Annotated in this window: 94 protein-coding genes (2 of these 94 cut by a window edge); 51 read left to right on the forward strand and 43 right to left on the reverse strand. The window is 58.7% G+C overall.

Features of this window, described 5'->3' with window-relative positions:
* The 4 genes in view from ehuB to ehuA are tightly spaced (at most 60 nt apart) and all read left to right on the forward strand, a layout consistent with a single transcriptional unit that may run on beyond the window.
* On the forward strand, positions 1–674 hold the 3' portion of the coding sequence (ehuB, locus tag J5J09_RS17095) for an ectoine/hydroxyectoine ABC transporter substrate-binding protein EhuB (protein ID WP_208552606.1). It extends 178 nt beyond the left edge of the window; only the last 674 of its 852 coding nucleotides appear in the window; its start codon lies beyond the left edge, outside the window; the stop codon is at positions 672–674.
* A 60-nt stretch (positions 675–734) separates the two neighbouring features.
* A complete protein-coding gene (ehuC, locus tag J5J09_RS17100; protein WP_208552608.1) occupies positions 735–1,397 on the forward strand; it encodes an ectoine/hydroxyectoine ABC transporter permease subunit EhuC in 663 nt (220 codons plus the stop codon).
* Between the two features lie 16 nt (positions 1,398–1,413).
* A complete protein-coding gene (gene ehuD / locus J5J09_RS17105; protein WP_208552611.1) occupies positions 1,414–2,106 on the forward strand; it encodes an ectoine/hydroxyectoine ABC transporter permease subunit EhuD in 693 nt (230 codons plus the stop codon).
* Positions 2,103–2,879 (forward strand): ectoine/hydroxyectoine ABC transporter ATP-binding protein EhuA, encoded by a 777-nt coding sequence (ehuA, locus tag J5J09_RS17110; RefSeq protein WP_208552615.1) that lies wholly within the window; start codon positions 2,103–2,105, stop codon positions 2,877–2,879. Before ehuD ends, ehuA begins: the two co-directional genes overlap by 4 nt.
* Before the next feature lie 61 nt (positions 2,880–2,940).
* Here ehuA and J5J09_RS17115 read toward each other — a convergent pair whose 3' ends face one another.
* The 3 genes from J5J09_RS17115 to J5J09_RS17125 all read right to left on the reverse strand — a co-directional run bounded on the left by J5J09_RS17115 (position 2,941) and on the right by J5J09_RS17125 (position 5,784).
* Positions 2,941–3,660: a GntR family transcriptional regulator gene (locus J5J09_RS17115; RefSeq protein ID WP_208552618.1), complete on the reverse strand. Its 720-nt coding sequence runs from the start codon at positions 3,658–3,660 to the stop codon at positions 2,941–2,943.
* Positions 3,661–3,738: 78 nt separating this feature from the next.
* The gene (locus J5J09_RS17120; protein ID WP_208552619.1) at positions 3,739–5,136 is read right to left on the reverse strand and encodes an MATE family efflux transporter; all 1,398 of its coding nucleotides are present in this window, start codon (positions 5,134–5,136) and stop codon (positions 3,739–3,741) included.
* A gap of 12 nt (positions 5,137–5,148) precedes the next feature.
* A complete protein-coding gene (locus J5J09_RS17125) occupies positions 5,149–5,784 on the reverse strand; it encodes an isochorismatase family cysteine hydrolase (RefSeq protein WP_208552620.1) in 636 nt (211 codons plus the stop codon).
* Between the two features lie 340 nt (positions 5,785–6,124).
* On the opposite strand from J5J09_RS17125, the gene J5J09_RS17130 reads away from it, so the two are divergent.
* From J5J09_RS17130 to J5J09_RS17160, 7 genes are read left to right on the forward strand one after another with little or no spacing between them, the layout of a single operon-like run.
* Entirely contained in the window at positions 6,125–7,237 is a 1,113-nt protein-coding gene (locus J5J09_RS17130; RefSeq protein ID WP_208552621.1) for an extracellular solute-binding protein, read from the forward strand.
* Between the two features lie 14 nt (positions 7,238–7,251).
* Positions 7,252–8,304, forward strand: a complete 1,053-nt coding sequence (locus J5J09_RS17135; RefSeq protein ID WP_208552622.1) for an ABC transporter ATP-binding protein — start codon at positions 7,252–7,254, stop codon at positions 8,302–8,304.
* Between the two features lie 2 nt (positions 8,305–8,306).
* Positions 8,307–9,185, forward strand: coding sequence for an ABC transporter permease (locus J5J09_RS17140; RefSeq protein WP_208552624.1), 879 nt, complete (start codon positions 8,307–8,309; stop codon positions 9,183–9,185).
* A complete protein-coding gene (locus tag J5J09_RS17145; protein ID WP_208552625.1) occupies positions 9,182–9,982 on the forward strand; it encodes an ABC transporter permease subunit in 801 nt (266 codons plus the stop codon). Before J5J09_RS17140 ends, J5J09_RS17145 begins: the two co-directional genes overlap by 4 nt.
* A 13-nt stretch (positions 9,983–9,995) precedes the next feature.
* Positions 9,996–10,616, forward strand: coding sequence for an isochorismatase family cysteine hydrolase (locus J5J09_RS17150; RefSeq protein ID WP_208552626.1), 621 nt, complete (start codon positions 9,996–9,998; stop codon positions 10,614–10,616).
* A gap of 1 nt (position 10,617) precedes the next feature.
* A complete protein-coding gene (locus tag J5J09_RS17155) occupies positions 10,618–12,003 on the forward strand; it encodes an amidohydrolase (RefSeq protein ID WP_208552627.1) in 1,386 nt (461 codons plus the stop codon).
* Between the two features lie 57 nt (positions 12,004–12,060).
* The gene (locus J5J09_RS17160) at positions 12,061–12,948 is read left to right on the forward strand and encodes an MBL fold metallo-hydrolase (RefSeq protein ID WP_208552629.1); all 888 of its coding nucleotides are present in this window, start codon (positions 12,061–12,063) and stop codon (positions 12,946–12,948) included.
* Between the two features lie 48 nt (positions 12,949–12,996).
* Here J5J09_RS17160 and J5J09_RS17165 read toward each other — a convergent pair whose 3' ends face one another.
* From J5J09_RS17165 to J5J09_RS17180, 4 genes are all read right to left on the reverse strand, one after another.
* Positions 12,997–14,151, reverse strand: coding sequence for a mandelate racemase/muconate lactonizing enzyme family protein (locus J5J09_RS17165; protein ID WP_208552631.1), 1,155 nt, complete (start codon positions 14,149–14,151; stop codon positions 12,997–12,999).
* 26 nt (positions 14,152–14,177) lie between these two features.
* A complete protein-coding gene (locus J5J09_RS17170) occupies positions 14,178–15,449 on the reverse strand; it encodes a TRAP transporter large permease (RefSeq protein WP_208552633.1) in 1,272 nt (423 codons plus the stop codon).
* Between the two features lie 32 nt (positions 15,450–15,481).
* Positions 15,482–15,961: a TRAP transporter small permease gene (locus J5J09_RS17175; protein ID WP_208552634.1), complete on the reverse strand. Its 480-nt coding sequence runs from the start codon at positions 15,959–15,961 to the stop codon at positions 15,482–15,484.
* A 63-nt stretch (positions 15,962–16,024) separates the two neighbouring features.
* Positions 16,025–17,062, reverse strand: a complete 1,038-nt coding sequence (locus J5J09_RS17180) for a TRAP transporter substrate-binding protein (protein ID WP_208552636.1) — start codon at positions 17,060–17,062, stop codon at positions 16,025–16,027.
* Between the two features lie 130 nt (positions 17,063–17,192).
* Here J5J09_RS17180 and J5J09_RS17185 point away from each other — a divergent pair, with 130 nt between their 5' ends.
* The 3 genes from J5J09_RS17185 to ugpC all read left to right on the forward strand — a co-directional run bounded on the left by J5J09_RS17185 (position 17,193) and on the right by ugpC (position 19,842).
* A complete protein-coding gene (locus J5J09_RS17185) occupies positions 17,193–17,879 on the forward strand; it encodes a GntR family transcriptional regulator (RefSeq protein ID WP_246746000.1) in 687 nt (228 codons plus the stop codon).
* A 132-nt stretch (positions 17,880–18,011) separates the two neighbouring features.
* Complete coding sequence (locus J5J09_RS17190) at positions 18,012–18,653, forward strand: ThuA domain-containing protein (RefSeq protein WP_208552638.1); 642 nt, start codon at positions 18,012–18,014, stop codon at positions 18,651–18,653.
* 103 nt (positions 18,654–18,756) lie between these two features.
* Complete coding sequence (gene ugpC, locus J5J09_RS17195; RefSeq protein WP_208552640.1) at positions 18,757–19,842, forward strand: sn-glycerol-3-phosphate ABC transporter ATP-binding protein UgpC; 1,086 nt, start codon at positions 18,757–18,759, stop codon at positions 19,840–19,842.
* A 94-nt stretch (positions 19,843–19,936) separates the two neighbouring features.
* Here ugpC and J5J09_RS17200 read toward each other — a convergent pair whose 3' ends face one another.
* From J5J09_RS17200 to J5J09_RS17220, 5 genes are all read right to left on the reverse strand, one after another.
* The gene (locus J5J09_RS17200) at positions 19,937–20,779 is read right to left on the reverse strand and encodes a carbohydrate ABC transporter permease (RefSeq protein WP_208552641.1); all 843 of its coding nucleotides are present in this window, start codon (positions 20,777–20,779) and stop codon (positions 19,937–19,939) included.
* A complete protein-coding gene (locus J5J09_RS17205; RefSeq protein WP_208552642.1) occupies positions 20,776–21,660 on the reverse strand; it encodes a sugar ABC transporter permease in 885 nt (294 codons plus the stop codon). The genes J5J09_RS17200 and J5J09_RS17205 overlap by 4 nt, the downstream gene beginning before the upstream one ends.
* An 81-nt stretch (positions 21,661–21,741) precedes the next feature.
* Positions 21,742–23,016 (reverse strand): extracellular solute-binding protein, encoded by a 1,275-nt coding sequence (locus J5J09_RS17210; protein WP_208552643.1) that lies wholly within the window; start codon positions 23,014–23,016, stop codon positions 21,742–21,744.
* Between the two features lie 52 nt (positions 23,017–23,068).
* Positions 23,069–24,577 carry an alpha-N-arabinofuranosidase gene (locus J5J09_RS17215; RefSeq protein WP_208552644.1) on the reverse strand — a complete coding sequence of 503 codons (1,509 nt, stop codon included), beginning with the start codon at positions 24,575–24,577 and terminating at the stop codon, positions 23,069–23,071.
* Positions 24,578–24,675: 98 nt separating this feature from the next.
* Positions 24,676–25,599 (reverse strand): ArsR family transcriptional regulator, encoded by a 924-nt coding sequence (locus J5J09_RS17220; protein WP_208552645.1) that lies wholly within the window; start codon positions 25,597–25,599, stop codon positions 24,676–24,678.
* Positions 25,600–25,850: 251 nt separating this feature from the next.
* On the opposite strand from J5J09_RS17220, the gene J5J09_RS17225 reads away from it, so the two are divergent.
* The 3 genes from J5J09_RS17225 (at position 25,851) to J5J09_RS17235 (ending at position 28,026) form a co-directional block, all read left to right on the forward strand.
* A complete protein-coding gene (locus J5J09_RS17225; RefSeq protein ID WP_208552647.1) occupies positions 25,851–26,066 on the forward strand; it encodes a hypothetical protein in 216 nt (71 codons plus the stop codon).
* A 94-nt stretch (positions 26,067–26,160) separates the two neighbouring features.
* Positions 26,161–26,655, forward strand: a complete 495-nt coding sequence (locus J5J09_RS17230; protein ID WP_208552649.1) for a helix-turn-helix domain-containing protein — start codon at positions 26,161–26,163, stop codon at positions 26,653–26,655.
* A gap of 333 nt (positions 26,656–26,988) precedes the next feature.
* On the forward strand, positions 26,989–28,026 hold the full coding sequence (locus J5J09_RS17235) for a helix-turn-helix domain-containing protein (RefSeq protein WP_208552651.1): 1,038 nt from the start codon (positions 26,989–26,991) through the stop codon (positions 28,024–28,026).
* A gap of 10 nt (positions 28,027–28,036) precedes the next feature.
* On the opposite strand, the gene J5J09_RS17240 is transcribed toward J5J09_RS17235, so the two are convergent.
* The 10 genes from J5J09_RS17240 to dctP (J5J09_RS17285) all read right to left on the reverse strand — a co-directional run bounded on the left by J5J09_RS17240 (position 28,037) and on the right by dctP (J5J09_RS17285) (position 51,275).
* A complete protein-coding gene (locus J5J09_RS17240) occupies positions 28,037–28,708 on the reverse strand; it encodes a L,D-transpeptidase (RefSeq protein WP_208552653.1) in 672 nt (223 codons plus the stop codon).
* A gap of 35 nt (positions 28,709–28,743) precedes the next feature.
* Entirely contained in the window at positions 28,744–32,481 is a 3,738-nt protein-coding gene (locus J5J09_RS17245; RefSeq protein ID WP_208552655.1) for a TonB-dependent receptor, read from the reverse strand.
* A complete protein-coding gene (locus J5J09_RS17250) occupies positions 32,478–42,416 on the reverse strand; it encodes a DUF11 domain-containing protein (protein ID WP_208552657.1) in 9,939 nt (3,312 codons plus the stop codon). Before J5J09_RS17250 ends, J5J09_RS17245 begins: the two co-directional genes overlap by 4 nt.
* 302 nt (positions 42,417–42,718) lie before the next feature.
* The gene (locus J5J09_RS17255) at positions 42,719–43,789 is read right to left on the reverse strand and encodes a helix-turn-helix domain-containing protein (RefSeq protein WP_208552659.1); all 1,071 of its coding nucleotides are present in this window, start codon (positions 43,787–43,789) and stop codon (positions 42,719–42,721) included.
* A gap of 345 nt (positions 43,790–44,134) precedes the next feature.
* Positions 44,135–45,130 (reverse strand): helix-turn-helix domain-containing protein, encoded by a 996-nt coding sequence (locus J5J09_RS17260; protein ID WP_208552660.1) that lies wholly within the window; start codon positions 45,128–45,130, stop codon positions 44,135–44,137.
* A gap of 248 nt (positions 45,131–45,378) precedes the next feature.
* Positions 45,379–46,887, reverse strand: coding sequence for a malonyl-CoA synthase (locus tag J5J09_RS17265; protein WP_208552661.1), 1,509 nt, complete (start codon positions 46,885–46,887; stop codon positions 45,379–45,381).
* The gene (locus J5J09_RS17270) at positions 46,884–48,317 is read right to left on the reverse strand and encodes a malonyl-CoA decarboxylase (protein WP_208552662.1); all 1,434 of its coding nucleotides are present in this window, start codon (positions 48,315–48,317) and stop codon (positions 46,884–46,886) included. The genes J5J09_RS17265 and J5J09_RS17270 overlap by 4 nt, the downstream gene beginning before the upstream one ends.
* Positions 48,314–49,630 carry a TRAP transporter large permease gene (locus J5J09_RS17275; protein WP_208552663.1) on the reverse strand — a complete coding sequence of 439 codons (1,317 nt, stop codon included), beginning with the start codon at positions 49,628–49,630 and terminating at the stop codon, positions 48,314–48,316. The genes J5J09_RS17270 and J5J09_RS17275 overlap by 4 nt, the downstream gene beginning before the upstream one ends.
* Positions 49,627–50,202 (reverse strand): TRAP transporter small permease, encoded by a 576-nt coding sequence (locus tag J5J09_RS17280; protein WP_208552665.1) that lies wholly within the window; start codon positions 50,200–50,202, stop codon positions 49,627–49,629. Before J5J09_RS17280 ends, J5J09_RS17275 begins: the two co-directional genes overlap by 4 nt.
* A 68-nt stretch (positions 50,203–50,270) precedes the next feature.
* Positions 50,271–51,275, reverse strand: a complete 1,005-nt coding sequence (gene dctP, locus J5J09_RS17285) for a TRAP transporter substrate-binding protein DctP (RefSeq protein WP_208552667.1) — start codon at positions 51,273–51,275, stop codon at positions 50,271–50,273.
* 118 nt (positions 51,276–51,393) lie between these two features.
* Between dctP (J5J09_RS17285) and J5J09_RS17290 the strand changes: the two genes are divergently transcribed.
* Entirely contained in the window at positions 51,394–52,068 is a 675-nt protein-coding gene (locus tag J5J09_RS17290; protein ID WP_208552669.1) for a GntR family transcriptional regulator, read from the forward strand.
* A gap of 26 nt (positions 52,069–52,094) precedes the next feature.
* Here J5J09_RS17290 and J5J09_RS17295 read toward each other — a convergent pair whose 3' ends face one another.
* From J5J09_RS17295 to J5J09_RS17320, 6 genes are all read right to left on the reverse strand, one after another.
* A complete protein-coding gene (locus J5J09_RS17295; RefSeq protein ID WP_348646485.1) occupies positions 52,095–52,595 on the reverse strand; it encodes a GSU2403 family nucleotidyltransferase fold protein in 501 nt (166 codons plus the stop codon).
* A gap of 263 nt (positions 52,596–52,858) precedes the next feature.
* Positions 52,859–54,358 carry an ABC transporter substrate-binding protein gene (locus tag J5J09_RS17300; RefSeq protein ID WP_246746002.1) on the reverse strand — a complete coding sequence of 500 codons (1,500 nt, stop codon included), beginning with the start codon at positions 54,356–54,358 and terminating at the stop codon, positions 52,859–52,861.
* A gap of 48 nt (positions 54,359–54,406) precedes the next feature.
* On the reverse strand, positions 54,407–56,083 hold the full coding sequence (locus J5J09_RS17305) for an ABC transporter ATP-binding protein (protein ID WP_208552673.1): 1,677 nt from the start codon (positions 56,081–56,083) through the stop codon (positions 54,407–54,409).
* On the reverse strand, positions 56,080–56,934 hold the full coding sequence (locus tag J5J09_RS17310) for an ABC transporter permease (RefSeq protein ID WP_208552675.1): 855 nt from the start codon (positions 56,932–56,934) through the stop codon (positions 56,080–56,082). The genes J5J09_RS17305 and J5J09_RS17310 overlap by 4 nt, the downstream gene beginning before the upstream one ends.
* Positions 56,931–57,869: an ABC transporter permease gene (locus tag J5J09_RS17315; protein ID WP_208552677.1), complete on the reverse strand. Its 939-nt coding sequence runs from the start codon at positions 57,867–57,869 to the stop codon at positions 56,931–56,933. Before J5J09_RS17315 ends, J5J09_RS17310 begins: the two co-directional genes overlap by 4 nt.
* Positions 57,870–57,919: 50 nt before the next feature.
* Positions 57,920–58,807 carry a proline iminopeptidase-family hydrolase gene (locus J5J09_RS17320; protein ID WP_208552681.1) on the reverse strand — a complete coding sequence of 296 codons (888 nt, stop codon included), beginning with the start codon at positions 58,805–58,807 and terminating at the stop codon, positions 57,920–57,922.
* A gap of 125 nt (positions 58,808–58,932) precedes the next feature.
* Between J5J09_RS17320 and J5J09_RS17325 the strand changes: the two genes are divergently transcribed.
* The 11 genes from J5J09_RS17325 (at position 58,933) to J5J09_RS17375 (ending at position 71,921) form a co-directional block, all read left to right on the forward strand.
* Positions 58,933–59,715, forward strand: a complete 783-nt coding sequence (locus J5J09_RS17325; protein WP_208552682.1) for an autoinducer binding domain-containing protein — start codon at positions 58,933–58,935, stop codon at positions 59,713–59,715.
* A gap of 65 nt (positions 59,716–59,780) precedes the next feature.
* Positions 59,781–60,683 carry a proline iminopeptidase-family hydrolase gene (locus J5J09_RS17330; RefSeq protein WP_208552683.1) on the forward strand — a complete coding sequence of 301 codons (903 nt, stop codon included), beginning with the start codon at positions 59,781–59,783 and terminating at the stop codon, positions 60,681–60,683.
* A 197-nt stretch (positions 60,684–60,880) separates the two neighbouring features.
* The gene (locus J5J09_RS17335) at positions 60,881–62,017 is read left to right on the forward strand and encodes a transporter substrate-binding protein (RefSeq protein ID WP_208552684.1); all 1,137 of its coding nucleotides are present in this window, start codon (positions 60,881–60,883) and stop codon (positions 62,015–62,017) included.
* Positions 62,017–62,598 (forward strand): ANTAR domain-containing protein, encoded by a 582-nt coding sequence (locus tag J5J09_RS17340; RefSeq protein ID WP_208553620.1) that lies wholly within the window; start codon positions 62,017–62,019, stop codon positions 62,596–62,598. Before J5J09_RS17335 ends, J5J09_RS17340 begins: the two co-directional genes overlap by 1 nt.
* The gene (locus J5J09_RS17345) at positions 62,598–63,446 is read left to right on the forward strand and encodes an ABC transporter permease (protein WP_208552686.1); all 849 of its coding nucleotides are present in this window, start codon (positions 62,598–62,600) and stop codon (positions 63,444–63,446) included. Before J5J09_RS17340 ends, J5J09_RS17345 begins: the two co-directional genes overlap by 1 nt.
* Positions 63,446–64,366 carry an ABC transporter permease gene (locus tag J5J09_RS17350; protein ID WP_208552687.1) on the forward strand — a complete coding sequence of 307 codons (921 nt, stop codon included), beginning with the start codon at positions 63,446–63,448 and terminating at the stop codon, positions 64,364–64,366. The genes J5J09_RS17345 and J5J09_RS17350 overlap by 1 nt, the downstream gene beginning before the upstream one ends.
* A gap of 27 nt (positions 64,367–64,393) precedes the next feature.
* The gene (locus J5J09_RS17355) at positions 64,394–66,013 is read left to right on the forward strand and encodes an ABC transporter substrate-binding protein (protein WP_208552690.1); all 1,620 of its coding nucleotides are present in this window, start codon (positions 64,394–64,396) and stop codon (positions 66,011–66,013) included.
* A gap of 80 nt (positions 66,014–66,093) precedes the next feature.
* On the forward strand, positions 66,094–67,038 hold the full coding sequence (locus J5J09_RS17360; protein WP_208552693.1) for an acetamidase/formamidase family protein: 945 nt from the start codon (positions 66,094–66,096) through the stop codon (positions 67,036–67,038).
* Complete coding sequence (locus tag J5J09_RS17365; protein ID WP_208552697.1) at positions 67,035–68,708, forward strand: dipeptide ABC transporter ATP-binding protein; 1,674 nt, start codon at positions 67,035–67,037, stop codon at positions 68,706–68,708. Before J5J09_RS17360 ends, J5J09_RS17365 begins: the two co-directional genes overlap by 4 nt.
* Positions 68,709–68,889: 181 nt before the next feature.
* Positions 68,890–70,518 carry a GMC family oxidoreductase N-terminal domain-containing protein gene (locus tag J5J09_RS17370; protein ID WP_208552698.1) on the forward strand — a complete coding sequence of 543 codons (1,629 nt, stop codon included), beginning with the start codon at positions 68,890–68,892 and terminating at the stop codon, positions 70,516–70,518.
* 203 nt (positions 70,519–70,721) lie between these two features.
* Positions 70,722–71,921, forward strand: a complete 1,200-nt coding sequence (locus tag J5J09_RS17375; RefSeq protein ID WP_208552699.1) for a mandelate racemase/muconate lactonizing enzyme family protein — start codon at positions 70,722–70,724, stop codon at positions 71,919–71,921.
* A 78-nt stretch (positions 71,922–71,999) separates the two neighbouring features.
* On the opposite strand, the gene J5J09_RS17380 is transcribed toward J5J09_RS17375, so the two are convergent.
* Entirely contained in the window at positions 72,000–73,487 is a 1,488-nt protein-coding gene (locus J5J09_RS17380) for a PLP-dependent aminotransferase family protein (RefSeq protein WP_208552700.1), read from the reverse strand.
* A gap of 135 nt (positions 73,488–73,622) precedes the next feature.
* Between J5J09_RS17380 and J5J09_RS17385 the strand changes: the two genes are divergently transcribed.
* From J5J09_RS17385 to J5J09_RS17410, 6 genes are all read left to right on the forward strand, one after another.
* Positions 73,623–74,726 (forward strand): mandelate racemase/muconate lactonizing enzyme family protein, encoded by a 1,104-nt coding sequence (locus tag J5J09_RS17385; protein ID WP_208552701.1) that lies wholly within the window; start codon positions 73,623–73,625, stop codon positions 74,724–74,726.
* Positions 74,727–74,836: 110 nt separating this feature from the next.
* Positions 74,837–76,132 carry an FAD-binding oxidoreductase gene (locus J5J09_RS17390; protein ID WP_208552704.1) on the forward strand — a complete coding sequence of 432 codons (1,296 nt, stop codon included), beginning with the start codon at positions 74,837–74,839 and terminating at the stop codon, positions 76,130–76,132.
* A 206-nt stretch (positions 76,133–76,338) separates the two neighbouring features.
* The gene (locus tag J5J09_RS17395) at positions 76,339–77,415 is read left to right on the forward strand and encodes an extracellular solute-binding protein (RefSeq protein WP_208552706.1); all 1,077 of its coding nucleotides are present in this window, start codon (positions 76,339–76,341) and stop codon (positions 77,413–77,415) included.
* Positions 77,416–77,491: 76 nt separating this feature from the next.
* Positions 77,492–78,562 (forward strand): ABC transporter ATP-binding protein, encoded by a 1,071-nt coding sequence (locus J5J09_RS17400; RefSeq protein WP_208552708.1) that lies wholly within the window; start codon positions 77,492–77,494, stop codon positions 78,560–78,562.
* Positions 78,562–79,428, forward strand: coding sequence for an ABC transporter permease (locus tag J5J09_RS17405; protein ID WP_208552711.1), 867 nt, complete (start codon positions 78,562–78,564; stop codon positions 79,426–79,428). The genes J5J09_RS17400 and J5J09_RS17405 overlap by 1 nt, the downstream gene beginning before the upstream one ends.
* Before the next feature lie 4 nt (positions 79,429–79,432).
* Positions 79,433–80,284, forward strand: coding sequence for an ABC transporter permease subunit (locus J5J09_RS17410; RefSeq protein ID WP_208552713.1), 852 nt, complete (start codon positions 79,433–79,435; stop codon positions 80,282–80,284).
* 29 nt (positions 80,285–80,313) lie between these two features.
* Here the strand turns inward: J5J09_RS17410 and J5J09_RS17415 are convergent, their stop codons facing one another.
* From J5J09_RS17415 to J5J09_RS17440, 6 genes are all read right to left on the reverse strand, one after another.
* Positions 80,314–82,206: a sugar phosphate isomerase/epimerase and 4-hydroxyphenylpyruvate domain-containing protein gene (locus J5J09_RS17415; protein ID WP_208552715.1), complete on the reverse strand. Its 1,893-nt coding sequence runs from the start codon at positions 82,204–82,206 to the stop codon at positions 80,314–80,316.
* Between the two features lie 37 nt (positions 82,207–82,243).
* The gene (locus J5J09_RS17420; RefSeq protein ID WP_208552716.1) at positions 82,244–82,693 is read right to left on the reverse strand and encodes a type II 3-dehydroquinate dehydratase; all 450 of its coding nucleotides are present in this window, start codon (positions 82,691–82,693) and stop codon (positions 82,244–82,246) included.
* 10 nt (positions 82,694–82,703) lie between these two features.
* Positions 82,704–84,005: a TRAP transporter large permease gene (locus J5J09_RS17425; protein WP_208552717.1), complete on the reverse strand. Its 1,302-nt coding sequence runs from the start codon at positions 84,003–84,005 to the stop codon at positions 82,704–82,706.
* Entirely contained in the window at positions 84,002–84,520 is a 519-nt protein-coding gene (locus tag J5J09_RS17430) for a TRAP transporter small permease subunit (RefSeq protein ID WP_208552718.1), read from the reverse strand. The genes J5J09_RS17425 and J5J09_RS17430 overlap by 4 nt, the downstream gene beginning before the upstream one ends.
* A gap of 66 nt (positions 84,521–84,586) precedes the next feature.
* The gene (gene dctP / locus J5J09_RS17435; protein WP_208552720.1) at positions 84,587–85,582 is read right to left on the reverse strand and encodes a TRAP transporter substrate-binding protein DctP; all 996 of its coding nucleotides are present in this window, start codon (positions 85,580–85,582) and stop codon (positions 84,587–84,589) included.
* 113 nt (positions 85,583–85,695) lie between these two features.
* Positions 85,696–86,565 (reverse strand): shikimate dehydrogenase, encoded by an 870-nt coding sequence (locus J5J09_RS17440; protein ID WP_208552722.1) that lies wholly within the window; start codon positions 86,563–86,565, stop codon positions 85,696–85,698.
* Positions 86,566–86,772: 207 nt separating this feature from the next.
* Between J5J09_RS17440 and J5J09_RS17445 the strand changes: the two genes are divergently transcribed.
* Entirely contained in the window at positions 86,773–87,417 is a 645-nt protein-coding gene (locus tag J5J09_RS17445) for a TetR family transcriptional regulator (protein ID WP_208552724.1), read from the forward strand.
* Between the two features lie 155 nt (positions 87,418–87,572).
* Here J5J09_RS17445 and J5J09_RS17450 read toward each other — a convergent pair whose 3' ends face one another.
* A complete protein-coding gene (locus J5J09_RS17450) occupies positions 87,573–88,871 on the reverse strand; it encodes a hypothetical protein (RefSeq protein ID WP_208552726.1) in 1,299 nt (432 codons plus the stop codon).
* A 478-nt stretch (positions 88,872–89,349) separates the two neighbouring features.
* On the opposite strand from J5J09_RS17450, the gene J5J09_RS17455 reads away from it, so the two are divergent.
* From J5J09_RS17455 to J5J09_RS17490, 8 genes are all read left to right on the forward strand, one after another.
* Positions 89,350–90,234 carry an SGNH/GDSL hydrolase family protein gene (locus J5J09_RS17455; RefSeq protein WP_208552727.1) on the forward strand — a complete coding sequence of 295 codons (885 nt, stop codon included), beginning with the start codon at positions 89,350–89,352 and terminating at the stop codon, positions 90,232–90,234.
* Positions 90,234–91,946 carry an FkbM family methyltransferase gene (locus tag J5J09_RS17460; RefSeq protein ID WP_208552729.1) on the forward strand — a complete coding sequence of 571 codons (1,713 nt, stop codon included), beginning with the start codon at positions 90,234–90,236 and terminating at the stop codon, positions 91,944–91,946. The genes J5J09_RS17455 and J5J09_RS17460 overlap by 1 nt, the downstream gene beginning before the upstream one ends.
* Positions 91,943–92,797: an inositol monophosphatase gene (locus J5J09_RS17465; RefSeq protein WP_208552731.1), complete on the forward strand. Its 855-nt coding sequence runs from the start codon at positions 91,943–91,945 to the stop codon at positions 92,795–92,797. The genes J5J09_RS17460 and J5J09_RS17465 overlap by 4 nt, the downstream gene beginning before the upstream one ends.
* Positions 92,798–92,801: 4 nt before the next feature.
* Positions 92,802–93,470 carry a hypothetical protein gene (locus J5J09_RS17470; RefSeq protein WP_208552733.1) on the forward strand — a complete coding sequence of 223 codons (669 nt, stop codon included), beginning with the start codon at positions 92,802–92,804 and terminating at the stop codon, positions 93,468–93,470.
* A gap of 23 nt (positions 93,471–93,493) precedes the next feature.
* The gene (locus J5J09_RS17475; protein WP_208552737.1) at positions 93,494–94,816 is read left to right on the forward strand and encodes a hypothetical protein; all 1,323 of its coding nucleotides are present in this window, start codon (positions 93,494–93,496) and stop codon (positions 94,814–94,816) included.
* Complete coding sequence (locus J5J09_RS17480) at positions 94,813–95,841, forward strand: Gfo/Idh/MocA family oxidoreductase (protein ID WP_208552741.1); 1,029 nt, start codon at positions 94,813–94,815, stop codon at positions 95,839–95,841. Before J5J09_RS17475 ends, J5J09_RS17480 begins: the two co-directional genes overlap by 4 nt.
* A 22-nt stretch (positions 95,842–95,863) precedes the next feature.
* Entirely contained in the window at positions 95,864–96,436 is a 573-nt protein-coding gene (locus J5J09_RS17485; RefSeq protein WP_208552742.1) for an SIS domain-containing protein, read from the forward strand.
* A gap of 79 nt (positions 96,437–96,515) precedes the next feature.
* A complete protein-coding gene (locus J5J09_RS17490) occupies positions 96,516–98,303 on the forward strand; it encodes an IlvD/Edd family dehydratase (protein ID WP_348646486.1) in 1,788 nt (595 codons plus the stop codon).
* 134 nt (positions 98,304–98,437) lie between these two features.
* On the opposite strand, the gene J5J09_RS17495 is transcribed toward J5J09_RS17490, so the two are convergent.
* The 7 genes from J5J09_RS17495 to J5J09_RS17525 all read right to left on the reverse strand — a co-directional run bounded on the left by J5J09_RS17495 (position 98,438) and on the right by J5J09_RS17525 (position 104,897).
* Positions 98,438–98,776, reverse strand: a complete 339-nt coding sequence (locus tag J5J09_RS17495) for a cupin domain-containing protein (RefSeq protein WP_208552743.1) — start codon at positions 98,774–98,776, stop codon at positions 98,438–98,440.
* Entirely contained in the window at positions 98,769–99,434 is a 666-nt protein-coding gene (locus J5J09_RS17500; RefSeq protein WP_208552745.1) for a cysteine hydrolase, read from the reverse strand. Before J5J09_RS17500 ends, J5J09_RS17495 begins: the two co-directional genes overlap by 8 nt.
* The gene (locus J5J09_RS17505) at positions 99,434–100,972 is read right to left on the reverse strand and encodes an ABC transporter ATP-binding protein (RefSeq protein WP_208552746.1); all 1,539 of its coding nucleotides are present in this window, start codon (positions 100,970–100,972) and stop codon (positions 99,434–99,436) included. The genes J5J09_RS17500 and J5J09_RS17505 overlap by 1 nt, the downstream gene beginning before the upstream one ends.
* Positions 100,969–101,646 (reverse strand): isochorismatase family cysteine hydrolase, encoded by a 678-nt coding sequence (locus J5J09_RS17510; RefSeq protein WP_208552747.1) that lies wholly within the window; start codon positions 101,644–101,646, stop codon positions 100,969–100,971. Before J5J09_RS17510 ends, J5J09_RS17505 begins: the two co-directional genes overlap by 4 nt.
* 73 nt (positions 101,647–101,719) lie before the next feature.
* Positions 101,720–102,640 (reverse strand): ABC transporter permease, encoded by a 921-nt coding sequence (locus tag J5J09_RS17515; protein ID WP_208552748.1) that lies wholly within the window; start codon positions 102,638–102,640, stop codon positions 101,720–101,722.
* Positions 102,637–103,752 (reverse strand): ABC transporter permease, encoded by a 1,116-nt coding sequence (locus J5J09_RS17520; protein ID WP_208552750.1) that lies wholly within the window; start codon positions 103,750–103,752, stop codon positions 102,637–102,639. Before J5J09_RS17520 ends, J5J09_RS17515 begins: the two co-directional genes overlap by 4 nt.
* Positions 103,753–103,772: 20 nt before the next feature.
* A complete protein-coding gene (locus tag J5J09_RS17525) occupies positions 103,773–104,897 on the reverse strand; it encodes a BMP family ABC transporter substrate-binding protein (RefSeq protein ID WP_208552751.1) in 1,125 nt (374 codons plus the stop codon).
* Positions 104,898–105,069: 172 nt separating this feature from the next.
* On the opposite strand from J5J09_RS17525, the gene J5J09_RS17530 reads away from it, so the two are divergent.
* The 7 genes from J5J09_RS17530 to J5J09_RS17560 form a co-directional block, all read left to right on the forward strand.
* Positions 105,070–105,978, forward strand: a complete 909-nt coding sequence (locus J5J09_RS17530; RefSeq protein ID WP_208552752.1) for a LysR family transcriptional regulator — start codon at positions 105,070–105,072, stop codon at positions 105,976–105,978.
* A gap of 147 nt (positions 105,979–106,125) precedes the next feature.
* Positions 106,126–107,721, forward strand: coding sequence for a gamma-glutamyltransferase (gene ggt / locus J5J09_RS17535; RefSeq protein ID WP_208552754.1), 1,596 nt, complete (start codon positions 106,126–106,128; stop codon positions 107,719–107,721).
* A gap of 271 nt (positions 107,722–107,992) precedes the next feature.
* A complete protein-coding gene (locus J5J09_RS17540) occupies positions 107,993–109,444 on the forward strand; it encodes an aldehyde dehydrogenase family protein (RefSeq protein WP_208552756.1) in 1,452 nt (483 codons plus the stop codon).
* Between the two features lie 244 nt (positions 109,445–109,688).
* Positions 109,689–112,073 (forward strand): phosphoenolpyruvate synthase, encoded by a 2,385-nt coding sequence (gene ppsA, locus J5J09_RS17545; RefSeq protein ID WP_208552757.1) that lies wholly within the window; start codon positions 109,689–109,691, stop codon positions 112,071–112,073.
* A gap of 74 nt (positions 112,074–112,147) precedes the next feature.
* Complete coding sequence (locus J5J09_RS17550; RefSeq protein ID WP_208553622.1) at positions 112,148–112,864, forward strand: ABC transporter ATP-binding protein; 717 nt, start codon at positions 112,148–112,150, stop codon at positions 112,862–112,864.
* A gap of 6 nt (positions 112,865–112,870) precedes the next feature.
* The gene (locus J5J09_RS17555; protein WP_208552758.1) at positions 112,871–115,222 is read left to right on the forward strand and encodes an FtsX-like permease family protein; all 2,352 of its coding nucleotides are present in this window, start codon (positions 112,871–112,873) and stop codon (positions 115,220–115,222) included.
* A gap of 4 nt (positions 115,223–115,226) precedes the next feature.
* Positions 115,227–115,343: the start of an HlyD family efflux transporter periplasmic adaptor subunit gene (locus J5J09_RS17560; RefSeq protein ID WP_208552759.1), read on the forward strand. 1,098 nt of this gene lie beyond the right edge of the window; only the first 117 of its 1,215 coding nucleotides appear in the window; it begins with the start codon at positions 115,227–115,229; the stop codon falls past the right edge of the window.

Consider the following 115,343-nt stretch of genomic DNA (forward strand, 5'->3'; position numbering starts at 1 on the left):
ATGTCGCCAACGCAGTTCTGAAAAAGATCGGGATTGAAGAGGTCAACTGGACGGTCACTCCGTTCGGCACCCTCATTCCGGGCTTGAAGGCCCGCCGTTTCGACTTCGCGGCAGCCGAACAGAACATTTCGCCCGAGCGCTGCAAGCAGGTTTCCTTCACAGAACCGAATTCCTCCTATGGCGAAGGACTTCTGGTGAAGAAGGGCAACCCCAAGGGGCTGACCACCTATGCAGACATCGCCAAGGATCCGTCGCTGAAGGTCGCAGTCGTGTCGGGTGCGAACAATGTCGATTTCCTTCGGGCGGTTGGCGTGAAGGACGACCAGATCGTCTTCATCCCTGCCAATGCCGATGCGATCCCGACGGTGGAGAACCGCGTCGATGCTTATGCCGCGACGGAGCTGACCGTATCGGAGCTCGCCAAGGATCAGGAGAATGTCGAACAGGTCTCGCCCTTCGAAGACCCGGTCGTCGATGGTGCACCGGTTCGCAATTACGGCGGCTTCGCGTTCCGGCCGGAAGACCAGGAACTGCGCGATGCCTTCAACGCCGCACTAGTGGAGTTCCGCAAGACGGATGACTACAAAGCCATCCTGGCGAAATATGGTGTGTCCGAAGCCAGTATTGCGGCGGCTGCCGAAAAGAACGTGGCCGATCTCTGCGCCGGAAAATAACGGCAGCTGGCGCCCGGTACCATCGGGCGCCACTCGACTTGAACCCGAGGGATCTTGCAGATGGACTGGACAGCCTACCTGCCTATGCTCTGGCAAGGCGCCGTCGTGACGATGACGATCACGCTGGCGTCGATTGTCGTGGGCGCGGCGCTCGCCTTCTTCTTCGGCATTCTGCGCGTCGAAGGCGGCCCGATTCTATCGGCTGTCGCTCTGTGCTATACGGAGGTTTTTCGAGGCACCTCTTTGCTTGTCCAGCTTTTCTGGTTTTATTATGCGCTGCCTTTGGTGGGGCTCAGCTTCGAACCCATCACGACCGGTATCCTGGTTCTGGCAGCGCATGTTGGCGGTTACGGCGCCGAGATCGTAAGAGGCGCGCTTTCTTCCGTATCAACACAACAGCTGGAAGCCGCGCGCGCTCTGAACTTCAACCGTTTCCAGACGCTGTTTCGGATTTCACTTCCCCAGGCGGTGGTGGAGATGATGCCCGCCTTTGGCAATCTCGCCATCGAAACCTTGAAACTGTCCTCGCTCGTCTCACTCATTTCCATTGCCGACCTGACCTTCTCGGCTCAGTCGATCCGGAACCTGACCCTCGACAGCACGAGCATCTACTCGATCACGCTCGTTTGCTATTTCGCGATGTCGCTGATGCTGATGGTGGCAATCAAAGCGATCGAACGCTTCGTGCGACGCGGCGACGTCCTGTCGCGCGCGGGCCATTAATGAGGATCCTGCCGCCATGATGTATGGTTACGAATGGGATACGACGACCTGGCTCACTTACACGATCTCAATTCTTCCGATCCTGCTGATCGGATTGACCGTGACGTTGAAGGCAGCAGCCGCCGGCTTCGCAATTGCGCTCTCCCTCGGCCTGGTGTTCGCCTTGCTGCGCCGTAGCCGCGTGAAGGCGATTTCCTGGACGACCGCATTCGTTGTCGAGTTTCTGCGCGATACGCCGCTTCTGGTGCAACTGTTCTTTCTTTACTACGTGCTCCCCGAGATCGGGATCGTCCTGCCGGCGTTCCTCACAGGCGCTCTGGCACTCGGGCTGCAATATGCCGCGTATACCTCCGAGGTCTATCGCGGCGGGATCGAGGCCGTGCATCATGGCCAATGGGAAGCGGCGACCGCGCTCAATTTGACCCGCATGCAGACCTATCGCGACATCATCATTCCCCAGGCCATTCCACGCATCGTACCGGCGATGGGCAACTATCTGGTCGCGATGATCAAGGAAACACCCGTCCTTTCCGTGGTCACCGTTCTCGAGATGATGGGCCTTGCCAATATGATCGGCGAACGCACGTTCGAATATCTCGTGCCGCTGACGCTGGTGGGCGTCATCTTCCTTCTCCTGACGCTGATCTGTTCGGCAGGCCTCCATCGCCTGCAGAAAGCGCTCCCAAAAGCAGGGATTTCCATGCGATGACTGACAAAGTTGATAGCCCGATTATCGAATTCTCCAACGTCACGAAGCGCTTCGGCATTCTGACCGTGCTCGACCAGTTCAATTTCAGCGTTGCGAAGGGTGAGAAGGTGACCCTGATCGGGCCGTCCGGTTCCGGCAAATCAACGGTTCTGCGCATTCTAATGACGCTGGAGCCTTTCCAGGAAGGCAGCCTGACGCTCGCCGACATGTCCTACCATGAACAGCGCGGCAAAGGGCCGTTCCATGCGTCGGAAAAACATCTGCGGGAGATCCGCAAACATGTCGGCATGGTCTTCCAGAGCTTCAATCTTTTCCCGCACATGACGGTCATGCGCAATGTCGTCGAAGCACCTGTGCGGGTACTGGGTATGGCGCGGGCGGAAGCCGAAGCGCGAGCGATCGAGTTGCTTCAGATGGTGGGACTGGCGGATAAGAAGGACCACTACCCTGTGCAACTGTCCGGCGGCCAGCAGCAACGGGTCGCGATTGCCCGCGCACTTGCCATGCGGCCGCGTGTTCTCCTTTTCGATGAGCCGACTTCGGCGCTTGATCCACAATTGGTGGGTGAAGTGCTGGCCGTTATTCGCGGTTTGGCGCACGAACACGATCTGACCATGCTGCTCGTTACCCACGAGATGCGTTTTGCGCGTGAAGTTTCCGACCGCGTCTGCTTCTTCGACAAGGGTCGCATTTGCGAACAAGGGTCGCCGGACGAGATCTTTGGAGAGCCCAAGCACGAGCGAACGCGGGAGTTTCTTTCTTCGGTTTTGTGATCGCGTCACGAAACCCCTGCGGATTTGCCTCACGCCTGATGTTCAGAGGGAAGAGACGCGGTCAAAACCCAGCGATTGGTCCTTTAAGTCCCGCATACTGTTCATAAGAATCCTCGACCGTCAGAATGTGCTTGCGCATGCTTGATGAGGCCAGTTCGCGGTTGCCCTGGAGGATAGCCACCAGAATGGCGTCGTGTTCCGCATAGGACTTCGCAAGGCGTCCGGCGCTGAGAAACTGCGCGCGGCGGAAGGGCGAGAGACGTTGACGCGTCGCCAACGTGACCTCCACCAGGTAGGCATTGCGGCTTCCAGCATAGATGGCGGCGTGAAAACGTTCGTTGAGCAGATGATATTCGCTCGGATCGTTTGCCTTCAGCAAGGCCGCTAGCCCGGCATGGATTTCCTCCAGTTCCCGGCGCTCGGCCGGACCCATGTTGACGGCTGCAAGCCCGGCGCACAGCGCTTCCAGTTCCGCCATCACGTCGAACATCTGGCGCAGTGTTTCCTGCGACGGACGGGTAACGATCGCGCTGCGGTGCGGTCGCGTTTTCACAAGCCCCATTGCGGCGAGATCGCGGATGGCCTCCCGTATCGGTGTTCGCGACACGCCGTAGCTATTGGCGATCGCGGTCTCGTCCAGCGCCATTCCCGGAGCCAGCCGACCGTCCACGATGTCGTCGGCGAGACGGGCACGAACCTCCTCGCTGCGGGTCAGCTTTCTCGGGGTTCCGCTTCCCTCTTCGGTGTCGGATGCGACTGGAATGGATGGCTGCAATCTCATGCTTTAACCTTGGTTGTATTTCTCTCTGAACACACCGATTTGTCTCTTATTATGGCAGGGGCGGAGCAAGCGCAATCATCACGCAGCCTCAAGCGCGGACGGGACCGTGACAGGCAGTCCGGCGTCCGTGGTCAGTCGCCTCCAACGCAATAGCAGAAGCGCGCCGACCCCTGTGATTCCGATGAGAATGCCGATCCATATGCCGATCGCCCCCAAGCCGAACGAAAATGCCAGGAGTACGGCGACCGGCACGGCGAGAAGCCAGTAGCCACCCAGCCCGATCAGCATGGGCAAGCGCGTGTCCCTCAGTCCCCTCAGCGCGCCATTGGCCACCGACTGGAGGCCGTCAAAGACAAGGAAGGCCGCCAGGATCAAAAGCAAATGGTGGGTCAGCGTTTCCACAGCGGCGTATTCTGCCGCGTTGCGATCCAGAAAGACCGGAACGATGTGGCGGGCGCCGACGAATATGAGGAGGCCGAGACCAGCCATGAGGCCGACCGCCAACGAAAGCGCCAAATTGCCGGCTTTGCGTGCCGCCACCGGCTGCCCGGCGCCCGCATGATAGGCAACGCGCACAGTCGCCGCCTGGCCAAGCGCGACAACAGGGTTGAAGGCAATGCTGTTGATCGTATGCGCTATCTGGTTGGCGATGATCGCGACCGTGCCGAATTTGCTGACCAGCAGCGTCATTGCCAGCGTAAGCCCCAGTTCCGCTGCGTAGATCAGTCCGATCGGCCAGCCGATGCTCCAGACTTGCGGCAGGGCGCGCAGGGCTCCCTGTCTTGCCTCGCGCAGCATGGCGACTGGCAGAAAGCCTGAAAACAGCGATGCAAGCGTCAATCCAACGGCGATCGCCCACCAGGATATAGCGAAGGCTTGTCCCGCGCCGGCAATTCCCCGCGGGGCAATACCAGCACCGCCAAAGACGAGCAGGTTCAGAAGGCCGAGATAAAGACCTGCGCCGATGGCGATCGCTGTCATGACAATCCAGGCTCGACCGCAAACGGAAAAATAAAACCGTATCGGTATAATCCAGAAGATCGCGGGGATGGCGAAAGTCCCTGCCCGAAGGAAGTCGTCTACCCCCCGCATGACCGCCGCTTCGAGCGGGAAGACGCCCAGCAGCGTCGGCAGCCGGGAAAGCAGCGCGGTGGCGACGATCGCGCAAATCGCGGCGGTGGCCACACCGCCGCCAAAAGAGCGGGCCATTCCGCCGTCACCACCACCATCGACAGTCGCGTCGCGACGACCACGGGCTGCGGCCATCAGCGGGTGCGCTCCCGAGATGAAGCCCTGCGAGACGACGGTGAGCAATTGGATGACGATCGCGCACAGGCCCCCGGCGGCCAAGGCGGCGCCGTCTATCCTTCCAAGAACAAAGCTTGCGGCCAGCCCCATCACGAGCTGGCTAAGCTGGGTAACCGCAAGTGGCGCGGCGATGCCGGCAATAGCCGATAGTTCTTTGCGGTTATCCATCGTTCTGTCGGATCACCGGCCGCCGGCGTATTGTGCGAAGGCGTCAATCACCTCCTGCGCCTGACGACGAGCGCCAGCCTGAAGGTACTCCATGGCGATCAGCGATGCATCATGTGCTGCCTCGCTGGACCCCGACACGCAATCCTCGATCACGCGGCAGTAATAGTCGCCCTGATGGGCGTCGGCGAAGCTGTAGTGAACGCAGACATCCGTGAAGCCGCCGACGAAGAAGAGCGTCTCGGCTTTGACGGCCTTCAGCAGGATTTCCATCTCGGTTCCGTAGAACACCGAGTATCGACGCTTCGTGATCTTGAGGTCGTCTGGCCTCATCTCCAGTTCCTCGATCGGGAACGGCGTGCCGGGCGAGCTTTCGAGGCAATGAATGCTTTCCGATCCATCCAGCTCGCGGCCGAAATCTATCAGGTTATCGCGATGGGCCTCCTGGACGAAGATGATGGGAATTCCGGCTTTGCGCGCGGCATCGATGACCGTCTTAGCTCGATAGTTGCGCTCGATATGGTCTCCCATGAAGGCCAGGCGCGATGTTGCTGGCCGCGGCATGAAACCGCTTTTTTGAATATCGACGACCACAAGGGTGGGTTTGCCGACGATCATCGGCTTCGGCACTATCGGATTTTCAGCAGTCATCAGAAAAAGGCTTTCTTTGGAAGAGGCGGGCGCTTCATCCATCCGGTCGAAGTGGACGGCTGCTGTCGGCACGCCTTGGGCGGAGAAAAAGCGACCCGGCAGCCCGGATCGCGAGGCCCATTATACATCGCAGAATTCGGTATGCAATATTGTATACAATCAGATTAATTAGTGTGCAAATGCTTCTGGCGTGGCGCTTTCCCTCCGGACGCCTAACCGGCACCAGACTTAATAAAAGCCGTAAATAATTGTATTAAAGAGATTTTTTCAATTGGCATGCCGATTGCTAGATTTTTGATCGTCGAAGGCCGTGGCCGTCGAGTTTCAACAGGAGAGCAGCATGACATCGAACGAAACGCCCAAGGGCGCAGGTTTGCAGGTTTCCGGAGTTTCCCGCAGAACAGTTCTAAAGGCGATAGGCGGCATGGGTGCCGCGTCTGTGCTGGGCGCGCCCTTTATCAAATCGGCCTATGCCGCCACGCCGCTGCGGATTTCGAACTTCGGCGGCTTCTTCGAGCAGGCCTTTGCTGAGCACGTGTATCCCGCGTTCACCAAGGCGACGGGCATTGAAGTGCAGTCGATCCCACAGTCCGGGAGCGCGCAGTTCCTGATCCAGCTCGGACAGGCCGTTCAGTCCGGCCAGGCCCCCATGGACGTCTGCTGCGCCGGGCAGGCCGATGTTATCCGTGGGCGTGCCCGCGGCCTTTGGGCGACGGTTGAAAAATCGCGTCTGAAGAATATGGACAATATCATGCCCGGCTTCGTCTACAGCGACGGCGATGCGATCGATGGCGTCGGTGCGATGGCCTGGTACATCACTCTCGTCGCAAATCCCGCCGAGTTCGAAACCCTTCCCGACAGCTGGACGGAGATGTGGAAGCCGCGGGAATCAGCCTGGGGCATCCAGGGTGGTGGTTCCTCGGTCCTGCTCGACATCGTGGCGTCCGTCTATTTCGAAGGTCCGTCGGTCCTCGACACCGAGGCTGGTATCGACAAGGTCATCGCCAAGATCGCCGAACTCAAGCCGAACGCCAAGCTGTGGTGGACGGACGAAGGCTCGATGCAGAGCGCTTACCAGAACGACGAAATCGTTGGCGGCATGTATTTCCATGACGTCTCGATGATCATGAAGAATGAGGGCACCGACATCGCTTCGATCTTCCCGAAGGAAGGTGCGGTGCTGGGCTACAATGCCTGGTGCCTCCCGAAAGTTGGAACGCCCTCGGATGAGGCGATCGCCTTCCTTGACTGGAGCGCAACGCCTGAGTGCCATGAACTGATCGCGCGCCACGTTGGCGCGGCTCCCCTCATCGAGCGCTCGAAACTAAGCCTAACGGACGAGGAATTCGCCGCCGTCTCCTCGCAGGGCGAGCCGATCGTGGTGGCGTCCGACGCGAAGGTGAAGCATGCCGACTACATCTCCGCGCAGATGTTGAAGATGCTGGGCCAGTAAAGCGGACACATGTGATGCAAGGACTGGAAATAGCCAACCTGACCAAATCGTTCGGCAGCAACACGGTCGTCTCTGACGTATCGCTGCATATCGAGCAGGGGAAATTCGTTTGCTTTCTCGGGCCCTCGGGATGCGGCAAGACAACCTTGATGCGCATCATCGCCGGCCTTGAAGAGCCGACGACCGGGGATGTGTTGTTCGACGGGCGAAACATAACGTCGCTGCCGACATATCAGCGCAATTTCGGCATGGTCTTCCAGGCCCTTGCATTGTTTCCTCATCTGAACGTGGCCGAGAACGTAGGGTACAGCCTGCGTTTCCGGACCATGGACAAGCGGCACAAGGCGGACCGGATCGACGAGTTGCTGAGGCTCGTCGATCTGCCCGGCACGCAGACGCGCCGGGTCGATCAGCTTTCCGGCGGCCAGCGGCAGCGCATCGCGATCGCCCGCGCTTTGGCGCAGGAACCCCTGCTCTTCCTCATGGATGAACCGCTGTCAGCACTCGACGCGAAGCTGCGCGACCATATGCAGGTCGAGCTGAAGCAGTTGCAGCGTCGATTGAAGATCACGACGATCTTCGTCACCCATGATCAGCGCGAAGCGATGACGATCGCCGACGAGATCGTCGTCATGGCCAATGGCAGGGTTCAACAGGTCGGCTCGCCGATCGACATCTATCGCCGGCCGGCCAATCGTTTCGTGGCCGACTTCATCGGCCAGAGCAATCTGGCCGAAGGTATTCTTCTTGATCGGACGCATGTCCAGCTTGATGGTCGTACCATCGAGGTGCGATCGGCTCCGTCACAGCTTGCGATCGGCCAGAAAGTGACCGTCTGTGTCCGCCCGGAAGGCACGCTGCTTTCCAGGACGGAAATGTCGAAAGATCTGCCGACAGCCAAGGTAACCTTCGTCCGAGACGTTGGGTCGACGGTGGAGGTGCACCTGGACCGTGCCGGGCAGCAGATGCTGTCGTTCATGTCGCCAGCGGCATGGGATCTGCTTTCGGGTCAGGACGAGTTGGCGGTATCGTTCGCGCCGGGTGCGGCAACGGTGCTGGAGGATTGATGATGTCGGCCGCCGCAACAATCTCTTCCAGAGGACATAAAGCCGGCACCGGCGCAACGATAGTCGGCCTGCTCTGGCCGTTCTTCATGATCGTTGCCTTTTTCGGCGTGCCCTTCGCATTGCTTCTGCGCGTCAGTCTCGCGCGGCTTGATCCAGCCTATTATCAGGGCAGCGGCTGGACGCTGGACGCCTTTGGAACGCTGTTCCAATCCATGGTGCTGAACGGATTTGTCTCTTCGCTGCAACTGGCATTCACCGTCGCGACGCTTGGTATCATCCTCGCCTTCCCGGCGACGTATTTCATCACCCGCATGAGCCGGAAGGCGCAGGTTGTGTGGCTGGTCGGTCTTCTGGTTACCCTTGCGCTGTCGGAAGTGCTGATCACCTTCTCCTGGCAGATCATTCTTTCGAAGCGCGTCGGCATCTCCAACCTCGCTGTCTTCCTGGGACTGCTCGAAAAGCCGGTGTCCCTGACGCCAAGTTTCCTCGGGGTCGTTGGCTGCCTCGTCTATGTCGTGGTGCCCTTCAACGTCATGACGCTTTATCCCGGCCTTTCGCGTCTCGACGCCTCCTATATGGAGGCGGCCGCCACCATGGGGGCGCGGCCCTCGCGCGCGTTTTTCGACATACTGGTCCCGCTCATGCGGAAACCCGTGGCGACTGCCTACCTGACCACGGTCGTGATGACGATCGGGGCGTATGTCGCTCCACTCGTGCTCGGCGGTCCGGCCAACTGGACGATCGGGGTCATCATCAGCGAGGTCGCGATCTCGGCCCAGAACCTGCCGAGTGCCGCGGCGATCGCCGTTCTGCTGATGGTGATAACCGGGCTGATGATCCTCGTCATCAATCGTATCGGCGGGAAAGGATATGCGTCGTGACCCGTTCTTTCGCAGCCATTTCCCGTTTTGCCTTCCTGCTCTGCCTTGCCCTGTTCCTCGCGACACCGCTGACGATTGTCGCTGGGGTCAGTTTCAACAGCACCGCGCAGATGACCTTCCCGCCGCAAGACATCAGCCTGCGCTGGTACTCCACCTTCTTCTCTGATCCTACCTGGGTATCGGCCCTGACGAGATCGATCCTCATCGCTCTGGCAGCATCGCTCCTGGCGACGAGCATTGCCTTCCCTATTGCCTATATGCAGTGGAAGACGAATTCTCCGCTGGCAAAGATCGTCGCCGGTATGGCGGGCGTTCCCTTCATCCTGCCGCCGGTCGTCATCGCCGTGCTGTTCCTCCTTTTCTGGGGCACCGTTCGGCATGTCGGGAATATCGAGAACATCGTCATCAGCCATGCGATCACGTTCATAGCCGTGCCGCTGGTGATGATCACGCTGGGGTTCGCGTCGATCGACAAATCGCTAGTTGAGGCGGCCCGGACAATGGGCGCGCGTGACGGCGATGTCCTGCGTTCCATCGCACTGCCGATAGTCATGCCATTTGTCGTGTCGAGCTTCGTGTTCGTCGCGATATTCAGCCTCAACGAATATGTCATCGCCTTCATGGTGGCGGGCTTCACGGCCGAAACCATGCCCGTGAAAATCTTCACGAACATGCGAACCGGTTTCTCGCCCACGATGTGCGTCGGCGCGGTTCTTTTCATGCTGATCGGCCTGGCCGGCTTTGTTGCCATCGCCCGGTTCGGCAACCTTCCCAAACTGCTCGGCGCGCGCGCCTGAAAGGAGAATTCTGATGAAGAAGAAGCAGAACCCCATGATCGTTGGCCAGCCGGTCCTTATCGTCGTCGATATCCAGAAGTCAGCCTTCGAAGATGATGGCGCCATTCCCCTGATGCCGGGTATGATCGAACGCATGCGGCGTGCCCGCGCCGTGATCGACGCGGCTCGGGCCGGCGGCATTCCGATCATCTTCCTGCAGGAAAGCCATCGTAAGACGGGCGTTGACTATGGTCGCGAGATGGATGGCGACGAGGATGAGCATCTGCGCGAGGACTGGGAAGGTACCAAGATCGCCGCCGAAGAAGTTGGCCTGCGCGACGACGATTATGTCATCGTGAAGCGACGCTATTCCGGCTTCATTGGCACCGACCTCTCGATTCTCTTGCGCGGCCTGAAAGCGGAAACGCTGATCATGGTCGGCGGTCTCACCAATATCTGCGTTCACTACACCTTCGCGGACGGCCACCAGAATGACTATCACTGCCGCGTCGTCGAGGACTGTGTCGCAGGATCGTCGATCGCCGCTCACGATGCCGCCCTTGCTAACATGGAGTACCTCCAGCACGGCGCTCGCCGCACGTCCGATGAGGTCATAGCCGCCTTTCTCGGCCAGTCCGGACACAAGGCCGCCTGATATGCACACGCAGTATCGGGACCGGGTCCGGGAGATATGGCGTTCCATCGCGCCTGAAATCGAGAGCCTTTTTGCCGAGATGTGGCGGGTGCCGGAGCTTCCCGCCATGGAATACAAGTCGTCGGCCATCCTCTGCGACTTCATCGAACGGCACGGTTTCGAGGTGGAAAAGGCGGCGGGCGGTGTCCCGACCGCCTTTACCGCGCGGATCGGAAGCGGCGACGGTCCACGGATCGGTATTCTCGTCGAATACGATGCGCTGCCGACGCTCTACAATGACGCCGTTCCCTACCGACAGGGGAACTGGCGGCTGCCGGGTCATGGCTGCGGGCATAACCATATCGGCCCGGCCAATACTGGAGCGGGTATCGCGGCCGGCAAGGCCTTGCTCGAGCTTGGTCTCGCTGGGGAAATTGTGATCGTCGGGTGCCCGGCCGAGGAAATTGGTTGGGGCAAGCTCGCCCTGCAGGCCGCCGGTGTCTTCGACGGTCTCGATGTCGTCCTGACCTCTCACGGGGACTACCAGAACGGTTCCCTCGCCCGCCCGTGCCATTCCATGGCAAGCGGTGAGTTCCGGTTCAATGGCGAAAGTGCCCATGGCGGTAAGGTTGCGCAGCGCAACGCGCTTGAAACCGCCGAAGCCGCATTTGCCGCCTTCGACCGCATCAGGAGCGAGATTCCGGGCCTTCAGCTGAAGCATGTCTATCGCTCCGCCGGCATCACGCCCGGTGTGACGCCGGAGGAGGTCCGTCTTTGGTCGTCGGTTCGCCATCACGACTTCGAGATGGTCGAACGCGGCTACGCCCTGATGACCGAGACCTATCGCCGGGTTGCCGAGGAGAGAGGCGTCGGCTTTGTCGCGGAGCAGATTGCTGCGTGTCGCGGTTATCTTGGCAATGATACGGTCGGTCGGGTACTCGATACCTGCCTTAGGGAAATCGGACCGCCGAGGTGGAGTGAGGCCGACCTCGATTGGATGAAGGAGCTATCGGCCGCCTGCGATCCCGGGAATTCCTTCGACCTCCATCGCGAGATCGAGTATTTTGACACAGGCATAGATTATTATGGCCAGGACGACGGTGACATCAGCTGGCAGATCCCGCTTGGACGCGTCAACTGGGCCTATCCGAACAACGTTCCCATCCATCACTGGGCCTGGACCGCTCTCTCCGGCCACTCTTCCAGCAGTCCCGGCCCGCTGATGGCGTCCGAAGCTCTGGCGCTTGGCGCAATCGCTCTGGTTCTGGCCCCCGATCTCGTGAAGGATGCGCAGGACGAGTTGAAGAAACGCACCGGTGGCCGTCCGATCCCAGGGCCTCAGCCGACGATCACGGATATTCTTGCTACCGATCCGCAGGGCTTCTGGGCGGCGACCTGGAGTAGATAATGCGTCGACCATTGTCGTCCCGATCGCGGATTGCGTCGGTGTTGAAGGAAGAAAACCATGACTGATATGATTGAACACCTGCGTATCCTGGAGCCCTATCCGGGCATCTTTGCCTATTACGATGGCCGCATTGCCGGCAAACGCCTTCACGGTCGTGAACCGAACTGGCTGGACGACGGCGCCTTCAAGCTCGGGATTGCATCTTTCGCGATCGTCAGCGGGGACGAGGCCCTCGTCTATGACACCCATATTTCTCTTGATCATGCCCGCGCGATCCGTGGGCATCTGGAAGATCTGGGCGTGAAAGAGCTGACCGTCGTGCTCAGCCACTTCCACAACGATCACATCGCCGGAAACGAGGTCTTCGCGGATTGCGAGATCATTGCCAATACCGAGACGGCTCGCCTCCTGGAAGCGGAAAGACCCCGGATTGCGCAGCGAGCTCCCATCATCGATCCGGTCATCGCGCCTACAACGCTCTTTTCCGGGACGACCGTGGTGATGGTTGGCGACCTTCGTGTGGAACTGCACCACTTTGATATTCACAGCCCCGACGCCACAGTTCTGTGGCTTCCTGATCGTGGCCTTCTATTCGCTGGCGACACGCTAGAGGATACGGCAACCTATGTGACGGATGCCGACAATCTCGAAGTTCATCTGGGTGAGCTGAAACGCATGGCCAAATGGCCGATCGTGAAAATCCTTCCCTGCCACGGCGACCCAGACCGCATCGCCGCCGGTGGCTATGAGCCGTCTTTCATCAAGGCCACCGAGATCTACGTCAAGCGGCTAATGAGCCTCGAGATCGGCGAGAAGCCGGCATTGAAGGACATGATGGCGGACGAAATCGAGGCGGGAAGCCTGATTTATCTGCCAGACTATGAGGAGGTGCACGAAGAGAACCTGGCGGCGTTCTTCGCCGTCAAGTCGAAAGGTGCGGCATAGTCCAAAAAATGGGAAGCAGCTCGCGGAGCTGCCTCCCTTGTTGTTATGCTACCAGTTGGTGAACGAGCCGTCGGTGCGGCGCAGGTGTGGCGGCTCGGAGTATTCGAACGGCATCTTCTTAAGCTCCGACTCATCGACTTCGATGCCAAGGCCGGGCGCGTCCGGCACGATATAGAAGGCTCCATCCATCTGGATCTGCTTTGGAAAGAGCGTTGCGTTGTCGAAGCCCCAATGCTGTTCCGCAGGGCTCTGGCGGCACTCAAGCCATGCGAAATTGGCAACCGCTGCGCCAAGATGGACGGAGGCCGCCGTGCAGATCGGGCCGAGCGGATTGTGAGGCATGAGATCGACATAGTGCGCCTCGCACCAGCCGGCAACCTTCATCGCTTCGGTGAAACCGCCGACATTGCAGATATCTATCCGGCTGAACTGCAGGATGTCGCGCTCGATGTAGGGAAGGAACTGCCATTTCGACGAAAACTCCTCGCCGATCGCGAAAGGCACATCGGTCATCTTCCGCAGCGCCTCGTAGGCTGAAGGTGTCTCGTCGCGGATCGCCTCCTCGATGAAGTCTATGGTTCCCTGCGGCATTTTTTGACAGAAGGAGGCGGCTTCAGCGACACTGAGCCGGTGATGATATTCCACGCCGAGTGTCATGGCATGTCCGACCTCCTTACGTGTGCGGGTTACCCATTCGGCCGTGATGGCTATGGATTCGCGCGGTTCGAAGCGATCGGCATTTTCCTGGCCGGCGGCAATGAAACGAACGCAATTCCAGCCGGCGTCTTTCAGGAGAACAGTCTGCTCGACCATCGCATCGCCCGGTTCGGCCGAGGTCGTCGCGAATGCGGGCACGAGATCCCGCTGCTTGCCACCCAGCAACTGGTAAACCGGGACGCCCAGTGCCTTGCCCTTGATGTCGTGGAAGGCGATGTCGAGGGCGGCGATCGCGGCCGCCAGAACGCGCCCACCTTCAAAGTACTGGCTTCGGTACATTTCTTGCCAAAGAGCACCGCATCGCATGGGATCCTTGCCAATCAGGAACTGAGCGTAGTGATCGATGGCCCCCGCGACAGCTTTTTCACGGTAAGACAGGCCGGATTCCCCCCAGCCGTGAATGCCGCTATCGGTTTCGACCTTGACGACAAGCTGGTTTCGGACGCCGACGCGGGCGATGTACGGCTTGATGGCAGTGATTTTCATGTCAATTCCAGGAGGTGAAGCGAGCCCTAGCGAAGCAGGTCCGGCAGCCACGTTGAGAGAGAGGGGAACAGGATCAGCAACAGGATGATGCAGATCTCCGCGAAGATGAAGGGAAGCAGTTCACGCATGAGGGGTGTCATGCGGATATTGCCGATCTTCATCAGGATGAACAGCACGACGCCGACCGGAGGCGTTATCAGTCCCATGGCGAGTGACAGGATGATCACCATGGATGCCTGGATCGGATCGATGCCGAGCTGAATCACCGTCGGCATGACAAGTGGGACGAAGATCAGCAGGGCGGCGCCGATATCCAGGAAGAGACCGAGGATCAGCATCAGGATCATCACTCCGACGAGGAAAAGCAAGGGATTGCCTTCGAAGTACGGCGCGGCTGCCGTGACCATTCCGCCGATGCCGAGCAGGTTGAGCGCATAAGACAGAATGGATGCCGCCGCGACCAGAAGGTAAATGGTCGCGCTTGCCCTCGCAGACACGATCAGCGCGCCCCAAAGATCGGCAAGTTTGATGCTTCTGAACAGGAACAGCCCCAGTACCGCCGCAACGAAGACGGCGATGCCGCCACCTTCCGTTGCCGTAAATGCGCCCGTCACCATGCCGCCCACGATGATGAACGGCAAGATCATGACGGCCGTGCCCTCGACCAGCAGCTTCGGCAGTTCTTCCCGCTTCACCTTCACAATGGAGGTCGGCAATCCGCTGCGGATGGACTTCAGGAGAATGACGACGGCGCACGCAACGCCGAAGAGGACGCCGGGCACAACGCCGGCAACGAAGAGATCCACGACCGACAGACCGGTAACGGCAGCCATGATGATGGCGAGACCCGACGGCGGGATAATCGGTCCGATGATCGATGAGGCGGCTGTCACGGCCGCGGAATACTCCTTGGTATAGCCCTCCTTCGGCATGACGGTCATGAAGAAGCGTCCAAGCGCACTCGCGTCGGCGACGGCGGAACCCGAGATGCCGGCAAAGAGAACCGAGGTGCCCACATTGGTATAGGCGGTGCCACCGGGCAGCCGCCCGGTCAAGATGGACGACAGGTAGATGAGCCGTGTCGTGATCCCGCTGCGATTCATGATTTCGGCTGCCAGGATGTAGAACGGCATCGCCAGGAAAACGAAACTGTCCACGCCAGAAAAGAAGCGGGTGACGATCACCTGCAGCGGAATTCCCGTCAGCCAGACGCCGAGCGTTCCGCCGAGGCCAAGCGCCATGGCAATCGGGACGCCGCCCAGCAGCAGGACCATCGAAAGAAGAGCAACCCAGGCCATCTCAGGTCTCGCGGAAAAGGAGTTGGTGGAACTCAGTCATGTTCGTCGCCTTCAAACCCGGAGAGCCAGCAGAGTACGATCTGGATAAGGATCAGCACGGAACCGACGGGGATCGCCATGTAAGGTATGATCATCGGCATTCCGGAAGCAGCGGCATGCTGAGACATGTTGCGGATGGCAGCGGACCATCCATGGTAGGCCAGGAGCACGAAGAAGATGCCGCCGATCCCATAGAGCATGCTGCGCACGAGATGACGGTACTTCGAGGACACCAGATCCTGCAGCCCCTCGACCGCCATGTGTTCGGTACGATAAACTGCGGTGACGCTACCAAGCATCATCAGCCACATCATGATGTAGCGCATCGTTTCTTCGCCCCAGCTCAGCGAGCTGCCCATCAGATAGCGCCCGCCGACCTGTGTGAAGTTGATGAGGCAGACGACGAGCAGAATGGCCGCGGCCAGCAATTCGCAGGCTCGTGCGAGCGTGCGTGACAGGGTTTTCGTGGTCATTGTCCGAGCTTTCCCGCAAGCAGACCGTGCGCGCCGGGGGAGCCGGCGCACACGGGTGCAGCCTTAGTTGGAAGGACCGTAGAGCTTGGTTTCCGCCTCGCTGACGGAGGTCTCCATCTGCTGCAACAGGTCCTCGCCGACCTGTTCTGAGATGTATTTGCGGACCGGCTGGTAGACCGCGTCCTTGAAAGACTGCTTTTCTTCCGGCGTGGAGGTATGCACCTGCACGCCCTTCTCCTCGGCAATCTTCTTCGCGTAGATCCAGTCGCCTTCCGTCTTCTGCACGTTTTCGACGGCCGCCATCACGCGCGCGCCCTCCTGCACGATCGCTTGATGCGCGGGCGACAGAGATTCGAACCACGTCTTGCTGGCCACGACGATGTGGAGGCCGAGGACGTGCTCGTTGAGTGTCAGGTGCTTTGCGACATCGGCGGCGCCACCCGTGTAAAGAACCGGCGGCGGGTTTTCCAAGCCATCGACCACGCCCTGCTGCAACGCCATGACCGCTTCCGAGCCGGCGATCGGCGTCGGGTTGGCGCCAAGCGCCTTCACCATTTCCATGTAGACGGGGCTTTCCATCGTCCGGATCTTCATGCCCTGCATGTCAGCCGGCGTCTTGATGGGACGGACATTGTTGACGAAGGAACGGAAGCCGTTCTGCGAGAATGCAAGCGCCTTGATGCCTGTCTTTTCCTCGATGTCGCCGAGCATCCACTGGCCGAACTCGCCGTTCATGACCTCCCAGGCCACCGGGGCGGAACGGAAGAGGTAGGGGAGCGACCAGACCTGGATCGGCTTGTAAAAACCAGCGAAGGCGCCGTCGGACGGTAGAGTCATTTCCAGCGTGCCGGCCTGAACCATCTCCGTCGTGTCGCGAACGGAACCCATCTGGTTGCCGGGGAAGAGCCGAACGGTGAGTTCGCCGTTGCTCTTGTTTTCGACATAGTCCTTGAAGGCCTTCGCGGCGTTGTATTCGGGGTTATCACCTTCGAACATTTCGAAGGCGAACTTGATTTCAGCCGCAGTGCCCGGCGCCGCGCCGGTTATGAGGGCAGCTCCCAGAATGAGGGCGCCATAGATTCCCGATTTCAGTGCAGACATCCGCATCTCCTCCCAGATCGTGCGTTATATTTCACATAAAATCTCTGAAATTGTACAAAGTCAACCCGTATTGATGTATGATTTTCCATCGGCTACATAGAATGACGTTATTGGAGAGACGCGCGTGCAGATGCTGAACAAGACCGACGATCTGAAGGGCGACGTCCGGACCGTGGCGGAAATCGAAGAATTTCAGCCCCTCCACGAGCGCATGCGCGAAGACATAATCAATGGCGTCCTCGCCGAGGGATCGTGGCTGAAAACGCACGACCTTGGCCGCCGTTACGGTGTCAGCACCAATCCGATACGCGAGGCGCTTCACCAGTTGAGCGGCGAGGGTTTCGTCGTCATCCATCGTAACCGCGGCGCACGCGTGCGGACACTCGACGAGGTTTTCGTTCGGAATATCTTCGACATTCGCGCACTGATCGAACCCTATCTCGTCAGGCTGTTCGTTGAGCAGGCGACGGAAAAGGATCTGCAAGCCATGGAACTGGTGCAGTTGCAGATAGAGAAAAAGCCCGAAGACCAGGTTGAACTGGATCGTCTCGATGAGGCTTTCCACGGGATCATGTATGACCGGCACTTCAATCAGGAGGCGCTCGCGATCCGGCAGCGCCATGGCGAGGTCGTCAGAGGTCTGGCGCGCCGCTATCCGGTCAGTCCCGCGCGGCGGGTGGCAATGATCGAGGAGCATCGCGCCATCATGGCCTCCGTGGCCCGACATGATGTCGAGGGTACCCAGCAAATCGTGGAAAAACACGCTCGGGCTGCCGAACGCAATCTCATAGAGCGTATGCGGCAGGGGCAACGATAATTCCCTGCCCTGCACTGCTGTCGGGCCGGAACCGCTTCCTGATCACATTTTCGCGGTATTGAACTGTCGGAGAAGTGGCCGTCCTGAAAATCGGATGGTCGATACCGGTCGCAAAACGAGGAGGAAGACACGATGCGTAAGGCTCTCATCGTCTGGGGAGGCTGGGATGGGCATGAGCCGGAGCAATGTGCCACGGTGATCCGAGGCATCCTGCGCGAGGATGGTTTCGAGGTCGATCTGGAACCCAGCACCAAGGTTTTTGCCGATTCCTCCATTCACGATCTCTCCCTGATCGTGCCGATCATGACAATGTCGACAATCGACAAGGAGGAAGCGAGTAACTTGGCAAGCGCTGTCGAGAACGGCGTTGGTATTGCCGGCTATCACGGCGGGGCGGGTGATGCGTTTCGTGACTGCGTGGAGTACCAGTTCATGATCGGCGGGCAATGGGTGGCCCATCCCGGCAATATCATCGACTACACCGTAAACATAACGCGTCCCGATGATCCGCTGATGCACGGCATCACCGATTTTCCGTACAGGTCAGAGCAGTACTACATGCATGTCGATCCCTCGAACGAGGTGTTGGCGACGACCACGTTCAGCGGCGAACACGCGTGGTGGATCGACGGCGTTGTCATGCCGGTGGTGTGGAAGCGCCACCACGGCAAAGGCCGAGTCTTCTATTCCTCGCTGGGCCATGTCGCCCGCGAATTCGATATCCCGCAGATGCGCACCATTTTCCGTCGCGGGGCAAACTGGGCTGCGCGCTAGTCCGCCGCTGGTCGACAGTGTTCGCCTCTGGTCAACCGCTTTCATATCTTGACTTCCGATACGTACCGGCAAAGATGATGCAAAACGTAAGGGAGGAAAAGCGATGGCTGAAATACGGCTGGAAAACGTGTCGAAGAGTTTCGGCGCTGTCTCCGTCATCCGGGATATTTCGTTGACGGTTAATTCCGGCGAACTGGTGGTGTTCCTGGGTCCATCCGGGTCGGGCAAGTCGACACTTCTCCGCATGATCGCCGGGCTTGAGAGCATCGACAGCGGTACCCTGACAATAGGCGGTGTCGAAAGCCAGAACCTGGCGCCGGGGCAGCGCAATGTAGCGATGGTATTCCAGAACTACGCGCTCTATCCGCACATGACTGTGCGCGAGAACATGGCCTTCGGTCTGCGCAATATCGGTCTGCCCAACTCCGAGATCGAAGCGCGTGTCCAGACAGCGGCCCGTATGCTGGAAATGGAGGGACTGCTTGCGCGGCGTCCTGCCCAGCTCTCTGGCGGCCAGCGGCAGCGGGTCGCTATAGGCCGTGCGATCGTCAAGGAGCCAAAGGCTTTTCTATTCGACGAGCCGCTGTCGAACCTCGATGCCGCTCTTCGGGTGCGCACACGCGTCGAGCTTGCGCAGCTTCATCAGCGCATGAAGGCGACGATGATCTACGTCACCCATGATCAGACCGAGGCGATGACGCTGGCCGACCGGATCGTCGTCCTCAACCAGTGCCGCATCGAGCAGATCGGCTCGCCGATGGATGTCTATCTCAAGCCCGCCTCCCGCTTTGTCGCAAGCTTCATTGGCAGTCCGGGTATGAACTTCCTGCCCGTCGAGGTGCTTGGGCGCGGGCGTACGCCGGTGCGGTTTCGCAATGGCTTCGAGTTCGAGATTGATGCAGCCGTTCCCCATCCCGGCTCGTTCGATCTCGGCATCCGTCCCGAAGCCGTGCATGTCGTGGCGGACGGTGACGTTCCGGCGGGCAAGGCGACCGACGCCAAGGTAGGCGTCGTCGAGCGCCTGGGGGAACGCACCCTCGCCTATTGCACGCTGGAGGATGGGACAGAGCTCATTGCTCAGGACACGGGCCGTTCCGGCATCCGCCCGGGAGACAGTGTGCGCATCAGCTTCGATCCGAGCGCTATTCATCTCTTCGACGCCTCCGGCAAATCCTATCAGGCGCACTGATCTCAAAGAGCGGACGCTTTGGAAATCGTCACGGGCCTTGCGATCTTTCGACCGCAGGCCCGTGACAAAAGGGTAAGACGCGGGAGGTGGCGCCCTAGCCCTTGATCCCGGCGGAAAGCGTGATCGCCTCGGTCACACGCCGTTGGAAGATCAAATAGGCCAGCGCCACCGGGAGTCCGGCCAGCACCGCTGCGCTTAATTCCCGCGCATAATAGACACCGAACGCATCGTTGACCTGGGTGATGCCGACAGTGATCGTCATCATGTCGGTGCGTGTTACCGCCAGGAACGGCCACAGGAACGAATTCCAGGACCATATGAAGCAGACGATGGCGAGCGCCGTCGTCACGCCCCAGTTCATCGGAATGTAGATGCGTGTCAGGATCCGCCATTCCGATGCATTGTCCATCACCGCTGCTTCGCGGAAATCCTTCGGCACGCCGTCAAAGAACTGCTTGTAGACGATGATGATGACGGGATGGATGAGCTGCGGAAGAACGATGCCGGCCCAGGTATTGATCAGTCCGAGGTTGGCGACGAGCTCGAAATGATTGACGATCAGCGTCTGCATCGGAACCATGAAGCTCGCGAGGATCAGCCACCACAACAGCTTTCGGAACGGGAAATGCAGCTGCGAGATTGCGTACCCGCATAGGAGCGACGACGATACGGTCAGGATCGTTACAGACAAGGCAGTGACGATCGAGTTCAGATACCACCGGCCGATTTCGGTTTCCGTGAGCGCGAAGACGTAGTGAGAAATCGTGAAGGTATCGGGCCACAGCTCAATGTAGGGCCGGACGACTTCGTGCTCGGGTTTCAATGATGACACGACGCCCCAGTACAGGGGAAAGGCCCAAAGGACCGCCGCGAAAACCGTCAACAGCGTTATGATCAGCCCAGCAATGTTCAGTCGTCTTGCCGTCTGTGCTGTCATCGGTTGCGTCCTCCCGAGAGTCTCGTCAGCTGGAAGTTTAGAACCGAAACGATGATGACGATGAGGAAAAGGACCACGGCAGCCGCGGCAGCCCGCCCACCCTGATCGGACTGAAACGCTCTAAGGAAGATGTAGTAGACGAGGACCAGGTTGTCGTTCGGTCGCCCGCCGGTCGAAAAGAGGTAAACCTGATCGAAGATTTTCAATTGCGAGATCAGCTGGATGGTCAGGACCAGTGCCGTGATCGGCCACATCAATGGCCAGGTGATCCGCGAAAAACTTGCCCACCGGCCCGCATTGTCGAGTGCCGCCGCTTCGTAAATCTCGGCCGGTATCGCCCTTAGTCCCGCCAGGAACAAAAGGATCGAAAACCCCGCGGTCCACCAGATCGTGATGACGCCGACCGCAGGCATGAACCATGCGGTGGATTTGAACACCGGGATGCGTGGAATGCCAAAGAATTCGAAGAGATACATTGCGATGCCGAACTGGAAGTTCAGCGTCCAGTCCCAGATGAGGTAGACGACCGAGACGGGCAGGATGTAGGGCAGGAAGAAGAGGGCCAGGATTGCCGCCTGCAGGCGGCCCGAGAGGCGATTGACGCCGAGTGCGATGGCGTAGGCGATCATCGTGCCCGGAACGACCGTCAGAGCAACGAAATAGGCGGTATTCCATAGGGCGGTCGCGAACCGGCGGTCGCCGACGAGCCGGGTGTAGTTTTCAAGGCCGACATAGCTGCCCTCCCCGATCAGCGGCGCGTCGGTGAAGCTGATGCCGAACAGCTTGATCGTGGGGTAGACAAACACCAGTCCGTAGATCGCCACGAACGGCGCCACCAGCGCGAGGGCGAACAACGCCTCGCTGCGTCTGTTCCTGAGCATTCTCTCCCGGGCCTCCTCGACTTTCGCTGGCTTGGGGGCGCAAATCCAAGCCCGGGCCGCGAACGGCCCGGGCGTGTTGTTTCAGAGGTCTTCAAGGCCGAGCTTGATCTCTTCCACTGCCTCGGATGGTTCCATCTCGCCATTGAGCGTGGGGACGAAATAGGTCGACATGACATCGAAGATCGGTCCGGCAATGCCGGCAAGCGGCGTCTTCGGATCGAAGATCATGTTGGCTGTCAGCGAGGAATAGGTCGCGTTCGGCTCCATCGCCTTGTATTCGGCCGAGTTGGTTACCGGTCCATAGGCCGGAATGTGGCCGGCGGTCGCCCAGAGCAGCGAATTCTTCGAGATCCAACCGATGACTTCCAGCACCGCAGCCCGCTTCTCGGGCGTCATCTCCTTGCCCTTGTTGGCGGGGATGGCGAAGGCGTGGCTGTCGGCATAGGTCGAGGGATGATCGAAGATAACAGGCAGTTCAACGGCACCCCATTCGAAGAGCTTGCCCTCCTTCTGCAGGTCGGTCATCGTCGGGACTTCCCAGACGCCATTGATCATCATCGCGGCTTCGCCCGAGGTGAAGAGTGCGACGGTGGCGGGGTAGTCGGTATAGGTCGACTGCAGACCCTCGGTGGTCCACTCCTGCAGAACCGAAAGCGCATTCTCGAGTTTCGTCGCGTTGTCGCCGGCGAGGAATTCGTCGCCGGTCATCAGTTCACCGTCCTGCTGTCCCATCAGCGAATAGATGGTGCGGAACATGAAATTGCCATCCGCGGTCACGGACCCAAGCGGAAATTTGACGCCAGCGTCCTTGAGTGCTTTCAAGGTCGCGGTGAAGTTTTCACGGGAATCCAGCCCTTTGGGCTTGCCGCTTTCGTCCAGGAGACCGGCTTTGCCGAGTACATCCTTGTTGTAGTAAAGCACGATCGGATGCGTATCGAGGGGAACCGCATACTGCTTGCCGTCGACCGTCACCGCGTCCCAGGTGGCCGGAGCGTAATCGGCCTGCGCCAGACCCATTGTCGTCCAGTCGTCGGCGGTAATCTCCTGCAGGATGCCCTGCTTCACGGCCAGCGGAATGCGGCTGGCGTGATAGGTCATGATATCCGGAGCCTCGCCGACGGCTGCTGATGTTTGCACCTTCGAGTAGAAGGGCGTGCCCCACTCCAGCGTGGTCGCATCGATCTTGATCTTCCCCTGATGCGCCGCGTTGAAGTCGCTTATAAGCTGCTTCATGCGCACCCCGTCGCCGCCGCTTAGAAAATCCCACCACAGGACTGTTTCTTCAGCGTGCGCCGCCGACGTCATCAACCCCGTCGCAAGCACGAGGGCCTTCGTCATTCTCAACCAATTCTGCATCTCATTCTCCTCCCTGAAAGACAGGCAGCCTCCCCGCCGCCTGTGATTGCACCTAGAGCGTGATCCTGATCATCGAATATGAGTAAGGGGGCACCGAGACACGCACCGTATTTCCCTCAATGATGGCGCCTTCTGCCTTGCGTGGCTTCACGTTTTCAGGGTTGTCCCTGGTATTCTTAGCCTCAAGGTCATCATGTTTGATGAGAGTATGCTCGACACTTTTGACGGTGCCGAAATGTTCCGTCGCTAGCTTGAGGTCGATGTTCTCCTGACCGTTGCGATTGATCGCGAAGAAGGTCAGCGTACCGGTATCGCCGTCATGGACGCCGGCAATGTCGAGATAGGAAACCCGATCGGCGCTATCGGCGGTGTAGTGCGGGCAATCGACATCGAGCTGAAGGGCCGTACCGCGACCATATCGCGACGCAATATGGAAGGGATGGTAGATCGTCTGCCGCCAGGCAGCGCCACCCGGCTCGGTCATGATGGGTGCGATGACGTTCACCAACTGCGCGATGCAGGCGATCCGTACCCGGTCCGCGCGGCGAATGAAGGTGTTGAGAATGCAGCCGACCTGCAGGACGTCCTCGAAGTTATAGATGTCCTCCAGCAGGACAGGTGCATGCGGCCAGTCCCACTCCTTCATGCGCTTGGCGTCGCTTTTGCGCTCGTGATACCAGACGTTCCATTCATCGAAGGAAATCTTCACGTCGCGCTTGGAGCGCTTCTTGCCTTTCACGAAATCGATGACGCCGCCGACCGTTCCGATGTAGCGATCCAGCTTTTCCGGGAGCGCGAGATACTCGGCGGTGTTCTTCTCGTAGTTCTCGAAATACATATGCAGAGATATGTAATCGATCTGGTCGTATGTCTCTTCGAGAACGGTGGCTTCCCATTGCGGGTAAGTCGGCATTTCGGAGTGGGACGACCCGCACACGACGAGTTCCAGGCTGTCGTCGAAAGCCCGTATCGCTTTGGCGGTCTCGTTGGCCAAATGCCCATATTCCGCCGCGCTCTTGTGGCCGACCTGCCACGGACCGTCCATCTCGTTGCCGAGGCACCAGAGCTTGACGTTCCAGGGATCGGTACGGCCGTTCTTGCGGCGCAGGTCCGACCAGTGGCTGCCACCGGGATGATTGACGTATTCGACGAAGTTCCGCGCGGCGTCGAGCCCGCGTGACCCGAGATTGACGGCGAGCATCATCTCCGTTCCTGCGGCTTCGGCCCACTCGGCGAACTCGTGGATGCCGACCTGGTTCGACTCGGCCGTGCGCCAAGCCAGATCCAGACGCGTTGGCCTGTCTTCTTTCGGACCGATGCCGTCTTCCCAGTTGTAGGCGGAAACGAAGTTGCCGCCGGGATAACGGCAGATAGGCGTGTCGAGATCACGGACCAGATCGATTACATCGCGGCGCATGCCGTTCGGCAGAGCTGTTGGATGGCCGGGTTCGTAGATGCCCGTATAAACGGCACGACCGAGATGCTCCAGGAACGAGCCATAAAGCCGCTTATCGATGTCCGCGATAGAATAGCGCGCGTGCGCGGTGACCCGAGCGTCCATGTTCCTCCCACCTTTTATATCCAAATTTGCGGTTTGTATCCGTCTTATTGGTAAATAAAGCGCAGGGCCGTCGCTGCGTCAAGCCTTGGTATGACTTTTCAGATATGGATACGCAGCACGATGTCCTGCGCATAGTTCCCGAAACCGCTGCCGAAGATGTTGATTCCACCTGGGTGTTCGGCATCGTCTTTCACCCCGACGCGCATGCGAATAGATCTGTGCTGATCGAGGCCGAGATCATCGAGAGTGACGCTCGATATTCGCACGCCGTCGACAAAGCTTCCCTGCTCGTTGATCCGCCAGTTCTTCAGTTTTCCATATTGCGAGCCTGACAGCTTCCACCAGTCGGGCGTGTAAACGCCGCGCTTGTCGCCGAAGTCACCCGGAGATGTCCACGTGCCGACATCGGTTCCGTTGACCTGCAGGAAGATGTCCGAGGGCCAGTTCGCCGCCGTTCCCGGCACCTCCGAACTGAGTTCCATGGAAAACTCCAGCTCCCGTGGTTTTGCTTTCTTGAGCAGGGTGTTGTTTGGGAACTGATATTCGACGAATCCCCTGGTAAACCAAAGCAACCCCGCCTTCATGCGATCGGGATCGAGAAAGGTGTCCGGCACATCTAGAAGCCCGATGACCCCCTCTTTCGAGCAGAGCCCGCACGGTCCCGTCACGTCGAACTGGGTATAGAGACCGAGCGGCATGGACACCTCGATCATGTTGTCCAAGCTGTCGGTGACCGGGTCGGCAAAGGAGATCAGAATCTCCTGGAAGGCCGAGTGGCACAGCTTCTGGCTTCCCTTACGGGCTCTCTGGCTTTCGGTATTGATGAGGCCGCAATCCTCGAGGATCTTCAGGTTGATCGACACGGTCGATTGCGGCAGCGCCAATTCCTCCGCGATCTGGTTGACGTTCTTCGGCCCGCCCGTTCGCAGAAGCTTGAGTATACCGACGCGCACCTCGCTCGCGAGTCCGCGAATAAGGTCCTGCCGTTCGATCGGATCGATTACCAATACGTTGCCTGTCATTTCCTACCCTCAGCTTGCATGCTTCATATCAAAATTATCGATATGAAAGCAATGACCCGTCATTCGGGTGGTCACGGCAGCTGGGCCCCATCACTACAGAGGTTAGGCGCGATATCGCCATCTCGGTCATGTTCCAGTGTGCACTTATAGTCAAGCGTCACGCACCCACAGTCATTCCAGAGCAAAGAGCTTGAAACTAAGGTGTTCGACAACGCTCCTGATAGTATTTCGTTTAAGGGAGGCAGGGAAAAATGCCTGACAAGCGTCACGATGGCGAGAGTGGAGATCTGCTCGATGCCGAACGTTACGAGACATCTGGAACACCCGTGGCCATGGGGCTGGCCGCCATTTCCGGATGTATAGCGTCTATGCTGGCGCACGGCTCTTTTCTTGAGGTGGTTATTATCATCGGCGCGGGCGCTCTATGTGGATATGCCGGATGGTGGTTCAGGGGAGAAGAAAACTGAAATGAAGCTGAGAGGTATACCATTTGGGCGGAAGCGGAATTCAGCGGTCACTGGAGCTGACGGACACCCCCCGAAGCCGTCCATGCACGACAGATTGTCGAATATCGCGGCAGAGTTGACGTACCTCGCGGGCGAGTCATGCAAACTGGAAATGACATTTGAGAAACGGGTAGCATATCTTTCGGTGCTGTTGTCCGATAAGCCATTCATCACTGTGTCGGCGGAGCCTGAAACGGCTTTTTTTCGGCTTCGGGAATTCGGCGACGCGAGCGACAACATCTTCATGACGACGGATCGGAACCGGATCGTTGATTATGTCGTTCGTCGCCTCTGCAACAGGTCGGATCCCTTGGTCCATAACAGATCAGATCTCCACATCGAACGGCTTGTCGGACTTAGTCTCAACGATGTCGAGCGTCGCCTGGTGGCTCACACGCTCATGCGCTTTTCGGGCCGACGCGACATGGCGGCAGAAACGCTCGGCCTTTCACTGGGCGAATTGGAGAGCAAGCTCCGTTCCTACCTTGCTATCGTGCGTTCAAATCCGAACGGGGACGTCCATCCGTCCATGTTGAGTGAGGTCGATTGACACAATTGCGGCGGCCCAGGGCGCTGAAGCGGGTGCAAATGCGGTCGTTTCGGCGCCCTCGCGGCGTATGCAGTTTCAATGCCTCGCTGCCTGTCGTCAAAAGTGCTTCCTCTGCACGTTTCTGCAAGCTTCGTACACTGCGCGACATTCTGCGAATCTCCCGGGCAAAATAAAAATTAACCAGATTTTTACTTGCACGAGTGGCTCGCATTAATAGCAACACCGAAGCGTAATAAATATTTTTCTTCGACAAATCGGTGAATTTTGTGCGCAAAGCAATTTGCGCAAGTGTATTGCTGCGTTTTCGCTGTGCCATTCGTTCCGGAGAGAACGATGGTTCAGCCCGTATACGTATTCGATAGCAATAAATATTCAGAAGAAGAGCAGTTCTCTAGTTTTTGTAAAGAAATTTCACTAGGCGATATCTACAGTTTGGCCCGGGCTCCCGGTGACCAGAAGAGGTTTCATGCGAATGTTGTCGGATATGATCTGGGAACTCTTAAGGTTGTCGTGAGCCAGTCCGAGGCTTTCCGATTTTCCCCGCAACCTCGCCTAGGTCGGCTGCCGGGCTTTGACTTCTGGCTTATACTTTTGCGCCTGACCGGGCATGCCACCATCGATGGTCCTCACGGACAGATGCGTTATGAGGGCAAGCGTCTCGAAATTCGTAAAGCCGGCGTGGCGCAATCCGGTGAGGTTTCAGTCAATACCACGGTCGGTGTTTATCTTCCACGGAACCAGTTCAGCGGCATGGAAGCCGTTCTGGACCAGCTTGCCCACAACCCCAACCCTGATGACGGCCTCCATCCGTTGCTTTCGAACTACTTGTCCGCCCTGGTGACGGTTTTGCCTGATGCAGCGCAGAAGGAGATTTTCATGATAGCGGAGACCACGATCTCCATGATCCGCTCCTGCATTTCGGTGCGAGAGAGGGGGCAACTGCTTCAGACTCCTCTGACGGTTGCTCGGTTGGAGGTCGCCAAGAGGCTCATCTCGTCGAACCTCACATCATCCGTTGATCTCACTCCTGAAACTCTCAGCAGCAAGCTCAATATGTCGCGGCGACAACTTTACAAGCTGTTTGAAAGCGAGGGCGGCGTGGAGCACTACGTTCGGTCCCGACGCCTTAACGCATGTTATGAGTCGATTATCAAAGCCGGGCACCTCCGTCCGAGCAGTGCGATCGCGGAAGAATACGGATTTCACGATGCCCCGACATTCAGCCGGCAATTTCGTTTGCAGTTCGGGTGCAGCCCGAGCGAACTCAAGCAATTTTCAAAGGAGCGGCTGCAGGAAACCGCGTTCTCAAGATGGTTGAGGAAAGGCTCGAGCAGCGACCTCAGAGACACAGGTACCGATACCTTGGAGTAGGCCTTCGGGTTTATAAAACTATTATCGCCGCGCCTGGCTGGACCCGGGCGGCAAGATCGATGACATCCTGGTTGAGCATTCTGATACAGCCGGATGAGGCCTGCCGTCCTATGCTCCACCACTCCGGGGTACCATGAACACGATATAGCGTATCCTTACCGTTGCGGTGTATGTAGAGTGTGCGCGCTCCCAAAGGGTTTTCCGGGCCGCCGGGCATGCCGCTTCGGTAGCGTTCAAGTTCCGGAAGCCTCGCTCGCATTTCCATGGTGGGCGTCCATTTTGGCCAGGTCGCTATCCGGGCAATTTCACCATTGCCCGACCATCTGTAGCCATCCTTACCAATAGCTATGCCGTATCGTATCGCGGTACCGTCGCCGATAACGAAATAAAGAAACCGCTCCGCAAGACTGACGAAGACAGTGCCTTCAGTGGCTCCGGTCAGGTCGATTACACGCCTGCGCCAAAATCTTGGGTCAAGCTTCCTGTATCGGACGGAAGGAACATTAAAACCATTATCTTCAAGCGCGACATAAAACCGTTCGGGATCTGCGGCTTGTATATCATGCGTGCCATTCGGCCGTGTGCCTCCTTGTGCAGCTTGCGACGAGGCGCCAAGGAGTAGCGCGGACAACAGTAGCGCCCGTCGATTCAGGACGACACCATTCGCCAATATCTTCTCCATTCCAGGCTCTCCGCCACCACGGTAAAGGCGCTTCATCAGTATTTCCCAACGACGTTGAGGAAGACACCTTTGTCATCGAGTGTGAGGTCTCTGAGGTCGTCGGTGAAACGACCGAAATTGTATCCGACGCCCACCTTGAAGTCCTCGCCGACATGCCGATACAGGGCCACCAGGAGTCCGTAGTCGGTCGAGCTTGTCTCTGGAAGGCTGAGAACTCGTCCCTCCACCAGCGCATCCCAGCTTTTCACCAGATGAAGATCGAGACGGCCGGTACCCAGATATGCGGTAGAGACCGCCCATTCGGATCCGTCCGATCCGTCGCGACGATCGCCAAAACGCAGTGCCTGCTTGGTCCCTATCGTCAGCCAAGGCATAAGGTCATAGGAAAGGTCGGCAGACACAATGTGGCTGCGTTGCTCGACGGCCCCTTCGGACACAGCCGTTGACCCGAGATCCTTGAGATCGAGAAGATAGCTGTATTGAAACAGCGCATTAAGCTTATCATTGTCCACTGGACGGTACGCAAAGCCGAGCGATGTTTCCAGATAGTCCCTGTTTTGGACCGATGCGGACTCGCCATGTGCCTGGACGAGATCCAAGCCGGCAAGTAGGCGCCAGTCCTCGCTGGTTTTTACGGCAAAGTTTGAGGCAAGAACGTACGTCGTCGAGTCGCGCGTGTCGTCGGTCGAGTCGTCGTATCTCGCCTCCCCCTTGACGCGGCCTTTCAAACCGTAATCCTCATCGTCGTAATTGACTGCAACGGAAACCGCCTTGCGATCGTAGTCCGAGCGTTCAAGCTTGGTGGAAGGATCGATGGTCTCGTCGCGGATCGATCCCGTCGTCAAGGCCGTATCAACGCTCCACAACGCGTCGGGCGTGTATTCGATGCCATAGGTCTGGGCCAGCGACTTTCGAAGCCCGAACATGTCGTAGGTGCTTTCGGCAAAGGCGGACGTAGAGTCCGAGATTTTCTTCCGAGACCCTGCGGTGATGACACCCCTGTCTGTTCCCGACAGCTCGTTCGTGCTCTCGATCGACGCGGCTCTGTCCGGATCGAGACGATAACCGACATAGTATTTGTCGTCGGCCGTCGGAGCATATTCGGCACCGATTGCCCCTCCCACGCCGGTGGCGCCATGCGAGATTTCCGCGTTGGCTTCCACCTTCTCGGTCAGGCGCGTCTTTCCGCCAACGCCGATCCGATCATTTCGACGTATATCGCCAGATTGCTGGACCGTTCCCTGAGCGAATCCGTATATCGATCTGTCGTCATTTATCTCGTAGTCGGCTCGCAGCCCGCCATCGATGCGCGAGCCGTTATAGCCGCTCTTTCCTGCCGCAAGGGCTGATGCGGACTGAAGCTCCGTACGTGCCGCGCCGACCGTGATCTTTGTGCTGTCGTTGAGCTGCACCGCCACATCGGCGGATGTCTCGACGCTTTTCTTGTTCTCGTCGGTCTTGAGTTGCTCATGCCCGATCGTCACTGAGGTGTTCTCGCCCAGTTCCAAAGCGGTGCCAACGCTCCAGCGCTCCAGTCCGACATCGGAATTGCCGCCGGCAATCGAAAAGCCGTTGCCTCTGTTCTCATAGCTGCCGTTAATGGTGCCCTTGAGATTTTCGATGCCTATGTCAGCCAGATCCAGCTGACCCTTGAGTTTCCAGGCGTTGGCGTCGTCGCTCACCGAGCCCAGTTTCTGCGTCGTTGAGGTGGATAAGCCGCCGTCGGTCGACGTATAACTTGAAGACGAAGCTCCTTTCGAACGCGCCACTTCGACGTCAAGCGAGGTGGTGTCGGAATGACGAAGGCGCAAATCCGCGCTGACAACCTGGTGGTCGCTTGGGCCGGTATTGTCGGTCACTTCCGAGGCGCCGACGCGGACCTTGTCGTTGATCCAGCGTTCAACGCGGGCGCCGTGCGCATAGCCGTCGACATCTGAGGCAAGCGGAGTGTACTCGTATTGAACGATGACGTAGGCGTTGGTGCTGCCTTGCGAGGAAGACCGAACCGCCTCGCCAGGCGCACTCAAGACTGAAGCCGGCCTGCGGAGCAGAAGCAGGCCCTGGAAATAATCGAGTGTATAGTCCTCGTCCGCCACCAGTGTTTTCTCGGTGACAACCGCGCCCGTTACGACGCTCCGGTATTCGATCGAGACGGTCTCGGAACCTTCAGTTACATCCTGTCGCGAAAGAAAGTAGGACGAGCCGCCTGTTGCCAGGAATTCATCGCGCCGCGCCAGGCTGTCCGGTTGTGCCGCATAGACGGCAGCAACGGTTCGCTTCTCGCCAAATGATGTCACATCGTCTGGCGCATACTGAGCGGCTGCCCCGTAGAGAGAGCGTTCTGACTGAGCAAACTCCGTTCCCACGACGCGTGTCTTGAAATTTCCCCAAACGACATGGCTGTCGCCCTTCTCGAGGCGGATATAGAGTTTCCCCCGTGTCGGCGCGTCTTCAACAGTGGTCGATGAGTCGCCGTAGACGGGGTAATACTGGTCGGGATCAATTCTCCGCAGGATCTCGGAGCTCGACTGAGAGTTCAATCCTCGAAAGAGATTTTTCACGTCATCCTCGCCGGTGTCGGCTGATGCCGTAAGGAGATACTCGCCCTTGATCTTGCCCTTCAGATAGAAGGCAAGCCGACCCTTGGAATAAACCCTGTCGTACTCCCCTTCGCGGGCGATTTCGATGCCGTCATCACCCGATTTTCGGCCGACGGTCAGATCTGCAAGCGCAACATAGAACCATTCGTTCTGGGGTATATTGATTTCGCGTATGAAATTGAGGCCGCCTGATTTGGAGACGCCGGCGAGTGAAACGTCGACCTCGTGATCGCCGGGCGGCAGAATTCGCTGGACCACGAAGGACCGTTGTGCGTCGAGCGGGACCTGTGATCCGAGTGCGGTTATCGAATATCCTGGAGGAACATTCCGACCGTAGACAGTCACAGCCCCGCCATGAACGGGAATGTGCCGGACTGCGGTACGATCTTCGGCCACACCAGGTGCCGGCGCCGGAGTCGCGCTGGCGGGCTCAAACACCGCATCGGTCCGCGACAGCATCAATGGTTCGGTTTCGTTGAAGCGTCCCTTGTCATCATAGACGCGCAAAACATAGTCGAAGTCCCGCGTCTCGCTCTCCGGCATGATCCACCGCGCGGTTCCGTTCGGTTCGATCGGCACCACGAACTGCGGCCTGAAGGTGGATCCTCTGTAGGAATCCCCGATTCTGATTTCTGCCTTGGTTATGAACGCCGGGTAGTTCGAGTAGGCTTGGAAAACGACGTCTTCGCCGGCCTGATAGGTTCTTCGAACCGGACTCGTGGACACGTTGAGCATTGTCTTCACATCGAGTCCGTCGAATTTGACCTGGATGTCGACCGCGCTCAGATCCAAATCCGCCTTGCGCTGCCGATCCGCCATTTTGACAGCTGACTTGTCGCCGAGGGGCGCAGAAACGACCTGCATGCTTTCATCGACCACCTGCCCATCCACGCTGATCGAAAAAGGGACTGCGTCCCCTTGCGCAGCGCCTTTTTCGGTGTTCTCTCCCACCACCAGCGTTCGGCTTGATCCGTCGTCCAGCATTTTTCCGCGGATGACGGACGAACATTCCTCATTGACGCACCCGTCAATGTCGAAGCCGCTTTGTGGGAATGCCTGATGTGAAACCCCTATGGAAAGCAGCAAAGCGGTGCCGGCTTTCAGTGTGAGGTGCCTTGATTTCCTGTCGGGGGACTGGTCCCACGTGCGCACGCTATCGAACAAGGTTGTCATTGGTTTACCTCCACGCGCTTCTCGATTTCGAGGCGATAGGTCCCGCCATAATCGGCCCACAGCTGGGCGATGGTTTTCTGCATTTCGGTCAACCGCCTTGCAGCCAGCTGCGGCTCGGCCTTGCTGTCCACGTAGGAGAGGCGAATGAGGGAGTAGTCCTGCTTGAGCACCTCAAGGAGGCGGATGATCTGGTCGTACCATTGCGCCTTCAACCGAAGACTTCCGGCGTCGAAGGCATCGTCCGTGAGGTCGATACGGACCAGTCTTCCGATAGAGGCGCCGAAGTTCATCTTCGACATGTTTCCGGCCGTGAGCCGCATGACCCGGGGATTCTCGGTCGTCAGGCGGTAGCCCGTCGGAAGCGTTCTCGTGTCGAGCTTGAGAATGAAGTTCGAGCCGATGCGTTGATCCGGCAGAGCGGCGCAGGGAAGACTGTAGCGCCCATGTTCGTCCGTCGTGATGAGAACACCATTGACGGTTGCCAAACGGACCCCGGGCAATCCGGGCTCGCCATCATCCGGATAGCCGTTCCGGTTGACGTCATCGAACACGCGACCGATGACAGTCGAGCAGTCGAACATCGCCTCGGCAACCACGACGACCGTCGCTGTGCCCGGGGGTGTTGGAATGTCCTTTACCGTGGCGTAGTTCGTGTATCTGCCGGGGACGACAGAGCTGAGAACCACGAGCTTCAACTCGATCTCGATCGCGCTATCCGGAGGGATATCGAGGTCGGCGAACTCGATGTCCCTGCCCTTCACGCTTGGCGTCACCGCAACGCCCTCCACCTTCGCTGATCCTTCGATGAAGCGGAACCCGGCGGGAATGCGATCGATCACGGTGACCTGCGCCGGAATGGATAGCGAATTGTTTGCAACCATGATCCGGTAGGGCACCGTGTCACCCCTGCGTACCTCCTTCACATCCGCCACCTTGGTGACGGTGATGTCGGTGGAGGTTGCCGGAGGCGCAAGCGGCGTTACGACACAATACGCGGGAGGATTTTCCGGATCGCAGGGTGGCGAGGTAAAATCCGGGTCTTCGGGTGTTTCGAATGTGAGATTGGTGACCTCTGTCAGACCTTCGGGCAACTCATCCTTCAGTGTCACGGCGACATGTCGGGTGATTTTCTTGCCGGGAGGCAGAGTATCGATCGTCCAGGTGGTATAGCCGGTTACGGGATCGTAGGTGCCATTCTCCCGTGGTTCGACCTTCTTGACCGCTTCGAGGTCCACGAACTGGTCTGTTACGGAGTAGTCCTCAATCGCCGTACCTCCGGTGTTGATCAGTGTCACTTCGTAGACCAGTGTCTCTCCCGGCTCACCGAGGCCTTCCCTCGTGCCACCGATTTCCTCGATCAGCGTCTTGGTGGGAGAGACCTGTCCTTCGGTCGGATGATCGACGTCGCAGACCAGGATTGCAGTCGGGATGCAGTCCAGGACGATGTTGCTGACACGCTTCAATCCCTGGGGCAGCGGAGCGACCAACGTGATGTCCACGGTCCGCGTGACGGTCTCGCCGATTTCAAGGCTGTCGATCACCCATGTCGTTCGACCTGTCGTGGGATTGTACGTCCCATTATCGGAGGCAACCGCCGAGGCGACGGCGTCCGCCGGTTTGAACACCTCGAAAACCTCGACGTCATTGGCATCGCGACCGCCATTGTTGGTGACGGTGATCTCGTAGCGCAGGGTTTCCCCGGCTTGAGCAATGCCATTGTTCTCAATACTCTCATTGATGAGCTTCTTCGATCTGTTGATCGATGACGGCGTTGGGAGAACCACCCGGCAAGGAGCGCCGGTTGCTGTGTTCGTGACGGTGCAGTCCTTCACCAGCCGGTTCGTCACCTGCGTGGTACCTGCGGGCAGTGGGTCCTTGAGCGTGAACTTCACCGTATAGTTGACCGGCGTGCCCCGTGCGATTGTCTGGTCTCGCCAGATCACCCTTCCGGTTGCAGGGTCCCATTCCCCACCCTTGTCGGCCTCCACTAGCTCCGCTGTCGCCGGTGGTTCGAAGAAGTCTTCGATGTCATAGCCCATGACAGTCGAGCCGCCCGTATTGGTGACTGTCACGCGGTAGGTGAGCATTTCACCCGGCTCCGCGATACGGTTGTTCGGCACATAGCTTTCGGCCACCAGCGACTTGACCTGATGGATATCGGATTCGGTCGGCGTGACGACCTCACAGGAGCCGGCGAAAAGCTCTTTGCACTCAAGAACCCGGTTCCTGACGGAGGCCAGGCTTGTGGGCAAGGGATCATTGAGCTTGATATCGACCGTGCGTGTTACCTCTCCGCCGAGCTTTCCGATCGAGGGAATGATCCATTCGATGGTCACGGTATTCGCGCCGGGATCGGTCGTTACCGTGCCCCCATCAGCATCAATGTCGGCGACCGAGACCGCAGTGAGGGGGGTGAATTCGTCCCTGAGGACGTAGTTCTCTGCATCCGCATTGCCGATGTTGCGCGCGGTGATCTCGTAGCGCAGGGTTTCGCCGGCCTCGGCAACACCGGTAATGTCGCCCCCATCTTCAACTTTGAGCACCTTGGCATGCTTGACATTCGGAGCCCTGGGCAAATCCGGGCCGCACGTCCGCCCCGGAATGACGACGCAATTCAGGACTTCATTCTTTACGTTCAGAATATCGTCCGGCAGCGGGTCCTTCAGCTTGATCGCGACCCGCAATTTGATGGTGCGGGTGCCGGTCGAAGGTACGGTCAGATTGGTCCATGTAACGATGCCGGTGTTTTCGTCATAGGAGTGCGTGTTCCCATCGAGGACCGTCACTTCATCGATCGCGTCCAGGGGTGTGAACTGATCTTGAATCGACACGCCCGTTGCATCGGATCCACCTAAATTCATGACCGTGATTTCATAGGTCAGGGTTTCACCGGGCTCGGCATAGGCATCGTTGTCTTCGGCGCCGCCCGACTGATCCACCAGTTCCTTGGCCTGTTGCAGCAGCGGTCCGGTTGGGGTGTCCACCTCGCAGGACTCGCCATCGATCGGCAGGCAATCGAGCAGTCTGTTCGTCACGCCCTGGAGCCCGTCGGGGAGCGGGTCGGCAAAACGGTACTTGATCGTGACTTCCTGGGGCGTTCCCCCAAGGGCGAGCGGCACAAGTGGCCCAATGGTTCTCGTTGCAGTGTTCGTTGCGGCGTTCCAGCTCCAGTCGGCCGGCGTAGGGTCACCGTCGAGAAGGCCGGGAACGCCCACCGGATCGAGCTGGTCCTTGACAACAACCGTATTGGCGACGGCCCCACCAACGTTGATCACCCTGATGGTGTAGGTAAGTTCCTCTCCCGGCTGGAGCTTCCGGTCGTTGTTGATGCTGTCGATGGTCAGGACCTTGGACTGCCTGATAATCGGCTCCGGGGGGATAACGGGGTCGCAGATCTTGCCGACGATGATGTTTTCGCAGGTCAAGATATTGGTCAGCTCGGTCAGCCCCTCGGGCAATGGATCGATCAAGGTGATGTCGAGCGTTCTGGTGACAGTTGTTCCTTTTGGCAGCGACGCTATGGTCCATGTGGTCGTGCCATTGACATAGCTTCCGCCGTCCGAGGCGACCGCACTATCAACCACCTCCGGATTGCTGAAGGTGTCCACGACCTGATAGTCGCTGAGGTCGGTGCCACCGGCATTGGTGACGGTGATCGTATACCTCAGAGTCTCGCCGCCTTCGGCATAGGCATCGTTGTCTTCAGCGCCACCGCTCTGGTCGGTCAGTTCCTTGGACTTCTGCACATCGGCGGCGGTCGGTGTCACGACGGTGCAGGAAAAGCCCGGGATGACTTCGACACACGGGGTGACGGCATTCGTCACTTCTTCGGTATTTGGCGGCAGGCTTGGCAGGAGTGTGACGGTGATATCCCAGGTGACCGGCTCGTTTGGCTTCAGTTCCGGGATTGTCCATGTGGCGGTTCCGGTAGCGGCATCCGCCGAGCCCTTGCCGGCTTCCGTCGACATGGTCGCAATGGCGTTTACCGGGAGAAACTGGTCTGTGAGCGTGTGGTTGAACGCCGACTGCCCCCCTACGTTCTCTACGGTGATACGGTAGGTCAGCGTTTCTCCGGGCTCTGCGATATTCGGCGCAGAACCGCCCTGCTCGGTGAGAAGGATCTTGGCCGTTCTGATGCGCGGTGGCGTAGGCGTTTTAATGTCGCACGGTTCGCCGGTCGCGGCATTGGTGATGATACAATTGTTCGGGAGAAAGTTGCGCACCCACTCCACGCCCACCGGCAGCGGATTGGCAAGAGTGACCGTCACTGTATAGGTCTTGCTGCTACCAGCCGGAATGTCCTGGCCGGTCCACAGGCTCGTGCCAGTCGCCGCGTTGTAGCTGGAATTGAGCGGCGGGTCGAGAACGACGCTTTGAACGGCAGTCTGAGGGCTGGAAAGCCCTTCCGCGGAAAAGACATCCCGGACGGTGTAGCCGAAAGCATCGGTGCCGCCATTGTTGGTGGCAACGACAGTGTACATAAGCGTTTCACCGGGTTCCGCCACTCCCGTCAATCCTGAAGGTGCAACCGAACTTTCGGTCGTCAGTTGTTTTGCAGTATTGACGGCGGAGGGAGTGGACGTGACGACCACGCACGGTTCCTCGGTTGCGACGTTTGTCGGCACGCAGTCCTTGATGACGCTGTTCCTGACTTCTGCGAGCCCCGGGGTCAGCGGGTTGGTGAGGGTTATGGCGACGGTTCGTTTCACGATGCCGGGCTGGGTCTCGCTGGTTGCGGCCGGAATGGTGACTGCGGGCCATGTGGTGGTGATCTGGTTGGCCGCGACGGCAGAGGTGCCTGCATCGCTTGCCACGACGCCGGAGACGATGTCGACGGTATCGGCGGGCTCGAAGACATCCTGAATGACATAGTTGGTCATCGGCGTGCCGCCGGTATTGGTCACGGTGACCTCGTATTCGAGGGTCTCGCCGGGTTCTGCTGTATTGGCGAGCGTGCCACCGGTCTCCGGGAGCAGCCTTTTCGACTGGCTGACCTTCGCGGCGGTCGGCAGGATGACGCCGCAGGGCGCGAGTGTGACGGGGTCGGTCACGACGCAGTCGGTGGTGACGCGGTTGATGACCTGGGTCCATGGCTGGTCGAAGACCGGCTTGAGTGTCACCTCGATCGGGACGGTGATGCTGCCATTGGCGGGAATGGAGAGGTTCGTCCAGGTGGTGACGCCATTGCCCTGGTAGGTGCCGCCGGGAATGGTGGTGCTTCCGACAACGGTTGACGGCGCATTGACCGAAGCGATGATCCCGGCGGGCGTGAATGTGTCCGTCAGGGTGTAGCCGCTTCTGGCCGTGCCGCCGCTATTGGTGATGGTCAGCGCATAGGTGATGGTCTCGCCAGGCTCGGCAACACCCAGCATGCCGGCAGGCTCGACAAGGCTTTCCACCGTCTTCACCTTGCTCGTCGTGATCTTCGACGCCGTGGGCGTCTTCACCACGCACGGTTCCCCGGTAGCGACGTTTGTCGGCACGCAGTCCTTGATGACGCTGTTCCTGACTTCTGCGAGCCCCGGGGTCAGCGGGTTGGTGAGGGTTATGGCGACGGTTCGTTTCACGATGCCGGGCTGGGTCTCGCTGGTTGCGGCCGGAATGGTGACTGCGGGCCATGTGGTGGTGATCTGGTTGGCCGCGACGGCAGAGGTGCCTGCATCGCTTGCCACGACGCCGGAGACGATGTCGACGGTATCGGCGGGCTCGAAGACATCCTGAATGACATAGTTGGTCATCGGCGTGCCGCCGGTATTGGTCACGGTGACCTCGTATTCGAGGGTCTCGCCGGGTTCTGCTGTATTGGCGAGCGTGCCACCGGTCTCCGGGAGCAGCCTTTTCGACTGGCTGACCTTCGCGGCGGTCGGCAGGATGACGCCGCAGGGCGCGAGTGTGACGGGGTCGGTCACGACGCAGTCGGTGGTGACGCGGTTGATGACCTGGGTCCATGGCTGGTCGAAGACCGGCTTGAGTGTCACCTCGATCGGGACGGTGATGCTGCCATTGGCGGGAATGGAGAGGTTCGTCCAGGTGGTGACGCCATTGCCCTGGTAGGTGCCGCCGGGAATGGTGGTGCTTCCGACAACGGTTGACGGCGCATTGACCGAAGCGATGATCCCGGCGGGCGTGAATGTGTCCGTCAGGGTGTAGCCGCTTCTGGCCGTGCCGCCGCTATTGGTGATGGTCAGCGCATAGGTGATGGTCTCGCCAGGCTCGGCAACACCCAGCATGCCGGCAGGCTCGACAAGGCTTTCCACCGTCTTCACCTTGCTCGTCGTGATCTTCGACGCCGTGGGCGTCTTCACCACGCAATTGGCAGGGTCCTCGACGGCGCAGGCAGGCAGGCTGTTGATCACTTCGAGGAGACTCGAAGGCAGGTCCGCGACGAGCTTCAATCTGACCGTCCGCGTGATCACCCCGCCGGCACCCAGATTGCTTATCGGCCATGTGGTGGTGACAGCGGTCGGCGTGATCACGGACGTCCCGCCATTACTGACATTCACCACTTCGGCCACCGCACTGCCCGGCGTGAATTCGTCCACCACGTCACCGGACCAGGGCAGCCCGCCGGTGTTGGTGATGGTGACGGTGTAGGTCAGTGTTTTGCCGGCTTCGGCAATATTGGGCAGCGACTCATCCGCAAGGACTTTCTTCAGCTTTATGCGGGCCTGCGTCGGCGTTTTGACCTGGCAGGGATAGCCGGTACCGGCGTCTTCGATCACGCATTCGCTGTTGGTGACGAGGTTGATGATCTCGGCGATATTGTCGGGGATAGGGTTCTTGAGCGTGACGAACAGCTTTCCGACGAACTCTGCCCCGGGCGCGAGGTCGACGGCGGGCCACTGCGAAACATAGGAGGTCGTGTCTGGCTGGATATCGACGCCCGTATCAGGCGAGGTGATCGACTGGATGGCCTGAAGCGGCGAGGTTTCGTCCGTCAGTACGAAGCCGGTACGGGTCGTGCCGCCATTGTTCTTCACGACGATCCGGTACTCAAGCGTTTCGCCATCGGAAGCGATGCCGTCAGCATTGTTTACGATCGTCTTGATGATCGAGAGCTTCGCCGGCGTCGGTGTATAGACGCAATGGTCGGTATCGGTCCCAACCGGCAGGCAGTCCGGCTCCGTGTCTCCGGTCTCGAAGACCTTGTTCAGCACTTCGCTGACGCCATCGGGAATCGGGTTCGCAACCCGGGCCTGGAGCGTCACTTCGAGGTAGCCGGGATCTTCGATTCTGGGGTTGGGATAGCCTTCCTCCCCTTCACCCGGCTTACCGGCCGGCACGTTGAGACCGCTGATGGCAATGACCTGACGGCCTGCATCGGTGGTGATCGATATCTGTCCTGCAGGAATGACCACCCCGTCGGCCCTGGCGCTTCCCGCCACATAGGTGAGGTTCGGATCGAGGATATCGGTTAGCTTGTAGTTTGTGTCGGGCGCGCCACCGATATTCTTCAACGAAATCTTGTAAGTCAGGATCTCGCCCGCAACAGCGATGTCATCCCTGGCGATGCTTTCCGCCGACAGTATCTTCTTGAAGGAGATGTTCGGCACGGTAATTATCTCATCAGGGCACTTGATGTCCGGGGGAAAGCAGGGGAAGTCGCCGGCGATGTTGCCGACCTCGCCGATGCCGATGATCGTGCCACTGTCGATCTCGAGCGGATCGACGAGTGTGATATTGATGAAGCGATCGACAGCCTCACCCGCGGCGATCGACGGGATCGTCCACACGGTCTCTCCCGTGTAGGCCCCAGTGTCGTCCAGTATGTTGGTTCCGGGGGGACTATTATTCGGGAACGTGATCGACGCGATCGCTTCCTTCGGAAAGAAGAAGTCGCGCAGGACATAGTCGGTGATTGCCGAACCGCCGATGTTATCGACGGTCAGCTTGTAGCGCAATGTCTCGCCCGGCTCCGCCAGCGGAGAGTTACCGTCGCCGCCCAGGAAGACCTTGGGGGTCAGGACCTGCAAAGTCGGTGTGATCACGCAAAGGGCGCCGTTACGGTCTGCGCCCCCCATCTCGCAGTCGGGTTCCGGGTTTTCGGTCTTGTGGACGGCGTTGATGACTTCCTTGATGCCGATCAGATTGTCGGCGACCCGCGCATCGACATCGATGGTCACGGTGCCGGGCGTGTTGGGGTCGGGTGTTCCCGGGATCGTCAGGTTCTGCCAGCGGATCACGGTTTTCTGAGTGACCGGGTCATATGTCGGCGCATTGGACGGGGTAAGGGTCGACGAGGAATAGGTCAGGTTGTCGCCGAGAACATCGGTCAGATTGTAACCTGTGAAGTTAGCGGTCCCGGTATTCGACAGCGTGATCCGGTATGTCAGGAATTCGCCTTCCTCGGCAATCGCCGGCGTCTGCGGCTTCGTCTGCCCGAAGAGCTGCTTGCGGATGGTGATGGGAGGAAGGTCATCATCCGTGCTCGTGTTATTGCTGTCGTCGCTGTCGCCGAAATCCTCGGTCGTCGGCTCGGCACTGACCGTGTTGATGAGATTGCCCTTGTAGTCAGGGGGAACGGGCAGATTCAGGGTGAAGATCACCGAGGTTGGAGAGATCCCGCTGGCGTCGACGTTCACCGGCAGGGAAACCATGTCGTCTATCGGGCCGGATCTGGGGTCTGCGCTTGTCGGCGTTGCCTTGGTGCTGCCGGGCGGGCACTCCGGCATGAGCGTGGCGGACGCACCAAGACCCGCTTTGCAGGACCAGGTGGCGGCTGCTTTTTGCGATGCGGTGAAATTCGCCGGCAGCAGATCCTGCACCCGAACCGCATTGGCGCCGAAGGGCCCGGTGTTTTTCACCTCGATCTCGTAGGTCGTGGTTTGCCCCGGGACATATTGGTCGGTGGGAAGATCGAGAGGCCCCTGCGCCGGCGTATTGGTCTTGGTGACGCTGACGTCGACGGGGAAGGTGATGGCCGCATTGATATCTGACGCGCCGTCGTTGACATTTGAAGCGGCAGTATTCCCCAGTTTGAAGGCGATGCCGGTGTCAGGATCGAACTTGTAGAAACCCGCGCCGCCGTTCTCCGAGCCGTAGATGCCCAGGCAGGTGCTGTACATTGCGCCGAATGAACCCTGGGGTTGTGTTCCGCTTGAGCCCCATATCGAGCTCGATACGGTATAATTTCTGACCGTAGGCCATTGAGAGATATCGAAATAGATGAGCGTTGGAGGATTTGTTCTTCGGACGGAGTAGAGCTTGCCATCCTGGGCGAAGGCAAAATCCTGGAAGATAAGCCCGGGAGTGTTCCCCACGGGGGTCTCGGTGTTGCCTTTCACTTCCAGGATCGGGGTCGAGGATTCAATGCTGAGCGTTCCTACAAAAGTGCCCGCCTTGAGTTGCTCCAGCTTCGACTGAAAGTTGGTGATTCTTCTCAACCTTTGGGCGCCGTTGGCCTCGGCAAGGTAGTAGTCACCGTTCGCATCGAACGCCCCCGAAATCATATTCACGTTCGGAAGGGCACCGATAGGATCTATACCTGTGCCGTTCTGGACATTGGCATCGATGGCGGTCACAACTCCAGTTCCTGGGTCGATTTCGAGCAGCTTTCCGGTGTTCGCATCCGTGCCGGAAGAACTTTTGGCATTGCGGATGGCGTAAAGCTTGCCGAGAGCCGTATGGTAGGCAAGCGCGTTGTAGGTAACAGTGGACTGGCTACCTATATTGCCGAAGACAACCGGGTTGTTGTTCGTGTTTGCCTGCTGAAGCGTGACGTATTCGTTGACATTGTCATTGAGGCTCTGCGACAGGAAGAATTTGTTCGAGGTCGCGGTTCCGTTGCAGACCACCTGTGCTTTCGCCGCCTGTTTCTCCGGCTGCAGAATGGGCGGTGCCACAAGCACGGCGAGCGAGACCGAAGTGGAGAGCGCCAGTGTGGCGAATACAGTTCTCAGCTTTTCGGCGTATCGCGCAGTCATATTGGCAGTCATCTGTCAAATCCCTCGTGGCCATGACCGCATCGGAATTTGTCAGACAGCTAACCCAACCACTTGAGACAACAGTTCCAAAAGTTAAATTTGTGTAAAACTTCTGAACTGACTATCGGGTGCGTCGATATTCAATATAATGCGGACCAGTATCATTCTTATCTTTGCGTTTTACTGATTCGCGGAATGACCGTAGGTGCACGCGCCTTGTGCAATTGTGCACGCGCGACGGATTTGAGGCGGCTCGTCAGGATGTCGCTTGCAAAGAAAAACCGGGTTTCTGGAACGCTTTCTTGTCTTCGGGCTTAATCCCGGAACTGCATCAGCCATTCACGCAAAGTCGCCGGTCTTTGTTGCAGCGGCCGGTATCCATAGTGCCGAAAATCCCTGGCTTCGGTCGGGCTGTATCCGAACTCCGACAGGAAATTCCGGCTGAACTGCGGGGCGTTCGTGAAGCCATAGTCGTAGGCGATGGTGCTGATGAGGCGGTGATCGGCGGCATCGACGATGGCGTCGTGGCACGCGATCAGGCGACGGCGCCGGATGTATGTGGCAACGCCTCCCAGCTTTTCGAAGACGTAGTAGAGTTGTCGACGAGAGATGCCGATCGCCTTGCAGACCTCGCCCGGCCCAAGATCCGCCGATCGCAGGTTTGCATGGATATAGCGCCTTGCCCTCTCAAGAAGGCTTGTCGCTATTGGGGCAGCGGCTTCCTCCAGCGTTTCGCGGCTAAGCTCCAGCGCAGCGCGCAACAGGGTCGTGACCGAGTTCACGATGACAGGCACATCCTCCAGCGTTGCGCTTTCCATTCGTTCGTCGAGAGAAAACAGGAATTCGCGAATGATCCCCTGCATGCTGCCGGTTAGCGGACGATTGTTCGCCGCATCAAGGCATGAGGCGAGCGAGGCGAAGTTGTCGCGGCTGAGGAACAGCATGATCGAGCGACTTCTGCTGGTCGAAGCCGAAAACGGAGCGGCCAACGATCTGATGTCGAGCGTTCCGGCCGTGCTCTCCAGCTGCGAACCATCATATCGGGTCACCTCAGTGCCCGACCGCCGGAGCGTCAGAACCCAGTGGTCGATGTCCGATCCCTGGATCAGGCTCGCGCTTCTTTGATACCGGAGGGCACCCGTGCTGAGAGACACATGATGGAGACGACCCAGATCATAGGCTCTCGCGCACGCCTTGAATTCGGGTCGCGGCGTTCTTTCGATTTCCACGACAGGCGACAGTAACTCGGCCCAGTAGTCGATAGGCGTCACGCCCGATCGAGCAACGGTGCTGACGAAATCCTTCCGCAGAAACTCCGACCTCGGTGACGCGTCCGCTTTCGCGGTCTTGTAGCTGTCACTCATCAAGCGCAGATATTTGACCATGGACACGCCTGAGATAAATTTTGCTCAATCTTCCATCTCCCCAAATTTATGAAGTGCCATATTGTGCTCCTCCAGCATCGCGTAGATTGCAGTCCCCGCGCCAGCGAGCCTGTCGCTCGATAAAAAAGTCTGCCTAGCGACCACGTTCCTCCCGGCCGCTGCCTAATCTAGCCGTCGCGCTGCTGCGTCGGTTGTCCTCTACTTCAACTTGAGCATGAACTCACTTAGGAAATGAGAAATTAATGTATACAATCTGACGAAACTCGACGCCGGTCTTCCATTTTTACCAGATGAGACATCCCTCGGAATGCGCAATGGGCCTGACGTGTTCGGCCGTCTATCTGACTAGGCATCGATGCCTCCAGTAAGCCATTTGACAAACCATGTATCGGATGAGAGCGCGAAATTGGAACGACGCGCGTCGCTCGGTCGGCATCCGAAAACTGAACTGAATTGTTTGTTGAAATTTGTCCCGCTTTCAAAACCCGATTGCCGGGCGATTGTGTCGATCGGGGTGGCGCCATCCGATCGGCGAATACGGTCGAAGCATATCTCCAGACGACGAGTGCGAATAAACCGGTCGATTCCGCCCTGCGGTTCGAACAACTTGTAAAGATAGCGCTTCGAGACGTTGAGAAGACGGCAGAGATGGTCGGTGTCGACATTCCTCGTCCACAGATTGTCCTCGACATACTGGCTTGCGATTTCATATTTTGCCGCGGCAATAGGGGAACTGGCAGCCTCGATCGCATCACCAGACTGGACGGCGCACGCCCGAAGCATGGCGATTGTTGCCTCCGAGACCGTGTCGCTCTCCTGCACATCTACATTCGCGGCGTTCTTGAAGAGACCCACTAGGTAACGGCCCAGGAGAGGGTGAAGACGGGCGCTCCCTCGCATATCCTTGATGGTATCGAGCAGCCAGTTGATGTCGCTCAGCCTGTCCCTCGAGATAAAGCAATAGAGAACCGTACTGTCAGCCTGGGAAACATTGCGCGGCTCGGCCAGCGAACGCAACTCCAGGCTCCCTTCTTGAACGCGCACCGTTTGGCCGGAAACGTCGACGTCGGCGTGCCCGCGCACCCACACCCCGACAGCCCAGACGCCCCTGATGTCAGACATTCTCCTGTGTTTCTCGGGTAGCGATACATAGCCTTCGGACTTTACGAGAGCCATTTTTGCCGAGCCAAAGCTGTGCCCGGAAACAGAGATATCAAACCCCTCGTTTTCCTCCTTGCCGTCAACACGGCAACGGTAGCCGATATCGGCCATTCCTCTGTTGAATTCTTTCAACTGCTCGCCCGGCGGCAGCAATTTGTAGTCCGGAAAATCGATTTTCATGAAGTTGAGCCCCCGCTTCAACTTCATGAACTGTATTTTCGCAAACCGTTAAAACAAGGCAGTAATCGTCATAACTCACCGTTATTTCGCAGTGGTTCAGTCAAGACGGTGCATTTAACTCCGTGTTGGACTCGTCGAAGCGCTGCTCCGGCGAAAGCGCCCTTGACGGGGCTTTATCCCAGCCAGATCGCCCGTTGTTTTGTATGCCGCTCAAGCCTGCGCGATTTCCTACCAGTCCCCTTCGAGGGCTAGGTGTAAAGATTGGCATAGGTGTCGCGAAGGACATTCTTTTGCACTTTCCCCATCGTGTTCCGCGGCAGGTCGTCGACGAAGATCACGCGCTTCGGCTGCTTGTAGCGCGCCAGCCTGTCCTTCAATCCATCCAGGATGATCCGTTCATCGATCGAGGCTCCAGGCTTTTTGACAACGACGGCGGTCACGCCCTCGCCGAAATCCGGATGCGGCACGCCGATGACCGCCGTCTCCACAACGCCCGGCATTTGGTCGATCTCCGTTTCGACTTCCTTCGGATAGATGTTGTATCCACCCGAAATGACGAGGTCCTTGCCGCGCCCGACGATATGCACATAGCCGCGCTCGTCGATCTTGCCGAGGTCGCCGGTGATGAAGAAGCCGTCAGCGCGGAATTCCGCCGCCGTCTTTTCCGGCATGCGCCAGTAGCCCTTGAAAACGTTCGGGCCCTTCACCTCGATCATCCCGGTTTCGCCATCGGCGACAGGAGCCCCTGTCTCCGGTTCGGTCACCCTCAGCGAAACGCCCGGCAACGGGAAGCCCACCGTTCCCGCAATCCGGTCACCGTCGTAGGGGTTGGAGGTGTTCATGTTGGTTTCGGTCATGCCATAGCGTTCGAGGATAGCGTGGCCTGTCTTTGCTTCGAAACTGCGGTGGGTTTCCGCCAGAAGCGGTGCCGATCCGGAGACGAAGAGGCGCATGCCGGCAGCGGTCTCGCGAGTCAGGCCCGGATGCTGGGCTAGACGCACATAGAAGGTCGGGACACCCATCATTGCGGTCGCCGTCTTCATCAGGCGAAGCACTTCGTCGGCATCAAATTTCGGCAGGAAGTACATTGATGCGCCTGACAGCAGGATGACGTTCGATGCGACGAACAGTCCATGCGTGTGGAAGATCGGCAGCGCATGGATCAGCCTGTCGGCGGCTGTAAAGCGCCAATGGTCACGGAGTGTCGCGGCATTGGAGAGCAGATTATCATGGGTGAGCATCGCCCCCTTCGACCGGCCCGTCGTCCCTGACGTGTAAAGGATTGCAGCGAGATCGTCCGGTCCGCGTTCTACATCGAGGAAATCGCTCCCTCCGTCTCTGGCAAGATCCACCAGCGAGCCGCCACCGCTGTCGTCGAGCGTCTCGACATGGGCGCCATGGTTCGCCGCGAGTTTTGCCATTCCGTCTTTTGCTGCGGGGGTGCAGATGACGAGACGCGGTTCCGCGTCGCCGATGAAATAGTCGAGTTCCGCCAGCGTATAGCCGGTATTGAGCGGCAGGTAGACGGCACCTGCGCGAACGCAGCCAAGATAAAGCATCAGGGCTTCGGGGCTTTTCTCAACCTGCACGGCCACCCGGTCTCCAGGCTGCACGCCGAGCGTCTTGAGTACCGACGCGAAGCGGCCCGACTGCTCGAGCATGTCTCCATAGGTCCACGAACGGCCGTCCGCGCCCAGGATGAAAGGCGAGTCCGGACGCACGGCGTGGCGGATGGCGTCGAACAGATGGTTGCTCATGGCGTGAACTCCTTGCGGCCGTTCTTCAAATCGTTGGCGGCTTCGGTCTTGGGGGTGGGAAGGTTGGTGGCGGGGACCAGACTGCGGACAGCCTTGTCGGCCGGTACGAGGCGACGGATCGACTGCGCCGCGACGACCTCGCCGCGACCGGCGAAGGCTTCATGGTTCGCCTCGATGTCGTCGAGTTTATAGAGATAATTCACCATCAGGCCGTGAGCCTGGCGCAGGGCCTTCGGTGAGAGGTCGCCGAGGAAATTGATGCGTTCCAGGCGCGCGCCATTGCCGAGGTGAAAACGGGCGACAGGATCAATCAGCCGGCCTTTGGAATTACGTGCCTTTAGGAAATACCATGCCGCAGCGGACATCATGACCGGCTGAACGGTGGCGACGGCTTCGGCGCGTTCGGTCCAATCCTGATCGTCGATCACGGCAAGCTTTGACTTGTCGGCTGGCGTCAGGACGTCGGAACTTTCTGCCATGCGTTCGCGCGAGAGCCAGCCGGCGAAGCCAGGGACAGGAGACAGCGTCACAAAAGTATCGAGCTTCGGCAGTTCGCGGCGCAGGTCTTCCACCACCTGCTTGATCAGGAAATTGCCAAACGAAATGCCACGCAGACCTTCCTGACAATTGGAAATCGAATAGAAGACGGCGGTTGTCGCTTCGTCGGCTTTGATCTGCGCGCGATCCTCTTTGAGGAGATCGGCGATGTTGGAGGGAATCTCGCGGGTCAACGCCACTTCGACGAAAATGAGCGGGTCGTCGATCAACTGCGGATGGAAAAACGCGAAGCATCGCCGGTCATCCGGTGCCAGCCGCCTTCGCAACTCGTCCCAGCCGCCGATGTGATGCACCGCCTCGTAGCGGATGATCTTTTCCAGAATGTCGGCGGGTGTTGACCAGCTCACTGGCCGTAGAACCAGGAACCCCCTGTTGAACCAGGAGCCGAAGAGATGCGCGAAATCGGAATCGACGGCCTCCAGATCCGGATCCTCGACCTTCAGTTCCAGCAGTTTCTCGCGCATGCGCACGAGCGTGGCAATGCCGTTGGGCGCAAGATTGAGGCGGCGTATTAGCTCCTGCCGCCGGGGTTCCGCGGCCACATGCAGTTCAAGGAGTGCCGCAGGGGTCGGATCGGCTTGATAGCTTTCGATAGCCTTTTCCAGACGCTCCGTCTTGGGGCCGAAGCGCCGCAGGAGCATCATCATGAACTCGCGCTGCATGGCCGGATCGAATCGCTGCCAGCGATCGAGGAGGTCCTTGGCCATAGCCATGCCGGAGGCTTCGCCGCGGCTGGATAGCAGCGCCTCGCACAAGATCTCGATGTGATCGAGCGGATTTGTGCCCTCCTCCCGCGGACCCAGCGACAGGAAGCGACGTCCTCGCTCGGTTATGGTCTGAAGCATATCGCCGAAGAAGGAGGTGGTGTTCATTCAGCCACTCCGAGCATCTGATTGGGCAGCCATGTGGCGATCTCGGGGAAGATGCAAAGTAGCAGGATCGCCAGGAACATCACCAGGACGTAAGGCAGCGCCCCCCACAAGATGTCCTTGGTCCGTACGGTCGGCGCGATCGCGTTGATGACGAACAGGTTGAGACCGATCGGCGGGGTAATAAGCCCGACCTCCATGTTGATCGTCAGAACGATCGCAAACCAGTAGGGGTCGAAACCGGCCTGTGTGACGATCGGAAAGAGCATGGGCGCGGTCATGACGATCACGGCCACGGGCGGTAAAAACATTCCGCAGACCAGCAGGAAGACGTTGATGACACCCATCAGAACCCAGCGGTTCACATCCATATCGGCAATCGCCGTGGCAACCGTCTGCGTAATGAAAAGCGAGGACAGCGCAAAGGCGAAAAGTTCCGCAGCTGCCATGATCATCATGATCATCACGCTTTCGCGCATGGCCGACCCGAAGATATTGGCCACCGGACGGAACCTGAACAGCCCGTAGGCGATGACCACCACGAGGAGCGTCAGAAGCGCGCCGGCGCCCGCCGCTTCCGAAGGTGTGGCGATGCCGCCATAGAGAACGTAGAGCGTTCCGGCGATGATCAGGAGGAAAGGCAGGATGCGCGGCAGGCCAGCGAGCTTTTCCTTGATTGTGTAGCGGATGGCGCGCGCACCGAATTCGTATCCCTTTCGCTTGCAGTCGATGATTGCCCAGATCATGAACATGATCGTCAGCATGATGCCGGGGAGGACGCCGGCCATGAACAGGCGGCCGATGGAAGTCTCGGTGGCAATTCCGTACACGATCAGTGTCACGGACGGCGGGATCAGGATGCCGAGCGTGCCGCCAGCGGCAATCGAACCGGTTGCAACGGAGGTGGGATAGCCCCGCCGTAGCATTTCGGGAATGCCCATCTTGCCGATCGCTGCGCATGTCGCGGGCGATGAGCCGGTCATTCCGGAAAAGATCGCGCAGGCACCGATATTGGAAAGGACCAGTCCGCCCGGAATCCGGTTCAGCCAACGGTCGAGCGACGTATAGAGATCCGATCCGGCTGGGGACGAAGCCACCGCCGCCCCCATAAGAACGAACATGGGTATGGAGACATAGGCGAGGTTGGCGATGCCGGAAAACATCGTGTCACCCAGAATGTAGAATATGTCGAGTCCGCTTTGCAGGTAGAGTGCGGCAAAGGCGGCCAGCCCGAGGGCAAAAGCGATCGGCATGCCTGTACCGAGCAGAACGAAGAGGGCCGCGATGATCAGCAGGCCGGAGACTGTCGGGCTCATCGGGTCGATCCCTTCATGGAAGTACCGTCGTCGTGTGTTGTGGTTGGTTGCACTGACGCTGCGGCATCTTGAACGACGGTTTCGACCCCCGCACCGTGGAGCTCTGCCAGGATCTGCGCGACATACTGAAGACACAACATCGCGAAGCCGATCGGCAGTGAGAGCAAGGGGACCCAGAGCGGCGGTGCCCATACACTGGAGTGCTTCCAGTTTCCGAGCCAGGCTTCATGAAACTGGATCCAGGTCGCGGCCAGCATCAGCACGCAAAAAAGCAGGCCGAGGAAACTTCCGACGAGACGCAGACGGGCACGAGCGCGGTCGGCAAGCAGCATCTCGACAACGTCAACGCCGACATGCCCACCTTTGAGGAGAACATAGGGCGCGCCGATGAACATGGCGGCCGTGGCTGAGAAGACCACGAAGTCCGTCTGCCAGATGGTCGGCAATCGAAAGACATAGCGCAGGAGGATCATCTGACACACCACAAGCATGGCAGCTATGATCATTGCGGTCGACACGACCGCCAGGGCACGCGACATATTGCCGACAACCCGAATAAAGGCGTTCACCATTTAGGTAGTCCCTGGTGTTGAAGGAAGATGGTGGCGGGCATAAAGCCCGCCACGGCCGCGCTGCGGCTTCATTCGACAGCAAGAGCCTTTTCGATCAGCTTATCGCCGTCCGGCACGTTGGCGGCGAAGTTCTTGTAGGAGGACTCCTTGGCGACGGCGAGCCAAGCGTCGTAGTCTTCCTTCGACATTTCCACGACCTCGACACCTGCCTTCTTGTAGGTGTCGATCATCAACTGGTCGCCCTTGCGGACCTCGTCGTTGAAATAGGCTTCCGCCTTCTCGCCCGCATCAAGGATTGCCTTCTGCTGTTCCGGCGTCAGGCCCTCGAAGACCTTTTTGGACATCAGCACCGGCTCGTACATGAACCACAAGGCATTCTCGCCCGGCGCCGTGAGGCATTTGGCATGCTCGAACAGGCGGTAGGATACGAAGCTCGCCGACGACGTGTTGGCCGCATCCAGAACGCCGGTCTGCATGCCGCTGTAGATTTCCGACGATGGCATCGACGCGATGGAAGCGCCGGCCGCGACCAGCATCTCCTCAAATGCCGGACCGGCCGCGCGGATGACCTGTCCTTTCATCGTCTCGGGCGAGGTGATGCAAGCCTTCTTCGATGCAAAGGCGCCGGAGAGCCATGCATCGGAGATCACCATCGCGCCGGCATCCTCGATGACTTTCTTGATTTCCTGCATGAACTCGGAGTCATTCAGTCGCATCGCCCGGTCGAAATTGCCGACCAGACCAGGCATGAGTGTTGCCGAGAAGATCGGATGACGGCCGGAAGCATAGTCGAGCGGAAAAGACGTGAGGTCGAGCAGTCCGCGCGTGACAGCGTTCCATTGATCGTTCGGTTTGAACAGCGACGAACCTGGAAATACTTGGATTTCCAGGTCGACATTGGCCGCCGCAACGTCGCGGGCGATCATCTGCACCATTTCGTCGCGAATGTCCCCCTTTCCGCCTGGAAACTGATGCGATGCTTTGAGCACTGTCTGCGCATGCGCACCGGAGACGGCAAGCCCGCTTACGGCGGCAAGCGCTAAGGCGAGCCTTTTCCATCGAAACTTCGTCATTTTTTCCTCCCTGGTATTCCGGCCCTCCTGCCGGTCTGGTATAATACTGATGTCTTCTTGTGCGCAATGTCAATGCTCTCGTATACAAGAATGACATGGGGCCTTCAGTGGGTGGGTAATGAGCGAGAATATTTTCTTCAAGCTGCGCGACGAGATCGAGAATGGCATTGTCACGGGAGAGTTTGCGCCGGGTGAGCGTTTGGACGAGACGCAACTCGCCACGCGTTTCGGGGTTTCCCGCACGCCAATCCGTGAAGCACTGATGCAGTTGAGCGCGATCGGGCTTGTGGAAATCAGGCCACGGCGAGGTGCTGTCGTCGCAGATCCGCCAGCTCAACGCGTCTTCGAGATGTTCGAGGTGATGGCAGAACTGGAAGGCATGGCCGGCGCCTTGGCGGCCCGCAGACACACGGACAGCGATCGTACCGCTCTGCTTGCTGCGCATGAAAGATGCCGTGACGCATCCGAAAGCGAGGAGACCGATCGCTACTATTACGAAAACGAGGTTTTCCATCGCGCGATCTATGCCGCGACCGGAAGTGCCTTTCTCGAGGAACAGTGCGTCGCTCTGCACCGTCGTCTAAGGCCGTATCGGCGTCTGCAGTTGCGCGTTCGAAACCGTATGAAGGTATCGTTCAAGGAGCATGGCGACGTCATCGAGGCCATTCTGGCGGGTGATGCGGACGCTGCGCGTGAGCAGCTTCGCGGCCACGTCGCCGTGCAAGGCAACCGCTTCGGCGATCTTGTGGCGAACCTCGCCAACCGCGACCGACGGGCGCGCAAGGAAGCGTAGCACGCTCTGCCTGCCGTCTCCCGCCGCTAGAGGCTGCTCAAGATTTCCCGCGTCTTGGGCATCCGTCTCAGCGAGTTTTCGAGGTGTTGGCGCCAGCGCGGCTCTACGTCCATGGCTGTGGCATGTGCGGTGCGGAGGTCATCGGGCCGGTCCTCTGCAAGAGCTTCGATCAGAAACGCCGCCTGCTCGCGGTCTTTGGAGGATTTCAGCGTACCGGCGCCATCGCGCCTCCGGTCGGCAACGATGAGCTTGTGGATCGCGTACCTCTCTGGTCGGGGCACTTGAACCAGAACACCGGATCGATAGATGGCGGCTGCCTGGATGGGTTCGGATATCAGGAAGTTGAGGGAGTTGAGGGCCTGCGCGCTGACGCCCAGCGCCGGCAGCTCTCGAATGGTTTCCTCCCCGAAGGCCGGGGTTAGAAATTCCACCAACTGACCGCTGCCACCCTGCGTCCATCGCCATGTCCGTGCCGGGTCGAGCCCCGGCAGCGGCGTGAATTTGAGCGCCGAGAACGTCTCCGCGATGTTTCAGGGCCGGTTTGCCAGGAATGCCGGAGACGGTATCGTCCTTCAGAAGCCGCACGAGGTTGGTGTAGGCGCTGAGCGCGATGCCGCTGAGCGGTATCATGCCTATCATTTTCAGTTTTTGCTTGGCATACTATGCCTATCAAAAAAAGGAAATTGCTAGGCATATTCCCAAGCGCGTTCCGATTGTTCCCTGATCACGTGGCAGAGCCCGCCCTGATGGTTCAGAGCGGGCCTTTGTTACATTTCGACTGGTCGGAGACTCAGTTCTTGACGGTATCCTCGAGGAAGAAGCGACCGAGCGGGTTCTGGTAGAAATTCTCGATGTTCTTCCGGGATACGTTGATGAACGGGCTGTAGTATAGGTCGATCCAGTGCACGTCGTCCTTCGACATCTTCTGGATATCGACATACATCTGCTCGCGCTTGGCCGGGTCCATTTCCAGACGGGCGGCGGCGACGAGATCCTTCACCGCGTCGTTCTTGTAACGGGTCATGTAGTTCATGTTGGCATCATGACCGACCACGAACGTCGTCTTCTGGTCGGGGTCGAGAATGTCGTTGGTCCAGTACATGACGGAAAGGTCATACTCACCTGCGACCAGCATATCCCAGGTCTGGCTCGGATCCATCTTCTGCAGGTTTACCGTGATGTCGGCCTTCTGCAACTGTTGCTGCAACAGCACCGCGATCTGCTCGTCGACCTCGTTGCCTGCATTGACGAGATAATCGAGCGTCAGCCCGCTGACACCGGCGGCCGCCAGCAGTTCCTTGGCCTTCTCCGGATCGTAGGGACGCTGAAGATTGTCCGCATAGTGGTAGAGAGCGCCCTTGGGGATAAAGGAGTTTGCGACTTCACCGAAGCCGAAGGTAACGGTGTCGACGATCGCTTTCTTGTCGATGGCGTAGTCGAGCGCCTCGCGCACCTCCTTCTTGGCGAGATCGCCATGCTCATGGTTGATGAGCAGGTGGTCTTCGCGGGTGGAGGTGTCGAGATGAACCGTCAGGTTCTCGTCCTTTTTCAGCTCTTCCACGCGGGAGAAGGGCACGAAGATCGCGGCGTCGAGCTGGCCGGCCTGGACGTTCAGCATGCGGGTATTGTCGTCGGGAACCGAAATCCATTCCACGCCGTCAAGCGACACGCGATCGGCTTCCCAAAAATTGGGGTTTTTCTCCAGGATGACCCGATCACCGCGCCGCCATTCCTTGACGGTGAAGGCGCCGGACGCCACCGGCGCTTCCGCATACGCGTCCTCGCCGAGGGATTCCATTCCGGCCTTGGAGATGATCGAGGCGCCCGGCATAGCAAGCGTCGACAGGAAAGGTGCCGATGGCCCGGAAAGCTTGATCACGAGCGTCTTCGGATCGCTCGCTTCCGCGGTTTCGATCACCTTGTAGGAATCGCTCCAGAGCGAACCCTCGTTGTCGCGGATACGCAGTAGGCTGAAGGCGGCATCGTCAGCGGTGATCGCGCTGCCGTCGGAGAATTTGGCGTCGCGCATCGTGAAGGTATAGGTCAGGCCGTCATCGGAGACCGTCCAGCTTTCAGCCAGGCCCGGTTCCAGCTTGGTGCCGGTTTTGTCAACGCGCACGAGCACGTCATAGACGTTCGAGAACACCCAGAAGTCGATGTTCTGTGCTGTCTTGATCGGATCGAAAGTCGTCGAATCCTCCCGGCGGCCGATGGTGAGCACGCCGGCCGCTTCCGCAAGACTTGCGCCAAGCGACAACGAGGTCAGCACGGTGACCATGCCGATTTTCATCCATTTCTTTAGCATTTTTCATTCCCCTTTTTGTTGACGGTTTCCGTGTCAGGCTGCAGTGGGCGCCGCGATCGTTTTCGGCGCGCGAAGCTTCTTGTCGGGATCGATGTCCGGGACCGCCTCGATAAGGGCGGCGGTGTAGGCCTGCTTGGGCCGCGCGAAGACATCGGCGGACCGCCCCTCCTCGACGACTTCGCCGTGGTACATGACGAGCACCCGGTCGCAGAGATTGCGGACGATTGCGAGGTCGTGGGCGATGAACAGCAGGGTCAGGTTCATGCGCGTCTTCAACTCGGCGAAGAGATCGACGATCTGCTTCTGGATGGTGACGTCGAGGGCGGCCACGCATTCGTCGGCGATGATCATCCGGGGATTGACCGCGAGCGCTCTTGCGATGCCGACGCGCTGGCACTGGCCACCGCTCATGCTGCGCGGGCGCCGGTCTTTGAACTCTTGGCCAAGGTGGACCAGATCGAGCAGTTCCTCGATGCGGTGAGGGATTTGCGCAAACGGCATGCCCTGCACCTTAAGAACCTCGCCAAGCGTTTCACCGACGGTCATACGCGGATTGAGAGCATTGAGCGGATCTTGGAACACCATCGCCGTTTCCCGCCGAAGCTTGGCGAGTGCGTGCTTTGGCTGTTGGGCGAGATCCACACCGTCAAAGGTGACATGCCCCGAGGAGATCGGCGTCAGGCCCAGAATGGCGCGGGCGAGCGTGCTCTTGCCGCTCCCGGATTCGCCGACTATGCCGACGGTATCGCCGGGCATGACCTGGAAACTGACGTTCTTGACGGCGGCAACGGTTTTCCTTGCGGTGCGGAAGAGTGAACCGCCGACATCGAAACGGACATTGAGATCATCCACTTCCAAGAGCGGCCGCGTTGTTTTTTCGCTGGCGTCAGAAGCGACTGTTGCCGACGCGCTTGCCACCGGCAGCGAGGGATGGCTGCCGATCAGCATCTGCGTGTATTCGTGTTGCGGCCGTCCGAGTACCTGACGCTTGCCGCCCTGTTCCACCAGTCGGCCGTTGCGCATGACAGCGATCCGGTCGCAGGTCTGCGCGACGATGCCGAGATCATGGGTGATCAGGATCACGGACAGCCCGAAGCGATCGCGCAGATCAAGCAGAAGCTCCAAAATTTGTGCCTGGATCGTCACGTCGAGCGCCGTCGTCGGTTCGTCCGCGATCAGGATCTTCGGTTTGCACGACAGTGCGGCGGCGATCATCGCTCTTTGCCGCATGCCGCCGGAGAACTCGTGCGGATAGTTATCGTATTGCCGCGCCGGATCGGGAAAGCCGACCTGTGCCAACATCTCGATCGCTTCCGCCCGGGCCTGTCTGGCGCTCATGCCCTGGTGAAAACGGATGCCTTCGGCGATCTGGTGGCCGATCTTCATGACTGGATCGAGGTGGCTGGTCGGGTTCTGGAAGATCATGCCGATCTCGCGTCCGCGCACGGCAAGCATGTCCTCAGGCGTCGCCGTCACGAGGTCGCGGCCGTCGAGCTCGACGGAACCGGCGTCGATCGACAGTTTCCTGGACGGCAGCAGTCGCATCACGGCGCGGCAGAGCAGGCTTTTGCCCGAGCCGCTCTCACCGACAAGCCCGAGCACCTCGCCCTTGGCGAGATCGAAGGAGACGTGGTTGATCAGCGTTCGCGGTGGGTCTTCTCCGTGAAAATTGACCACAAGATCGCGGATCGAGAGGATGGGTTCGTTCATTCCTGCACCCCCAGCATATCGCCCAGGGCATCGCCGAGCAGACTGAAGGCAAACGCCAGGAAGACGATCGAGAGGCCTGGGAAAAGCGTGATCCACCACGCAGTCGTCACGAAGGGCTGGCCTTCCGCGACCATGATGCCCCATTCCGCAGTCGGTGGCTGCACGCCGAGCCCGAGATAGCTGATGGCCGCGCCGTTCAGGAGCACCAGAACGGCGTCCGACATCACGAATACCAGCGATCCCGCCACGGCGTTGGGAAGGAGGTGGCGGAACATGATGCGGGTCCGGCTGAAGCCGAGGCTCACCGCCGCGACCGCGTAGTCATTGTTCTTCAGAACGAGGATCTGGGCGCGCACGAGGCGCGCATAGGAGACCCAGCCGACAAGAGCCATGGCGATGTAGAAGCTCTTCAGCCCCGGTCCCAGGATTGCGATGATCGAAAGCATCAGCACGAGGAACGGAAAGGCGAGGATGATGTCGATGATGCGCATGAAGATGGTGTCGACGATCCCACCGAAGAAGCCTGCGATTGTGCCGACGAGCGTCCCGATGATGAAAGGGAAGATCACGCCGATGAAGGCGATCTGCAGGTCGATCCTCGTGCCCCAGATGACGCGCGAAAGGATATCGCGTCCGAAGTTATCCGTACCGAACGGGTGGCTAAAGGAGGGCGGCTGCAGGCGCGCATCCGCCATCTGCACGACCGGATCGTAGGGTGCGACGACAGGCGCGGCGATCGCGATCAGCACAAAGAAACCCAGCAGCCCTGCCCCCAAGGCAAATGCCAGGTTCTGTCCAAGCCAGCGGCTGAGCCCGATAGAAACGGTTAGTGGCTTTGCCGGGGCGCTCATAGCTTCACCCGCGGATCGGCGGTCACCGTGATGATGTCGGCCAGGAAGTTCACTAGCACCGTGGCACAGGCAAAAACCATGGCCACGCCCTGGACGACCATGTAGTCGCGGGAAAAGATTGCCCGCACGAGCAACTGTCCCATACCGGGCAACGCAAACACGCTTTCCACGACCACGCTTCCCCCGATCAGCCAGCCGATGTTGACGGCGAGCAGATTTATTGTCGGGACGATCGAATTCGGGAGTACGTGGCGCCAGAAGACGATGTTTTCCGGCATGCCGCGTGCGCGCGCCGCCGTTGCGACATCCGAGTGCAACGACTGGATCATGGCTGCCCGGAGGCTGCGCGTGAGAACCGCTGATAGCGAAAGGGCAATGGTCAGGCTCGGCAGCGCCAGGTGCCAGAGCTTTTCCGTGAAGGTGTTGCCGTAGCCTGAAACCGGAAACAGATCGAGTTGAACACTGAAAAAGATGATCAGCATCAATGCCAACCAGAAGGGCGGGAAGCCGATGCCCATTGTGGAGACGACCCGCACCGCGTGGTCCGCGAGCCGGCCCTGACGCCGGGCCGCAAGTGCCGACATCGGGACGGCAATAAGGATGGAGAGAATGACGCTCGTCAGCACCAGCATCAGTGTCGGCTCAATCCTGGCAGCGATCAGCCTCAGCACGTCGATCTTGTAGAGAATCGACTTGCCCATTTCGCCGCGACCGAGATTCTCGATGAAGTAGAAGTATTGAAGCCATATCGGCTCATCGAGCCCATATTGCTCGCGAATACGGGCGATCGCCGTCGGCGTCGCCCGCGTGCCGAGAAGGACTCGGGCGGGGTCCCCCGGAATGAGTCGAACGAGAACAAACGTGATGATGCTGATCCCGAAAAGAACGGGCAGAAGCTGTAGCGGCCGGTAGAGAACGAACCTGTATCGGTGCATGTGTTCTGTTATCGCCTTTGGCTAAAGGTGGCGCGGCGTGCCGGTCGAGGTCATGATAGGTGCCGGGCCAGGAAGTCGATCAGCGCAGGATAATACGCTTCGGCATTCTCGTAGAACGGCATGTGGCTTGCATTTCGGAACACGCACAACTGCGCATTGGGCAGAGCGTTCTTCATCCGCATCGCACAGGCGGGCGTGAGTTCGTCATGCTCACCGACGGTGATAAGCACGGGTAAGTCCAGCCCGGGCAGGTCCGGTATGCGGTTCCAGTCTTTCAGGTTGCCCGTATAAAGAAATTCGTTCGGCCCCTGCATGGTCATGTACGGCCCCATGTTCCAGTCATCGAGCGAGCGACGGACGGGTGCCGGCCAGTCGGGCAGGCGGCAGACGTGGCGGTAGTTGAGGATGGTCACCGCCGCCTGATACTCAGGGTGTTCGAGCGTGCCCTGCGCCTCGTGCTTTTGCATCATCGCGACGGTCTCGGAGCCAAGTGCGGCGCGAAGTCGCTCGAGCTCGGACACCAGATGCGGCATGTCCGCGACGGTGTCTTCCAAGATGAGCGTCTTTAGATTCTCTTTGTATTTAAGCGCGTAGTCGATCGCCAGCCAGCCGCCCCAGGAGTGTCCGAGGAGATGCACCTTGCCGAGGTTGAGCGCCTTTCGGACCGTCTCGGTCTCCTCGACATAGCGATCGATGGTCCAGAGGCCCTCGTCGGTTGGACGATCGGAGGAGCCGGTTCCGAGCTGGTCGAAGGCCACCACCCGGTAACCTTGATCCACGAGACAGGAATGGGCGTCGCGGAGATAGTCACACGGCAATCCAGGTCCGCCGTTCAGGCAAAAGACGGTCTCGTCGCCGCTTCCGAAGCTGTAGGCGACAACCTTGAACCCATCGACCTCGACTTCGATGCGTTCATCCGGAGTGATCTCACGCCACATGTCGCCCTGCCCTCTCGAATTGACTTGACCAAAATTTGAGCATGGCTAACTTTATCGCATCGCATCATGCGTACCAGCTATTACAAGTGATAGGGTGGCTTGCGATCGTCGTGCCGGAGTGTGGGATGTCAGAGGAAATCAACGCGATCGCAGATCGTCTAGCGGGGCTGGAAACCCTTGACGACAGGATCGACGAGGCTTTCGAAGCAATGCGGATGCTGGGCTTCGAAGCCCTGATCTACGACTACACGCCGACGCCCTGCGACATCGGCGGACAGGTGGAAATACCGACGCTCCTGAAGCTGCGGAATGTCGCCGGCGACATGTACGATTATTGGTGCAATCGCGAGTATTTCCGCATTGACCCCGTCCAGCGCCTTGCGATGCAGACATCGGTACCATTCTTCTGGAACTACGATCCCGACGTCGAAACGAAGATCAGCCGCTTCCTTACGGACGATACCAAGCCGGTCTGCGATTTTCTGCGCGAGCATGACATGCTTGCAGGGATAACGGTGCCGGTTCACATGCCGCGCGGCGACTATGCGACCGTAACAGGGGTGCGCTATGGCGCCCGGCGAGACTTCAGTCGGGATGCCATGCGCGTCATCGCCGATTTCAGCCTGCTGGCACATGTCTTCCATGAGGCCGCCTACGAGCTCTTCGACGACAAGGTGCTGAATGCATCCGGTGTGCGCCTCACCGAACGGGAGCGCGAATGTCTGACTTACTCGTCCTATGGGCTGTCGGCGAAGGAGATTTCGCGCATCATCGATCGGTCGGTTCCAACTGTTGTCATGCACTTGAATTCGGCTACTCGTAAACTCGGCGCGAAGAACAGGACGCAGGCCGTCGTCCGGGCGACCCAGTGCCGTTTGCTCTCAAGCGTTCCGGCCTATAAGTTATGATAGCTGCCACCGGTGCGTGAGCATCGCTAAGGTCTTCTCCTGCCCATGAGATCAAGGAGAATGACGTGGCCGCCATTTCGTCGATTGAAGGTTATGCACCCTTCCGGGACTACCGGACCTGGTATCGGATCACGGGTTCGCTTTCCTCCGATCGCCTGCCTCTGGTCGTCGCGCATGGCGGTCCCGGCTGCACCCATGACTACGTCGATGCCTTCAAGGACATTGCTGCGCTGGATGGCCGCGCCGTCATCCACTACGACCAGCTTGGCAACGGCAACTCGACGCGCCTTCCCGACAAGGGCCCTGATTTCTGGACCGTCGAACTCTTTCTGGACGAACTCGACAACCTGCTAAATCACCTCGGCATCCAGGACCGCTATGCCTATCTCGGCCAGTCCTGGGGCGGCATGCTCGGCTCGGAGCATGCGGTGCGTCGCCCCGCCGGACTGAAGGCATTCGTCATCGCCAATTCGCCGGCCAACATGCGGACCTGGGTCGCCGAGGCGAACCGGCTTCGCCGGGAACTTCCGGATGACGTCCAGGCGATGCTGTTGCGCCACGAAGAAGCCGGAACGATCACCGATCCCGACTACATCGCTGCCTCCAGGGTTTTCTACGACCGCCATGTGTGCCGTGTGACGCCGTGGCCGGAGGAAGTCGCGCGCACCTTCGCGATCATGGACGAGGACAACACAGTCTATCGCAACATGAACGGTCCCACCGAATTCCATGTCATAGGAACGCTTAAGGACTGGACCATCGAGGACCGTCTTCACCGTATTGCCGCCCCCACCCTGCTCATCTCGGGGCGCCATGACGAAGCAACGCCGCTGGTCTTGAAGCCTTATGTCGACAACGTACCCGGATGCCGCTGGGTGGTCTTCGAAAACTCGAGCCACATGCCGCATGTCGAGGAAAAGGCGCTCTGCCTGACCACTGTTTCGGATTTCCTCAAGCAGTTCGACTGACAGCCGAACAGCGAGATGCGAACGAGACGTTTGGCGGCTTGACAAAAGACGAATGGGCATATTTTAATCATGCCCATCATCTGAGCAGAGCGCTCGGACTTCTTACATCGGCGACATCCGTCAACGGGCAATAGAGCCCCACAACGCCCCTATAACAGGGATCCGCGTTGTGGGATTTTTTGCGTTTGGAATTCTCAATGCTGAATCCAGTGAAAATCGGCATCCTCTACTCGACGACAGGGCCTTACGGCGCCATGGGCCGTGACGCCTTCGACGGCGTGGAATTTGCGTTTCACGAATATGCGAAAGCTGGTGGCACACGGGTGCAGCCGGTGTTCTTCGATCCCCACGCCGATCTTTCGGCTTATCTCGAAGGTGCGCGAAGCCTGATCCGCGACAGTGGCTGCCGCCACATCATCGGCACGATCACGTCCGCTGCCCGCAAGGAGGTGCTGCCGCTCGTCGAAAAGCATGACGGCCTCTTGTGGTACATGTGCCCCTATGAAGGATTCGAAGCGAACGAAAACGTCATTTATATCGGCGGCTGCCCGAACCAGCATCTGATCCCGCTCTTCGAGCATCTCATTCCCCGCCATGGTGCGCGACCCTATCTCGTCGGCGCCAACTATGTCTGGGGCTGGGAAATGAATCGGCTGGCGCGTGAACTCGTCGCGAACGCCGGCGGAACCGTGCTCGGTGAACGTTACCTGCCGCTGGAGGAAACGGCGGTCGAACGCATCATTGCCGATATCGCGGAGAAGCGCCCGAGCTTCGTCCTCAACAATCTCATCGGTCCGTCAAGTTACGCCTTCCTCAAGGCCATGCACGAGCTTGGTCAGCGGGATCCCGCATTTCTGCCGGAGAACTGCCCGGTCGCAAGTTGCGACCTCCAAGAAAGCGAACTCGATGAAATCGAGGATGGTGCCGCGATCGGCCAGCTTTGCGCCGCCTCCTATTTCGACACGCTTGACACGGCGGAAAACCGCGATTTCAAGACCCGGCTGCGAGCCTTCAAGCCGACGGCCCGCAGGGTCTCCAGTATCTTTGCCAGCGCCTATACCGCCGTGAGCATCTGCATCGGCGCGATCGAGGCGTCCGGCGACGGCGACCCGACGACCGTGCGTCGACAGGTTCATGCCGCCACCTGGCCGGGTCTTTTTGGCGACATGGTCGTCGACCCGGTCACCAACCACGCCGCCCTCCCTTTCCTCCTCGGTCGTATCAATGCCGCGCGTGGTTTCGATGTCATCGCCGCGCGCCCTCCGCTAGCTGCTGATCCTTATCTGACCGGCGGAAGTACGCGGAGCGAGCCTCGATTGAGGGTCGTATCATGATGTCGCGGACACCGAATTTTACGGGATGGCGCGTGGTTATCCTCGCGGAGGAGGACAGCAATACCGAGAAGCTGTGCCGCCAACTCGCTCTCCTGGGTGTCAGCTCATCCCTGCAATGGTTGCCGTTGGCGGACGATGCCTTGCCGGATCTGGTTATCGTCGATGCCGATCGTGGCTGGGACGAACTTCTGCCGTGGGCACGCCGCAAGCCGGCTCGCCCGGTTGCGGCCTTGCTCGGCTCTGAAGCGCCCGGCCGGATCGCATGGGCGATCGATTGCGGCGCCGCGTCGTTCATTCCGAAGCCGGTATCGGCTTCGACCGTCTATCCAGCGCTGGTTCTTGCGGTCAGTACCCACGAACAGCGCTTGGAGGACGAGGCGCGCATAGATCGGCTCGAGGAACGCCTGAAGCTGCGTCCTGTCGTCTTTGCGGCGGTCGACCGGCTGAAGGTCGAACGGCAGATCGACGACGAACGCGCCTACGGCCTGCTTCGAAACTGCGCGATGCGGCGGCGCATGCCGATCGAACAGCTGGCGGCGCTCGTCGTCGGCGGCATCGAAACCCTGCGCGAGGTTGGCTGATGCGTGTTCTCAAGGAAATCGGGCGACAGCCCGCTGCGATGTTCGGCCTTCTTGTCATCATTGTCGTTCTCGTCGCGGCGCTAGGGGCGCCGTTGTTTGCGCCCTTCGATCCGGACGAACAGATGTTCGATGGCCTCACGCTGGAAGGCGCTCCCATGCCGCCGGGCGGACCTTTCCTCCTCGGCACCGACACACTCGGCCGTGACCTGCTGTCGCGCATGCTGTTCGGCGCACGCACCTCGCTGATCATCGGCCTGGTTGCCAATGGTGTTGCCGTCGCGATCGGGCTCCTTGTCGGGATCACCGCCGGCTACATGCGCGGCTGGGCCGGAAACCTTATGATGCGGTTCACCGATCTGATGATGGCTTTTCCGGCCCTGCTGCTCGCCATCGTGCTGGCGGCACTCCTCAAGCCGAGCCTGTGGATCGTGGCGATGGTGATCGCTCTGGTCAATTGGGTACAGGTTGCACGTATCGTCTACACGGAAACCAGGGGGCTGGTGGAGCGGGACTTCATCCTTGCCGAACGCTCCCTCGGCGCTGGCCACTCTCGCATCCTGTTCCTTCACATTCTGCCGCATCTCATCCCGACAGCGATTGTCTGGGGTACGCTCGGTATCGCCACGACGGTGCTGCTCGAGGCGACGCTGTCCTTCCTGGGGATCGGCGTGCAACCGCCGGATCCGTCCTGGGGAAACATCATCTTCGAGAGCCAGAGCTATTTTCAGGCAGCACCATGGCTCGTCTTCTTCCCCGGAGCCGTCATCCTGCTGACGGCGCTTGCCTTCAACCTGGTGGGTGATGCGCTGCGCGACATTCTCGATCCCACCCAGCGGGGGAGAGGCTGATGCTGGCATTGCTCGGAAAACGGCTGGTCCAGTCCGTGCTCATCCTGTTCGGTGTGGCAGCGATTACCTTCGTGCTGCTCTACGCCCTCCCGGCAGATCCGGCGCGCATGCTCGCGGGTCGTAGCGCCACCGCCCAGACGGTGGAAAACATCCGGCGCGAGCTCGGCCTCGACCAGCCGCTCGCCGTTCAGTTCGCGCACTATGTCGGTGGTCTGGTCCAGGGCGACCTTGGGCGTTCCTACGCGCAAAAGACCGAGGTCGTGACACTGATCGCAGCACGCTTGCCGGCAACGCTCACTCTCATGGCGGCAGGCATCTTTCTGGAAGTGCTGCTTGGCGTTATTCTTGGCGCGATCGCTGCCCTCAATCGCGGCGGGCTGGTCGACAGAACTGTGATGATGTCGGCTTTTGTCGGCGTATCGGCGCCGCAGTTCGTGGTGGCCCTCCTTTTGCTGTACGTATTCGCTGCAACGCTCGGCTGGTTCCCCATGTCCGGATACGGCACGGCTGCCCATGTCGTCCTGCCCGCCGCGACGCTCGGACTGCTCGGCGCAGGCTGGTACGCCCGGATGGTGCGATCGGCGATGATCGACGTGCTGAATCAGGATTACATCCGGACCGCGCGCGCCAAGGGGCTTTCGGGAGCGCGTGTCATCCTTCGCCATGTCCTACCCAATGCCATCCTGCCCATAATTGCGATGATCGGCATCGACATCGGCCAGTTCATGGGCGGCGTGGTCGTGGTCGAGGCGGTCTACGGTTGGCCCGGCATCGGGCAACTTGCCTGGCAGGCCATCCAGCAGGTCGACATCCCGATCATCATGGGCGTCACGCTCACCTCCGCCCTTGCCATCATCACCGGCAACCTGGTTGCCGACCTGATTGCGCCGGTCATCGACCCGCGTATCCGTTCACACTGAAGCCTAACGACAAAGGGGAACTTCAAAATGTTCAGACGTCTGCTTCTCAACTCCACGGCGGCGGCCCTCATGGCGCTGATGCCGCTGTCGGTCCATGCCCAGGAAACTCCCGGCCAGGGCGGAGACATCGTCGTCACCTACAAGGACGACATCACCACGCTCGATCCGGCTATCGGCTATGACTGGGTCAACTGGTCGATGATCAAGAGCCTTTTCTCGCGCCTGGTCGACTATGAGCCCGGCACGGCGAATATCGTGCCTTCCCTGGCCGAAAGCTTTGAGGTGGCTCCCGATGGCCTCACCTACACATTTAAGCTGCGCAAGGGTGTGAAATTCTCCAATGGCCGCGATGTCGTCGCCTCCGACGTCAAGTATTCGATCGAACGCGCCGTCAATCCAAAGACCCAAGGACCGGGTGCCGGGTTCTTCGGTGCCATCGCCGGCTTTGACGACATGATGGGCGGTTCAACGGAAACGCTTTCGGGTATCGAGACGCCAGATGACGGCACCGTGATCTTCAAGCTGTCGCGTCCTGATGCCACCTTCCTGCACGTGCTTGCGATCAACTTCGCCTCGATCGTACCGAAGGAAGCCGTCGATGCGGCCGCTGGCGACTTCGGCAAGAAGCCGGTCGGTTCCGGCACCTTCATCCTGAAGGACTGGACCATTGGCCAGAAACTCGTGTTTGACCGCAACCCCGACTATTTCATCGATGGCATGCCGTATATCGACAAGGTGACAGTCGAAGTCGGCCAGGAGCCGCTGGTGGCGCTGTTGCGTCTCCAGAAGGGAGAAGTCGACATCGCCGGCGACGGCATACCCCCGGCCAAATTCCTGGAGATCAAGAACTCCCTTGAAGGCGCGCAGATGATCGTCGACGGCGAGCAGTTGCATACCGGTTACCTGACGCTCAACACCAAGATCAAGCCGCTGGATGACGTCAAGGTGCGCCAGGCGATTAACATGGCGGTCAACAAGGAGCGCATCACGCGCATCTTGAACGGTCGCGCGACGCCTGCCAATCAGCCGCTTCCGCCGCTGATGCCCGGCTATGACAAGGAGTTCACCGGCTACGCCTTCGACGTCGAGAAGGCCAAGGCACTGCTGGCAGAGGCCGGTTATGCCGACGGCTTCGAGACCGTTCTTTACTCGACCAACACCGATCCGCAGCCGCGCATCGCTCAGGCGATCCAGCAGGACCTGGCGGCCATTGGCGTAAAGGCCGAAGTGCGGGCTCTGGCCCAAGGCAATGTCATCGCAGCCGGCGGCACCGAAGGCGAAGCCCCGATGATCTGGTCCGGCGGCATGGCCTGGATCGCCGACTTCCCGGATCCGTCCAACTTCTATGGCCCGATCCTCGGCTGCGCCGGCGCGGTGCAGGGCGGCTGGAACTGGTCGTGGTATTGCAACGAAGCGCTCGACAAGCGCGCGGTCGAGGCAGATTCCATGTCCGATCCGGCCAAGGCTGCCGAGCGTCAGGCGCTTTGGAGCAAGATCTACACCGACATCATGGCCGATGCGCCTTGGGTGCCAGTCATCAACGAACGTCGCGTCGTCGCCAAGTCGCTGCGCATGGGCGGACCTGACAACATCTACATCGATCCGACCCGCGTCATCAATTACGATGCGATTTTCGTGAAGCAGTGATCGACCTGCCATTGCTCCTCCCTTCCCGGCGGGGGGAGGAGCTTTTCGAGGAAACACCACAACACTCCTGAGGCCTCATCATGTGCGTCGCCTGCAACCACACCATTCATCGCGCCCAACACAATTTCGGCTGGAACAAGGACTTTCCTCCGGCCCTGACCGCCAAACCTGGCGAGACGATTCTGTTCGAGTGCCTGGACTCTTCCGGCGGCCAGTTGGGTCCCGATGCAACGCTCGAGACGCTTGCCAATCTCGATTTCGGCAAGATCAATCCCGTCTCCGGTCCGGTATATGTGGAAGGCGCAAAACCAGGCGACGCGTTGAAGGTGACGATCCGCAAGTTCCATCCGTGCGGGTATGGCTGGACAGCGAACATTCCCGGATTCGGCCTTCTCGCCGACCAGTTCAAGGACCCTGCGCTGCATGTCTGGTCCTACGACACCGCCTCGATGGCTCCCGCCGCCTATGGCCCCGGCGGAAAGGTGCCGCTGAAGCCGTTCACGGGCACCATCGGCGTCGCGCCGGCCGAAGCCGGCCTGCATTCCGTCGTCCCGCCCCGTCGCGTCGGCGGCAACATGGACATCCGCGACCTGACATCGGGCGTGACACTCTATCTGCCGATCGAAGTTGAGGGCGCGCTTTTCTCAGTCGGCGACACCCATGCCGCGCAGGGTGACGGCGAAGTCTGCGGAACTGCGATCGAAAGCCAGATGAACGTCGAGCTGACACTCGACCTCGTGAAGGGTGCCAACCTCAAGACGCCTCGTTTCACCACAACCGAACCGGTGACCCGTCATCTTGACGGGGCCGGCTATGAAGTGACCACCGGCATCGGTCCCGACCTCATGACGGGCGCGCAGGAAGCAGTCATGCGGATGATCGACCTGCTGTGCACCGAGCACGGCATGAATGCGGTCGATGCCTACATGCTCTGCTCGGTCTGCGGCGATCTCAGGATCAGCGAGATCGTCGACATGCCGAACTGGGTCGTCTCCTTCTACTTCCCAAGGATCGTTCTTTCGTGACAGAGCAACGTCAGGAGCCGGCCCCGGTCCTTTCCGTCCAGCGGCTTTCGGTCGATGCACGCACACCGGGCGGCCTAAAGCGCATCCTCGATCGTGTGTCCTTCGATCTTGCGGCCGGCGAGACTTTGTGTCTCGCCGGGGAATCCGGTTCGGGCAAATCGGTCACTTCGCTCGCGATCATGGGACTGCTGCAGAAGGCGTCGTTGCGTATCAGTTCCGGTGAAATCCGGTTGGGTGACAAGGACCTCACGCGAATATCGGAGCGCGCCATGCGGCGTATCCGGGGCGGCGAGATCGCGATGATCTTCCAGGAACCGATGACATCGCTCAATCCCGTCATGACAGTTGGAGCCCAGCTGACGGAGGCGATCCGGGAGCATCGCGACAATCTCGTCGAAAGCCCGGAAACGGTTGCCAGGCAGATGCTGGACGCTGTGCATATGACCGACCCGGCGCGTCGGTTGACTCAGTATCCGCATGAGCTCTCCGGCGGCATGCGCCAGCGCGTGATGATCGCCATGGCGCTGTCGTGTCGCCCGAAGGTGCTGATCGCCGATGAGCCGACGACGGCGCTCGACGTCACAGTGCAGGCGCAGATTCTCAAGCTGATGCGCGAGCTGCGTCACGAATTCAGAACGTCCATCCTGATGATCACCCACGACATGGGGGTGGTTGCCGAAATGGCCGATCGCGTGGCGATCATGCAGTCGGGTCAGATCGTGGAGCAAGGTACCGCGCTTGATATCTTCGAGCGTCCCGCCGAACCTTATACACGGCAATTGCTGGTAGCCGTACCGCGGCTTGGGGCGCTTGCAGGGACCGACGCGCCGCCAAGGGTGACGGTAGCGCCAGCGGCGCCCCTCGCCCCGATCCCGGTTCTCGAGGTTGCCGACCTCCGCGTCACGTATGGACGCAAGACGGGTTGGCTCAACCGCGGGCCGCGGCCGGAACCGACGGTCAAGGACGTCAGCTTCGTCTTGAAGGCGGGCGAAACGCTGGGCCTGGTCGGCGAGAGCGGCTCCGGCAAGTCCACCACCGGCAAGGCCGTGCTGGGCCTCATACCCTTTGACGGCAGCGTGCGGATCTCCGGTCAGGAGGTTTTCCCCTCGTCCCACGCGATCATGAGGCCGATCCGTCGCGCCGCCCAGATGATCTTTCAGGATCCCTATGCGTCACTCGATCCGCGCATGAATGTCGGCGCGGCTATCGCTGAGCCTCTGGTCATTCATGATATCGGAAATGCCGCCGAACGCAGGGATCGTGTGGCGGCTCTGCTGAATCGGGTCGGTCTGACGCCGGACGCTGCCGAGCGCTATCCACACGAATTCTCGGGCGGTCAGCGGCAGCGGATCTGCATCGCCCGCGCTCTCGCGCTTGAGCCGAAACTGATCGTCGCCGACGAGAGCGTCGCAGCACTAGACGTCTCTGTCCGGGCCCGTGTGCTCGACTTAATGCTAGAACTGCAGGAACAGATGGGGCTCGCCTATCTCTTCATTTCCCACGACATGGCGGTCATCGAGAAGATGTCCCACCATGTCGCCGTGATGCGAGGCGGCCTGATCGTCGAAATGGGCGCGCGCCGACAGGTATTCGAGAACCCTCAGGACGATTACACTCGCCATCTGATGGAGGCGGTTCCCATGCCCGATCCGAGGCGATATCGGGCTTAGGGCAACGGCTTCCAGGCTGCAGCCTGGCGGCTATGTTGCGAAAGCCTCTTAAGCCAGACCTCAGCTGTCGCAGGCGAGGTCAAACTGGCATCCCCGCAAACGCTAAGTGGACCGCGACAATACTTGATTTGCCGCTTATCAAATATCCATTTTCAAGATGCTTCGGGGTGAATGGTCCATCATGGCGACCGATCAGGTTTTTGATTTCGTAATCGTCGGCGCCGGATCGGCGGGCTGCGTTCTCGCCAACCGGCTGAGCGCCGATCCGAAGACCAGAGTTCTTCTGATCGAAGCAGGCGGCAGCGACCTCAATTTCTGGGTCCGCATGCCGATTGGTTATGGAAAGACCTTCTATCACCCACGACTCAACTGGCGCTACCAGACCGAAGCCGAAAGCGGGCTGGGAGGTCGGCAGGCCTATTGGCCGCGCGGCCGTGTGATTGGTGGATCCAGTTCCATCAACGCCATGGTCTACGTGCGCGGACAATATCAGGATTTCGACGCCTGGGCGGCGCTCGGCAATACCGGTTGGTCGGCCGCCGAGGTTCTTTCGGTCTACAAGAGGATGGAGGACAACCTGGAAGGCGCTGACGAATGGCGCGGCAAAGGCGGGCCGCTGACGATCACCAGCATGAAGGGCGCGGTTCACCCCCTCGCGAATGACTACCTCAAGTCAGCCGAAGCGGCGGGCATCGCGATCAACGAAGACTATAACGGGGCGAGCCAGGAGGGGGCGGCGATCTATCAAGTTACGACGCGCGGTGGCTTCCGGTGCTCGTCGGCGGATGCTTATCTGCGCCCCGTCCGCAAGCGCTCCAACCTGGAGATTATGACCAATACGCATGTCACGCGCATCTTGATGGAAGGCACGCGCGCAGTCGGCGTGGAGTACCTGCGCGATGGCATTCGCGAGACGGTTCGGACGGCAAGGGAGGTCATCCTCTCTGCCGGCGCAGTCAACTCCCCACAGATCATGATGCTATCGGGGATCGGAGATGCGAAGCGGCTGTCCTCCCTCGGCATTCCCGTCGTAAATCACGCTCCAAAGGTGGGGAAAAACCTGCAGGATCATCTTGGTTTTGACTATATCTACGAAGCGACCCGTCCAACCCTCAACGATGTCTTGCGACCCTGGTGGAGCCGGTTGGCCGTCGGCCTTCAATATGTGCTGACGCGAAAGGGACCGCTGTCGCTGAGCGTCAATCAGGCCGGTGGGTTCGTCCGCAGTCGTTCCGATCGGTCTCGCCCCAATATCCAGCTCTATTTTTCGCCGCTCAGCTACACGCGGGCCATTCCAGGAAAACGCGCGCTGATGCGCACCGACCTCTTCTCCGGCTTCATGCTTGGTATTTCCAATTGCCACCCACGCAGTCGCGGCGAGATCGATCTGAAGTCGGTTGACCCTTTTGCCGCGCCACTCATCCGGCCCAACTACCTCTCCGATGCCGCCGATCTTGAGGAAATGGTGGACGCGGCACGCATCTTGCGGCGGATCGCGGCGGAACAGCCGATGGCGGGGCTGATCAAGCGCGAGATCGTGCCTGGCCCCGATATCGATAGCGACGAGGAGATCGCAGCCGATATCCGCGCGAGAAGCGGTTCGGTCTTCCACGCCTGCGGCACATGCGCAATGGGTCCGGAGCCCGGCCAATCGGTCGTCGATGCTCGTCTGAAGGTTCACGGCATCGAGGGTTTGCGCGTCGTCGACGCCTCGATCTTCCCGCTGATCCCCTCGGGCAATATAAACGCCCCCTCGATCATGGTCGGCGAAAAAGGAGCGGACTTCATCCTTGAAGACTGGCGTAGGTAGCTCTCCCGCCTTTATTTACGTGATGTCGCTCCCTGCCTCGTTTCTCGGCCGCCATAAGCAGGGGAGCTTTCCCGCCCATCAGACTGGCCTTCCCAATTATTCAAATTGGATATCGTGAGCATTCCACTTTCTTCTTAGGGTGGTGCTTGAAAGTCAGCATGGCGATGCAATCGGAAATTTCAGAAATTGCTGGAGGGTTGGAAATGCAGATACTGGACCGGATCGAACTCTATGTCGTGAACGCACCGCTCGCCGCACCGTTCGCCCCGTCATGGATGCCGGGCACGATCCGCCACAATGTGTCTTTCACACTCGCGCGATTGATCACGGACGATGGGGTTGAAGGCTGGAGCGCATTTTCGGGAGGTGGACGCGATCGCGCCGGCATCGGCGATACTATAGCCAACTTGTTTCTCGGCCAGGACCCCGAAGATATCGAGAGGGTTTCAGAGCGAATCCAGATCATGGCCGTAGGCGGCAATTTTAATTGGTGGCTCGAACCGGCCTTCTGGGACATCAAGGCGAAGAATGCCGGCGTACCGCTCTACAAGCTGCTTGGTGGCACACATGATCGCATCAAGCTCTACGCATCCGCTGGCGAAATCAAGGAGCCGGCGGCGCGGCGCGAGGAAGCTGAGGCGCGGCTTGAAGACGGCTTCGACACGATGAAGATTCGCATTCATGATTTCGACGAACAGGTCGATATCGCGCATATCTCCGATGCCGCAACCTACATGCAGGGTCGGATGAAGATTTCGGTGGACTGCAATCAGGCATTTCGCCTGACGCAGAACGGCGCTGCGCCGCTCTGGTCGCTCGACCGTGCTAAGCGTTTCGTCGATGCGGCGGCCGATGTCGGACTGGCGTGGGTGGAAGAGCCGTTGTTCGGCGAGTGGCACGAGGAGATCGCGCGGTTGACGGCCTATTCCCGGGTTCCGATCGCCGGCGGCGAGCTGCATTTGATGGGCTACAACGAACTCGCCCGCATGGCCAAAATGGGCTGCTACAACATCTTCCAGCCCGATGCGATGTGGGCGGGCGGGGTCAAGCAGGGCATGGATCTGAGCAGGCTCTGCCGCGAGCGCGGCCTGAAGTTTACGCCGCATTGCTGGTCGAATGGTTTCGGTTTCATCGTTAACGCTCACGTCTTCGCCGCGAGCGGCTTTGCCGACGAGATGCTCTACGAGTATCCGTTCGCTCCACCGGGCTGGGTCCCGGAGGGGCGGGATGCGATCATCGGGCAACCCTTCGTGCACAACCGCGGCTGGTTCGACATGCCGCAGACGCCGGGCCTCGGATTCGAGATCGATCACCGCGCCCTCGAGAAGCACGGGCGCTGCTTCTTCAAGGCGAGCCGGAAGGAGCGGCACTGGATGCCGGAAGCACTGGCTGACATCCGGTAGGCCTAGCGAACGCTTCTTTTGCAACGGCAATTTGGCGAGAGAGGCCCGGCGACTGCGCGTCGGCCTCGCTTGCTATTTTCACCCGTGCATCTCCCGCAACAGGTCGGCGAGGTCCTGAACGGCCGAAACGGTTGCGCGCGGTGAGACCGCGCTGAAGCCGAGGATCAGGCCCTTTTGCGCCGGTGCGAGCGAAAACCGGCTGAGCGGCGAAACGATGATGCCGCGCTCAAGCGCCTTTGCCGCCACCGCATCCTCATCGATTTCCGACAGAAAGCGTCCGACTGTCTGAAAGCCGGTCGTCGTCGGTTGCACGTCGAGAAGACCGCCCAGGTGCTCCTCCGCCGACGTGATCAACGCAGCCTGCCGTTCGGCGTAGATGCGTCGCATGCGTCTCAGATGCGCGTTGAAATGGCCCTGCTCCATGAAGTTCGCCATGATGGCCTGGAGGCTGGAAGGGGCTCCTTGCATGGTGGCGCCCGCCACGCGACGGAACATCTTTGCAAGCTCCGGCGGGGCCACGATGTAGCCGAGCCTGAGTGCCGCGAACATCACCTTCGAGAATGTACCGACATAGATGACGCGTCCGGCCGTATCGACGCTTTTCAGCGTCGGCGCGGGATGGCCGGAATAATAGAACTCGCCATCATAATCGTCCTCGACGATCCAGGCGCCGCAGCGTCCGGCGGCGGAGAGCAGTTCCAGCCGCCGGCCAAGCGACATGGTTACACCGAGCGGGTGCTGGCGCGCCGGGGTCACGAAGGCCATGCGGAACTCGGGGCATGTTTTCAATCCGGCTGCGACATCGATGCCCTGATCATCGACAGGCACGGGGACAAGGCTGGCGCCGCTCGACACGAGACTGTTGCGTGCGCCGATCGGTCCCGGATTTTCAAACCACACCTTGTCTCCCGGATTGAGCAGCATCTGGCCGATCCGGTTGAAAGCGTCCTGAGCGCCATTGAAGATGAAGACGTCGTCGGGTTCGCAGGCGACGCCGCGGTTGGCCTTGAGATGGTTGCAGATCGCCTTGCGAAGTTCATAGAGGCCGACAGGGTCGGGATAACCCAGCACCAGATGGCGCGACTGCCTCCAGTACTGGGCCGATAGCCGTGCCCAGAGCGCCATCGGGAACTCGTCATTGGCTGGCATGCCGGTGACGAAAGGTCGTGGCACTGGCGGATGCGACAGGCGAGGGAAATATTGCTCGGAAGCTTCCAGACTAAGACGCGCTAGCCTTGGCGGCGTCGTATCGGCCGGCTCTTGAACCGGCTCCGCCTTCTGCGGACGCTCCTGATCCAGTGTCTCGCTCACATAGGCACCTGCGCCGACGCGGGAATAGATCAGCTCCTCTGCCATCAACTGCTCGTAAACGGTGACCGCCGTCGTGCGCGAAACGCCCTGGTCCTTGGCCAGAGTGCGACTCGAAGGCAATCGCTCGCCCGCGGCCAGCCTTCCCGACAGGATGAGCTCGCGCAGGCCACTGGCCAATTGCGCGGTCACGGAGCTTTCGTCGTCCCTGTCGATCCTGATCGGCGGTATCAGCGCGCCGCCGGCATATTTTACCATTCCCGTCCGTCCGGAAGACTGGAGTTTCGATTATTGGCATGAAAACTATTCCAAAATGGACCTTAGTCAAAGGCCAGTTTAAGCTCACAGTGAGGCCAGTCCATCTTGGCTTTTTGCCCGACGCGAGGTTCGGCAATGAAACTGAAGTCTATCGAAACCTTCTCGACCCGCTATGTCGGCTTCGTCCGCGTCACGGACGAAACAGGGGCTCAGGGCTGGGGTCAGTTGTCGACCTACAATTCCGATATTTCGGCGCTGGTGCTGCATCGGCAGGTCGCACCCTGGACGCTTGGTGTGGAAATCGTCGATCTCGACGATCATCTCGATCTTATCGCGGAACGCGAGCACAAGTTCCCGGGCTCCTATCTGCGTCGCGCCATGGGTGGAATCGATACCGCGATATGGGACCTCAGGGGCAAGCAGGCGGGAAAGCCGGTGGTGTCGCTGCTCGGTGGAACGCCTGGACCCTTGAGGGCCTATGCCTCGTCGATGAAGCGAGACATCACCCCGAAGGATGAGGTGGAGCGCTTCAAGCGTCTGCGCCAGGAGTTCGGCTTCGATGCCTTCAAGTTTCGTGTTGGCGCCGAGGTCGGTCGCAATACGGACGAATGGCCTGGTCGCACCGAGGAGATCATTGCGGCCGTGACCCGGGCGCTTGGAGCGGAGGCGGACCTCCTTGCGGATGCCAACTCCTGCTATTCTCCTCACAAGGCGATCGAGGTCGGGCGCATGATGGAGGACCACGGCATGGTCCACTATGAAGAGCCCTGCCCCTATTGGGAGTTGGAGCAGACCAAGGAGGTCGCCGACGCCCTCGACATCGCCGTGACAGGTGGCGAGCAGGATTGTGACCTGACGATCTGGCGGCGCATGATCGACATGCGGGCGGTCGATATCGTGCAGCCCGACGTCCTTTATCTCGGCGGGATAAGCCGGACGTTGCGGGTTGCCCGCATGGCTGAGGCGGCGCATCTTCCCGTTACCCCCCACTGTGCGAACCTGTCGCTAGTCACGCTCTTCACCATGCATGTGCTCCGAGCCATTCCGAACGCCGGTGACTACCTGGAGTTCTCTATCGAGGAAGCAGATTACTACCCGTGGCAATATGGTCTTTTCCGCAAGGATCCCTACCAGGTCAAAGATGGGAAGATAGCGATCGACGATACGCCCGGTTGGGGGGTGGAACTCGACCCGGAATGGCTCGCGAAATCGGCGTACCAAATCAGCGAGCTCGATTGAGCTGATGCCTCTAAAACGCGATTTCGCGCGATCGCGTGACGGAAGGGCCATGTTGCGCCGTTGCCCTATTCCTGCATCATGAGCTGACAGGTCCAGACAGAGAGGCGTGAATGGAGACCATCTTTACTGCCGGCGCGAAGATGACGCCCTACTGGTGGGAAAAGTCTCCGCCAAAACAAATCGAGGAAGCCGCACTTCCGCGCAGTGTCGACGTGATCATCGTCGGGTCGGGATATACGGGCTTGCATGCGGCGATCGAACTCGCCCGCGGCGGCAGGACGGTTCTGGTCTGCGATTCCGGGCCGATCGGTTTCGGTTGCTCGACGCGAAATGGCGGTCAGATCAGCACATCTGTAAAGCCGGGTTTCGATAGCCTCGCCAAAGCCCATGGGGAAGCGACCGCACGGCGAATATTCGAGGACGGTCGCCACTCCCTTGCATGGACGGAAGAGTTTATCCGTGCGGAAGGAATTTCCTGTGACTTCTCCGTCGTCGGCCGCTTTCATGTCGCCCATGACCGAAGGTCGTTCGAGACGCTGGCGGCGTCGATCAGGACACAGCCGAAGGGCCTGGAAGTGCCGGCGCATGTCATCCCTCGGGCTGAGCAACGCTCCGAACTCGGTACGGACGTCTACTATGGCGGTGTCGTCTTCGAAAAACATGCCTCGCTCGATCCCGGTCTTTATCATGCCGCCCTCGTGAGCCTGGCGCGACAGGCGGGCGTTGAATTTGCGCCACATTGCGAGGTCACCGCCATCAGGCGCGAGGGGCGGATGTTCTCCGCTGCCACTGCGCGCGGACAGACCCAGGCTCGTAATGTCGTCTTCGCGACCAACGGCTATTCCGGCGCCCTCTCGCGTTGGCATCGTCGCCGCATCATTCCGATCGGCAGCTACATCATCGCGACCGAGGAATTGCCCGAAGCCCTCGTTGACGAATTGATCCCGAAAAACCGCGTGGTCTCCGATACGAGGCGCGTTCTTTACTACTTCCGGGCCTCGCCCGACCGGCGGCGCATTCTGTTCGGCGGGCGTGTCAGCATGGGCGAGACAGACCCGACGAAGAGCGGGCCTCTGCTCTATCGGGAAATGGTGAGGCTCTTCCCCCAGCTTGCGGGCTGTAAGGTCACGCATTCGTGGATGGGCTATGTCGGTTACACCTTCGACACGCTTGCACACACTGGCGAGCACGACGGCATTCACTATGCCATGGGCTACTGCGGTTCTGGTGTCGGAATGGCCGGCTATCTCGGAATGCGGGTCGGACAGACCATTCTCGGCAAGTCTGAGGGTCGAACCGGCTATGGCGAAACGGAATTTCCGTCACGCTCCTACTATTTCGGCAGGCCGTGGTTCTTGGCGCCGGCCGTACATGTGTACCGGCTGCGGGATCGGCTCGGCCTTTGACCTCTAGGACAGCGACGTCAAAGTGGTCTTTAACAATCGAAAGAATGGATATTTGATGGTGACCAGTTTGCGCCTTCAATGCGCAAATGGCGCACGTGGAAAATCCCGGCGCTCGGGGAGCTTCACATGCCGGTCAAGGAACGCCGGTAGCCATGGACATGACAACGACGAAAATAAAGAACGATTGTCACTGAGAGGAGAGAACAATGGGAAAACTGGGAAACAGACTGCTGTGCGCGACCGCTATTGTACTGATGGCGACCGCTTCGGCCGCCAATGCCGAGACATTGCGCATCCTGACCTGGGGCGGCTATGCGCCTGACGAATTGATCAAGAAGTTCGAGGCCGAGAACCCCGATATCAAGGTGGAGGTGACGCTCTCGAACAACGAGGAGATGGTGGCCAAGCTCCGTGCCACCGGCGGCACCGGCTACGATCTCGCCCAGCCGAGCCACGACCGCATCTATGCGGCGCAACTCGAATACAACATCTACAAGCCGCTTGATCTGTCGAAGATCAATGTCGATCAGATGGCGCCTAACCTCGTCGATGGCGTGAAGCAGAACACCACGATCGAAGGTCAGGTCTACGCCGTTCCGCACCAGTGGGGTACGTCCGGCATCATGGCGAACAAGAAGGAGGCCCCTGACGCTAAGAGCTGGGCCGATCTCTGCGATCCGAAATACAAGGGCCGCACGTCCATGCGCCTCCGCCGCACGATCCTTCTAGGCACGGCCTTTTCAATGGGAATGAATCCGTTTGATCTCTATGCCGATACCGCTGCCTACAAGGACATGCTCGACAAGGTTACCGACAAGCTGATCGCCTGCAAGGATAACATCAAGACCTACTGGACCGGGGGCGACGACCTTTCGGCGCTGATGCTGTCGGGTGAGGTTATCCTGTCGGAAACCTGGGATTCGACCGCCTTCAAACTTTATTCGCAGAACCAGGACATCGTCTTCGTTCCGCCGGAGACCGGTGCGCTGGCCTGGATCGATACATTCGCCATTCCGCGCGGCGGCGAGGCTGACGATGCCGCCTACAAGTGGATCAACTTCGTGATCCAGCCCGAGAATGTGAAGATTATGTCGGCCTCGACCGGCGCGCTTGCTGCCGTTCCCAATGCCACGGATCTTCTTCCCGACGACAAGAAGGCGGCCGTACAGGCAGCGTTCACCCAGGCCGACATCGACAATCTGAAGTTCTTTGCCAACATCCCTCCGGGGATCGAGGATATGGAAGGTATCGCGCTCGAACGCATCAAGGCGGCTTCGAACTGAAGCCTGCTTGAGCGACCACAAAGAGCAGCCGGGGCGTGTTATCGCCCCGGCGGGTTCAAGAAATGGATAGTGCGCGATGTATGACCTGAGCTGTGCCAGCGTAACAAAGAAGTTCGGAGCCTTTACTGCCGTCTCCGGGGTGTCGCTCGACATTCCCTCCGGTTCCTTCTTCTCCATCCTCGGCCCCTCCGGCTGCGGCAAGACAACCTTGATGCGGATGATCGCTGGCTTCGAGACGCCGACCTCCGGCGACATCCGGATCAAGGGTGAGAGCGTGGTGAAGGTCGCGCCGAACCGGCGCAACGTGAAGATGGTCTTCCAGCATCTGGCGCTTTTCCCGATGATGAATGTCGGTGAAAACATTGCCTACGGCCTGCGCTGCCGGGGAGAGGCAAAGGCGGATATCCCGCGCAAGGTTGCGCGTGTCCTGGAGCGTGTCGGTCTGCCCGGTGTCGAGGAAAAACGCATCAGCCAGCTCTCGGGTGGCCAGAAACAGCGCATCGCGATTGCCCGCTGCATGGTGCTGGAGCCAGACGTGCTACTGCTTGATGAACCGCTCGGCGCGCTCGATCTCAAGCTTCGTGAGCACATGAAGATCGAGCTGAAACAGTTGCAGCACCAGTTCGAGACGACCTTCCTGTACATCACTCACGACCAGTCCGAAGCCCTCGTCATGTCAGACACCGTTGCGGTGATGAATGGCGGACGCTTCGAGCAGATCGGCAGCCCGCGTGAGCTCTACGATGCCCCGGTGTCCGGCTTTGTCGCGGGTTTTGTCGGCGATTCCAACTGCCTGTCGGGGCGGTTGGTGGAGACGCGCGGCGACCTCGCCAGCGTCGATCTCCACGGCGGCGGTCGCGTGGTCGGACGCTTGTCGGGTGCAGGCAGACCGGGCGACGCCGTCGAAATTTTCCTCCGGCCGGAGGCGTTGGCCATCGGGCCGGGCGCGGCGGAGGCCGAACTCGTAGGCATCGTAGATAGTCTGCTATTCAACGGTGCGAATTCCCGCATCCTCGTGATGACGGTCCATGGCCAGCTTGTCGAGGTGGCCGATCCCTCCGCCGCATCGACTGTGGCCAAGGGCGATGCCGTGAAGCTCTCCTGGAAGCCGGAACTGGCACGCGTCTTCCCGAGGAGGGCAGGCTGATGGGGCGTGATGCCGGGCGCCTGTCGCTGATCCTGTTGATGGCGCCGTTCGTGTTGTGGATCGGCTTGTTGATCGTGCTGCCGCAGATCGGTATCGGCTACGTGTCCCTGCGGGAGAAAGTGGGCTTCAACCAGTACGAATACGGCTTCGCAAACTACGCGGCCTTTTTCGGGGAGCCAATCTACCGCAACACATTGCTGCGGACCGCTTGGATATCGATCCTCGTGACGGTGATTGCGTTGGTGATGGGATTTCCCGTGGCCTATTACATCGCCAAGATGGCGAGGGAGCGGAGCCGTGCGGCGCTGTTCCTGATGTGCCTCATTCCGCTTTGGGTGAGCGATCTCGTTCGCGCCTATGGCTGGATCGTACTGCTTCGCGAGACTGGCGTAGTCTCGAACGCTCTGGTCAATCTCGGCCTGATCGACCAGCCCGTCGAGATGCTCTACAACGATGTGACCGTGGTGATGGGCCTCGTTTACACGGTCATCCTGTTCATGATCGTCCCGCTCGTTTCCACCCTGCAGGGTATGGATGATTCATTGCTCGAAGCGGGCTACAATCTCGGCGGATCGCGTTTTACGGTCTTTCGCCGTATCATCGTTCCCTATGCGATGCCGGGCATCGTCTCCGGCTGCATCATTACCTTCATGCTGGCGGCCGGCAGTTATCTGACGCCGATCCTGCTCGGCGGCAAGAATTCCAGCTGGTTCACCGAGCAGATCTACAACCAGTTCATCACCCGCTACAATTGGGAAGCCGGTGCCACGTTTGGCGTGCTGCTCCTCGCCTTCACCTCCCTCGTCGTCTGGGCGGGCCTTCGGCTGACAGGCCAAAGCCTCGCCACCACTGTCGCGAAGGATTGAGAACATGCGGACCCCTGCTCATCTCCTGTTCGTCTATCGCGCCTATGTGGTGATCTTCTTCCTCTATCTGGTAGCTCCGCTTCTGGCGGCGGGAGCCTTTGCGTTCAACGATTCTCTCTTTCCGTCTCTGCCCTGGCAGGGCTTCACGCTCGACTGGTTCTTCTCACCGACGGAACCCAAGCTCGGCCTCCTGCACGACGAGCGCCTGCTGCGCGGCCTTGGAAACTCCGTCTATATCGGCCTGATCGTCGCAGCGCTCTCGGTCGTTGCCGGCACCTGCAACGCGTTTCTCTTCGTGCGCAAGGAGTTCCCGTTCAAATCCTTCCTCTACATCCTGATGGTGGTGCCGCTGGTGATCCCCGGCGTCATCCTCGGCATCTCCATTCTCGTCTTCGCATCCATGATCGCGAACTTCGCCGATCGTGAACTCGGTCTATTCCTCACATGGCTGAGGCCCGGCATTCCCCTGGTCGTGCTTGGACAGTTCTCGTTCCTGACGACGATCACGTCGCTCGTTATCGCGGCGCGTCTGCAGAAGTTCGACATAGCGCTGGAAGAAGCCGCGTTGAACCTCGGCGCCACAAGGCTTCGGGTGCTTTCGACGGTCACGCTTCCCTTCCTCTTTCCAGCGCTGTTCTCCGCCTTCGTCGTCGCCTTCCTGGTCTCGTTCGAAAACTTCAATACCACGCTCATGCTCGTCGGCTCGGACGCGCCGCTGACGGTTACGATGTATGACCGCATGGTGAAAGCTGGTTCGACGCCCGTCCTGAACGCGGTCTCGGTGGTTCTGATGCTGGGATCGGGGCTATTGGCACTGCTGAGCGTGGTGGTGCAGCGCGAAAGGCAACAGCAATAACCCGGGATATGCAGGCGCAAGCGCCGCCGTCACGCTTTCGGCATACCCTTCGGGCGAAGGTGACGACGTAGCGCGGCGATCCGGAAGATGGCATTGGGCGCGCCATAGCCGCCGTAACCGCGCCGTTCGACAATCTCGAAGAAGAAACCTTCGCCGTAGGTCGGTGAGTAGAGCTGGAAATACTCGCCCCCATCGTCGCGGTCGTAGAGGATGTTGGCCGATTTCATCTTTTCGACAAGACCGGAATCGAGCCCGAAACGCGCTTCAAGGTCATCGTAGTAGTTCGGGGATATGGCGAGTGCCTTGAAGCCCCTTGTGGCGAGCATCCTGGCAGTGGCAAAGATGTCGTGCGTTTCGAACGCGATATGCTGGATGCCGGAGCCGAAGGTTTCGGCGATGAACCGTCCCGCCAGTGTGTTGCGGTTTTCGGCGCCGTTGAGCGTTATCCTTAGGTTTCCGCCCGCCGTTTCGACCACTTGGCTGCGCACCAACCCTGCGGGATCGACGATATCGACCATCGGCGTCTTCCGTGTCGCCAGTTGCGACGTGTAAAAGAGCAGCCAGGTCAACATTTCCTCGTAGCGCGTCGTCTGAGCAAGATGGTCGATGCGCGTAAGACCCACCTCACCCGGCGCATCCATGTCAGGAGCCAAAGGGGTGAAATCGACTTCCCAGATTCGGGAAAGCTCGCTCGTCTGATCGAGGAAGTAGACGATGCCGCCACCGACCCCTCGGATCGCGGGGATCTGCAGTTCTCCTTCTGCGACCGATTGCTGGAAGTCCTCCGCCCCGAGAGTTATTGCACGCGCATGCGCCTTCGCGGCGTCATCGACCATAAGAGCGAAGGCATATGCATTTGCCCCGTGCACCAGATATGAGGCGTTCGCGAACCCCCTGGCCTCTCTGTTGAGAATAAGGCGGATATCTCCCTGCTGCAGCAGTTTGACCGCTTTCGAGCGATGATGTGCCACGGTCCTGAAGCCAAGCGAGCCCATGAGTGCTTCGAGCTGTATGCCGTCATCATCGCCGACGGCGAACTCGACGAAAGCAATACCCGTTACCTCCGCACGCGGAGGCATCGAGGGTACCGGTATCCGGATATCAGGCTCGTTGTTCCTGACCTGGTCCATGAGATAGACGAGCGAACGCTGCCCGTCCTTCGAAATCGCTTGCGGCGAACCACCACGAAACTGGTCGTTGAAGATTTCGAGTGACAGAAATCCGTCATAACCGGTCGCCGACACCGCCTGCATGAAGGCCGTGACAGGGAGATCGCCTTCTCCCGGCATGTTGCGGAAATGGCGCGACCAGTAAAGCAGGTCCATCTCGATTAACGGTGCGTCGGCAAGCTGGACGATGAAGATCCTGTCACCGGGAATGGCGCGGATTGAGTTGACGTCGATCTTTCGCGCAAGAGTGTGGAAGCTGTCGAGGATAAGGCCGATACTTGGGTGATCGGCGCGCCGTACGATTTCCCAGGCGTCACGATGGTCGTTGATATGCCTTCCCCACGCAAGGGCTTCGTATCCAACGCGAAGTCCACGTTTTGCCGCTCGCTCGCCAAGCTCGCGAAAGTCATCGGCGGCACGATCTATGCCGCCGAGCGATACCGGCGAGGCGTTGGAGCAGATCAGCATGAGATCGGTGCCAAGCTCTGCCATCAGATCGAACTTGCGCTCAGCGCGATCGAAGTTGCGGCTCCGGAAGGGTTCTGGCATGCCCTCGAAATCGCGAAAGGGTTGGAAAAGGGAGACCGTAAGGCCTTGGTCGCGAACCATTTTGCCGACGTCGGCCGGAGAGCGGTCAAAGGCCAGGAAATCGTTCTCGAAAATCTCGATCCCATCGAAGCCGGCGCCGGCGATCGCGGAGAGTTTTTCTTCGAATTCACCGCTGATGGAAACGGTCGCTATCGAGGTTTTCATCCCGGTTCTCCCAAATGACCGCAGAAGTCGGACTGCTTCAGCGCTTTCCCTCCTCGACGAGCAGCTTCAAGGCCCGGACGGCGTGCGGATAGCCGGCCGCCCCGAGACCTGCCATGACAGCGGTTGCCGTCATCGAGACCAACGACTTTTGATAGATCGACTCGCGGCGGTGAACATTGCTGATATGGAACTCGATGATCGGTCCCTTGAACATCTTGAGGGCATCGAGGAGCGCCAGAGACGTGAAGGTGAAGGCCGCGGGATTGATCAGAATGCCCGCGCCCTCGTCGCTCGCCTTGTGCACGTCTTCGATCAGCTTCTCCTCACTGTTGGTCTGCCGGAAGATCACGGGCCAGTCGCCGGCGGCCTCCCGGCAACAGAGTTCGACATCGGCGAGTGTGTGGTGTCCGTAGATCTCCGGCTCGCGCCGGCCAAGCCGGTTGAGGTTCGGGCCATTGAGGATGTAGAGCGGCTTGCGTTCGGTCATGGTTTCTCCATCAGCCCTGATACCCAAGAAGGCGCGGTAGCCAGAGCACTGTGTCGGGGACGAAGGTGATCACGCCGAGGCTTAAAACCATCCAGAGAAGGAAGGGGGTTGCGTCGCGGACGATGTCGCGAAGTGGTGCTCCGGAAATCTTGGCAACGATGAAGAGCAACAGTCCGTAGGGTGGTGTTACAAGGCCCAGCATGATGTTCACGACAACCACAACTCCGAAGTGGACGAGGTCGATGCCGAGCGCCTGGGCCGTGGGAATGAAGACGGGAACGATGATCAACAGGATCGCCGTTCCTTCGAGGACACAGCCGAGCAGCAGCAGAACGATGTTCACGAAGACCAGGAACATGACCGGCGACATGTCCCAGCCGATGAGCACGGTCTTGATGCTTTCGGGAATATTCTCGATGGTCACCACATAGTTGAAGACCAGGGCGCCAGCGATGAGCATGCCGATGGATGCGGATGTCTTCGCACTTGAGAATACGGCCCTGTAGAACGCGATCCAGCTTATGCTTCGATAGACGACCACGGCGATGAAAAGCGCGTAGGCGGCGGCCAGTGCCGCGGCCTCCGTGGGGGTGGTGATGCCGGAATAGATACATCCGAGTAGCAGGACCGGCATGAACAAAGCCGGTGCTGCTCTCCAGGTGATGCCCGGGATATCCTTCAGCGGAACCGGCGCTTCGACCGGAAAATTCTTGCGGCGTGCAGTGATCGCCACCTGCGTCATCTGCAAGCTCGCCATGAGCAGTCCCGGCACCATGCCGGCCAGGAAGAGATAGCCGATCGACGCATCCGAGACGAGCGAGTAGATCACCATTGGAATGGACGGCGGAATGATGGGGCCGATGACGGCTGTCACGGCCGTCAGCGCAGCGGCAAAACTCGGCGTATAGCGGCCGCCCTGCGTCATCAGCTTCTGCATCATGCTGCCGGTACCGGCAGCATCGGCGATCGCCGAACCGGACATGCCGGCGAAGATAATGCTCTGCACGACGTTGACCTGCGCAAGTCCGCCGCGGAAACGACCGACCAGCACGTTGCAGAACGACAGCAGCCGTTCGGTCATCGAGCCGATATTCATCAGTTCGGCGGCAAGAATGAAAAGAGGCACGGCCAGAATGACGTAGTTCGAGTACATGCCGTTGAGAAACTGCTCGGCGACGATCCCCATGTCTGCGCCGACGAGCGCCAGATAGAGAATGGAGCCGCAGATCATCGACAGGCCGATCGGCAGGCCGAGGAAGGCCAGAGCCGTGATGGCAACGATCGAAAGAGAGAAGGGACTTGTGAGGTTCATACGCCGGAGCTCGCTTTGGTCGGGTCAAAGCCTTCCGGCGCCTTCCCTCTGAAGGCGAGCAGGCAAAGCCAGAGATGGCGGATGATCATGGCGATCGCGAAGACAACGTAAATGGAATAGAGGACGTCGAAACGGATCTTGAGGTAGGCCGTGCTTTCGACCTGCATGAAGCTCACGTAATCGATCACGGCGGGCAGCGACCAGATGAAAAGCGCCACCAGCGAGACGGAACTGATGATCTGCATGATGCGCAGTCCGCCAGCGCTCGCCGCCCCCCAGAAAAGATCAAAACGGATTTCGTCCACTTCCCGAACGACAAACGCCGAGCCGAAGAGAACCATCCAGATCCAGAGCGCGACGCTTGCCTCGTGGGTCCAGCCGATCGACAGATTCAACACGTAGCGGAACGTGATCTGAAGCAGGAAGATCACGAACATGGCGAGCAGCAGCATCGCCAGCAGATTTTCAGCGCGGCGCCTGAGCCAGAGGCCCCAGTTGGCAAGTCGGTTATTCATGGACGTCGACTTTCTGGTTGTCGGACGAGCCGGCGCAAGGCCGGCTCGCTGGTATCTCGCGCACGCTCAGAGAGCAGCGACCTTCTCCAGAATGCCTTCGGGCCAGGATTGCGCCAGATCCGATGCGAGATATTTTTCCTGGGCAAACGACCGGAAGGCAGCGATGTCCGGCTCGTAGATCTGCAGGCCGGCTGCCTTGAATTCGTCGACCAGCGTCTTCTCCTGAGCCAGGTGCTGCTCTTCACTCCACTGCATCGCCTTGTCGGCCGCCGCCTGCACCTTCGCCTGCTGTTCGGGTGAAAGGCTTTTCCACGTCTCCGCCGAAATGGTCAGAAGGTCATAGCCGATCAGGTGCGAAGTCATGACGATCTGCGACATGACTTCATAGAATTTCATGTTTTTGACATTGGGTAGCGGATTGTCCTGACCGTCGATCGCGCCGGTCTGCAGCCCGGTATACACCTCGGCATAGGCCATCGGGACGGGGTTGGCGCCCAATGCCTCACCCAGGAATTGCCAGGCGTCGCCGCCCGGCATGCGAAGCTTCACACCTGAAAGGTCCGCCGGTGTGTTAATCTTCTTGTCGGATTTCAGTCCGACCTGACGGGCGCCGAAATAGGTTGGGCCGAGAATGTAAACGCCGGCCTTGTCTTCGGCCATCTTCTTGAACTCCGCGCCCACATCGCTTGCGAAGAAGGCCCGAACGTGAGCGGCATCGCGGAACAGATAGGCTGAGGTCAGGACCGACCATTCCGGGACCTGCTTTGCGATGTCCTGCGGAGCGATATTGCCCATCTGCAGATTGCCCCGCTGGAGCGCGACAAGCTCGGTACCCTGTTTGAACAGGGTGCCGCCATAGAACGGCTCCACCTTGAACCCGTCCTGGAGTTCCTCTGCAAACATCTTGACCATGCCGGCACGAATGTCCTGCTCGGAAAAGACCGCCGAAAGCTTCAGCGTGACGGGTTCCTGAGCAAGGGCCGGGATCGATACCGTGCTCAGGGCGGCGCCCAGGGCGGCCGAACCCGCCAGAAGCGTGCGGCGTGAAATTTCAAACGTCATGTCTTCCTCCTCTCGTCCTGCCCCTCCTCGGGCTTCGGACCTTCTTCCCCTGACCGGCCGGGCGGCCGATCGACTAAAACTCTTGTTCTGCTCTAGCCTTTATCGCCCTTCGGTCAGGCCATACGTGCAACACTCCTGGTGTCGTATCCCGTGAGTGTTTTGAAGTGCTCTACCATCCTGTCGGCGTCGGGCTGCAGGCCCGTGAATAACGAGAATGCACCGACGGCTTGGAAAACCGCCATGCCGCCACCGTTCGCGACCCGACAGCCACGGCGACGAGCGGCCTGCAAAAGCGCCGTTTCGAGCGGAAAGTAGACGATCTCTGCGACCCAGAGTGGCGGGTTGAGCAATTCCGCCGGCAGGGGAAGGCCCGGATGCTTGTCCATGCCCATGGGCGTCGCATGCACCAGCCCCGTCGCGCCCGCCATGGCCTGCTCGAGATCATCGCCTGCCTTGATTTTGGCGTCCGGGAAAAGTCTTGTCAGAAGGGCTGTGAGGTCAAGCGCCCGCAGGTTGTCGAGATCGAAAATCGTCAATGCGCGTGCGCCCATCTGCAGCATCGCAAAGGCCGTCGCCGCACCGGCACCTCCGGCACCTATCTGTACGACGGAGCCGAGGTCTGCGCCGGGTAGCTGCCGCCGTATTCCCTCGGCGAAACCCCACCAGTCAGTGTTATGACCTATGCGTCTTCCGTCCTGCAATACGACCGTGTTGACCGCGCCGAGCTTTCGCGCATCCTCGGACATCTCGGTGAGCAGCGGTACGATCCTCTGTTTGCACGGATAGGTGATGTTGAGTCCGCAGAATCCCCTCTCCTCCGCATCGATCACGAGGCTTTCCAATGCGTCCGACGTCAGTTTCCGCTCGTTGAGGTCGATCAGTTCGTACCTGTATTCGATACCCTGAGCTTCGCCCTCTCGCATATGCATCGCCGGGGTCAGCGAGCGCTGTATGCCAAAACCGATCAGCCCTGCTCGTTTCATATCCCGCCTTCGGCGTTTGTTGGACGCATTCGTTTTGAGAGAGTTCTTGGATGCTTCATCTCTCGCCCTAGCTTCATCGATAATGTACTAACTAGTTAGTGTCAATATATGACCCGTTGATACCAGTCTGTTCCGGCACTATGAACGGGATCAGGACTGGATTAGAGCCGCTAAAGATGGCCCGTTCCGCTCGGGGGGTGGAGGAACATGACAAAGACGACCGGGGATACGCGGAGGAACGATCCAGAGAAGACGCGGGAAAATATCCTTGACGTTGCGACCCAGGAGTTTGCGGAATTTGGCCTGTCAGGCGCGCGCGTCGATTCCATTGCCGAGAAGACGCGCACGTCCAAACGGATGATCTATTACTATTATGGAAGCAAAGAAGGCCTCTATCTCGCCGTGCTCGAGCGGGCCTACCGCAAGATCCGTTCGCTTGAGGCCGATCTTCAACTGTCCGAGCTGAAGCCTGACGAGGCGCTGCGCCAGCTCATCAGCACGACCTTTGACCACGACGAACAGAACCCGGATTTCGTCCGCCTTGTCAGCATCGAGAATATCCATCACGCGATGCACATGAAGCGATCGAGCGAAATCGCCGACTTGAACATCTCCGTTATCCGAACGATCCAGGACATTATCGACCGAGGCCTGGATGAGGGCGTCTTTCGCCGCAAGGCGGACGCCATCGACCTTCACATGCTGATCAGCGCGTTCTGCTTCTTCCGTGTGTCCAACCGCTACACGTTCGGAATGATCTTTCAGCGAGACCTCTCGGAACCATCGCTTTACGCGCGCCACAAATCTATGATCGCAGAGGCAGTGCTGGGATACCTCACAGGCACGGATTGAGTGATATCAATAAGGCGAGTCCGTTCGGCAGCGGGCGTGAAAGCATTCGGTTGTCCACCATAATATCGCTCGTCACCTTCTTTGCACACTAGTACGAACGAGGCGTCGCTGGCTGATTGACACCTTGGAACAACCGGCGCGTTATCGCGATAAGTTCATTGTCTACCTATGACCACATCTATCACAGTTTCAATATCGTTAAACAAGCTTAAAATCATGAATTCGGCCGCTTCTTTCGGCCCTCTTCTGAAAAAAGAAGGCGGTCCAAATGCAAAAAGATAAACTTTTTCCAGCCTTGCAATATGCTCCACTAATTCAGTGGCGCGATTTTCCCTCAATGTATCCGACAGTCCACTTATTAATGCGTCCTCAATACCATTAATATTTTCAACGTCATATGTAATTCCTTTGTAACTCAATTGATTTCGTCCGAGCATAACAACCGGCTTTCCCGAAAGGAGAGCACTATATGAGCTCTGTGATGCGATAGTTGTGAAGATGGACGAATCTAATATCGCTCTATTAAGATCTATATTCCCAAGAATTAAAGAGTTTCGAAATTCATTTGCCTTCAGGAAAGAGTATCTTTCCCGGCTAAATGGATGTGGTTTGAAAATGATCGCCAAGTCAAGTTTGTTGGCCAGATTATCTAGCGTGTATAGCGCGTCCAGCGAGCCTGTAAAGATCGGCGAATGATACCTGCGACAAACGCTCTCCGGCTTGATGCCAGCATACCAGTCATTCTGCCCTGCATAAAGAACTATCGGGCGCCCCGCCAGTCCGGCGTGTTTGAGCGCCTCTTTGTAATCAATGCTGTTAGACTGAACGTGCCTTGTCGCCGTCACGGATTTTAGACAATTAACGTAACGGGATGATCGTTGTCTTTCTAATTCGGTGAGCTTTATATTTTGAAATAGATCGGCCCTGCGCGAGACCCAGCTTTCTCCCATTTCTCCATCGACGTCAAATGTAATACTTCCGGGTAGCAGTCCCTCATGAAAATATCCAAACTTAATTTTCCTAAGTTTTAGAATTTTGGAAGCCAAAACGTGAAATATCTGAAATTTGTTCCAAAGATATACATAATCTGGTTTGTGTATATCTAGAGCCCCCTTAAAGGCAACAAGATTTCTGTATAGTTTCTTCATCAAAATGCGAAAACGGGGGCCGTGGACATCGAATTCCCCTTCCGCCTGAGCCCAGAGTGAAGCCGCTTCGTTCGGCGCTATTTCAATCATCAGGGCCTTAAGCTCATCCATGAAAGATGCGCTCACGTCGGGCGCCTCATCCTGAGCGTTGATGGTGCAAATAATATTAGAAGAAATTCTGCCCGATAAATTAAATGCTATAAATTTTGTTGCTTTTTCAAACTGCGCCGAGACTGTTTCAAGGTAATCAACCCTGTTTCTTCGTAAGTCGTCAGCAAATAGCGAAGAAAAAAGAAAAGTAGGCATGGCATCTTGTGCTGTCGGTTCGGAGTTAGCCGGATCTTTTAGACCACAGCGCGGTTTTCAACAAGGCGGCGGAATGCGGTTGGCAGTGGCGGTAATGATTGGCTTCTTGGAAGGTCGGCTCTTCGGCCGCGCCGATGAATTTATTCGGTGTTGACTGCCGTCGTCTTTGTGGGTGCCGCGTTAATTTGTTTTCAGTAAAGCCGGCGTGTGTGACGACTTAAATTTTACGAGAATCTCATTCGTTAGCCGGCTGGATTGAGAGGGCAATAGAACCAGACCGCACGAGCAATGATTGCAACGACAAGCCGGTCGCGCCGGAACCCGGTGAGGCGACAGCTTAAATGCACGCTGCTTTTCGGGTCGACTACCTCAACGCGATAGTTGTCTTTCGGCACTGCTTATTCAGAGTTTGACACCCGAAGCTGTAATAGATAGTGAATGGCAAAAATTACGCTTCGAGTGGTACGGGGACTAAAGGGTGGTTGAGGACCCAATTGGAACTTATGATCCCCTGTTGGGGAACGATGGCCCCAGAGCTGGTCATCCATACTATCGCGGTGGTTATAAAATCTGGCCTGGTGCGGAAGAGGTTGCGAACGCTGTTTTTCGCATATTGTGCATTGGCAATTCAACGAGCTTGTGGCCGGCTTCCGCTTGGAGCTTGGAGCTAGGAAAAAAGTTACGTCGTTATGGACACTCTGTAGCTATCTATAATGGAGCCGGTAAAGGACACTCGTCCTCACAGGAGTTGTTGCGAGTCATCAGGGATGCTCCGGCAATTAAGCCAGACCTAATTATCTCGTTGTCGGGTATTTGCGATATCGGGTATTTGGTAAATGCCAAAGGCTATCCATTTCTTCATAAGTATTCTCGAAAAGCTATGGAATATCTCAAGCGCTCGGATATAGTAAGCGACATTTCCCACGGCTATCCCGATAGCGCAGGCCCTGCAGAGGTGTGGTGTCGAAATCAGCGTCTCGCAAATGTTGTCAGCGCGGAGCTCGGAATTAAACACATAGTTCTACTCCAGCCGGTCCAGGGGATTGGCTCCTATCCCGCGACCGCCGAAGAACTGGAATTTCTCGACCAGAAGTCGCGTGTTGTGCTGCGCGCAGCGGACGTGCCGTATATAACTGCTGTTCGGGACTTTTATGCGGAGGTTCGTGATATTATGGCTCGAGAGCCGGAGAAATATAAACATATTGTCGATTTTACAAGTATATTCGATAATGTACCTGGCGCTTATCGGGACCACAGGCATCAGTCGCAGCTTGGAGTGGAGCATATCGCGACACAGGTGGAAAAGTTGATTTCCCCTATTTTGTCAGAATTGGCTTCCGAAAATCGTCAAGCGGGTGCGTGATGAGGAGATTCCTTAAGAAGATACTTGCTTCGGTTTTTTGGCGCGACGCCGCTGACAAGTTTATGAGTACTCCTGAGGGGCGAAAGGTAGTATTCGAAGAAATTCAGAAAACGCCTTCCGGCTTTTCTTTTATTTTAAAAAGACTTGCAAAAGATCCGAATTTTATTGCTGAGCTTGTAGCTCGTAAGTCATTTTTACGCGATCTTTTTAAGCAGGGGCGTGCATTTGATTACTGGCTGGATGAAGTCGTAAAAAACCCAGAAGCGACTTATCGCGTTGTGTCTCATCCGGAGTTCGTCAGGCGTATTAGCTCGCAGACTGAGTTTTTTACGCTTCTCAGTAAGGCAGAATTCTTTTTGCCTTTTTATAGTTCGTTGACAGTTGAAGACAGGAAAAGATTTATTGATTTTATTCTTTCCGAAGATGAGGATATTTTTGATATTAGTCTGTCGCGCAACATTTATTTTCTTTCGAAGAATTTCATAAATAAACGGTCCGTTAGGGACTTTGTTTTGGCGGATGCTTGCAATGTAAAGTCGATCGATCAAATTTTATCACTTCTAGTCAATGATTTGACTCTTGGTGATTCGTCGAAAGGGCGATTTGAAGGTTTTTTCGAGAGGCTGTTAAAATCACCGGTTATAACGCAAGCTCTGCGCAGAGATGAAGCGCTGCGGAAATTTCTTCTAAGCTCTCTCTCGGAAACGCTGCAATCACTTGGGTCAGATCCGCTAAGTGACGCGGCCTCCGTCGTTTACAATGAGATCAGTCGGTACCCCGGGGCTGCAGTTTGGTTCAGTCACTTCGGCGACGAAAAAGAATTCTCCAGACTGTCTGACGGCGTGGCTGTATCGAAAGCTGCAAAGTCGATTGAATTTTACCTGGAAGATAACAGCGATATAAGGCAACAGCCTCCTCTGCGGTACTCAAAGGCTGGTGATCTTCGCGCCTATTTGAAGTCAATATCGAAGGAAAACATAGTACAGACGAAAAGTGGCCCGTTCGCTTTTTATGACATAAAGGGATTTGCCACAATAGTAGACGAAATTTTGTTGAATGAAGAATACTACTGCGAATTGGGGCAAGATGCTTATGTTATTGACGCAGGTGCGAACGTTGGTCTGGCGACTTTTTATTTAAAGACGAAGTTTCCCACAGCGAAGGTTCTGGCGCTGGAACCGGTGCCCCATATAGCGGCCTTGCTAAAACATAACGTTCAGAGCTGTAAAATGAACGACGTAGAGGTGAGAGAGGTAGCTGTGTCCGCATCCAGTGGGACGGTTGAGCTTATAGTTGACAATAGCAATAGCCTTGCCGGATCTCTAACGACACGTCAGCTGTCTAAGAGCAAGGATGTGGAACGTATCGTTGTTCCTACGGTGGCTTTAGGCGAGCTGCTGGAAAGGCCGGTGGATTTTCTGAAGCTTGACATTGAAGGCGTCGAGTTCGATGCGATTATTGAGGCTGGCGATCGTCTTCGGAACGTCCACTACCTTTTCTGCGAATATCACGCTGATCAGGAGGTGAATCGGAATCGACTTGGAACTCTATTGCAGCACCTCACCGAGAAGGGCTTCGCCTATCACATTTCCAAGTCTTCGTGGGCTGAAAAGCGTTTTCAGTCTCGTCCTTTAACTTATGTCGAACGAGGTGTCTCGTACGGGATTTATGCTGTGAACAGCAATTGGCAACGGCGGCCCGACGTTAAATGATCTCGAAAGCGGAGGCGGATGCATTTGCCCCGAAAGGGCTGGAAGCCATACGCGATGAGATAATCGATTTTCTGCGCTTGCGCGTGAAGCCATTGGTTACAGCTAGCGTCACCGAGGTTTGGCGAAAAGGCGGAAACTCGGACGGTGATGTGGTAACAAATGTGGACTATGACACTCAAGAAATCCTCTTCGCTTTTTTGACGAAATTATACAAAGACAGTTACTTTTTTGGTGAAGAAAATTTTCAGGGTATAGAGACGATAAACGAGTTGCCTTTGTGGATAGTTGATCCACTAGACGGAACGGTCAACTTTGCTAGCCGAATTCCTTTTTATAGTATCAGCATCTGCCTCGTGGTAAGCGGCAGGCCTGTTCTTGCGGTGGTATTTGATTTGGTCGGCGACGTTGTCTATGACGCTATAGTGGGATGTGGCGCGCGCGTTGATAAATATCCACTCGTGTGGAGTAGTGATCTTGCCAGTCGGTCTCCAACGGCGATAACGAGCGGTTTCCTTTATCGCTACCTTTTGAATGCAGAGGGTCGGGGGGGCGCAAAGATACGGGAATTGCTTGGTCCGAAGATCCGGATATTAGGATCTCAGGCTCTGCAGCTTTGTTGGGCGGCGGAAGGCCGCTTGCGGTTGACAATAAGTGCCGAAACAAAGTTGTGGGATGAAGCTGCTGGTGTCCTAATTTGCCTTGAGGCAGGAGCAGGACACATGATGGCGGGGCGAAAACAGATCTTTCCTTTGTTTGCGGGAGACGCCGCAACGACAGGGAAAAGCATGACGACAGTGGCTGGTGACCAAGAGTTAGTTACGCGCGTCGTATCTTTTATCGAGGAGAGTTGAGAAGGTGAAGATTATAGCGATGATCCCAGCACGGTTAGGATCACAGCGATTGAAGCAAAAAAATCTTCTGGAACTCGACGGTATTCCACTCGTGGCGCGTGCTGCGAAGAAAGCCGTAAACTCGAAGATATTCGACGAGGTTTGGATCAACTCTGAATCGGACCTAATCGGTGACGTCGCGGAGAAGTTTGGCGTCTCTTTTCACAAGAGGCCGGCCAATCTTGGATCGAACACGGCTACGAGTGAAGATTTTGTTGGTGAGTTTCTGAATGCGCACTCTTGTGATTACCTGGTGCAAGTTCATTCAATCGCACCGTTGGTAACAGAGGATGAATTGCGGCGATTCGCGAAAGCCCTTACTAGCGGGGACTATGAAACCCTTCTGTCCGGTGTGGCTGAACAAATACATTGCATGTACGAAGGAAGACCGGTCAACTTTTCAGTTGAGTCGATGAACCTTACCCAGGAAATGGTGCCGGTTGAGCGGGTGAGTTGGTCTCTGACAGGTTGGAATGCAAGAACGTATGTTGATGCGTATATCGCTAAACGCTGCGCTACGTTTAACGGCCGCATAGGTTTCTTTCCTCTCTCAAGACCTTCTGGGATGGTCATAAAGTTTGAAGAGGACTTTAGGATGATTGAGGCATTGCATAACTCGGGCTTCGGTAAGTAGCTGAGTTTGGGGGCCTTTTTGTTATGAAGACATTCCTATTCTCGGCGTATTTTGGAGATGTCGCCAAGGAACATAGAATTAGATATCTTGAGCATGTTTGGGCTGCTGCAGAAGAGCCGACAAACTTCGTTTGTTTTAACTCCGCCGGCCGCGTCCATTGTGCGTTTCACACGGTGAATGCCGATGAGTGTGACACGCTGAGTGATGAAGAGAATTTAGCTTTTCTTAAAGATCTGATTAACGATATCGATCCGAATGGTGATTTATGTCTTTGGCAGCATGCCAAGGGTGAATATGAGGCGGCGGGAAGACGGTTTCCTGGTTCAGCTAAGAGACTTGCCAGGAATGTATTTGCGTTTGTTCGGATTGTGGAAGAACATAATCCTGATTATGTGTTTTTATGGAATCAGTTCAACGCTTTCCACTCTATTGTTGCGGCGTTCCTAAGAAAAAAAGACGTGAAGTACGGTTTCTTTCACGATGGCGTTCTGCCGGGCAGTATCGCGTTTGATCCAGACGGGGAGATGGGAGAGAGCTGGGTTTCGAGGCGTCCAGATTTATTTTCTCGGGTTGCAGTAAGTGATCATGAGGTCCTTCGCGCTCGCGACTATCTTCGTCTCGTTCGTAGCAACGCTCAAACCAGGCATTCGCAACGTGCGAGTATCGATGTTCAAGAAGCATTGCGACACGCGGGATTTGGTGGAAGGCCTTTTATCCTCTATGCCGGTCAAAATGATTGGCACGCGGGGATTAAGCCAGATACGAGGCGTAGACATATCCACTCACCACATTTTACCGGTTCTCTTGAAGCATTGTACGACCTTGACAAGGCTGCGGGTGCTCTTGGAGCTGCTATTGTTTACAAGCCTCACCCTCTCCATCGTGAGCGATACTCGTACCTTATGTCGACGGAGTTTAGGAGCTCTCTTATCTTGCATAGCATTGACCTCAATGCTGTTTTGGCTAGAGCTTCGGTCGTAGCAACAATTGCATCTCAGGTATCATACAGTGCCTTGTTTATCGGGAAGCCGGTCATTTTGCTGGGTAAAAACCAGCTGGTAAGTAAAGGGCTGACTTATGAAATTACCGATCCCGGAAATTTGGTGGAAGATCTGACCAGAGCAATGGAAGATCCTCTGTTTGCGGATAGAGAAGATCAGATTGTGGATCATATAGCCAAACTTGAGAAGGTTTATCTCTTTGATTTTGGCACATTTTCCCAACCGTACTTTCGGCGAGGTCCCAAAGCTGCAGCTCGGTTCATGCATCTTTGCGCTAGCAATTCTCCGGAAGAAGTTGTTGATACCCTAACCGCTGGCAGGTTTTTTGAAATGGGAATGCAATGATAAAAGTAGGTATCATCGGTTTTGGAAAAATGGGGCAGATACGTGCCGACGCTATCGAAAAAGTCCCAGGTTTTCTCGTCAGTAAGGTGTTTGACGTTAGTTATCGCGCGCCGGTCCCTTATGCAATAGCGCGTGATGCGCATGAAATAGTGAACGATCCTGAGATAAGTGCTGTCTTCGTCTGCACCCCCAATCATCTGATCCCTTCGACAACTATAGAGTGTCTGCTATCCGGCAAGCATGTTTTTTCGGAGAAACCACCAGCTATGTCTGCGAGTCAGCTGGTTGCTGTTAAGCAAGCCCAGATTTCGAGCGGCAAAGTGCTTATGTATGGTTTCAACCATCGCCAACATGGCGCGGTCAAGAAAATGAAAACGCTGGTTGACAGCGGCGAGTACGGCCGCATCCTGTGGATGCGCGGACGGTACGGAAAAAGTGTTGATGCCAATTATCTTAACGAATGGCGAGCAAAAAAAGAGTTTTCAGGCGGTGGAATCCTCCTTGATCAAGGAATCCATATGCTGGATCTTTTTTTACACATAGGCGCGACCAGTTTCGACGAAGTACACGCGTTTGTTTCCAACCTCTATTGGAAGCTGGAAGGCATCGAAGATAACGTATTTGCAATTATGCGAAACAGCAAGACGGGTCTTTGCGCTCAACTCCATTCTACGATGACGCAATGGAGACATCTTTTTTCGTTGGAAGTATTTCTGGAGCGCGGATATATGGTTTTAAACGGGATAAAGACGGGTTCTGGAAGCTATGGAGAAGAGGTTTTGACTGTTGCGAAAAACCGCTCCACTGCGCCTGCTGCAACGTGGGAGGATGAGGAGAGCTTTTCTTACGATGTTGACATGTCATGGGTGGAGGAGGCTCGGGAGTTTACCGATGCTATCCTACTAGGAAATCCCGTGCGACATGGGAATATAGATGACGCAACCGAGCTGATGCGTCTGATTGACAGGATATATGAGAACGACAGACATGAGGCGTCTGTATTGTACACTTCTCTAAACAACTAATGCGCAGACTGAGGAAGACGTTATGGTGTCCCAAACTGAAGTTCAGTGGCTCGATGATTATTTTGCCAGATATACGGCAGCGGCCTTCGACAGCAAATATTATGAATCTCTAGTCAGTTTTAAGGAACTGATCGTGGAAACGAGGTCGAACGGTAAGAAGTTGATTTTCGCTGGCAATGGCGCAAGCGCGTCGATAGCGTCACACGCCCGGGTTGACTTTACGAAGCAGTGCGGTTGCCGCTCGATCGACTTTAACGAGCCGAATTTGATTACGGCTTTTTCAAACGATTTTGGCTTTGAAAACTTTATGGCCGAAGGAGTCGAACGTTTTGGCGACCAAGAAGATGTTCTGGTTCTTATAAGTGTAAGTGGCGAGTCAAAGAATTGCGTCAAAGCTGCGGAGCGGGGTAAAAAACGTGGGCTGAAGGTTGTTACTTTTACGGGAAAAAGCCCGGAAAATACGCTTCGCTCGCTAGGGGACCTGAATTTCTGGTACGATAGCGCCGCTTACAACATAGTAGAGTGCGTACACATGCTTTGGATCTGTACCGTTGTGGACATGGTAGTTGGAAAAGCGGAATACTCAGTGTCCTGATGTCCCGAAGAGGGCGACTGAACGCTCGTGAAAGGTGGACGTACGCGAAACAGTTTATAACAGAAACCAACTTCACGTGGTGCCAGTAGTGTCGAGAGAGAAGAAAAGAGTTTTGAGGAGTGAAGCGTGGTTTAACGACACCACGGATCCTGGGGCGACGGCCATATATCTGGAACGCTATCTCAATTTCGGGCTGACACACAAGGAACTAGGGACGGGGCGACCTATAATTGGAATTGCCCAATCTGGTTCTGATTTGTCTCCTTGCAATCGACACCATATAGATCTTGCTGTTCGTGTTAAAGAGGGTATACGCGACAACGGTGGCGTGCCTCTGGAGTTCCCGCTACACCCAATTCAGGAGACAGGGAAGCGCCCTACAGCTGCTCTTGACCGGAATCTCGCCTACTTGTCGATGGTTGAGATTTTGCAGGGTTATCCAATCGATGGTGTCGTGCTCATGACGGGTTGCGATAAGACCACTCCATCTCAATTGATGGCCGCCTCTACCGTTGGGATCCCGTCGATTGTATTATCCGGAGGTCCTATGCTTGACGGTCATTATCAAGGGGCGTGCGTCGGATCTGGAACGATTAATTGGATCGCACGTGAGAAATACGCTGCAGGAGAAATCGGAGTTTCCGATTTTATTGCGTTAGCCGCGTCGTCTGCGCCGTCTATTGGACATTGCAATACTATGGGGACGGCACTTTCCATGAACTGCATAGCGGAAGCGCTGGGCATGTCACTGCCTGGATGCGCTTCGATTCCGGCGGCATATCGCGAACGCCCGCAAATGGCTTATGCAACCGGTTATCGTATCGTTGACATGATTTGTGAGGACCTAACACCGTCTATGATCCTTACCGACGAGGCGTTCAAAAACGCTATTCGTTTGGCAACTGCAATAGGAGCTTCTTCAAATTGCGTTCCGCATTTGATCGCGATTGCGCGTCACGCCGGCGTCGCTCTGAGCGAATCAGATTGGGATCGGCATGGCGCGAATATCCCGCTGTTGGTAAATTGTCAGCCTGTCGGCAAATATCTGGGCGAAGCTTTTCACAAAGCCGGAGGCGTTCCGGCAGTGATTATGGAGCTTATATCAGGTGGACTGATGAACCCATCTTGCCTCACAGTAACGGGACAAAGTCATTCCGAAAATCTAAATAAAATAAGTAATATCTACGTTAATCGCGATGTCATTTCAACGCTATCAAGGCCCGTGAAAGAAAACGCCGGTTTTATTAAACTTAAAGGAAACCTCTTTGAATCGGCAATTATGAAAGTGTCTGCAATTGATGACGAGTTTAGGAAACGTTATCTATCAAATGCCGAGGATCCCGACGCATTTACAGGTCGCGCCGTCGTTTTTGAAGGGCCTGAAGATTATCACAAGCGAATAAATGATCCTGATTTGCAAGTGGATGAGCATTCCATTCTCGTCATCCGAGGTTGTGGACCCTTGGGCTATCCTGGTTCTGCGGAAGTTGTTAACATGCTGCCTCCCGATCGCTTAATTAAAGCAGGGATTCGTAATTTGCCTTGCATCGGAGACGGTAGACAATCTGGTACGTCAGGAGCACCCTCAATTCTTCATGCTTCACCTGAAGCGGCAGCAGGAGGCGGTCTGGCAAAATTGCGTACTGGGGATACTATTCGTGTCGATCTAAAATTAAGAACTGTCAATGCGAAGGTGGATGTCAGCACATGGGCTGCCAGAGAGAGTGTGTACTTTATCCCTGAAGATCAAACTCCCTGGCAAGAGATTTATCGGGGCTTGGTAGAGCAATTGAGTGACGGCGGAACAGTTCGGGGCGCTACTAAGTATAGAGATACTAAGCGCAGCGTGCCTCGACATTCTCATTAACATCTTAAGCTCATCTAAATTGTTCCGTACCGCCTTGACGAGGATGGGATTCTATCCGGTTCCGCAGACCACTTGATCCGAAACTGCGGGATTAATTCTGAAAAAAAAATGCCGACGAGGGAAGCTGCCTGAGACTAAAGGTGCAAAATCTTCACCGGCCGGGTCCATTGGATCAGCACGACACAGCCCTCTTCCGAGGTCACCGAATGCGAGCTGCCAGCGGCATTTGCAACGAATGAGCCGGCGCTGTAGTGGCCATATTCGTCGCTTTGCGAACCTGACAGCACCAGAATGGTTTCCAGTCCCTGATGCAGGTGCCGTGGCACCGAGGCGCCAGGTGCATAGCGCAGCAGAGCGACTTCCGGCTCTCCGGTGACGAGACGGCAGATTTCCACGCCCTCACGGAAATATTCGAATCGGCAATGCTGCCAGCCGCCACCGAGAAAGTCGACGAAGCTGAGTGGCTCACCCATCGAGCGCCTCCACGATCTGATCAACGGTTGTCGCCCAGCCGACGATGGCGCCTTGCGCGGTGATCATGTCGATGGCTGCCTTCTTGAATTCGGGGAAATAGCTTTCGGTGGCATCGGTCGCGAGCAGGCATTCGAAGCCACGGTCATTGGCCTCGCGCATGGTGGTCTGGACGCAGACTTCGGTGGTGACGCCGGCGAAGACGAGCTGGCGGATCTTTCGCTCCGCCAGGAGCTCACCGAGCGGTGTGGCGTAGAAGGCGCCCTTGCCGGGCTTGTCGAGCACGATTTCACCCTCAACCGGATAGAGTTCCGGAATGATGTCGGCGCCGGGTTCGCCGGAAATGAGGATGCGGCCCATGGGACCGGGATCGCCGATGCGCAGAGACGGTTTGCCACGCTCGCGTTTGGCGGGCGGACAGTCGGACAGGTCGGGACGATGGCATTCGCGGGTGTGGATGACAGGCAATCCGGCCGCGCGGAAGGCGGCGAGCAGCCTTGCCGTCGCCGGAATGATCGCCTGCAACAGAGCGACCTTGTTGCCCAGCGTTTCGCCGAAGCCGCCGGGTTCGACGAAGTCGCGCTGCATGTCGATGATGATGAGGGCCGCATGGTCCCGATCGAGGTCGAAGTCGAAGGGACGCGCGTTAATGATTGCCATCAGTGATGTCCTGCCATGTGCCGGCCGATCTCGCCGATATCGGCGTTTGCGGCTGGGGTCTCGTAAGCGATGTGTCCTTCCGACATGACCAGGATCCGGTCGGAGAGTTGGAGAATTTCGTCTAGGTCTTCAGAGATCAGGAGCACGGCGGCGCCTGCATTTCTTGCGGCCATGATGCGGGCGCGGATTTCGGCAACGGCGGAGAAATCGAGGCCGAAGCAGGGATTGGTGATGATCAGGAGATCGACGTCGCCGGTGAGTTCGCGGGCGAGAACCGCGCGCTGGACATTGCCGCCGGAGAGCGAGGCGATCGGAGACTGGAGCGAGGCCGTCTTCACCTTGTACTCGCCGACCAGATGGCCTGCCTGTTCGAGCATGCGGCTGCCATCGAGCCAGAACTGGGCGCGGCCTGAACTGAAGTCAAAGTCGCGGAAGAAGATGTTCTCGGCCACCGTCATGCGCGGCGCACAGGCGTTCTTCAAGGGCTCCTCGGGCAGATAGCGGACGTTGAGCTTGCGGGCCTCGCCGCGTCGTGCGTGATAGGGCTCCGCCTTGACCCGGATCTCGCCCTTTTCCAGCGGGCGCTGGCCGGTCAGGATCTCCATCAACTCCATCTGGCCATTGCCGGAGATACCGGCGATGCCGACGATCTCGCCGGACTTTACGGTGAGATCGGCGATGTCGATGGTCTTCAGGCCGGAGCGATCCGGGGCCCTGACACCGGAGACGGAAAGGACGGGCACGCCCTCGTAGGCGACACGGGCGGCCGGCTTCACCAGTTCCTTTTCACCGATCATCATCGCCGCCATGTCGGAGGTCGAGAGGTCGGAGACCTTGCCGCCGCCGACATATTCGCCGCGGCGCAGGACCGAGACCTCATCGGCAAAGGCCGTCACTTCGCGGAACTTGTGGCTGATCATCAGGCAGGTGAGTTCGCCCGCACTCGTCAAACCCCGGACCATGCCGAGCAATTCGTCGGCTTCCGCCGGTGTCAGCACAGAGGTCGGCTCGTCGAGGATCAGGAAACGGCGGCCGAGATAGAGTTGCTTCAGGAGTTCCAGCTTCTGCTTCTCGCCTGCGGCGAGCCGGCCGACGGGGATGTCGAGCGGCACGCAGAAGGGCATGCGGTCCATAAAGGCGGCGAGCGCCTGGCGCTCCTTCTTCCAGTCGATCAGCGCCGGTGCATCGGCCCGGCTGATGACGAGGTTTTCGGCTGCGGTCAGCGAGGGAACGAGCGTGAAATGCTGATAGACCATGCCGAGCCCCATATCATGGGCGGCGCGGGGGTCAGGGATTTCGACTTCGAGGCCTTCGACCATCATCTGACCCGAGGTCGGCTTGTAAAAGCCCATCATACACTTGACGAGGGTCGACTTTCCAGCACCGTTCTCACCGAGCAGCACGTGAAAGGAGCCGGCGGCGACACGGATCGAGACGTCGTTCAGCGCCGTGAAGCTGCCGAAGCGCATGGTCATGCCGACGGTTTCCACCGACATGGCGTGATCGGGTGTTTTGAATTCGTCGGCCGGGACCCTCATGGCAGCGCGCTCACGAGTTTCTCACTGTCCGAGACGGAGCCGAAGACGCCACCCTGCATCTTCACCATCTTGATCGCGGCAGCATGGTTGCCGGGATCGGTGGCGCCGCAGCAGTCCTCGAGGATGACGCATTCGAAGCCACGGTCATTCGCCTCGCGCATCGTCGTGTGCACGCAGACATCGGTGGTGATGCCCGTCAGGACGATGTTTTCGATGCCACGCGTGCGCAGGATGAGTTCGAGATCGGTGGCGCAGAAGGAGCCCTTGCCCGGCTTGTCGATGATCGCTTCGCCCGGCAGGGGCGCCAGTTCGTCGATGATTTCCCAGCCCGGTTCGCCGCGCACGAGAATGCGACCGCAAGGACCGGCATCGCCGATGCCGGCGCCGATCTGCTGCGAGCGCCAGCGCTTGTTCGGCGGCAGGTCGGAGAGATCGGGGCGATGGCCCTCGCGGGTGTGGATGATGTGATAGCCCTTGGCGCGCATGGCCGAGAGCACCTTCTTGATCGGTTCGATCGGCGCGCGGGTGAGCGAGAGGTCGTAGCCCATCTTGTCGACATAACCGCCGACGCCGCAGAAATCGGTCTGCATGTCGATGATGATGAGCGCGGTGTTTTCGGGGCGCAGGTCGCCGTTATAGGGCCAGAGATAGGGATCTGCCTTAATGGTCGTCATTCCGCCGCCTCCTTGTTGATCTGGCCCTCGGGCGACTTGTTGAGACCGCCAAGTCCGTTCATGGATCCTGCTCCTATTTGGTGATGCTGAGTTCGCCGGGGGCCGAGACCATGGCCCGGGTGCGCGAGCTGATCGCGATCAGGAGGCCAAGGGTGAGCACATAGGGTGCGGCGTAGAAGAGGTAGTAGCCCTGGGTGACGCCGACCGACTGAAGTGCGGGCCCGAGAGCGCCCGCGCCGCCGAAAAGCAGCGAGGCATAGAGGCAATGCACCGGGTTCCAGCGAGCGAAGATGACCAGTGCCACCGCCATCAGACCCTGGCCTGAGGAAATCCCTTCGTTCCAGCTGCCGGGATAAAAGAGCGAGAGATAGGCGCCGCCGACGCCAGCCAGCGCACCGCCGACCGCAGTCGACCAGAGCCTTACGCGATTGACGTTAATGCCGAGCGCACGGGCGGCATCGGCACTGTCACCGGCGACCCGAATGGTGAGACCGACGCGGGTATTTTTCAGAACCCAGGCGGCGAGGAAGGCGAGCGCGATGCCGACGAGGAAAAGGACGTTGACGTTGAGGGCCGCCTGAACCTGCGGGATATCCGACCAGAAACCGAGCGGGATCGACGGCAGATCGGGCGCGACGGGCTGGACGTAGGGCTTGCCGAAGAAGAAAGCGAGGCCCGAACCGAAGATCATCAGGGCGATGCCGATCGCGATGTCATTGACCTTGGGGAACTTGCAGATCCAGCCGTGCAGAAGGCCGAAAAGAAGTCCGCAGACGGCCGCCGCAAGCGTACCCGCCCAGGCGGAGCCGGTGTGATAGGCGACGGCATAGCCACTCATTGCGCCGAAGACGAGCGTGCCTTCAAGGCCGAGATTGATGCGACCCGAGCGTTCCGTCAGGCATTCGCCAATGCTGACGAAGATGAAGGGTGTGGAGACACGGATGGCGCCGCCGAGGATGGCAAGGGGCACGCCCCAGAGACCGATATCCGTCATGCGCGCTTCCCCTTCAGCAGGAGGCCATCCAGCGTGATGCGATCACGGAAGGCGTCGGACAAGAGGATGGCGATGAAGATCATGCCCTGGAAGACCACGATGGTCGCATCCGGCAGGTCTAGCCTCCGCTGGACGAGGCCACTTGACGCCTCGAAGCCGGCAAAGAGCAAGGTGGCGGGGATGATCGCCAGGCAGTTGTGACGGGCGAGGAAGGCGATAAGGATGCCGGTGTAGCCATAACCGCCGGCGAGCGAGGCATTGGCCGAGCCATGGACGGCCGCCACTTCGAAGGCACCTGCGAGGCCAGCGAGAGAGCCGCCAAGTGCCGTGAAGCCGATCATCAGCAGGCCAGCGGGCAGGCCCTGTACCTGGGCGGCTCTGATGTTGCCGCCGACAATGCGCGCCGCGAATCCGAAGGTCGTCTTTTCGATCAGCACCCAGCACAGGATGCAGGCGACGACGCCGGCCGCGAGCCCCCAGTGCACGCCGATGCCGGGGATTTCGCCGATCCGGTAGAGCTCCGGCAGAGGCGACGTGGACGGCTTGTTCAGGCTTCCCGGATCACGCAGCGGTCCTTCCACCAGATGGTTCATGAGCGCGATCGCGATATAGGCCAGCAGCAAGCTGGAGATTGTTTCGTTGACCCCGCGGAAATGCCTGAGAGCCCCGATGCCGCCGATCCAGATGGCACCGACGAGCGCACCCGCGATCATCATTGCCAGGATCCCGACCGGACCCGGCATGCCCGGGGCGAGCATGGCAACCGCACCGGCGCCGACACCGCCCAGCACGATCGCCCCCTCCCCTCCGATGACCACGAGACCCAGCCGGGCCGGCAGGGCGACGCAGAGGGCGGCGAGAAGGAGCGGCGCCGCGCGGGCAAGCGTGTTGGTCCAGGAAAAGGAGGTGCCGAAGCCCGCCTTGTAGACGAGGGTGTAGAACTCAATCGGTGAGGTGCCGATCAGGAGCAGAAAGACGGCAAAGAGGAGCATGCCGGCGATCAGTGCTGCCAGCGGCAGGAAGAGTGGGTCGAGCCAGCGCAGGACCGTCTCGAGCGAGAGACTGCGTCTGGCCAGACCCTGCTGGCTTGCGAAATCCGCCGGTGCACTCATGTCACGCCCCTCCCGGCTGCTTACGAGGTCGACCCGACAACACCCTCGACGAGGTAGCTCATGCTCTCGAGCGCAACGTCGGTCTCGGCGAAAGCCTGGCCTTCTGTGGCGATGACATTGCCCTTGTTGTCCTTGAGCGGTCCCTTGATGACCGAGAAGCCCCCCTTCATGATTTCGGCGAGCGTCGCATCGAACTGTTGGCGCGCCGGTTCGGTGACCGCCGGGCCCAGCGGGCTCATCTTGACGAAGCCTTCGGCGAGGCCGCCTCGGACGAAATTGTCGATCGTGCCGCCTGAAAGCGTCGTATTGACCATGTCGGTATAGACCTTGGACCAGTTCCACTCGGCACCGGTCAGATATTTCTCGGGCGCCAGCGGACTCTGGTTGGCGTGGTAGCCGCAGAGGAACATGCCGCGACCGGCGCCGGTTTCCATGACGACCTTCGGGCCGTCGACATGGCAGGTTACGACGTCGACGCCCTGGTCGGCGAGTGCGTTTGTGGCTTCCGCTTCCTTGACGGCGAGCGACCATTCACCGGTGAAGATGACCTGGCAGGTGATCGTCGGGTCGACCGCGCGGGCGCCGAGCAGGAAGGAGTTGATGTTGAGCAGGACCTGCGGAATGGGCTTGGCAGCCACGAAGCCGATCTTCTTGGTCTTGGTCATGTGACCGGCGACCACACCGTTCAGATACTGACCCATGCCGATATAGCCGAAATAGGAGCCGGTATTGGCGGGCTTGTCCGGGGTCCAGAGACCGCCGCAATGTTCAAAGCGGACATCAGGATATTTCGGCGCCATGGTCAGGATATGGGGATCGAAATAGCCGAAGGAGGTCGGGAAGAGCAGTGTAGCGCCGTCGAAGTTGATCATGCTCTCCATGGTCTTCTGGACGTCGACCGTTTCCGGTACCTGTTCTTCTTCGACTACGGTCACGCCTTCGATCGCCTTGATCGCGGCCGCGCCTTCGGCATGGGCTTGGTTGTAACCGTAATCGTCCTTCGGGCCGACATAGATGAAGCCGACGGTGAGGCCCGCCGCGCGGGCGACATTGAAGGGAAGCACACTGCTGGCAGCAGCAAAGCCCGCGAGGCCGGCTGACTGGCGCAGAAACTGTCGGCGGCTCGGCATAAGAAACTGGCTCATGAAGGATCTCCCGGATCAGGATGAACAGTGGATGCTCGGGCGGGCGCTGGTTCCCCAGGTTGTCTATGGCGCTCCGCGTTCACCTTTGAGTAACCCATATGGCGCTGCTTCTGTCTTGTGCTAAGTTTTGGTCAAGCTGCTGCAAATTCTGCATCACCCGGAGGGGCGTCACATGCGTCATCTGACTTCGCTTCGTTACATCGACGCCGTGGCCAAGGCGGGCTCGATCCGCGGCGCGGCGGAATCTCTCGCGATTACCTCTACAGCGCTCAACAGGCGCATCCTCGCGCTTGAGGAGGAACTCGGCGTACCGGTTTTCGAGCGGCTGCCGCATGGGGTGCGGCTATCGAGCGCCGGGGAGATCCTTATTCACCACATCCGAAACCAGCTTTCGGACATGGAGCGGGTGAGATCGCAGATCGCCGACCTCTCCGGCGTGCGGCGAGGCCATGTCTCTATCGCCTGCAGCCAGGCGCTCCTGCCATACTTCCTGCCACAACAGATAGCCATTTACCGCAAAGATCATCCCGCGGTGACGTTCGGTGTCCATCTGCGGGATCGACAGGCGGCGGAGCAGGCGCTTATCGATCACGCCGCGGATATCGCGCTGGTATTCGAGCCGGTCCGAATGGCAGATTTCATGACATTGATGCGGGTTTACCAGCCCGTTCATGTGGTCATGGCCTCGCATCATCCACTCGCTCGTAAGGACACGATCAGGCTCGGCGACTGTCTCGGCTATCCCTATTCGCTGCCGACGGCGCCCTTCGGCGTGCGGCATCTGATGGACATGGCTGCCCAGAAATCCTCCTATCGTCTCGAGCCGGTGATCGAATCCGACAGTTTCGAGTTCTTGCGAAACCATGCCGTTACGGAAAACATCATCACCTTCCAGATTCCGATCGGTCTCTCGGAGCAAACGGCGGGCGGCGATATGGTGAGCCGGCCCTTGGAAAAGAAGGACGTGCCGGCCGGCGTTCTTTACATGGGGCAGTTGAAGGGCAGGACGCTGCCGGTGGCCGCCGCCCGTTTCGCAGCCCAGCTTTCCACGACGCTCGCCACAAAATTCGAGGTATCCTGAGACGGATCGTCAAAATCGGGAATGCCGACGGATCCACGGGACGAACTGTGCAAATCCGGACGGGAATGACTGGCGCCGGGCGGGAGTTCGTGGCTATCATCCACGCCGCTGGGGAAAAATACGGGGACCTGCGGGGGACGTCTACACATGCGGAATTTCGAAAGGCCGACACGCTCGGTGGCCGTGGCAAGAAACGCCATGGCGGCGACCTCCCATCCTTACGCAACGCTTGCGGCCGTCAACATCCTGCAGGCTGGCGGCAACGCCATGGACGCGGCCATCGCGGCCTGTGCCGTTCAGTGTGTCGTGGAACCGGGATCGACCGGGATCGGCGGAGACTGCTTCGCGCTCTATGCGCCGAAGGGCGGCGACAAGGTCATCGCCTACAACGGATCGGGGCGGACACCAGCCGCCTTGACGGTCGACTGGTTCGAGGAACGCGGTCTGACCGAGGTGCCCCGGCAATCGCCGTCCGCTGTGACCATACCCGGCGCTATCGATGCCTGGACGCGGCTCCACGCCGATCACGGCCGCCTACCCTTCGCTCGTATCCTGGCGCCGGCAATCGACTACGCGAAAAACGGCTACGCAATCACACCACGGGTCCATCGGGACTGGAGCCTTGAAGAGAAATTGCTATCCGCCGACAAGGCGGCGGCCGAGATATTCCTCCCCGATGGTCGTGCTCCGCGGATCGGCGAGGTTCATTCTCAGCCTCGCCTTGCGCAAACACTGGAACGCATCGCGGCGGAGGGTCGTGACGCCTTCTACAAGGGATCGATCGCAGCCGATATGGTCGATCGTCTCCGCTCGCTTGGCGGCTTGCACACGCTGGACGACTTTGCGTCTGCCAGAGGCGAATATGTAACGCCTGTTACGACAGACTTTCGCGGCTATCGCATCCACGAATGCCCGCCGAACGGACAGGGCATCATCGCGCTGGTGATCCTCAATATTCTGTCGCACTTCAATGCGGTGGCCGATCCGCAGTCCCCGGACCGGCTTCATCTCGAGATCGAGGCGACGCGCCTTGCCTATGCGGCGCGCGACGCCTGGGTCGCCGACCCCGAGAAGGCGGAGCTGCCCGTCGAGGAGATGCTGTCGCCTGAATTTGCCGCGCGCCTCGCCGGCATGATCGACCTCAAGTACGCGGCGACGGATCTTCCGGACTTCGAGATGCCGCTTCATCGCGACACCGTCTACATTTCGATCGTCGATGCCGAACGCAACGCCGTCAGTTTCATCAATTCGATCTTTGACAGTTTTGGTTCCGGCATCGTCGCGCCGAACTCGGGCATCATCCTGCACAATCGCGGCCAGAGCTTCTCGCTGAAACGGGGGCACCTCAATATGATAGGGCCGGAAAAGCGTCCGTTGCACACGATCATTCCCGGCATGGTGACCCGTCACGGCAAGACGGAGATGTCGTTCGGCGTCATGGGCGGCTACTATCAGGCCATGGGCCATGCCCACCTGATTTCCAAAGTCTTTGATTACGGCATGGATCTGCAGGATGCGATCGATCTGCCGCGCCTGATACCGGTCGGCGGCAAGAGCCCGCGCGTCGAGGCGGAGCGAACGGTGCCGGCCGAAACGGTGGCGGAGCTGACACGCCGCGGCTTCGAGATCGTGCCGGCGGAAGACCCGATCGGCGGAGCGCAGGTCGTCAGGATCGACTGGAAGAACGGAACGCTGACGGGCGCATCTGAGTCCCGCAAGGACGGAATGGCGCTTGGCTGCTGAGGTTAACCCAAACCGATTTGGGAAACGATGCCGCCTCCCTTGCCTTTGCGCCGGTATTATTAGTGCCTATATCACGCAACGCACTGACGTTGCCCAGAGCCAGGCACGCGAGTTCCCGCAATCGGGCCCGCTTCATTCGAAGCGGTTATCGCAACGCGTGCTGCGACACCAATCGTCGCCTGCGGCCCCTTGGCTGTTTGCTGCCTGTGCGCTAACCAAGGCGGCGACGAATTAAAAAACGCCGAACCGAAGCCAGTGACGAGGAGAGACCATGATCGAGAAACGTGAATTCTACATCGGTGGCGCTTGGGTGCCCCCGTCAGTTGCGCGCGATCACGCGGTTATCAATCCGACGACCGAGGAACCCTGCGCAGTCATCTCTCTGGGTGACAAGGCCGACACGGACGCTGCCGTCGCTGCCGCCAAGGCTGCCTTTCCCGGTTGGGCCGCCACACCTCCGAAGGAGCGGGCGCGTCTGGTCGCCGGTATCCTGGTGCAATACGAACGGCGGCTTCAGGAGTTTGCCGAGGCAATCTCCATGGAAATGGGCGCGCCGATTGATTTTGCGCTCGCCGAACAGGCACCCTGCCTGCCCTGGCACACCACGAATTTCTTGAAGGCGTTCGAAGAGATCGAATGGGTACGGCCACTCGGCGATCATGCGCCGGGTGCCGCCGTTGCGATGGAGCCGATCGGCGTCGTTGGCCTGATCACGCCCTGGAACTGGCCGGTCAACCAGATCGCGCTGAAGGCCATTCCGGCGATGCTGGCCGGCTGCACCTGCGTCCTCAAGCCTTCGGAAGAGGCGCCGCTCAACGCGATGCTCTTTGCGGAGTTCTGTCACGACGCAGGAATTCCGGCTGGCGTCTTCAATCTCGTCAACGGTGACGGGGCCGGTGTCGGCAGCCAGTTGACCACGCATCCGGATGTCGAGGCGATCTCGTTTACCGGCTCTACGCGCGCCGGTATCGCCATCTCGAAGGCAGCTGCCGACAGCCTGAAGCGGGTCATGCTCGAACTGGGCGGCAAGGGTGCGAATCTCGTCTTTGCCGATGCCGACGACAAGGCCATCGAGCGTTCAGTGCGTCGGATGATGGAAAACTCCGGTCAGTCCTGCAACGCGCCCTCGCGCATGCTCGTTGAGCGTAGCATCTATGAAGATGCGGTTGAAAAGGCTGCCGCCGTGGCGAATTCCATCAAGGTCGGCCCCGCCGGAAGTCCCGGCGATCACATCGGTCCGGTGGTAAACAAGAGCCAGTGGGAGAAAATCCAGGGCTACATCCACAAGGGAATCGAAGAAGGTGGCCGCCTCGTCGCCGGCGGACCTGGCCTGCCGGAGGAGTTCAATCGCGGATTTTACGTCAAGCCGACGATCTTCGCCGACGTGAAGCCTGGCATGACGATCGAAAAGGAAGAAATCTTCGGACCCGTCATGGCGATGATCCCGTTCGACAGCGAGGAAGAAGCCCTGACGATTGCCAATGACACGGTCTACGGTCTCACAAATTACGTGCAGACCACCGATGCCGAGAGGGCGAACCGGCTGTCGCTGAAGCTCAAGGCCGGCATGATCGAGATGAACGGGAAGTCCCGCGGGGCAGGCTCGTTCTTCGGTGGCGTCAAGCAATCCGGCCGCGCCCGCGAGGGTGGCGTTTGGGGTATTGAGGAATTTCTCGAATCCAAGGCGATTTCCGGCTACGACTTCTCGATCGCGGCGGAGTAGGAAAGGACATTTGTCCTCATCAACGAACTTGGAAACCTCTCGGCCGGAAAATCTGGTCGGGAGGTTTTGTGTTTCGGCGGCGAGCTCGAGGTTGCTTATAGCGGTCCGTCAGTGGCGCTGACGTTGTCGCCCCCGAAGTTCAGCGACCCGATTTGACACGGATCAAGGATCGGGCGCTCCGCCGCCTTTAGCTTCTCCTCCATTGGTTGCCCCTATCGGCAACATTTCCGCGGAGGTTAGCATCATGACCAGTTCTCCCGTTGTCTGGTTCGAACAGCTCCGGCGTGCAGACGTCGCCAAGGTGGGCGGAAAGAATTCGTCCCTGGGCGAGATGATCCAGACCCTTGGCCAGAAGGGTGTGGATGTACCCGCCGGTTTCGCCACCACGGCGGATGCCTACTGGAACTATGTCGAGGAGAACGGGATTCGCGAAGTGATGGGAGAGCTCGTCGCCGACTGGATCGACGGCAGGACCAGTCTTGCCGAAACGGGGGCGGCGGTGCGCAAGCTCTTTCTACGGGGCAGCTGGCCGCAGGCGACAGCCGATGCGATCGTGGCGGCCTATCGGGAGCTGTCGAAACGGGCCGGCCATGATGAGGTCAGTGTCGCGGTTCGCTCGAGCGCAACGGCCGAGGATTTGCCGGATGCCAGCTTCGCGGGGCAGCAGGAGACTTTCCTCAATATTGCCGGCGAGAAGGCGCTGCTCGATGCCTGCCGGCGTTGCTACGCGTCCCTCTTCACGGATCGCGCGATTTCCTATCGCCAGGCCAAGGGCTTCGACCACATGAAAGTGGCGCTGTCGATCGGTGTGCAACAAATGGTCCGCTCGGATATCGGCGGTTCCGGGGTCATGTTCTCGATCGACACCGAGACCGGGTTCGACAAGGTCGTCCTTATCAACGCCGCCTGGGGTCTTGGGGAAAACGTCGTCCAGGGCGCCGTCGATCCCGATGAATATCAGGTTTACAAGCCGCTCCTCGAGGATATGTCGCTGAAGCCTATCATCTCAAGGAAGCGCGGCGCGAAGGCGATCAAGATGATCTACGGCAAGGGCGACCAGCCGACGCGAAATGTTCCGACCTCGAAGGCGGAACGGGCGGCCCTCGTTCTCTCCGATAAGGAGATACTGGTTCTTGCGCGGTGGGCCACGATCATCGAGAAACACTATGGCTGCGCAATGGACATGGAGTGGGCCCGCGACGGCGAGACCGGCAGGCTTTACATAGTCCAGGCCCGTCCGGAGACGGTCCAGTCGAACCGGCAGGATGCCCTCTTCAAGACCTACCATATCAGCGAAAAGGGCAAGATGCTGGTCGATGGCCTGTCGATCGGCGACGCCATCGTGTCGGGTCAGGTCTGCCTGATCGAGACCGCGAAGGACATAGACCAGTTCGTCGATGGATCGGTCCTCGTCACCTCCACCACCGACCCTGATTGGGTGCCGATCATGAAACGGGCAGCCGCGATCGTCACCGATCACGGTGGACGGACCTCCCATGCGGCTATCGTCAGCCGGGAACTCGGGCTTCCTGCTGTTGTCGGGACGGGCAATGCGACGGAAATCCTTCATACCGGCCAGGAGATCACTGTTTCCTGCGCCGAGGGGGACGAGGGACGGGTCTATGAAGGTGTGGCGGAATTCCGGATCGAGACGTCCAACATGGCGGACGTGCCGGCGACTCGGACCAAAGTCATGCTCAATTTGGGCAATCCAGGTGCAGCCTATCGCTGGTGGAAGCTGCCGGCCGATGGCGTCGGTCTGGCACGCATGGAGTTCGTCATCTCCAATGCCATACGCATCCATCCGATGGCGCTCGTCCATTTCGACCGGCTGAAGGACGAGGTGGCGAAGGAGGAAATCGCAGCTCTGACTGCGGGCTACGACGACAAGTCGCAATACTTCGTCGACAACCTTGCGGAAGGTTTGGCGCGCATTGCCGCGACGCTCTATCCGAAGCCTGTGATCGTCCGGATGAGCGACTTCAAGACCAACGAATATGCCGGTCTGATCGGCGGCGCCGACTTCGAGCCGAAGGAGGAGAACCCGATGATCGGCTTCCGCGGCGCCTCCCGCTATTATTCGCCGAGGTACCGCGAGGGTTTCGCGCTCGAATGCCGGGCGATCCACAAGCTTCGCGTCCAGATGGGGTTCCGCAACGTGGTGGTGATGATCCCCTTCTGCCGGTCCATCGGCGAGGCTGAAAAGGTGCTCGCGGTGATGGCCGAGAATGACCTGAAGCGGGGACAGGAGGGACTGCAGGTCTATGTGATGTGCGAGATCCCCTCCAACGTCATCCTGGCCGAGCAGTTCGCCCGCTATTTCGATGGCTTCTCGATCGGGTCGAACGACCTGACGCAACTGACGCTCGGCGTGGACCGGGATTCGGGCGAACTCGCCGATCTCTTCGATGAACAGGACGATGCCGTTAAGTGGATGATCGGGAGTGTGATAAAGGAAGCAGGAAAGGCCGGCGCAAAGATTGGTATCTGCGGTCAAGCGCCGAGCGATCATCCGGAGTTTGCGAAATTCCTCGTTGATTGCGGCATCGACAGCATCTCCGTCAGCCCCGACAGTTTCGTCGCGGTGAAGCAGAAAGTGGCGGAGGCGGAGAAGACGGCCAAAGGATGAGCGGGTCCTCTCCGGGCGGCAGTATTCAAGGCTGGCAGCCAGCGATCGACGACTATTGGGGAAAGGCAGCGGACATGACGGATCAGGCATCCGCGGCTCTTGAAGCCCGCCACCTGAAGAAAATCTACCGCATGGGCGACGTGTCGGTGACGGCGCTCGATGATGTGGATATCGATCTCTTCCAAGGTGAACTCGTGGTCTTGCTTGGGCCCTCGGGCAGCGGCAAGTCCACCCTTCTCAACATCCTCGGCGGCCTCGACCAGCCGACGAGCGGTGAGGTCCGCTTTCGGGATCATGATCTCACGCGGGCGAATGACCGGTTTTTGACGAATTACCGGCGCGATCATGTCGGCTTCGTTTTCCAATTCTACAATCTCATCCCGAGCCTGACCGCGCGGGAGAACGTGGCGCTCGTCACCGAAATCGCGCGCAACCCAATGCGACCGGAAGAGGCTCTGGCGCTTGTTGGTCTGGCCGAACGTCAGAACCACTTTCCGGCCCAACTGTCCGGCGGCGAGCAGCAGCGCGTTGCGATCGCGCGGGCGATCGCCAAACGACCGGACCTCCTGCTCTGTGACGAGCCGACCGGCGCGCTCGACAGCAAGACCGGTGTTCTCGTGCTCGACGCGATCCTGCGTATCAACCGGGAACTGGGGACGACGACCGCTCTCATCACACACAATGCCGGAATCGCGGATGTCGCCGATCGGGTCGTCCTGTTCGCCGACGGGCGTATTGTCGAGACGCGGGTGAACAAGGTTCGTCGCTCGACCGCCGAACTGACGTGGTGAGGCGCCATGCGAAGCCTGGACAAGAAGCTCCTGCGAGACATCTGGCGTCTCAAGATGCAGGTGCTGGCGATCGCCCTTGTGATCGCCTCCGGCGCCGCACTTCTCGTCATGGCGTTGACAACGGTGCAGGCTCTTCAGGAAACCACGACCGCCTACTATGAGCGGTCGCGCTTCGCCGATGTCTTTGCCGACGCCAAGCGTGTCCCGCAGCAGGTGTTGCGGGACATTGCCGCCATACCGGGCGTGGCTGTTGCCGAGAGCCGCATCGTCAGGGGCGCCATTCTCGACATCGCGGATTTCAATGAACCGGCGCTCGGGCAGGTGATGTCGCTTCCTTCGCACGGACCTCAACTGCAGAACGTCCTCGTCGTTCGGTCCGGACGTCTGCCCGAGCCGGGCAAGATCGATGAGGTGGCCTTAAGCGAATCCTTCGCGGAAGCTCACCAACTGGTTCCCGGCGATACGTTCGCGGCGATCCTCGGATCGCAGAAACGGACACTGCACGTTGTCGGCACCGTCCTGAGCCCGGAATTCGTCTATGCGATAGCGCCGGGCGGCATGATGCCCGACGACGAACGGTTCGGCCTCATGTGGATGGATCGCGGGGTGCTGGAGGCTGCGTTCGACATGAAGCAGGCCTTCAACAGCGTGACGCTGACACTGCTGCGCGGCGCGGATTCACGCGATGTCGTCGCGAGGCTCAACACGCTGCTTGGCCCCTACGGCGGCAGCGGTGCCTATGCTCGAGAAGATCAGATTTCCAACTGGTTCCTGCAGAGCGAGATCGAGCAGCAGATCAATATGTCGCGGATCATGCCGACGATTTTCCTCGCCGTGGCGGCCTTCCTCACGAACATGGTGATGGCCCGGCTGATCCAGACAGAGCGCCGTGAGATTGGGCTTCTCAAGGCCTTCGGCTACAGCAACGGTGCGATTGGCTGGCACTATGCAAAAATGACACTGACGATCGCCGTGATCGGGGTCGTCATGGGTTGGGCCCTCGGTGCCTGGCTCGGCCACTGGAACACGACCCTCTACGCCAGTATCTATCGCTTCCCCTTCCTGCTCTATCGTCCCGGTCCGCAAGCCTTCCTGATCGCTGGCGGAGTGAGCCTCGCGGCGGCTCTCCTCGGATCGCTGACGATGGTGATGCGGGCCGTGCGGCTGCCGCCGGCGGAAGCGATGCTGCCTCCCAGCCCGCCGGCCTACAGCCGGTCATCGGCCGCTTTCCGGATGCTCGACGAGCCGACGCGGATTATTCTGCGGCGCATCACCCGCTGGCCGATGCGGGCCGGACTGACGACCCTGGGTCTGGCAATGTCGATCGCGGTCCTTGTGCTCGCCCTGCAATGGGCCGACTCGATCACTTATCTCGCCCGTTCCGTCTTCGAGACATCGCAGCGTCAGGATGCGACGATCATCTTCGGCGACATCGAGCATGCACGCGTTGAAACCGATGTCCGGCATCTTCCGGCCGTCCTCTCGACCGAGCCGTTCCGGAGTGTGGCGGCGGAGATTTCAAATGGCAACTGCGTCGAGCGTCAGAGTATCGTCGGCCTTCCCACAAATGCTGCGCTCAGCCCGATTTACGACAACGAGCGCGGCGTCCTGCCGCCTGCCGGCGAAGGGCTGGTCATGTCGAGTGCGCTGGCGGACCTGCTCGATGTCGGGATTGGCGATCGCGTGAGAATAAGGGTGCTGGAAGGTCGGCGGGCGACGCTCGATCTTCCCGTGATCCAGACCTTCGAAACCTTCATCGGCACGCCGGTTTACATGGAAATCAACGCGCTTAACCGCCTGATGGGAGACGGCCATGTCCTCACCGGCGTTCACGTATTGCTCGATGATGTCCAGCGCCAGGAATTGCTGTCACGACTGAAGGACCTTCCCGGAATAACGGCGATCCTTTTCCGGCAGGCCGCGCTCGACACGTTCTTCAAGACCATGGGCGAGACCATTTTCATCTTCATCGGCTTCTTTGTCGTCTTCTCGATCATCCTCTCGTTCGGGGTCAGCTACAATTCGATAAGGATCGCGCTTTCAGAGCGCTCGCGCGAACTGGCAACCCTTGCGGTGCTCGGCTTCAGCCGGTGGGAGATATCCTACATCCTGTTGGGTGAGATCGGACTGCTCGCCATAGCCTCGATCCCGCTCGGCGGCGCGATCGGCTATCTGCTGTCCTGGTACATGGCCTCCGCCTTCGAAACGGAACTCTATCGGATACCGCTCGTGATACACCCTTCGACCTTTGGTCAGGCGGCCCTGATCGGGCTTGCGAGCGTGATCGCCTGTGCGGCGGTGGTTCGGCGAAGACTTGATCGTCTTGATCTCATTGGCGTCTTGAAAACGAGGGAATGATATCGTGAACGTGCTCGGCAGACGTATCATCATCTGGGGCGGCCTGTTCGCCATTCTCACCGGCGGCATCGTCTACTCGTTCCGGCCGCAGCCGGTTGCGGTGGACCTGGCGACGGTTCGC

Origin of the sequence: Ciceribacter sp. L1K22, from assembly GCF_017599385.1 — a bacterium.
GTDB lineage: Bacteria > Pseudomonadota > Alphaproteobacteria > Rhizobiales > Rhizobiaceae > Allorhizobium.

Coding starts and splice junctions, on each gene's coding strand:
- J5J09_RS17465 (WP_208552731.1), top strand. CDS start 91,943: ATGATCTCGAAAGCGGAGGCGGATGCATTTGCCCCGAAAGGGCTGGAA.
- J5J09_RS17400 (WP_208552708.1), top strand. CDS start 77,492: ATGTATGACCTGAGCTGTGCCAGCGTAACAAAGAAGTTCGGAGCCTTT.
- J5J09_RS17215 (WP_208552644.1), bottom strand. CDS start 24,577: ATGGACGCTCGGGTCACCGCGCACGCGCGCTATTCTATCGCGGACATC.
- J5J09_RS17190 (WP_208552638.1), top strand. CDS start 18,012: ATGCGTAAGGCTCTCATCGTCTGGGGAGGCTGGGATGGGCATGAGCCG.
- ppsA (WP_208552757.1), top strand. CDS start 109,689: ATGACCAGTTCTCCCGTTGTCTGGTTCGAACAGCTCCGGCGTGCAGAC.
- J5J09_RS17150 (WP_208552626.1), top strand. CDS start 9,996: ATGAAGAAGAAGCAGAACCCCATGATCGTTGGCCAGCCGGTCCTTATC.
- J5J09_RS17510 (WP_208552747.1), bottom strand. CDS start 101,646: ATGACGACCATTAAGGCAGATCCCTATCTCTGGCCCTATAACGGCGAC.
- ugpC (WP_208552640.1), top strand. CDS start 18,757: ATGGCTGAAATACGGCTGGAAAACGTGTCGAAGAGTTTCGGCGCTGTC.
- J5J09_RS17415 (WP_208552715.1), bottom strand. CDS start 82,206: ATGAAAACCTCGATAGCGACCGTTTCCATCAGCGGTGAATTCGAAGAA.
- J5J09_RS17450 (WP_208552726.1), bottom strand. CDS start 88,871: ATGCCTACTTTTCTTTTTTCTTCGCTATTTGCTGACGACTTACGAAGA.
- J5J09_RS17270 (WP_208552662.1), bottom strand. CDS start 48,317: ATGAACACCACCTCCTTCTTCGGCGATATGCTTCAGACCATAACCGAG.
- J5J09_RS17245 (WP_208552655.1), bottom strand. CDS start 32,481: ATGACAACCTTGTTCGATAGCGTGCGCACGTGGGACCAGTCCCCCGAC.
- J5J09_RS17385 (WP_208552701.1), top strand. CDS start 73,623: ATGAAACTGAAGTCTATCGAAACCTTCTCGACCCGCTATGTCGGCTTC.
- J5J09_RS17515 (WP_208552748.1), bottom strand. CDS start 102,640: ATGACGGATATCGGTCTCTGGGGCGTGCCCCTTGCCATCCTCGGCGGC.
- J5J09_RS17280 (WP_208552665.1), bottom strand. CDS start 50,202: ATGGTGAACGCCTTTATTCGGGTTGTCGGCAATATGTCGCGTGCCCTG.
- J5J09_RS17485 (WP_208552742.1), top strand. CDS start 95,864: ATGGTGTCCCAAACTGAAGTTCAGTGGCTCGATGATTATTTTGCCAGA.
- J5J09_RS17500 (WP_208552745.1), bottom strand. CDS start 99,434: ATGGCAATCATTAACGCGCGTCCCTTCGACTTCGACCTCGATCGGGAC.
- J5J09_RS17475 (WP_208552737.1), top strand. CDS start 93,494: ATGAAGACATTCCTATTCTCGGCGTATTTTGGAGATGTCGCCAAGGAA.
- J5J09_RS17325 (WP_208552682.1), top strand. CDS start 58,933: ATGTCAGAGGAAATCAACGCGATCGCAGATCGTCTAGCGGGGCTGGAA.
- J5J09_RS17210 (WP_208552643.1), bottom strand. CDS start 23,016: ATGCAGAATTGGTTGAGAATGACGAAGGCCCTCGTGCTTGCGACGGGG.
- J5J09_RS17140 (WP_208552624.1), top strand. CDS start 8,307: ATGTCGGCCGCCGCAACAATCTCTTCCAGAGGACATAAAGCCGGCACC.
- J5J09_RS17130 (WP_208552621.1), top strand. CDS start 6,125: ATGACATCGAACGAAACGCCCAAGGGCGCAGGTTTGCAGGTTTCCGGA.
- ggt (WP_208552754.1), top strand. CDS start 106,126: ATGCGGAATTTCGAAAGGCCGACACGCTCGGTGGCCGTGGCAAGAAAC.
- J5J09_RS17225 (WP_208552647.1), top strand. CDS start 25,851: ATGCCTGACAAGCGTCACGATGGCGAGAGTGGAGATCTGCTCGATGCC.
- J5J09_RS17175 (WP_208552634.1), bottom strand. CDS start 15,961: ATGACCACGAAAACCCTGTCACGCACGCTCGCACGAGCCTGCGAATTG.
- J5J09_RS17240 (WP_208552653.1), bottom strand. CDS start 28,708: ATGGAGAAGATATTGGCGAATGGTGTCGTCCTGAATCGACGGGCGCTA.
- J5J09_RS17550 (WP_208553622.1), top strand. CDS start 112,148: ATGACGGATCAGGCATCCGCGGCTCTTGAAGCCCGCCACCTGAAGAAA.
- dctP (WP_208552667.1), bottom strand. CDS start 51,275: ATGACGAAGTTTCGATGGAAAAGGCTCGCCTTAGCGCTTGCCGCCGTA.
- J5J09_RS17345 (WP_208552686.1), top strand. CDS start 62,598: ATGCGTGTTCTCAAGGAAATCGGGCGACAGCCCGCTGCGATGTTCGGC.
- J5J09_RS17460 (WP_208552729.1), top strand. CDS start 90,234: ATGAGGAGATTCCTTAAGAAGATACTTGCTTCGGTTTTTTGGCGCGAC.
- J5J09_RS17335 (WP_208552684.1), top strand. CDS start 60,881: ATGCTGAATCCAGTGAAAATCGGCATCCTCTACTCGACGACAGGGCCT.
- J5J09_RS17120 (WP_208552619.1), bottom strand. CDS start 5,136: ATGGATAACCGCAAAGAACTATCGGCTATTGCCGGCATCGCCGCGCCA.
- J5J09_RS17525 (WP_208552751.1), bottom strand. CDS start 104,897: ATGAGCCAGTTTCTTATGCCGAGCCGCCGACAGTTTCTGCGCCAGTCA.
- J5J09_RS17395 (WP_208552706.1), top strand. CDS start 76,339: ATGGGAAAACTGGGAAACAGACTGCTGTGCGCGACCGCTATTGTACTG.
- J5J09_RS17540 (WP_208552756.1), top strand. CDS start 107,993: ATGATCGAGAAACGTGAATTCTACATCGGTGGCGCTTGGGTGCCCCCG.
- J5J09_RS17235 (WP_208552651.1), top strand. CDS start 26,989: ATGGTTCAGCCCGTATACGTATTCGATAGCAATAAATATTCAGAAGAA.
- J5J09_RS17505 (WP_208552746.1), bottom strand. CDS start 100,972: ATGAGGGTCCCGGCCGACGAATTCAAAACACCCGATCACGCCATGTCG.
- J5J09_RS17530 (WP_208552752.1), top strand. CDS start 105,070: ATGCGTCATCTGACTTCGCTTCGTTACATCGACGCCGTGGCCAAGGCG.
- J5J09_RS17180 (WP_208552636.1), bottom strand. CDS start 17,062: ATGTCTGCACTGAAATCGGGAATCTATGGCGCCCTCATTCTGGGAGCT.
- J5J09_RS17355 (WP_208552690.1), top strand. CDS start 64,394: ATGTTCAGACGTCTGCTTCTCAACTCCACGGCGGCGGCCCTCATGGCG.
- J5J09_RS17410 (WP_208552713.1), top strand. CDS start 79,433: ATGCGGACCCCTGCTCATCTCCTGTTCGTCTATCGCGCCTATGTGGTG.
- J5J09_RS17275 (WP_208552663.1), bottom strand. CDS start 49,630: ATGAGCCCGACAGTCTCCGGCCTGCTGATCATCGCGGCCCTCTTCGTT.
- J5J09_RS17555 (WP_208552758.1), top strand. CDS start 112,871: ATGCGAAGCCTGGACAAGAAGCTCCTGCGAGACATCTGGCGTCTCAAG.
- J5J09_RS17380 (WP_208552700.1), bottom strand. CDS start 73,487: ATGGTAAAATATGCCGGCGGCGCGCTGATACCGCCGATCAGGATCGAC.
- J5J09_RS17220 (WP_208552645.1), bottom strand. CDS start 25,599: ATGACAGGCAACGTATTGGTAATCGATCCGATCGAACGGCAGGACCTT.
- J5J09_RS17310 (WP_208552675.1), bottom strand. CDS start 56,934: ATGAGCGCCCCGGCAAAGCCACTAACCGTTTCTATCGGGCTCAGCCGC.
- J5J09_RS17300 (WP_246746002.1), bottom strand. CDS start 54,358: ATGAAAATCGGCATGGTCACCGTGCTGACCTCGTTGTCGCTTGGCGCA.
- dctP (WP_208552720.1), bottom strand. CDS start 85,582: ATGACGTTTGAAATTTCACGCCGCACGCTTCTGGCGGGTTCGGCCGCC.
- J5J09_RS17520 (WP_208552750.1), bottom strand. CDS start 103,752: ATGAGTGCACCGGCGGATTTCGCAAGCCAGCAGGGTCTGGCCAGACGC.
- J5J09_RS17260 (WP_208552660.1), bottom strand. CDS start 45,130: ATGAAAATCGATTTTCCGGACTACAAATTGCTGCCGCCGGGCGAGCAG.
- J5J09_RS17265 (WP_208552661.1), bottom strand. CDS start 46,887: ATGAGCAACCATCTGTTCGACGCCATCCGCCACGCCGTGCGTCCGGAC.
- J5J09_RS17445 (WP_208552724.1), top strand. CDS start 86,773: ATGACAAAGACGACCGGGGATACGCGGAGGAACGATCCAGAGAAGACG.
- J5J09_RS17305 (WP_208552673.1), bottom strand. CDS start 56,083: ATGAACGAACCCATCCTCTCGATCCGCGATCTTGTGGTCAATTTTCAC.
- J5J09_RS17370 (WP_208552698.1), top strand. CDS start 68,890: ATGGCGACCGATCAGGTTTTTGATTTCGTAATCGTCGGCGCCGGATCG.
- J5J09_RS17115 (WP_208552618.1), bottom strand. CDS start 3,660: ATGAGATTGCAGCCATCCATTCCAGTCGCATCCGACACCGAAGAGGGA.
- J5J09_RS17480 (WP_208552741.1), top strand. CDS start 94,813: ATGATAAAAGTAGGTATCATCGGTTTTGGAAAAATGGGGCAGATACGT.
- J5J09_RS17315 (WP_208552677.1), bottom strand. CDS start 57,869: ATGCACCGATACAGGTTCGTTCTCTACCGGCCGCTACAGCTTCTGCCC.
- J5J09_RS17320 (WP_208552681.1), bottom strand. CDS start 58,807: ATGTGGCGTGAGATCACTCCGGATGAACGCATCGAAGTCGAGGTCGAT.
- J5J09_RS17155 (WP_208552627.1), top strand. CDS start 10,618: ATGCACACGCAGTATCGGGACCGGGTCCGGGAGATATGGCGTTCCATC.
- J5J09_RS17170 (WP_208552633.1), bottom strand. CDS start 15,449: ATGGCCTGGGTTGCTCTTCTTTCGATGGTCCTGCTGCTGGGCGGCGTC.
- J5J09_RS17495 (WP_208552743.1), bottom strand. CDS start 98,776: ATGGGTGAGCCACTCAGCTTCGTCGACTTTCTCGGTGGCGGCTGGCAG.
- J5J09_RS17390 (WP_208552704.1), top strand. CDS start 74,837: ATGGAGACCATCTTTACTGCCGGCGCGAAGATGACGCCCTACTGGTGG.
- ehuA (WP_208552615.1), top strand. CDS start 2,103: ATGACTGACAAAGTTGATAGCCCGATTATCGAATTCTCCAACGTCACG.
- J5J09_RS17350 (WP_208552687.1), top strand. CDS start 63,446: ATGCTGGCATTGCTCGGAAAACGGCTGGTCCAGTCCGTGCTCATCCTG.
- J5J09_RS17340 (WP_208553620.1), top strand. CDS start 62,017: ATGTCGCGGACACCGAATTTTACGGGATGGCGCGTGGTTATCCTCGCG.
- J5J09_RS17160 (WP_208552629.1), top strand. CDS start 12,061: ATGACTGATATGATTGAACACCTGCGTATCCTGGAGCCCTATCCGGGC.
- J5J09_RS17430 (WP_208552718.1), bottom strand. CDS start 84,520: ATGAATAACCGACTTGCCAACTGGGGCCTCTGGCTCAGGCGCCGCGCT.
- J5J09_RS17205 (WP_208552642.1), bottom strand. CDS start 21,660: ATGCTCAGGAACAGACGCAGCGAGGCGTTGTTCGCCCTCGCGCTGGTG.
- ehuD (WP_208552611.1), top strand. CDS start 1,414: ATGATGTATGGTTACGAATGGGATACGACGACCTGGCTCACTTACACG.
- J5J09_RS17250 (WP_208552657.1), bottom strand. CDS start 42,416: ATGACTGCCAATATGACTGCGCGATACGCCGAAAAGCTGAGAACTGTA.
- J5J09_RS17420 (WP_208552716.1), bottom strand. CDS start 82,693: ATGACCGAACGCAAGCCGCTCTACATCCTCAATGGCCCGAACCTCAAC.
- ehuC (WP_208552608.1), top strand. CDS start 735: ATGGACTGGACAGCCTACCTGCCTATGCTCTGGCAAGGCGCCGTCGTG.
- J5J09_RS17200 (WP_208552641.1), bottom strand. CDS start 20,779: ATGACAGCACAGACGGCAAGACGACTGAACATTGCTGGGCTGATCATA.
- J5J09_RS17375 (WP_208552699.1), top strand. CDS start 70,722: ATGCAGATACTGGACCGGATCGAACTCTATGTCGTGAACGCACCGCTC.
- J5J09_RS17440 (WP_208552722.1), bottom strand. CDS start 86,565: ATGAAACGAGCAGGGCTGATCGGTTTTGGCATACAGCGCTCGCTGACC.
- J5J09_RS17360 (WP_208552693.1), top strand. CDS start 66,094: ATGTGCGTCGCCTGCAACCACACCATTCATCGCGCCCAACACAATTTC.
- J5J09_RS17425 (WP_208552717.1), bottom strand. CDS start 84,005: ATGAACCTCACAAGTCCCTTCTCTCTTTCGATCGTTGCCATCACGGCT.
- J5J09_RS17290 (WP_208552669.1), top strand. CDS start 51,394: ATGAGCGAGAATATTTTCTTCAAGCTGCGCGACGAGATCGAGAATGGC.
- J5J09_RS17165 (WP_208552631.1), bottom strand. CDS start 14,151: ATGAAAATCACTGCCATCAAGCCGTACATCGCCCGCGTCGGCGTCCGA.
- J5J09_RS17125 (WP_208552620.1), bottom strand. CDS start 5,784: ATGACTGCTGAAAATCCGATAGTGCCGAAGCCGATGATCGTCGGCAAA.
- J5J09_RS17405 (WP_208552711.1), top strand. CDS start 78,562: ATGGGGCGTGATGCCGGGCGCCTGTCGCTGATCCTGTTGATGGCGCCG.
- J5J09_RS17135 (WP_208552622.1), top strand. CDS start 7,252: ATGCAAGGACTGGAAATAGCCAACCTGACCAAATCGTTCGGCAGCAAC.
- J5J09_RS17185 (WP_246746000.1), top strand. CDS start 17,193: ATGCTGAACAAGACCGACGATCTGAAGGGCGACGTCCGGACCGTGGCG.
- J5J09_RS17255 (WP_208552659.1), bottom strand. CDS start 43,789: ATGGTCAAATATCTGCGCTTGATGAGTGACAGCTACAAGACCGCGAAA.